General features: G+C 68.4%; 105 protein-coding genes, 2 tRNA genes and 1 pseudogene (2 of these 108 cut by a window edge). 71 read left to right on the forward strand and 37 right to left on the reverse strand.

The window, feature by feature from the left end; translation table 11 throughout:
- Window positions 1-608, forward strand: partial view of a sugar porter family MFS transporter gene (locus HLH21_RS00760; protein ID WP_182940315.1) — the end only. The gene continues 832 nt to the left of window position 1, outside the view; 608 of the gene's 1,440 nt are visible here — the last part of the coding sequence; the start codon falls outside the window, past its left edge; its stop codon occupies window positions 606-608.
- A 53-nt stretch (window positions 609-661) separates the two neighbouring features.
- On the opposite strand, the gene HLH21_RS00765 is transcribed toward HLH21_RS00760, so the two are convergent.
- On the reverse strand, window positions 662-1,270 hold the full coding sequence (locus HLH21_RS00765; RefSeq protein WP_182940316.1) for a superoxide dismutase: 609 nt from the start codon (window positions 1,268-1,270) through the stop codon (window positions 662-664).
- Window positions 1,271-1,370: 100 nt separating this feature from the next.
- On the opposite strand from HLH21_RS00765, the gene HLH21_RS00770 reads away from it, so the two are divergent.
- Window positions 1,371-2,258 (forward strand): phytoene/squalene synthase family protein, encoded by an 888-nt coding sequence (locus HLH21_RS00770; protein ID WP_264811794.1) that lies wholly within the window; start codon window positions 1,371-1,373, stop codon window positions 2,256-2,258.
- A 7-nt stretch (window positions 2,259-2,265) separates the two neighbouring features.
- On the opposite strand, the gene HLH21_RS00775 is transcribed toward HLH21_RS00770, so the two are convergent.
- Entirely contained in the window at window positions 2,266-3,141 is an 876-nt protein-coding gene (locus tag HLH21_RS00775; RefSeq protein ID WP_182940317.1) for an NAD(P)-dependent oxidoreductase, read from the reverse strand.
- Between the two features lie 105 nt (window positions 3,142-3,246).
- On the opposite strand from HLH21_RS00775, the gene msrP reads away from it, so the two are divergent.
- From msrP to HLH21_RS00795, 4 genes are all read left to right on the forward strand, one after another.
- The gene (gene msrP / locus HLH21_RS00780) at window positions 3,247-4,206 is read left to right on the forward strand and encodes a protein-methionine-sulfoxide reductase catalytic subunit MsrP (protein WP_182940318.1); all 960 of its coding nucleotides are present in this window, start codon (window positions 3,247-3,249) and stop codon (window positions 4,204-4,206) included.
- Between the two features lie 2 nt (window positions 4,207-4,208).
- Complete coding sequence (gene msrQ, locus HLH21_RS00785) at window positions 4,209-4,814, forward strand: protein-methionine-sulfoxide reductase heme-binding subunit MsrQ (RefSeq protein WP_182940319.1); 606 nt, start codon at window positions 4,209-4,211, stop codon at window positions 4,812-4,814.
- Window positions 4,815-4,884: 70 nt separating this feature from the next.
- Complete coding sequence (locus HLH21_RS00790) at window positions 4,885-5,814, forward strand: bifunctional enoyl-CoA hydratase/phosphate acetyltransferase (RefSeq protein ID WP_182940320.1); 930 nt, start codon at window positions 4,885-4,887, stop codon at window positions 5,812-5,814.
- A gap of 502 nt (window positions 5,815-6,316) precedes the next feature.
- Complete coding sequence (locus HLH21_RS00795; protein ID WP_182940321.1) at window positions 6,317-7,813, forward strand: malate:quinone oxidoreductase; 1,497 nt, start codon at window positions 6,317-6,319, stop codon at window positions 7,811-7,813.
- A 94-nt stretch (window positions 7,814-7,907) separates the two neighbouring features.
- Here the strand turns inward: HLH21_RS00795 and HLH21_RS00800 are convergent, their stop codons facing one another.
- The gene (locus HLH21_RS00800) at window positions 7,908-8,519 is read right to left on the reverse strand and encodes a LabA-like NYN domain-containing protein (RefSeq protein ID WP_182940322.1); all 612 of its coding nucleotides are present in this window, start codon (window positions 8,517-8,519) and stop codon (window positions 7,908-7,910) included.
- A gap of 239 nt (window positions 8,520-8,758) precedes the next feature.
- Between HLH21_RS00800 and folK the strand changes: the two genes are divergently transcribed.
- From folK to gloA, 20 genes are all read left to right on the forward strand, one after another.
- A complete protein-coding gene (gene folK, locus HLH21_RS00805) occupies window positions 8,759-9,256 on the forward strand; it encodes a 2-amino-4-hydroxy-6-hydroxymethyldihydropteridine diphosphokinase (RefSeq protein ID WP_182940323.1) in 498 nt (165 codons plus the stop codon).
- A 92-nt stretch (window positions 9,257-9,348) separates the two neighbouring features.
- Window positions 9,349-9,744, forward strand: coding sequence for a DNA-directed RNA polymerase subunit omega (gene rpoZ / locus HLH21_RS00810; protein ID WP_182940324.1), 396 nt, complete (start codon window positions 9,349-9,351; stop codon window positions 9,742-9,744).
- 4 nt (window positions 9,745-9,748) lie between these two features.
- Complete coding sequence (locus HLH21_RS00815; RefSeq protein WP_220789606.1) at window positions 9,749-12,097, forward strand: RelA/SpoT family protein; 2,349 nt, start codon at window positions 9,749-9,751, stop codon at window positions 12,095-12,097.
- 82 nt (window positions 12,098-12,179) lie between these two features.
- Window positions 12,180-12,587, forward strand: coding sequence for a holo-ACP synthase (acpS, locus tag HLH21_RS00820; protein ID WP_182940325.1), 408 nt, complete (start codon window positions 12,180-12,182; stop codon window positions 12,585-12,587).
- 133 nt (window positions 12,588-12,720) lie between these two features.
- Complete coding sequence (lepB, locus tag HLH21_RS00825) at window positions 12,721-13,533, forward strand: signal peptidase I (RefSeq protein WP_182940326.1); 813 nt, start codon at window positions 12,721-12,723, stop codon at window positions 13,531-13,533.
- Window positions 13,530-14,267, forward strand: coding sequence for a ribonuclease III (rnc, locus tag HLH21_RS00830; protein ID WP_182940327.1), 738 nt, complete (start codon window positions 13,530-13,532; stop codon window positions 14,265-14,267). Before lepB ends, rnc begins: the two co-directional genes overlap by 4 nt.
- A gap of 65 nt (window positions 14,268-14,332) precedes the next feature.
- Window positions 14,333-15,226: a GTPase Era gene (gene era / locus HLH21_RS00835; RefSeq protein ID WP_182940328.1), complete on the forward strand. Its 894-nt coding sequence runs from the start codon at window positions 14,333-14,335 to the stop codon at window positions 15,224-15,226.
- Window positions 15,227-15,358: 132 nt separating this feature from the next.
- Window positions 15,359-16,099 (forward strand): UMP kinase, encoded by a 741-nt coding sequence (gene pyrH / locus HLH21_RS00840; RefSeq protein ID WP_182940329.1) that lies wholly within the window; start codon window positions 15,359-15,361, stop codon window positions 16,097-16,099.
- A 78-nt stretch (window positions 16,100-16,177) separates the two neighbouring features.
- On the forward strand, window positions 16,178-16,744 hold the full coding sequence (frr, locus tag HLH21_RS00845) for a ribosome recycling factor (RefSeq protein WP_182940330.1): 567 nt from the start codon (window positions 16,178-16,180) through the stop codon (window positions 16,742-16,744).
- 141 nt (window positions 16,745-16,885) lie between these two features.
- The gene (gene uppS, locus HLH21_RS00850; protein WP_246379014.1) at window positions 16,886-17,563 is read left to right on the forward strand and encodes a polyprenyl diphosphate synthase; all 678 of its coding nucleotides are present in this window, start codon (window positions 16,886-16,888) and stop codon (window positions 17,561-17,563) included.
- The gene (locus HLH21_RS00855) at window positions 17,553-18,473 is read left to right on the forward strand and encodes a phosphatidate cytidylyltransferase (RefSeq protein ID WP_182940469.1); all 921 of its coding nucleotides are present in this window, start codon (window positions 17,553-17,555) and stop codon (window positions 18,471-18,473) included. Before uppS ends, HLH21_RS00855 begins: the two co-directional genes overlap by 11 nt.
- Before the next feature lie 37 nt (window positions 18,474-18,510).
- Entirely contained in the window at window positions 18,511-19,668 is a 1,158-nt protein-coding gene (gene dxr, locus HLH21_RS00860) for a 1-deoxy-D-xylulose-5-phosphate reductoisomerase (RefSeq protein WP_182940331.1), read from the forward strand.
- A 49-nt stretch (window positions 19,669-19,717) separates the two neighbouring features.
- Window positions 19,718-20,821, forward strand: coding sequence for an RIP metalloprotease RseP (rseP, locus tag HLH21_RS00865; protein WP_182940332.1), 1,104 nt, complete (start codon window positions 19,718-19,720; stop codon window positions 20,819-20,821).
- Window positions 20,822-20,974: 153 nt separating this feature from the next.
- Window positions 20,975-23,407, forward strand: coding sequence for an outer membrane protein assembly factor BamA (gene bamA / locus HLH21_RS00870; RefSeq protein WP_182940333.1), 2,433 nt, complete (start codon window positions 20,975-20,977; stop codon window positions 23,405-23,407).
- A gap of 7 nt (window positions 23,408-23,414) precedes the next feature.
- On the forward strand, window positions 23,415-24,305 hold the full coding sequence (locus tag HLH21_RS00875) for an OmpH family outer membrane protein (RefSeq protein ID WP_182940334.1): 891 nt from the start codon (window positions 23,415-23,417) through the stop codon (window positions 24,303-24,305).
- Between the two features lie 14 nt (window positions 24,306-24,319).
- A complete protein-coding gene (lpxD, locus tag HLH21_RS00880) occupies window positions 24,320-25,390 on the forward strand; it encodes a UDP-3-O-(3-hydroxymyristoyl)glucosamine N-acyltransferase (protein ID WP_182940335.1) in 1,071 nt (356 codons plus the stop codon).
- A 92-nt stretch (window positions 25,391-25,482) separates the two neighbouring features.
- A complete protein-coding gene (gene fabZ, locus HLH21_RS00885) occupies window positions 25,483-25,968 on the forward strand; it encodes a 3-hydroxyacyl-ACP dehydratase FabZ (RefSeq protein ID WP_182940336.1) in 486 nt (161 codons plus the stop codon).
- A gap of 95 nt (window positions 25,969-26,063) precedes the next feature.
- Window positions 26,064-26,936: an acyl-ACP--UDP-N-acetylglucosamine O-acyltransferase gene (gene lpxA / locus HLH21_RS00890; protein ID WP_246378983.1), complete on the forward strand. Its 873-nt coding sequence runs from the start codon at window positions 26,064-26,066 to the stop codon at window positions 26,934-26,936.
- 9 nt (window positions 26,937-26,945) lie between these two features.
- Window positions 26,946-27,845, forward strand: a complete 900-nt coding sequence (locus HLH21_RS00895) for an LpxI family protein (RefSeq protein WP_182940337.1) — start codon at window positions 26,946-26,948, stop codon at window positions 27,843-27,845.
- A gap of 54 nt (window positions 27,846-27,899) precedes the next feature.
- On the forward strand, window positions 27,900-28,289 hold the full coding sequence (gene gloA, locus HLH21_RS00900) for a lactoylglutathione lyase (RefSeq protein WP_182940338.1): 390 nt from the start codon (window positions 27,900-27,902) through the stop codon (window positions 28,287-28,289).
- 11 nt (window positions 28,290-28,300) lie between these two features.
- On the opposite strand, the gene HLH21_RS00905 is transcribed toward gloA, so the two are convergent.
- The gene (locus HLH21_RS00905; protein ID WP_182940339.1) at window positions 28,301-28,513 is read right to left on the reverse strand and encodes a hypothetical protein; all 213 of its coding nucleotides are present in this window, start codon (window positions 28,511-28,513) and stop codon (window positions 28,301-28,303) included.
- Window positions 28,514-28,714: 201 nt separating this feature from the next.
- Here HLH21_RS00905 and rpmH point away from each other — a divergent pair, with 201 nt between their 5' ends.
- From rpmH to HLH21_RS00950, 9 genes are all read left to right on the forward strand, one after another.
- Window positions 28,715-28,849: a 50S ribosomal protein L34 gene (rpmH, locus tag HLH21_RS00910; protein WP_012553083.1), complete on the forward strand. Its 135-nt coding sequence runs from the start codon at window positions 28,715-28,717 to the stop codon at window positions 28,847-28,849.
- 65 nt (window positions 28,850-28,914) lie between these two features.
- The gene (gene rnpA / locus HLH21_RS00915) at window positions 28,915-29,265 is read left to right on the forward strand and encodes a ribonuclease P protein component (RefSeq protein WP_182940340.1); all 351 of its coding nucleotides are present in this window, start codon (window positions 28,915-28,917) and stop codon (window positions 29,263-29,265) included.
- Window positions 29,266-29,267: 2 nt separating this feature from the next.
- A complete protein-coding gene (gene yidD, locus HLH21_RS00920; RefSeq protein ID WP_182940341.1) occupies window positions 29,268-29,534 on the forward strand; it encodes a membrane protein insertion efficiency factor YidD in 267 nt (88 codons plus the stop codon).
- 21 nt (window positions 29,535-29,555) lie between these two features.
- A complete protein-coding gene (yidC, locus tag HLH21_RS00925; protein WP_182940342.1) occupies window positions 29,556-31,322 on the forward strand; it encodes a membrane protein insertase YidC in 1,767 nt (588 codons plus the stop codon).
- Window positions 31,323-31,334: 12 nt separating this feature from the next.
- Window positions 31,335-32,006: a ribosome biogenesis GTP-binding protein YihA/YsxC gene (gene yihA, locus HLH21_RS00930; RefSeq protein WP_182940343.1), complete on the forward strand. Its 672-nt coding sequence runs from the start codon at window positions 31,335-31,337 to the stop codon at window positions 32,004-32,006.
- Window positions 32,007-32,071: 65 nt separating this feature from the next.
- Window positions 32,072-32,977: an acetylglutamate kinase gene (gene argB / locus HLH21_RS00935; protein WP_182940344.1), complete on the forward strand. Its 906-nt coding sequence runs from the start codon at window positions 32,072-32,074 to the stop codon at window positions 32,975-32,977.
- Between the two features lie 136 nt (window positions 32,978-33,113).
- Window positions 33,114-33,962: a 2,3,4,5-tetrahydropyridine-2,6-dicarboxylate N-succinyltransferase gene (gene dapD, locus HLH21_RS00940; RefSeq protein ID WP_182940345.1), complete on the forward strand. Its 849-nt coding sequence runs from the start codon at window positions 33,114-33,116 to the stop codon at window positions 33,960-33,962.
- 11 nt (window positions 33,963-33,973) lie between these two features.
- A complete protein-coding gene (gene dapE, locus HLH21_RS00945; protein ID WP_182940346.1) occupies window positions 33,974-35,119 on the forward strand; it encodes a succinyl-diaminopimelate desuccinylase in 1,146 nt (381 codons plus the stop codon).
- Complete coding sequence (locus HLH21_RS00950) at window positions 35,116-35,754, forward strand: hypothetical protein (protein ID WP_182940471.1); 639 nt, start codon at window positions 35,116-35,118, stop codon at window positions 35,752-35,754. The genes dapE and HLH21_RS00950 overlap by 4 nt, the downstream gene beginning before the upstream one ends.
- A gap of 14 nt (window positions 35,755-35,768) precedes the next feature.
- On the opposite strand, the gene truA is transcribed toward HLH21_RS00950, so the two are convergent.
- The 3 genes from truA to def are packed head-to-tail and all read right to left on the reverse strand — an operon-like array spanning window position 35,769 to window position 38,030.
- The gene (gene truA / locus HLH21_RS00955) at window positions 35,769-36,554 is read right to left on the reverse strand and encodes a tRNA pseudouridine(38-40) synthase TruA (RefSeq protein ID WP_182940347.1); all 786 of its coding nucleotides are present in this window, start codon (window positions 36,552-36,554) and stop codon (window positions 35,769-35,771) included.
- Window positions 36,551-37,474: a methionyl-tRNA formyltransferase gene (gene fmt / locus HLH21_RS00960; RefSeq protein WP_182940348.1), complete on the reverse strand. Its 924-nt coding sequence runs from the start codon at window positions 37,472-37,474 to the stop codon at window positions 36,551-36,553. The genes truA and fmt overlap by 4 nt, the downstream gene beginning before the upstream one ends.
- 16 nt (window positions 37,475-37,490) lie before the next feature.
- A complete protein-coding gene (def, locus tag HLH21_RS00965; protein ID WP_182940349.1) occupies window positions 37,491-38,030 on the reverse strand; it encodes a peptide deformylase in 540 nt (179 codons plus the stop codon).
- Between the two features lie 165 nt (window positions 38,031-38,195).
- Here def and HLH21_RS00970 point away from each other — a divergent pair, with 165 nt between their 5' ends.
- Together HLH21_RS00970 and HLH21_RS00975 are read left to right on the forward strand one after the other, a co-directional pair.
- Window positions 38,196-38,684, forward strand: a complete 489-nt coding sequence (locus tag HLH21_RS00970) for an Hsp20 family protein (RefSeq protein WP_182940350.1) — start codon at window positions 38,196-38,198, stop codon at window positions 38,682-38,684.
- Between the two features lie 97 nt (window positions 38,685-38,781).
- The gene (locus tag HLH21_RS00975) at window positions 38,782-39,045 is read left to right on the forward strand and encodes a DUF1150 family protein (RefSeq protein WP_182940351.1); all 264 of its coding nucleotides are present in this window, start codon (window positions 38,782-38,784) and stop codon (window positions 39,043-39,045) included.
- Between the two features lie 62 nt (window positions 39,046-39,107).
- Here HLH21_RS00975 and hpf read toward each other — a convergent pair whose 3' ends face one another.
- From hpf to HLH21_RS01020, 9 genes and pseudogenes are all read right to left on the reverse strand, one after another.
- Window positions 39,108-39,695, reverse strand: coding sequence for a ribosome hibernation-promoting factor, HPF/YfiA family (hpf, locus tag HLH21_RS00980; RefSeq protein WP_182940352.1), 588 nt, complete (start codon window positions 39,693-39,695; stop codon window positions 39,108-39,110).
- 87 nt (window positions 39,696-39,782) lie between these two features.
- Window positions 39,783-39,923 (reverse strand): annotated as a pseudogene (locus tag HLH21_RS00985) (RNA polymerase factor sigma-54); the annotation flags it as partial.
- A gap of 47 nt (window positions 39,924-39,970) precedes the next feature.
- Window positions 39,971-40,768 carry an LPS export ABC transporter ATP-binding protein gene (lptB, locus tag HLH21_RS00990; RefSeq protein ID WP_246378988.1) on the reverse strand — a complete coding sequence of 266 codons (798 nt, stop codon included), beginning with the start codon at window positions 40,766-40,768 and terminating at the stop codon, window positions 39,971-39,973.
- Window positions 40,765-41,742, reverse strand: a complete 978-nt coding sequence (locus HLH21_RS00995; protein WP_182940353.1) for an LptA/OstA family protein — start codon at window positions 41,740-41,742, stop codon at window positions 40,765-40,767. Before HLH21_RS00995 ends, lptB begins: the two co-directional genes overlap by 4 nt.
- Window positions 41,739-42,506 (reverse strand): LPS export ABC transporter periplasmic protein LptC, encoded by a 768-nt coding sequence (gene lptC, locus HLH21_RS01000; RefSeq protein WP_182940354.1) that lies wholly within the window; start codon window positions 42,504-42,506, stop codon window positions 41,739-41,741. The genes HLH21_RS00995 and lptC overlap by 4 nt, the downstream gene beginning before the upstream one ends.
- Window positions 42,503-43,558, reverse strand: a complete 1,056-nt coding sequence (locus HLH21_RS01005) for a KpsF/GutQ family sugar-phosphate isomerase (RefSeq protein ID WP_182940355.1) — start codon at window positions 43,556-43,558, stop codon at window positions 42,503-42,505. Before HLH21_RS01005 ends, lptC begins: the two co-directional genes overlap by 4 nt.
- A 70-nt stretch (window positions 43,559-43,628) precedes the next feature.
- Window positions 43,629-44,261, reverse strand: a complete 633-nt coding sequence (locus tag HLH21_RS01010; protein WP_182940356.1) for a ribonuclease D — start codon at window positions 44,259-44,261, stop codon at window positions 43,629-43,631.
- 247 nt (window positions 44,262-44,508) lie between these two features.
- Window positions 44,509-44,595, reverse strand: a tRNA-Leu gene (locus tag HLH21_RS01015).
- 205 nt (window positions 44,596-44,800) lie between these two features.
- Window positions 44,801-44,887, reverse strand: a tRNA-Leu gene (locus HLH21_RS01020).
- Between the two features lie 218 nt (window positions 44,888-45,105).
- Between HLH21_RS01020 and HLH21_RS01025 the strand changes: the two genes are divergently transcribed.
- The 5 genes from HLH21_RS01025 (at window position 45,106) to HLH21_RS01045 (ending at window position 55,611) form a co-directional block, all read left to right on the forward strand.
- The gene (locus HLH21_RS01025) at window positions 45,106-46,029 is read left to right on the forward strand and encodes a complex I NDUFA9 subunit family protein (protein WP_182940357.1); all 924 of its coding nucleotides are present in this window, start codon (window positions 45,106-45,108) and stop codon (window positions 46,027-46,029) included.
- Between the two features lie 207 nt (window positions 46,030-46,236).
- Window positions 46,237-47,691 carry an NAD(P)-dependent oxidoreductase gene (locus tag HLH21_RS01030; protein WP_182940473.1) on the forward strand — a complete coding sequence of 485 codons (1,455 nt, stop codon included), beginning with the start codon at window positions 46,237-46,239 and terminating at the stop codon, window positions 47,689-47,691.
- Window positions 47,691-52,229, forward strand: coding sequence for a glutamate synthase large subunit (gene gltB, locus HLH21_RS01035; RefSeq protein WP_182940358.1), 4,539 nt, complete (start codon window positions 47,691-47,693; stop codon window positions 52,227-52,229). The genes HLH21_RS01030 and gltB overlap by 1 nt, the downstream gene beginning before the upstream one ends.
- 147 nt (window positions 52,230-52,376) lie before the next feature.
- Entirely contained in the window at window positions 52,377-54,245 is a 1,869-nt protein-coding gene (locus HLH21_RS01040; RefSeq protein ID WP_182940359.1) for a M3 family oligoendopeptidase, read from the forward strand.
- On the forward strand, window positions 54,226-55,611 hold the full coding sequence (locus HLH21_RS01045) for an ABC1 kinase family protein (protein ID WP_182940360.1): 1,386 nt from the start codon (window positions 54,226-54,228) through the stop codon (window positions 55,609-55,611). Before HLH21_RS01040 ends, HLH21_RS01045 begins: the two co-directional genes overlap by 20 nt.
- 16 nt (window positions 55,612-55,627) lie before the next feature.
- Here HLH21_RS01045 and HLH21_RS01050 read toward each other — a convergent pair whose 3' ends face one another.
- On the reverse strand, window positions 55,628-56,440 hold the full coding sequence (locus HLH21_RS01050; RefSeq protein WP_182940361.1) for an exonuclease domain-containing protein: 813 nt from the start codon (window positions 56,438-56,440) through the stop codon (window positions 55,628-55,630).
- A 119-nt stretch (window positions 56,441-56,559) separates the two neighbouring features.
- Here HLH21_RS01050 and uvrB point away from each other — a divergent pair, with 119 nt between their 5' ends.
- From uvrB to HLH21_RS01095, 8 genes are all read left to right on the forward strand, one after another.
- Window positions 56,560-58,815 (forward strand): excinuclease ABC subunit UvrB, encoded by a 2,256-nt coding sequence (gene uvrB / locus HLH21_RS01055; RefSeq protein WP_182940362.1) that lies wholly within the window; start codon window positions 56,560-56,562, stop codon window positions 58,813-58,815.
- A gap of 42 nt (window positions 58,816-58,857) precedes the next feature.
- A complete protein-coding gene (locus HLH21_RS01060) occupies window positions 58,858-59,745 on the forward strand; it encodes an aldose 1-epimerase (RefSeq protein WP_182940363.1) in 888 nt (295 codons plus the stop codon).
- Window positions 59,746-59,761: 16 nt separating this feature from the next.
- The gene (gene greB, locus HLH21_RS01065) at window positions 59,762-60,340 is read left to right on the forward strand and encodes a transcription elongation factor GreB (protein ID WP_182940364.1); all 579 of its coding nucleotides are present in this window, start codon (window positions 59,762-59,764) and stop codon (window positions 60,338-60,340) included.
- 92 nt (window positions 60,341-60,432) lie between these two features.
- Complete coding sequence (gene gshB / locus HLH21_RS01070; protein WP_182940365.1) at window positions 60,433-61,431, forward strand: glutathione synthase; 999 nt, start codon at window positions 60,433-60,435, stop codon at window positions 61,429-61,431.
- 278 nt (window positions 61,432-61,709) lie between these two features.
- Window positions 61,710-62,441 carry a class I SAM-dependent methyltransferase gene (locus HLH21_RS01080; RefSeq protein ID WP_182940367.1) on the forward strand — a complete coding sequence of 244 codons (732 nt, stop codon included), beginning with the start codon at window positions 61,710-61,712 and terminating at the stop codon, window positions 62,439-62,441.
- Between the two features lie 151 nt (window positions 62,442-62,592).
- Window positions 62,593-63,978, forward strand: coding sequence for a cbb3-type cytochrome c oxidase subunit I (locus tag HLH21_RS01085; protein WP_182940368.1), 1,386 nt, complete (start codon window positions 62,593-62,595; stop codon window positions 63,976-63,978).
- Entirely contained in the window at window positions 63,975-64,919 is a 945-nt protein-coding gene (gene cyoE / locus HLH21_RS01090) for a heme o synthase (RefSeq protein WP_182940369.1), read from the forward strand. Before HLH21_RS01085 ends, cyoE begins: the two co-directional genes overlap by 4 nt.
- Before the next feature lie 115 nt (window positions 64,920-65,034).
- On the forward strand, window positions 65,035-65,175 hold the full coding sequence (locus HLH21_RS01095) for a hypothetical protein (RefSeq protein WP_182940370.1): 141 nt from the start codon (window positions 65,035-65,037) through the stop codon (window positions 65,173-65,175).
- Window positions 65,176-65,207: 32 nt separating this feature from the next.
- On the opposite strand, the gene HLH21_RS01100 is transcribed toward HLH21_RS01095, so the two are convergent.
- The 6 genes from HLH21_RS01100 to HLH21_RS01125 all read right to left on the reverse strand — a co-directional run bounded on the left by HLH21_RS01100 (window position 65,208) and on the right by HLH21_RS01125 (window position 73,060).
- Window positions 65,208-66,203 carry a Tim44 domain-containing protein gene (locus HLH21_RS01100; protein ID WP_182940371.1) on the reverse strand — a complete coding sequence of 332 codons (996 nt, stop codon included), beginning with the start codon at window positions 66,201-66,203 and terminating at the stop codon, window positions 65,208-65,210.
- A gap of 29 nt (window positions 66,204-66,232) precedes the next feature.
- On the reverse strand, window positions 66,233-67,573 hold the full coding sequence (locus HLH21_RS01105) for a TldD/PmbA family protein (RefSeq protein ID WP_182940372.1): 1,341 nt from the start codon (window positions 67,571-67,573) through the stop codon (window positions 66,233-66,235).
- Window positions 67,570-68,835, reverse strand: coding sequence for a M16 family metallopeptidase (locus HLH21_RS01110; protein ID WP_182940373.1), 1,266 nt, complete (start codon window positions 68,833-68,835; stop codon window positions 67,570-67,572). The genes HLH21_RS01105 and HLH21_RS01110 overlap by 4 nt, the downstream gene beginning before the upstream one ends.
- Window positions 68,836-68,896: 61 nt before the next feature.
- A complete protein-coding gene (gene thrC, locus HLH21_RS01115) occupies window positions 68,897-70,297 on the reverse strand; it encodes a threonine synthase (RefSeq protein WP_182940374.1) in 1,401 nt (466 codons plus the stop codon).
- 44 nt (window positions 70,298-70,341) lie between these two features.
- Entirely contained in the window at window positions 70,342-71,505 is a 1,164-nt protein-coding gene (locus HLH21_RS01120; protein ID WP_246378990.1) for a major royal jelly family protein, read from the reverse strand.
- Window positions 71,506-71,560: 55 nt separating this feature from the next.
- On the reverse strand, window positions 71,561-73,060 hold the full coding sequence (locus tag HLH21_RS01125; RefSeq protein WP_182940474.1) for a carboxypeptidase M32: 1,500 nt from the start codon (window positions 73,058-73,060) through the stop codon (window positions 71,561-71,563).
- Window positions 73,061-73,138: 78 nt separating this feature from the next.
- Here HLH21_RS01125 and HLH21_RS01130 point away from each other — a divergent pair, with 78 nt between their 5' ends.
- Entirely contained in the window at window positions 73,139-75,052 is a 1,914-nt protein-coding gene (locus HLH21_RS01130) for a tetratricopeptide repeat protein (RefSeq protein WP_182940376.1), read from the forward strand.
- On the opposite strand, the gene HLH21_RS01135 is transcribed toward HLH21_RS01130, so the two are convergent.
- Window positions 75,045-77,939, reverse strand: coding sequence for a [protein-PII] uridylyltransferase (locus tag HLH21_RS01135; protein ID WP_182940377.1), 2,895 nt, complete (start codon window positions 77,937-77,939; stop codon window positions 75,045-75,047). The two genes, HLH21_RS01130 and HLH21_RS01135, sit on opposite strands and share 8 nt — an antisense overlap.
- A 57-nt stretch (window positions 77,940-77,996) precedes the next feature.
- Window positions 77,997-80,651: a DNA mismatch repair protein MutS gene (gene mutS / locus HLH21_RS01140; RefSeq protein ID WP_182940378.1), complete on the reverse strand. Its 2,655-nt coding sequence runs from the start codon at window positions 80,649-80,651 to the stop codon at window positions 77,997-77,999.
- A 156-nt stretch (window positions 80,652-80,807) separates the two neighbouring features.
- On the opposite strand from mutS, the gene HLH21_RS01145 reads away from it, so the two are divergent.
- On the forward strand, window positions 80,808-81,635 hold the full coding sequence (locus tag HLH21_RS01145; RefSeq protein WP_182940379.1) for a class I SAM-dependent methyltransferase: 828 nt from the start codon (window positions 80,808-80,810) through the stop codon (window positions 81,633-81,635).
- 4 nt (window positions 81,636-81,639) lie between these two features.
- On the opposite strand, the gene murJ is transcribed toward HLH21_RS01145, so the two are convergent.
- The gene (gene murJ / locus HLH21_RS01150; protein ID WP_182940380.1) at window positions 81,640-83,205 is read right to left on the reverse strand and encodes a murein biosynthesis integral membrane protein MurJ; all 1,566 of its coding nucleotides are present in this window, start codon (window positions 83,203-83,205) and stop codon (window positions 81,640-81,642) included.
- A 130-nt stretch (window positions 83,206-83,335) separates the two neighbouring features.
- Window positions 83,336-83,821 carry a glutathione peroxidase gene (locus tag HLH21_RS01155; protein ID WP_182940381.1) on the reverse strand — a complete coding sequence of 162 codons (486 nt, stop codon included), beginning with the start codon at window positions 83,819-83,821 and terminating at the stop codon, window positions 83,336-83,338.
- Between the two features lie 142 nt (window positions 83,822-83,963).
- Here HLH21_RS01155 and HLH21_RS01160 point away from each other — a divergent pair, with 142 nt between their 5' ends.
- On the forward strand, window positions 83,964-85,205 hold the full coding sequence (locus HLH21_RS01160; RefSeq protein WP_182940382.1) for a NupC/NupG family nucleoside CNT transporter: 1,242 nt from the start codon (window positions 83,964-83,966) through the stop codon (window positions 85,203-85,205).
- Window positions 85,206-85,214: 9 nt separating this feature from the next.
- Here the strand turns inward: HLH21_RS01160 and HLH21_RS01165 are convergent, their stop codons facing one another.
- Genes HLH21_RS01165 through tsaD form a run of 3 tightly spaced genes read right to left on the reverse strand, consistent with a single transcriptional unit; the run spans window position 85,215 to window position 88,128 of the window.
- Window positions 85,215-86,177 (reverse strand): NAD(P)H-dependent glycerol-3-phosphate dehydrogenase, encoded by a 963-nt coding sequence (locus HLH21_RS01165; RefSeq protein ID WP_182940383.1) that lies wholly within the window; start codon window positions 86,175-86,177, stop codon window positions 85,215-85,217.
- 4 nt (window positions 86,178-86,181) lie between these two features.
- Window positions 86,182-87,012 (reverse strand): 23S rRNA (adenine(2030)-N(6))-methyltransferase RlmJ, encoded by an 831-nt coding sequence (locus HLH21_RS01170; protein WP_182940384.1) that lies wholly within the window; start codon window positions 87,010-87,012, stop codon window positions 86,182-86,184.
- 9 nt (window positions 87,013-87,021) lie between these two features.
- Window positions 87,022-88,128: a tRNA (adenosine(37)-N6)-threonylcarbamoyltransferase complex transferase subunit TsaD gene (tsaD, locus tag HLH21_RS01175; RefSeq protein ID WP_373319615.1), complete on the reverse strand. Its 1,107-nt coding sequence runs from the start codon at window positions 88,126-88,128 to the stop codon at window positions 87,022-87,024.
- Window positions 88,129-88,202: 74 nt separating this feature from the next.
- Between tsaD and hemC the strand changes: the two genes are divergently transcribed.
- A complete protein-coding gene (gene hemC / locus HLH21_RS01180) occupies window positions 88,203-89,282 on the forward strand; it encodes a hydroxymethylbilane synthase (protein ID WP_182940385.1) in 1,080 nt (359 codons plus the stop codon).
- On the forward strand, window positions 89,272-90,012 hold the full coding sequence (locus HLH21_RS01185; RefSeq protein ID WP_182940386.1) for a uroporphyrinogen-III synthase: 741 nt from the start codon (window positions 89,272-89,274) through the stop codon (window positions 90,010-90,012). The genes hemC and HLH21_RS01185 overlap by 11 nt, the downstream gene beginning before the upstream one ends.
- 41 nt (window positions 90,013-90,053) lie before the next feature.
- On the opposite strand, the gene secB is transcribed toward HLH21_RS01185, so the two are convergent.
- Entirely contained in the window at window positions 90,054-90,572 is a 519-nt protein-coding gene (gene secB, locus HLH21_RS01190) for a protein-export chaperone SecB (protein ID WP_182940387.1), read from the reverse strand.
- Window positions 90,573-90,790: 218 nt separating this feature from the next.
- Here secB and HLH21_RS01195 point away from each other — a divergent pair, with 218 nt between their 5' ends.
- From HLH21_RS01195 to HLH21_RS01230, 8 genes are all read left to right on the forward strand, one after another.
- Entirely contained in the window at window positions 90,791-91,471 is a 681-nt protein-coding gene (locus tag HLH21_RS01195) for a Tim44/TimA family putative adaptor protein (RefSeq protein ID WP_182940388.1), read from the forward strand.
- A gap of 135 nt (window positions 91,472-91,606) precedes the next feature.
- Complete coding sequence (gene mltA / locus HLH21_RS01200; protein ID WP_182940476.1) at window positions 91,607-92,707, forward strand: murein transglycosylase A; 1,101 nt, start codon at window positions 91,607-91,609, stop codon at window positions 92,705-92,707.
- Window positions 92,708-92,729: 22 nt separating this feature from the next.
- The gene (locus HLH21_RS01205) at window positions 92,730-93,593 is read left to right on the forward strand and encodes a DNA-methyltransferase (protein WP_182940389.1); all 864 of its coding nucleotides are present in this window, start codon (window positions 92,730-92,732) and stop codon (window positions 93,591-93,593) included.
- 115 nt (window positions 93,594-93,708) lie between these two features.
- A complete protein-coding gene (locus HLH21_RS01210) occupies window positions 93,709-95,130 on the forward strand; it encodes a cytochrome-c peroxidase (protein ID WP_182940390.1) in 1,422 nt (473 codons plus the stop codon).
- A 139-nt stretch (window positions 95,131-95,269) separates the two neighbouring features.
- Window positions 95,270-95,857 (forward strand): Smr/MutS family protein, encoded by a 588-nt coding sequence (locus HLH21_RS01215; protein ID WP_182940391.1) that lies wholly within the window; start codon window positions 95,270-95,272, stop codon window positions 95,855-95,857.
- A 291-nt stretch (window positions 95,858-96,148) separates the two neighbouring features.
- A complete protein-coding gene (locus tag HLH21_RS01220) occupies window positions 96,149-97,234 on the forward strand; it encodes an ABC transporter substrate-binding protein (RefSeq protein WP_306414187.1) in 1,086 nt (361 codons plus the stop codon).
- A 14-nt stretch (window positions 97,235-97,248) separates the two neighbouring features.
- Complete coding sequence (locus tag HLH21_RS01225) at window positions 97,249-98,352, forward strand: FecCD family ABC transporter permease (RefSeq protein WP_373319614.1); 1,104 nt, start codon at window positions 97,249-97,251, stop codon at window positions 98,350-98,352.
- A complete protein-coding gene (locus HLH21_RS01230; protein WP_182940394.1) occupies window positions 98,349-99,125 on the forward strand; it encodes an ABC transporter ATP-binding protein in 777 nt (258 codons plus the stop codon). Before HLH21_RS01225 ends, HLH21_RS01230 begins: the two co-directional genes overlap by 4 nt.
- Before the next feature lie 31 nt (window positions 99,126-99,156).
- On the opposite strand, the gene HLH21_RS01235 is transcribed toward HLH21_RS01230, so the two are convergent.
- The 3 genes from HLH21_RS01235 to hemF form a co-directional block, all read right to left on the reverse strand.
- Complete coding sequence (locus HLH21_RS01235) at window positions 99,157-99,738, reverse strand: HutD/Ves family protein (protein WP_182940395.1); 582 nt, start codon at window positions 99,736-99,738, stop codon at window positions 99,157-99,159.
- 69 nt (window positions 99,739-99,807) lie between these two features.
- Window positions 99,808-100,902, reverse strand: coding sequence for a glycosyltransferase family protein (locus tag HLH21_RS01240; protein WP_182940396.1), 1,095 nt, complete (start codon window positions 100,900-100,902; stop codon window positions 99,808-99,810).
- Between the two features lie 164 nt (window positions 100,903-101,066).
- Window positions 101,067-101,969, reverse strand: coding sequence for an oxygen-dependent coproporphyrinogen oxidase (gene hemF, locus HLH21_RS01245; RefSeq protein WP_182940397.1), 903 nt, complete (start codon window positions 101,967-101,969; stop codon window positions 101,067-101,069).
- A gap of 185 nt (window positions 101,970-102,154) precedes the next feature.
- On the opposite strand from hemF, the gene HLH21_RS01250 reads away from it, so the two are divergent.
- From HLH21_RS01250 to HLH21_RS01260, 3 genes are read left to right on the forward strand one after another with little or no spacing between them, the layout of a single operon-like run.
- A complete protein-coding gene (locus HLH21_RS01250; protein ID WP_182940398.1) occupies window positions 102,155-103,390 on the forward strand; it encodes a cytochrome b in 1,236 nt (411 codons plus the stop codon).
- On the forward strand, window positions 103,387-104,163 hold the full coding sequence (locus HLH21_RS01255) for a cytochrome c1 (RefSeq protein ID WP_182940399.1): 777 nt from the start codon (window positions 103,387-103,389) through the stop codon (window positions 104,161-104,163). Before HLH21_RS01250 ends, HLH21_RS01255 begins: the two co-directional genes overlap by 4 nt.
- Complete coding sequence (locus HLH21_RS01260) at window positions 104,153-105,064, forward strand: S-methyl-5'-thioadenosine phosphorylase (protein WP_182940400.1); 912 nt, start codon at window positions 104,153-104,155, stop codon at window positions 105,062-105,064. Before HLH21_RS01255 ends, HLH21_RS01260 begins: the two co-directional genes overlap by 11 nt.
- Before the next feature lie 16 nt (window positions 105,065-105,080).
- Here HLH21_RS01260 and HLH21_RS01265 read toward each other — a convergent pair whose 3' ends face one another.
- Entirely contained in the window at window positions 105,081-105,755 is a 675-nt protein-coding gene (locus HLH21_RS01265) for a dienelactone hydrolase family protein (RefSeq protein ID WP_182940401.1), read from the reverse strand.
- A gap of 37 nt (window positions 105,756-105,792) precedes the next feature.
- On the opposite strand from HLH21_RS01265, the gene HLH21_RS01270 reads away from it, so the two are divergent.
- Complete coding sequence (locus HLH21_RS01270) at window positions 105,793-105,990, forward strand: DUF4169 family protein (protein ID WP_182940402.1); 198 nt, start codon at window positions 105,793-105,795, stop codon at window positions 105,988-105,990.
- Between the two features lie 22 nt (window positions 105,991-106,012).
- Here the strand turns inward: HLH21_RS01270 and HLH21_RS01275 are convergent, their stop codons facing one another.
- A complete protein-coding gene (locus HLH21_RS01275; protein WP_182940403.1) occupies window positions 106,013-106,273 on the reverse strand; it encodes an usg protein in 261 nt (86 codons plus the stop codon).
- Window positions 106,274-106,541: 268 nt separating this feature from the next.
- Here HLH21_RS01275 and HLH21_RS01280 point away from each other — a divergent pair, with 268 nt between their 5' ends.
- From HLH21_RS01280 to HLH21_RS01290, 3 genes are all read left to right on the forward strand, one after another.
- Window positions 106,542-106,832 carry a co-chaperone GroES gene (locus HLH21_RS01280; RefSeq protein WP_114726807.1) on the forward strand — a complete coding sequence of 97 codons (291 nt, stop codon included), beginning with the start codon at window positions 106,542-106,544 and terminating at the stop codon, window positions 106,830-106,832.
- 54 nt (window positions 106,833-106,886) lie between these two features.
- Complete coding sequence (gene groL / locus HLH21_RS01285) at window positions 106,887-108,527, forward strand: chaperonin GroEL (protein ID WP_182940404.1); 1,641 nt, start codon at window positions 106,887-106,889, stop codon at window positions 108,525-108,527.
- Between the two features lie 299 nt (window positions 108,528-108,826).
- Window positions 108,827-109,030 (forward strand): cold-shock protein, encoded by a 204-nt coding sequence (locus tag HLH21_RS01290; RefSeq protein WP_012225746.1) that lies wholly within the window; start codon window positions 108,827-108,829, stop codon window positions 109,028-109,030.
- Between the two features lie 39 nt (window positions 109,031-109,069).
- Here HLH21_RS01290 and HLH21_RS01295 read toward each other — a convergent pair whose 3' ends face one another.
- The gene (locus HLH21_RS01295) at window positions 109,070-112,048 is read right to left on the reverse strand and encodes an ATP-dependent DNA helicase (RefSeq protein ID WP_182940405.1); all 2,979 of its coding nucleotides are present in this window, start codon (window positions 112,046-112,048) and stop codon (window positions 109,070-109,072) included.
- Window positions 112,049-112,178: 130 nt separating this feature from the next.
- On the opposite strand from HLH21_RS01295, the gene HLH21_RS01300 reads away from it, so the two are divergent.
- A protein-coding gene (locus HLH21_RS01300; protein ID WP_182940406.1) for a lysine--tRNA ligase crosses the window boundary here: on the forward strand, window positions 112,179-112,701 show its start. It continues 1,097 nt past the right edge of the window; only the first 523 of its 1,620 coding nucleotides appear in the window; the start codon lies at window positions 112,179-112,181; its stop codon lies beyond the right edge, outside the window.

A 112,701-nucleotide genomic window follows, 5' to 3' on the forward strand; every position in this document is an offset into this window, starting at 1 on the left:
TGATATACTACGCGCCGCGCATCTTCGGGCTGGCCGGGTTCGCCGAACATGCCCGCCTGTGGGGCACCGCGTCGGTCGGCGTGGTGAACATGCTGGCGACGTTCCTGGCCATCGGACTGGTCGATCGCTGGGGCCGGCGGCCGATGCTGGTCTGTGGCCTGCTGGTCATGAGTGCCGGCATGGCGTTGCTGGGGGTCATGATCCGCATGGGGCCTGATGCGGGGGTGCAGCAGGCGATGGCGGTGGGCGTGCTGCTGTGCTTCGTGGCGGGCTTCGCCTTTTCGGCCGGCCCGCTGGTCTGGGTGCTGTGTTCCGAGATCCAGCCGTTGCAGGGCCGGGATTTCGGCCTGGCCTGTTCCACCACCACGAACTGGATTGCCAACATGATCGTGGGCGCGACGTTCCTGACCCTGCTGGACCGGCTGGGGCAGGGGCAGACCTTCTGGCTCTATGCCGGGCTGAACGCGCTGTTCGTCGTCCTGGTGCTGCTGTTCGTGCCCGAGACCAAGGGCCTGAGCCTGGAGCGGATCGAACATGAGCTGATGGCGGGCCGGCGCCTGCGCGACATCGGGCGGGAGGGTGTTCCGGGGGGCGTCGGACCCGCCTGACAGACATGAAAAACCCGGCCACGAGGGCCGGGTTTCCGATCGTCCGGATTGCCTCAGGCGGCCTTGAGCTGCGCCTCGGCGAACTCGTAGTTCGCCAGCTTGTCCAGATAGTTGGTGGTGTAGTCCGGGCGGCGGTTGCGGAAATCCAGATAGTAGGAATGTTCCCACACATCCAGGCCCAGCAGCACCGTGCCCTGGCCTTCGGCCAGCGGGTTCGAGCCGTTGGCGGTCTTGGTGACCTTCAGCTTGCCGTCCGACGCCAGGACCAGCCACGCCCAGCCCGAGCCGAACTGCGTCGTCGCGGCGGTCTTGAAGGCGGTCTTGAAGTCGTCGACGCTGCCGAAATCCTGGGCCAGCTTCGCGGCCAGGGCGTCGGGGATCACGCCGCCGGTGGGCGACAGGTTCTGCCAGAACAGGATGTGGTTCCAATGCTGGCCCGCGTTGTTGAACACCGGGGCCGCCGCCGCGTCGCCCTTCACGGCCAGGATGATCTCCTCGAGCGACTTGCCCTGCAGCTCGGGCTTGGATTCGACGAAGCCGTTCAGCGCCGTGACATAGGCCTGGTGATGCTTGCCGTGGTGCAGCTCCAGCGTCTCCTGGCACATGCCGCGCGCGGCCAGCGCGTTGGTCTGGTACGGAAGGGTGGGCAATTCGAAAGCCATGAACGTTCTCCTTGGAATTGCAGAGGCGGAAACCGCCGCCTGTCCAGAGCTATGGGGGCAGGGGAAATGCGTCAAGTGACGGACGCATGACCGCGTTCTTGTGCGTTCGTCCCGCACGCGGCATGTCGATGCGATGACCAGCTTCACGACCCGCGAAACCGATCAGCAGACGGGTACGTCCGGCCTGTCCGTCTGCGGGGACATCGCCCGGCGGTCCGATCCGGATCGGTTCTTCTGTTCCCTGTTCCTGCCGGCCGCCCTGCGCGAAGACGCGTTCACCCTGATCGCGTTCAATCACGAATCCGTTCGGGCGCTGACGGGCACCCAGTCGCGGTCGGTCGCCGGGCCGCTGGCCGGGATGATCCGCCTGCAATGGTGGCGCGAAATCGTCGAGGGCGCCCCCCATCCGCACGCGGTCGCCGACCCCCTGCGCGCGCTGGTCGCACAGGGCCGGGTGGAGCGGCGGACCCTGCTGGGCATTCTCGACGCGCGCGAGGCGGAACTGGACGGGCTGGCCGACCGCAACGCCTGGCGGGAAGCGATGCGATGCGGCGCGGGCGGCGTGCAGCGTGCGATCGCCGAGGCCGCCGGCGTGCGGGACGAGGACGCCCTGCGCGCCGTCGCGTCGCGGGGCGCGGCCTTCGGCATGGGCGGGCTGCTGCGTCATCTGGACGCGGTGTTGCGCGGCGGCCGGTGCCCGTTGCCCGAAGACGCGCTGAACGAGTCCGGCCTGTCGCGCGACGCGGTGCAGAATGGCGTCGATCCGGCGCGCCTGGGGCCGCTGCGGGCCCTGGTGCGGCAGGAGGGGCTGGCCCTGCTGCATGCGGGCCGGACCGCCAGCCTGCCCCGCGCGGCGCGTGGCGCGGCCCTGCCGGGGGTGCTGGCGCGGCGCGACCTGGCCCGTGACGCAGGGGCGGAGGGCGATGCGGCGCGCGGGCTGGGGGACCGGCTGGCGGTCCTGTGGGCGGCCCTGACGGGGCGGGTCTGAAGGCCGGTCAGGGGGTGTTGGCGACGGTGCTTTCCAGGACGGCGAACAGCGACGAATAATCATCGTCCGGATGCAGCCGGCGCGTCAGCGACAGAAGCTGCGTGGTGGCTGCCATGGTCGGCAGGGCCGCTTCCGTCCGGGCGGCGTCGGTCATCAGCAGCCGCATGTCCTTCTGCATCAGGCGGGTCGGGAATTGCGGGCTGAAATCGCCGACATGCGCGGCCTTGAGCTTGCGCTTGTGGTGCGGCGAGATGACGGCCACCGAATCCAGGGCATTGAACAGCAGGTCGCGGTCCAGCCCGGCGGCCAGACCGTAGGTCACGCCCTCGGCCACGGCGGCCAGCCCCGCGCCCATGATGCCGTTGACGATCAGCTTCAGCTTCGACCCGCTGCCGGACGGGCCGGCATGCAGTGTCGCCTTGCCGATGACGTCGAAGATCGGCTGCGCGCGGGCCACGTCGGCGGCCCCGCCCCCGACCAGCACGACCAGCGTGCCGGCTTCGGCCTCCGGCGTGCTGCCCGAGACCGGGGCGTCCAGGGCGATGATGCCGCGCGCCTGGGCCGCCGCCGCCAGGTGCAGCGAAGCCTCGGGCGAGACCGAACTGGTGTTAATCAGCAGCGCGCCCGGCTTCATGCCGGCCAGCGCGCCGTCATCGCCATACATCGACGCGGCCAGGGCCTCGTCGTCGGGCACGCAGGCGATCACGGTGCCGGAGTCCGCCGCCAGGGCGCGCGGGGTCGGCAGGAAGCGCACGCTGCCGTCTCCGCCCTTGCCGGACGGGGTATAGGCCGCAATCTGATAACCGGCGGCGACCAGATTGTGGCCCATCCGGCTGGCCATGGCGCCGAAACCGACGAAGCCGAGGGGGGATAAATCGCTCATGATGCCGATCCTTCCTGTCTTCGGTATATCAGCGCACAGTGCAGGAGCGGGGGGACGATGTCACCCCGGAGGCCGTGGCGGACGGCATGCAAGGGGGACCGGTTCATGAGTATCTTTCGCTATCCCCATCCCCCCGCGTCGGAGATCACGCCCCGGTCGCTCTGGCTGTCGCGGCGCGACCTGCTGGCCACCGGCCTGGCCGGGGCGATCGTGCCGCCCGGCCTCCTGCGGCCGGCCCCGGCGCGGGCGGCGCCGCTGACGGCCCGGTCCGGCGGACAATCCACCGAGGGCCTGACGCCGACCCCGTTCCAGGACGTCACCCACTACAATAATTTCTACGAATTCGGGCTGGAGAAGACCGATCCGGCCGAGCGGTCGGGCGGTTTCCACCCACGTCCCTGGACCGTGCGGGTCGATGGGCTGGTCGCGCATCCCCGTACCTACGACATCGACGCGCTGCTGGCCCGGCCGTTGCAGGAACGGCTGTATCGCATGCGCTGCGTCGAGGCCTGGTCGATGGTCATCCCGTGGATCGGCTTCCCGCTGGCCGAGCTGCTGAAGGAGGTCGAGCCCCTGGGCAGCGCGAAATACGTGGCGTTCGAATCGGTCGTCCGCCCGTCCGAAATGCCGGGCCAGTCGGGTGTGCTGCCGGTGCTGGACTGGCCGTACGTGGAAGGGCTGCGGCTGGACGAGGCCCTGCACCCGCTGACGATCCTGGCGGTGGGCCTGTATGGCCAGACGCTGCCGAACCAGAACGGCGCGCCGATCCGGCTGGTGGTGCCGTGGAAATACGGCTTCAAGGGCGCCAAATCCGTGGTTCGCATCCGCCTGACGGACAGCCGGCCGCCGACCTCGTGGAATCTGCGCGCCCCGGACGAGTACGGCTTCTACGCCAACGTCAATCCCGAGGTCGATCATCCGCGCTGGAGCCAGGCGACCGAGCGCCCGATCGGCGTGCGCGGCGGCTTCTTCGGCGCGGCGCGCAAGCCGACCCTGCCGTTCAACGGCTACGGCGAGCAGGTGGCGGCCCTGTACGCCGGCATGAACCTGCGTCGCGATTTCTGAAGATGGCGGCGCGGCTGTCGGCCGGGAGGGTCCGGACCCTGCTGTACGCCGTGGGGCTGGTCCCGGCGGCGGCGACCTTCGCGATGGGGGTGGCGAACCGGCTGGGCGCGGACCCGGTCAATGTCTTCGAGCGCACGCTGGGCCTGTGGGCCATCCGTTTCCTGATCCTGTCCTTGTGCGTGACGCCGCTGCGCGAACTGGCCGGGATCAACCTGCTGCGCTACCGGCGGGCGCTGGGCCTGCTGGCGTTCTGGTATGCGCTGTTCCACGTCACGGCCTATGTCGGCCTGGACCAGGGGTTCGACGGCGCGGTTCTGCTGGCCGACATCACGCGGCGGCCGTTCGTCATCCTGGGGATGGTGGCGTTCCTGATCGTGTCGGTGCTGGCCGCCACGTCGAACGCATGGTCCATCCGGCGTCTGGGCCGGCGCTGGGGGGCCGTGCATCGCATGGTCTATCTGGCCGGGCTGTGCGCGGCGGTGCATTTCATCCTGTCCTTCAAGGTGCTGCGGGTCGAACCGCTGCTTTATGCCGTCGTCATGGCGGTGCTGCTGCTCTATCGCCTGCTGCCCGGGGCGGTCCGGCGCCGGCGCCTCGCACAAAGATGATGCCAGGGGCCATCGGGGGAACGTGGCATGAGGGTGCGGTCCGTTTCGCATTTGCAGCCCGGTTGTCCCGATGCCGTCATCGCCCGCCTTCGACGAATTGTTTGCCGTCCTCGCCGACGGGCCGCCCATAGCGGCCGCCGTCATTCATCCCTGCAGCATCCCCGCGCTGGAGGCCGCCGTGGGCCTCCGGCAGAAGGGGATCGTCCAGCCCGTCCTGGTCGGCCCGTCGGCCACCATCCGCGACATCGCGCGGTCGGCGTCGATCGACCTGTCCGGCTGCCGCCTGGTCGAGGCCGGGGACGAGCGGATGGCCGCATCGCGCGGCGTGGCCCTGGCGCGAGAGGGGGCGGTCGGAATCCTGATGAAGGGATCGCTTCATTCCAGTGTCTTCCTGCGCGAGATCGGACATCATGAATCGGGCCTGCGGACCGACCGGCGCATGAGTCACGTCTTCGTTCTGGACGTGCCGGCCTGGCCCCGCCTGCTGCTGCTGACGGACGGGGCGGTGAACATCGCCCCGGACCTGCCGGCGCGGCGGGACATCGTGCAGAACGCGATCGACTTCGCCCATGTGATCGGCATTGCCCGGCCCCGGGTCGCCATCCTGTCGGCGATCGAAACGGTCAATCCCGACCTGCCGTCCACGCTGGATGCCGCCCTTCTGGCGAAAATGGCGGAACGGGGCCAGATCTCGGGCGGGGTGGTGGACGGGCCCCTGGCGCTGGACAATGCGCTGAGCATCGAGGCCGCGCGCTGCAAGGGCGTGCAGTCGCCGGTCGCGGGCCACGCCGACATCCTGGTCGTCCCGGACCTGGAGGCTGGAAACATGCTGGCCAAGCAGATGATTTTCATGGGCGGGGCCTCGGCCGCCGGCATCGTGCTGGGCGCGCGGGTGCCCGTCGTCCTGACCAGCCGCGCCGATTCGGTGCGTACACGGATCCTGTCCGGCATGCTGGCGGCGGTCATGTCGCGGGCCGGCGGGGCGCCCGCTGCCTTCTAGCGGGTGGGTGACGGCGCAGTCCGTCCAGGCGATGCGAAAACCGTTTGCCTGCCATGCGTGCCCCGAATGTTTTCGGGTGCCTCGGATCTGAAAGGTTATTTAAAGAAAGTGAAGATTCTAAAAGAAAGAGATTGAAACGCGAGGGTGTTTTCAAACATATCCGCGAACGGCTTCCGCCAACCCTGCGATGGCGCGGGAACCGTTGCCCTCGCGGAGAGATGATGCGCCGGAATGCGGGGCTGAATGGCATGAGGATAGGGCGTTCCGGCGAACCAGGCAGGGCTGGGAAGGGTATGGCTGTACTGTTCCGTTTTCAGGAAAAGCGGTTGACCCGCATCAATTTTGTCCCGCCAGATCGGGACTATGCCCGGACTGTTTCCTGCCGCTGGACCATATCGGACAGGAAAGCCATCCCGTCGGGGACCGAAGCCGCCGCCGGACGTCCGGCAGGCCTGATTGCAGTGACAGGCGCAAGCATGCCGATGTCATTCCGGAGAAGATCATGACCGCGAAGACCACCCGAACCGATTCTGCCTATGACGTCGTCCTGATCGGTGGCGGGGTAATGAGCGCGACGCTGGGTGCGCTGCTGAAACTGCTGCAGCCGGACTGGTCGATCGGCCTGTTCGGGCGCCTGGATGACGTGGCGCTTGAGAGTTCCAACGCCTGGAACAATGCCGGCACCGGACATGCGGCCCTGTGCGAACTGAACTACACCCCCGAACGCGCCGACGGGACGATTGATATTTCCAAGGCGGTCGGCGTCAACGAGGCGTTTCAGGTCTCGCGCCAGTTCTGGTCCTATCTGGTCGAATCGGGGATAATCACGTCGCCGCGTGAGTTCATCAATCCCATTCCGCACATGAGCTTCGTCTGGGGCGCCGAGAATGGCGACTACCTTCGTCGCCGCCATGAGGCGCTGAAGGACCATCCGCTGTTCGCGGGCATGCGCTTTTCGACCGATCCGGCGCAGTTGAAACAGTGGATGCCGCTGGTGATGGAGGGCCGGACGGCCGGCACCCCGCTGGCCGCCACATGGATCGCGTCGGGCACCGACGTCAATTTCGGCGCATTGACGCATCTGCTGGTTCATTTCCTGACGCAGCAGCCCGCATTCGACCTCAAGCTGGGGCATGAGGTCGAGGATCTGACCCGCGATGCGTCCGGCGGCTGGCGGGTGGCGGTCCGCGACCTTGCGGCCGGTACCAGGCTGTCGGTCGGCGCGCGGTTCGTCTTTATCGGCGCGGGCGGCGGGGCGCTGCCGCTGCTGCAGAAAACCGGCATTCCCGAATCCAAGGGCATCGGTGGGTTTCCGGTCAGCGGCCAGTTCCTGCGCTGCAAGAATCCCGAGGTCGCCGCGCATCACCACGCCAAGGTCTACGGCAAGGCGTCGGTCGGCGCGCCGCCGATGTCGGTGCCGCATCTGGATACGCGCGTCATCGACGGCAAGCCCGGCCTGCTGTTCGGGCCCTATGCCGGATTCTCGACCAAGTTCCTCAAGCAGGGGTCGCTGTGGGACCTGCCGTGTTCGATCCACATGGACAATATCGGCGCCATGCTGGCCGTGGCGCGCGACAACATGGCCCTGACCAGATATCTGATCCAGCAGGTCATGCAGTCGAACCAGGCCCGCCTGGCGGCGCTGCGCGATTTCGTGCCGACCGCACGGGCCGAGGATTGGGAACTGATCGTCGCCGGCCAGCGCGTGCAGGTGATAAAGAAGGACGCGCAGAAGGGCGGCGTGCTGCAATTCGGGACCGAGGTCATTACCGGTGCGAACGGTTCGGTCGCCGCCCTGCTGGGCGCGTCCCCCGGGGCGTCTACCGCCGTGCCGATCATGCTGACGGTCATCCGCAAATGTTTCGCCGGCGAATTGCCGAGGTGGGAGTCCAAGCTGAAGGAAATGATTCCCTCGTTCGGCGGGACGCTGGCCGATCGGCCGGAACTCTGCGCCCATGTCCACGACTGGACGACGCGGGCGCTGCAACTGGAAGGCTGAACGCCACCGGACGTCGGGTCGCCTGGCGCGCGGCCCGTCAAGCGACTCGACGTGGCCGTCCGCGACCGGCCGGCGGCCCGCGGAAGCCGCGATATCAGTCGCTGTGGTCGAGTTCGCTCATCTGGTCGGCCGGGTGGCGGACGGGCGTCTGATGCTGGCGGATCGTTCTGGCTTCGGCCTGCCGGCGGGTGAATTGAGGGGCGATGTCGGCCAGGTCGATGAACTGGTCGGCCTGGCGGCGCAGGTCGTCGCCGATCAGGGGCGGCGTGGTGCGGACCGACGAAATGACCGATGCGCGCACCCCCTGCCGCTGGACCGATTCGAGGAGACGCCGGAAATCCGCGTCGCCACTGAACAGCACGGCATGGTCGATTTTGGAGGCCATCTCCATCATGTCCACCGCGAGTTCGATGTCCATGCTGCCCTTGACGCGCCTGCGGCCGTTCTGGTCGACGAATTCACGCGCCGTCTTGGTCACCAGGAAATAGCCGTTATAGACCAGCCAGTCGGTCAGGGGCTTGAGGGGGGAGTATTCCTCGCTCTCAAGGATCGCCGAATAGTAATAGGCACGGATCACATGACATTTGGAGCGGAAGAACGCGAGAAGATTTCGATAATCGACATCGAACCCCAGATGGCGCGACGCTGAATACAGGCTGGCACCGTCGATAAAGAGGCATACGCGTTCGTTGGGTTGAAAAAACATGCGACCTGATCCCTGAAACGTCCTGAAGCCCGCATCCGGATGCGGGGAAAGTCTGTTACGCGCCCGTTTCGCCTCTCTGGTCCGACGATAGAGGCGTCGGCGTGAAATTGGTATGGTAGAAGTTGCCACATCCGTGGTTTTGGACTGGAAAAAATCGAAAAAACAGGGACAAGCCGTTCGTCGCCACGATCATGGCGGCTGTTCGTGGTGTGCTGAACCACACAATAGCTGGGTGAAGAATGATCCTGATTGCGATAGGGGCCAACCTGCCGGGGCCGGACGGCGAGGGGCCGTTGGCCACCTGCCGGTGGGCCGTGGAGCAGATCGCCGCGATACCGGGCATAGCCGTCCAGGCGGTGTCCAACTGGTACGAAAGCGCGCCTGTCCCCCCGTCCGGGCAGCCCCCCTACGTCAACGGCGTCGTCCGGGCGAGTGGTGCGATCGCGCCCGAAACCCTGCTGGGGGCGTTGCAGCGGATCGAGGCACGGGCCGGCCGGGTGCGGACGGTGGCCAACGCGGCCCGCCCTCTGGACCTGGATATCGTGGCGATGGGGGCCTGCGTGCGGGCGGCGCCGGACCCGATCCTGCCGCACCCCCGGGCGGAGGCGCGCGCCTTCGTGCTGCTGCCGTTGCGCGACGTGGCGCCGGGGTGGCGCGACCCGCGTTCGGGCCGGTCGGTCGATGACCTGGTGGCGGGCCTGCCCGACCAGGCGATCCGTCGCCTCGCGCCGCCCTGATCTTCGCCGCGACTGGCGCGAAGCTTGCTTTTTCGGGGCGCGGTGGATAAGAATGGTTTTTTACCTGACACTTTATACCGGAGGCTGGCCTCATGGCTCGCGTTACCGTCGAAGACTGCGTTGAACGGATTCCCAACCGATTCGAGCTGGTTCTGCTCGCGGCGCAGCGCGCACGTAACCTGTCGCGGGGCGAGGAACTGACGGTCGATCGCGACAACGACAAGAACCCTGTCGTCGCCCTGCGCGAGATCGCGGACCAGACCATCGGGCTGGAACAGATCCGCGGTGACCTCATCCGCTCGCTGGCCCGCGCGCCCGAGCCGGAGCCGGCGGATGAGGAGGTCATGGACCTGATCCCGACCGAGCAGAACATCTTCGGTCTCCAGGATGTCTCGCCCGAGGAGGAGGCCGGCCACGGCGCCGGCATGTCCGCCGAGGAGCTGGAGGCTGCGATCGAGGCCGAACTGGGCGGCCGCGCACGGCGGTAAGCGCATGGGGCGAAAGGCGGCGGATCCTTCCGGTTCTGGACATGTTGTCGTTGCCAGTCGGGCGACGCCCCTTTCGCCTGTGACGCCTCCCGATCGTCCGGTTGTGGCCGCCCGCGTCCCTGCCGGGGCGTCCCCTGACAAGGCGGTGGCCGCCGTCCGGACGATTTCCTGCGAGGGCCTGCTCCGCCGGATCCGGACCTACGACCCGGACGCCGACCTGGATCTGATCCGCCGCGCCTTCGCCGTCGCGCAGCAGGCCCATGCGGGGCAGGCGCGTGACAACGGCGATCCCTACATCACCCATCCGCTGGCGGTCGCCAACATCCTGGCCGGCTTCCATCTGGACATGCCCTCGATCGCGACGGCCCTGCTGCACGATACGATCGAGGATACCGGCGTCAGCTATGACCGGCTGCGCGCCGAATTCGGGCCGACGGTCGCCGACCTGGTGGACGGCGTCACCAAGCTGACGCGGCTGGAACTTCAGTCCGACCGGACCAAGCAGGCCGAAAATTTCCGCAAGCTGGTGCTCGCGATGTCCAAGGACATCCGGGTACTGATCGTCAAGCTGGCGGACCGGCTGCACAACATGCGTACGCTGCATTACGTGCAGCGCCTGGACCGCCGCCAGCGCATCGCGCGCGAGACCATGGAAATCTATGCGCCCCTGGCCGGGCGCATCGGCATGGACAAGGTCAAGAGCGAACTCCAGGACCTGTCCTTCGTCGAGCTGGAGCCCGAGGCCAGCGCCACCATCCGCGCCCGGCTGAATTACCTGCGCGGACAGGGCGCCGACGTGATCGAGGAGGTCCGGCGCGAACTCACGCAACTGTGCCGCGCCGCCGGGCTGGGCGAGGTCGAGGTGACGGGGCGCGAGAAATCGCCGTTCTCGATCTGGGAGAAGATGCAGAAGCGCAATGTCGCGTTCGAGCAGCTCTCCGACATCATGGCGTTCCGGATCATCGTGCCGACGCGCGAGGCCTGCTATATCGCCCTGGGCGCGGTCCATGCCGCCTATCCGGTCATTGTCGGGCGGTTCAAGGACTATATCTCGACGCCCAAGGCGAACGGGTATCAGAGCCTGCATACCGGCGTGACCTTGCGCCACCCCCGCAACCAGAAGATCGAGGTGCAGATCCGCACCGCCGAAATGCATGACATCGCCGAAAACGGCGTGGCGTCGCACTGGCTGTACAAGCAGGTGCCGGGCGTGAACGAGGACGCGGCGCGGGTGGTGACAGGCCTGCGCTGGGTTCAGGACCTGCTGGACATTCTCGAGGATTCGGCGGCGCCGGACGAATTCCTCGAGAACACGAAGCTGGAACTCTATCAGGACCAGGTGTTCTGCTTCACCCCCAAGGGGCAGCTGATCCCGCTGCCGCGCGGGGCCACGCCGGTCGATTTCGCCTATGCGGTGCATAGCCAGGTGGGCGACACCTGCGTGGGGGCGCGGATCAACGGCCGGCTGATGCCCTTGCGGCATGAATTGCAGAACGGCGATCAGGTCGAGATCATGACCGCGCGCGGCGGCACCCCGTCGCCGTCGTGGGAGCGTTTCGTCGTCACCGGCAAGGCGCGCGCCCGCATCCGCCGCCATGTCGCCGCCCAGCAGCGCGAGGCGCATGTCGATGGCGGCCGCGCCGCCCTGGCCAAGGCCTTCCGGCAGGAAGGTGTCGACGGATCGGAAAAGGTGCTGGAGAGCATCCTGTCCGACCTGAAGCAGGCGTCGGTCGAAGATTTGTACGTTTCCGTCGGCAACGGGAATATCGGTCCGCGCGACGTGGTCCATGCGGCCTATCCGGAACTGCGCCAGACGCCGCGCGCCCCGCGCATGGTGCCGGGCATTCCGATGCGCGCGCCCTCGCGCACCGGCAGCCGGCCCAAGGCGGGCGGCGGCATGGCGCTGGCCGGCATCGGCCCCGGGATCGCCGTGCATTTCGCGGGCTGCTGCCACCCCCTGCCGGGCGACCGGATCGTGGGGATCGTCGCCACGGGCAAGGGCATCACCATTCACACCGCCGGGTGCCAGACCCTGGAAAGCTTCGCCGCCACGCCGGAACGCTTCATGGATGTCGATTGGGATTACGATCTGATCGGCCGGGGCGCGACCGAACCGCATGTCGGCCGCCTGACCGTCGTCGCGGCGAACGAGCCCTCGGTGCTGGCGACCCTGACCAACACGGCGTCGAAGCACGACGGTACGGTCGTCAATCTGCGGATCGTCAACCGCCAGCTCGATTTCATGGAGATCCTGGCCGATATCGAGGTCCGCGACCTGCGGCATCTGTCCTCGGTCATCGCGTCGCTGCGCGCGGCGAACGGGATCGTGCAGGTCGAGCGCGCGAAGGGATGAGAGGCTGTTTCCTCGGCAGACCGACTTTTGAAACAGCCTCGGAGGCGCGTCGGACCACGCTGGCCGGGGCGGGGCAGGGCGGATGCTGATCGGGATCGGGTCCGACCTGTGCGACATCAGGCGGATCGCCAGCGTGCTGGACCGGCATGGCGAGCGATTCCTGCGCCGGGTGTTCACCGAGGCCGAAATCCGTCGCGCCGAACGGCGTCACGGCCAGGCGCGCCTTGGGGCGTACGCCAAGCGCTGGGCGGCGAAGGAGGCCTGCGCCAAGGCGCTGGGGACCGGCTTCGCGCAGGGGGTGTTTCATCACGATCTGGGCGTTGACAATCTGCCGGGCGGCCAACCGGTCATGACCCTGACGGGCGGGGCCAGGACCCGCCTGGACGCCCTCGTGCCTGGGGGATTGCAGGCCCGGCTGCTGCTGACGATGACGGACGAATATCCCTACGCCTTCGCCCAGGTGATGATCGAGGCTGGCCCCGCGGCCTAGGGTCGGGATAGTGTCGATGGGCCTTGCGCGCTTGACAGGGGAAGGTCCCCTCGGCTTCATCCGCGGGCTCTGACGTCCGGCCCGGTATTCCCTCCGGCCCGGCCCCCCTTATCCGGATTTAGACAGCTGACCCATGGATGACCAGCGCAAGACCAATTCCCCCTCCCTGCCGGCGGGGGGCGCCGTGCCGGCCCTGAGGGGGGCGTGGGACCTGATCCGGACCATCCTGGTCGCGGGGCTGCTGGCCGTGGGGGTACGCACGGCGCTGTTCGAACCGTTCAACATCCCGTCCGGTTCGATGATCCCGACGCTGCAGGTGGGCGATTATCTGTGGGTCGCGAAATACAGCTACGGCTATTCCCATTTCTCGCTGCCGCGTTCGCCCGACCTGTTCAGCGGGCGGGTCTTCGGACAGATGCCGCACCGGGGCGACGTCGCTGTGTTCCGCTTCACCAAGGATACGTCGATCGACTATATCAAGCGGATCGTGGGTCTGCCGGGTGACCGTATCCAGGTGCGCGGCGGCGAACTGTACCTTAACGATATGCTGGTGCCGCGCGTGGCCGAAGGCGATTACGTGGCGGTGGACGAGCACCGTACCAGCATGGAAGGCCAGCGCTACCGCGAGATGCTGCCGGGCAGCGGCGGGCAGGGACCGGTGGCGCACGATATCCTGAAGCTGACGAGCGAGGGATTTCAGAACGACACCCCTGTCTATGTGGTGCCGGCGGGCTATTTCTTCGCCATGGGCGACAATCGTGACGACAGCGCGGACAGCCGCTTCATGGGCGATGACCCGGAGGACCTGGGGTTCGTGCCGATGGAAAACCTGATCGGCCAGGCCAAATGGATCTTCCTATCGGTGGAGGCCCGCTATCCGGTCTGGGAGTTCTGGATGTGGCCCGCCGAAATCCGCTGGGCGCGCCTGTTCATGGGGGTGAAATGAGCGACGCCGCGCCGGAGGCTGGTGACCCGCTGACGGTTGTCGAGGCCCGTATCGGCTATCATTTTCGCCGGTCCGACCTGCTGCGCGAGGCGCTGACCCATCGTTCAGCGGCCCATCAGCGCAATGGCGGGGTCGCGCGGCGCGCCCGCCAGCCCGCCGCCCGGCGCGGGGTCGGTTCGAACGAACGGCTGGAATTCATCGGCGACCGTGTGCTGGGCCTGCTGATGGCGGAATGGCTGCTGGAACGCTTCCCCGACGAGCAGGAGGGCGCGCTGGGTCCGCGCCACGCCCATCTGGTGTCCCGTCCGGTCCTGGCCCGGATCGCCGAGGCGATGGAACTGCCCAAGGTGCTTGACGTGGCCGAGCACGAGGCCCGGGCCGGTGTCCGGCAGATGGCGAACGTCCTGGCCGATGCCGTGGAGGCGATCCTGGGCGCGGTCTATCTGGATGGCGGGCTGGAGCCCGCGCGACGCTTCGTGCACAGGGCCTGGAACGACGCCATCGTGGCGCAGGCCCAGCCGCCCAAGGACCCCAAGACCGCGTTGCAGGAATGGGTCCTGGCGCGGGGACTGCCCCTGCCGTCCTACCGGACGGTGCAGATGGACGGGCCATCGCACGCGCCGCGCTTCGTCATCGAGGTGACGGCGGCGGGCCTGTCGGCCGAAGGCGTGGCCGGCAGCAAGCGCGTGGCCGAAAGCGCGGCCGCGGCCGACCTGCTGCGGCGGTTCGAATGACTGACAGTGACGGGAATGGCCAGGGCGGGACGATTCGCCGGACGGCCCCGGAAGGAATACGTGACATGACAACCCGCTGCGGCTTCGTGGCCATCGTCGGGGCGCCGAACGCCGGGAAATCGACACTGCTGAACCGGATGGCCGGCGCGAAGCTGTCGATCGTCAGCCCGAAGGCCCAGACGACCCGCTTTCGCGTGCTCGGCATCCTGATGCGCGGGACCAGCCAGATCCTGCTGGTCGACACCCCCGGCATCTTCCAGCCCCGGCGCAAGCTGGACCGCGCGATGGTCGCGGCCGCCTGGACGGGGTCCGAGGACGCGGACATCACCCTGCTTCTGGTCGATGCCCGCCGGGGCGTGACCGAATCGCTGCGCGCGATCGTCGAGCAACTCGCGAAGTCCAGGCGCAAGGTCTGGCTGGTGCTGAACAAGACCGACCTGGTGGACCGGCAGGCCCTGCTGCCGCTGACCGCCGAACTGTCGGCGCTGTTGCCGGTGGAGCATGTCTACATGGTCAGCGCCCGGTCCGGCGACGGGGTCGAGGACCTGCTGAACGCCCTGGCCGAAGCCCTGCCGCCCGGCCCCTATCTGTATCCCGAGGACGATCTGACCGATCTGCCCGACAGGTTGCTGGCGGCCGAACTGGTGCGTGAGCAGATTTTTCTGCAAACGCACGAGGAAGTGCCCTATGCCGCGACGGCCGAGACCGAGACCTACCGTGAACAGCCGGACGGATCGGTCCGCGTGGAAGTCACGATCTATGTCGCGCGCTCTGGCCATAAGGCGATCCTGATCGGCGAAAAGGGCAGCCGCATCCGCGAGATCGGCGAGAAGGCGCGCAAGGATCTCTCGCGTCTTCTGGGCCGGACATGCCATCTGTTCCTGAACGTGAAGGAACGCGCGGGCTGGGACGAGGAACGGGCGCGGCTGCGTGCCATCGGCCTGGACGACGCCCCCTGACGCAAGGGGGGACCGTTAGGGCGATCAGCGCGCTTGTGACCTGCCCCAAGCGGATATAAGAGGGGTCCTTGCGGGTGAGGTCCCAGAGCGGATGTCCCTTGTGTGCATTTATCTTCCTGTTCCGGGGGCTCCATGACAGATCCAGCACCAGACTCGGCCTTTGGTTATCGGCGTGTCCTGCTGAAGGTGTCGGGCGAGGCCCTGATGGGCGACGGCGCGTACGGCATCGACCCCAACATGGTCGATACCATCGCCACTGATATCGCCGAGGTCGCGCGCTCGGGCGTCGAGGTCTGCCTGGTGATCGGCGGCGGGAATATCTTCCGCGGCGTCGCCGCTGCGGCCCGTGGCATGGACCGGGCGCAGGGCGATTATGCCGGGATGCTGGCGACCGTCATCAACGCGCTGATGGTGCAGAACGCCCTGGAACGCCACGGGGTGCCGACCCGCGTCATGTCGGCCATCCACATGTCCTCGGTGGCCGAGCCCTATATCCGCCGCCGCGCGGTGCGCCACATGGAAAAGGGCCGGGTCGTCATCTTCGCCGCCGGCACCGGCAATCCGTTCTTCACCACCGACACCGCCGCCGCCCTGCGGGCCGCGGAAATGGAATGCAACGCCCTGTTGAAAGGGACGCAGGTGGACGGCGTCTATTCCGCCGATCCGCGCAAGGACCCGGGTGCTACGCGCTACGACAGGCTGACCTACCTGGATGTCCTGGCCAAGGACCTGCACGTCATGGATGCCGCCGCCATCAGCCTGGCGCGGGAAAATCGCCTGCCGATCGTGGTGTTCAACATCCACGCGCCGGGCGCGTTTCCCCAGGTGATGCGGGGCGAGGGGCTGTTTACCCGCATCGTCGAGGCGAACTGAGCGCGCCGGCGCTGCCGGACGTCGTGATTGGACTGGGTGGCCGCACGCGCGTCGCCCGTTGCGTATGGGAGGGCCATTGTGGCTGCTGATCAGAAGACATTGCTGGAGGACCTGACGCGCCGCATGGACGGCGCCCTGGAAAGCCTGCGCCGGGATTTCGCCGGCCTGCGCTCGGGCCGGGCCAGCCCCGCGCTGCTGGAGCCGGTGCGTGTCGAGGCCTATGGCGGTGAGGTGCCGCTGACGCAGGTCGGTTCGATCGCGGTGCCCGAGGCGCGGATGCTGACAGTGCAGGTCTGGGACCGGTCCCTGGTCGGCGCGGTGGAACGGGCGATCCGCGATGGCGGCCTGGGCCTGAACCCGGCGGCGGACGGGCAGACCGTGCGTGTTCCCATCCCGCAGTTGACGGCGGAACGCCGCAGCGAGCTGGCCCGTACGGCCGGAAAATATTCCGAAAACGCGAAGATCGCGGTGCGTGGCGTGCGTCGCGACGGCATGGACCAGACCAAGCAGCATGAAAAGAAGACCGAGATCAGCCAGGACGACGTCAAGATCTGGTCCGAGGCGATCCAGAAGCTGACGGATCAGTATGTGAAGCGGATCGACGAGATGCTCGCGGACAAGGAACGCGAGATCAAGCAGGTCTGACGGGCCGTGACCGCCAGTTCCGTGCCTGGTCGCCTGACCGGGGGTGACGTCCCGGCGCCGAATTCCGTCACGGGTCCGACCGTTGCCGACCTGGATCGGACGCGCGTCGTGCGGGTCGCGCCGGCACATGTGGCGGTGATAATGGACGGGAACGGGCGCTGGGCCGCGGCGCGCGGCCTGCCGCGCGTGGCGGGGCATCGTGCCGGGGCCGAGGCCGTTCGCCGCTGTATCCGGGCTGCGATCACGCGCGGGGTGGGCTGCCTGACGCTTTATGCGTTCTCCTCGGAAAACTGGCGGCGCACGCCCGACGAGGTTGCCGACCTGACGGCGCTGCTGCGCTATTACCTGCGGCACAAGGTCAGCGAGCTGTGCCGCGAGGGCGTGCGGATTCGCGTCATCGGCGACCTGTCCCGTTTTGATCCCGACGTGCGGGACGAGGCGCGCCGGGCCGAGGATCTGACAGCCGCCAATACAAAGCTGACCCTGGTGCTGGCGCTGTCCTATGGCGGGCGGGCCGACATCGTGCAGGCGGCCATGCGGGTGGCCCAGGCCGCGCGCAGCGGCGCGATCGAACCCGGCGAACTGGATGAAGCCCTGTTCAGCCGCTTCCTGCTGACTGCCGACATTCCCGACCCGGACCTCATCATCCGCACCAGCGGCGAATGTCGCCTGTCGAATTTCCTGCTGTGGCAATCGGCCTATGCCGAACTGATCTTCATCGAAACGCTTTGGCCCGATTTCGACGAACGTCATTTTGACGCGGCGCTGGAAACCTTCGCACGTCGTGAAAGGCGTTTCGGTGCTCGCCCTGCCGTCTGATCCCGCCCGGGGGGGCGTTTCGTCCCGGCCGGCGCGGAACTGGAAGGACCTGCGCGCCCGTCTGGCCTCGGCAGCGGTGCTGGTGCCGGTGGCAGGGCTGTGCGTATGGGCGGGGGGCGTCGCCTATGCGATCCTGATCCTGCTGGCGATGGCTGGCATGGCGCAGGAATGGGGGCGCCTGTTCGACCTGCGCCCGACGCGCTGGCGCGGTGTGCTGTACCTGCTCTGGCCGCTGGCGGCGGGGGCCGCGGCGCTGGATGGGCAATGGCGCGGGGCCTTCGCGGTGATGGCGGGCGGTTTCGTGTTCGGCCCGGCCTTGTGGGCCGGGCAGGTGGTCATCGGATGTGCCGGTGTGTCGTTGCTGTGGCTGCGGAACATGACGGTTCCGGGGGCGGGCGTGGTGCTGTTCCTCGTCACCTGTGTCGTCGTCAGCGACAGCGGCGCCTATCTGGTCGGGCGGCTTCTGGGCGGTCCCAAGCTGGCCCCCGCCATCTCACCGGCCAAGACCTGGTCGGGGTCGATCGGGGGGATGGTCTTCGCGATGCTGGCCGGGACGGTCGTGTTCGCGGCGGTGTCGGGCGGGGCCGACGGGTGGCCCGGCGACTGGTGGCGGGGCACGCTGTTCGGCGGCCTGACGGCGATTGCGGCGCAGATCGGCGACCTGGCGGAAAGCGCGCTGAAGCGCGCGCGGGGCGTGAAGGATTCCGGCGCGCTGATCCCCGGTCACGGCGGGTTGCTCGATCGGTTCGACGGGCTGCTGGTCGCGGCGCCGCTGGCTGCCCTACTGTCGCTGGGGGCGGCGGGCGGCGCCGCATTCTGGTATGTGACGCCATCGGGCCTGGTTTCGGCCCTGCTGGCGATTCCGGGGGGGCATTCCGGCCCGGTCGCCGCAGGGGCGCGGGGGCCTTGAGACATATCCTCGCTTACCGATCAGGGAACAGGAAAGCATGAAGACAGTCACCGTTCTAGGCAGTACCGGCAGTATCGGCTGCTCCACGGTCGATCTGCTGGGGCAGGCGCCGGAACGGTTCCAGGTCCAGGCGCTGGTCGGGGGCACCAATGCGCCCCGCCTTGCCCAGCAGGCGCGTGCCCTGGGGGCGGCGCATGCCGTCATCGCCGATGTGGCGCGGCTGCCGGAATTGAAGGCCCTTCTGGATGGGACGGATATCGCCGTCTCCGGTGGCCGGCAGGCGGTGATCGACGCGGCGGCGGTGCCGGTCGACTGGACCATGGCGGCGATCACCGGCGCCATCGGGCTGGAGCCCACCCTGGCCGCCGTCCGCAATGGCGGATCGGTCGCCCTGGCGAACAAGGAAGCCCTGGTCTGCGCCGGCGACGTCATGCTGCGTGCGGTGCGCGACGCGGGAGCGACTCTGCTGCCGGTCGATTCGGAGCATAACGCGATCTTCCAGTCGCTGGCCGACCGTCAGGTCGACGGGATCGAGAAGATCGTCCTGACGGCATCGGGCGGCCCGTTCCGCAACGCCACCCTGGCCGAAATGGAAAAGGCGACGCCCGAGGCCGCCCTGCGCCATCCGACCTGGACCATGGGCGCCAAGATCACCATCGATTCGGCGACGATGTTCAACAAGGGGCTGGAGGTGATCGAGGCCGCGCGGCTGTTCGACCTGACCGAGGACCGAATCGGCGTCGTGGTGCATCCGCAATCCGTGGTGCATGGCATGGTGCAGTACACGGATGGCAGCATCGTGGCGCAGCTCGGCTCGGCCGACATGCGTATCCCCATCGCCCACACGCTGGCCTGGCCGCGTCGCATGGCGACGACCTCGCCCCGGCTGGACCTGGCCGCCCTGGGCCGGATGGATTTCGAAGAACCCGACGAAACCCGCTTTCCCGCCCTGCGCCTGGCGCGCGAGTCCTTGCGGGCCGGCGGCGCCGTCCCCACTATCCTGTCCGCGGCGAACGAGATCGCGGTCGAGGCCTTCCTGGGGGGGGCGATCGGTTTCCTGGACATCGCGCGGGTGGTGGAGGATGTGATGCAGGCCATCGGGCATCAGGCCGCCGACACCCTGGAGGCCGTCCTGCGATGGGACGAGGAAGCACGCCGCGCCGCCCGACTACGCACGGCATCCCGTGCGGCCTGATCCGCGCCGGGTCGTCCGGACGATCATCATCAGGAGATAGCCTGTCATTATGCCCGATCTGATTCGGACCATTCTTGCCTTTGTCCTGGTGCTGGGCGTTCTGGTCTTCATCCATGAACTCGGCCACTATCTCGCCGCCCGGTGGCGTGGGGTGCATGTCGAGGTCTTTTCGATCGGGTTCGGCCGGCCGCTGCTGCGGTGGCATGACAAGGTCGGCACCGAATGGCGCCTGTGCCCGATTCCGCTGGGCGGATATGTGAAGCCGCACGGCTTCGAAGGCCCCGAGGAGGCAACGCCGGAACAAAGGGCGGCGTGGCTGTCGGGCCGGACCTTCCACGACAAGCCGGTGCTGTCCCGCGCCATCGTGATCGTGGCCGGGCCGGTCTTCAACTTCCTGCTGGCCATCGTCCTGTTCGCCGGACTGTTCGCGGTCAGCGGCCGGCCGGAGGTCCGCAATGTGGTGGGCCAGGTCGTCGCCGGCAGCGCCGCCGCCGATGCGGGAATCCGGCCCGACGACGTCATCGTGCGGCTTGGCGACCACGTGGTGGGCAGCGTGGCCGACATCCAGTCGCGAATCGCGGCGGAGCCCGGGGCGAAGACCGCGGTCACCGTCCATCGGGCCGGCCGGGATATCGAGTTGCCGGTGACGATCGGCACCGTCAAGGATCAGTCCGGCAACCCCAGCGGCCAGTTGGGCGTGATGTTCACCGCCACTGTCGGTCAGCCACAGCCGTTGCCCCGGGCGATTGCCTCGGCGGTGGACGAGACGTGGCGCCTGTCGGTCCAGACGCTGGCCGGCCTGTGGCAGATGGTCACCGGCCAGCACAGCGCCAAGGACCTGGGCGGCCCGCTGCGGATCGCCCAGATGTCGGGACAGGTCGCCCAGTACGGGTTGGCCAGCCTGGTGTCGTTCATGGCGCTGCTGTCGATCAATCTGGGCCTGATTAACCTGTTCCCGATTCCGATGCTGGATGGCGGGCGGCTGGTTTTCTACGCCCTGGAGGCCATTCTGGGCCGGCCGGTGTCCCGCCGGGTGCGCGATATCAGTTTCCAGGCCGGCTTCGCGGTGATCGCGGGCCTGTTCCTGTTCTCGACTTTCAATGACCTGTCACATTTCGGTCTGTTTCGCTGGGTCGCTTCCCTGACCGGATGATGCCATCATGGCAAGGTCATAGAGGTGCTTGCGTGACGGGGTGGATTTCGGATACGTCCGCCAAGCGGGTATCATCGACAGCAGGCCATGCCGAATCCATTCGCGCAGGCGTATGTCGGGTCTGCGGACCGTCTGGGTTGGGGGAAGCCGATTTTGTCGAGTAAACGTTCAGCGCTGCTTGCGTCGGTTTGTCTCGTACCCGTTTTTCTTGCCGGAACCGCCCAGGCGCAGGACAGCGCGAAGCCGCGTTCCGGCGCGGCCGCGCATCGCGCGTCGGCGGTCCGTGCACCGTCGGGCGGTACGATCGAATCCATCGACATCAGCGGCAATGACCGGATCGAGACCAGCACGGTCCTGTCGTACATGGTCGTCCAGCCGGGCGATCCGTTCAATCAGGACCAGCTGGACCGGTCGCTCAAGACCCTGTACGCAACCGGCCTGTTCAAGGACGTGACGCTGCATCGCGCGGGCAATGTCCTGCAGGTGCGCCTGGTCGAGAACCCGATCGTCAATCGCATCGTGTTCGAGGGCAATCACGCGGCCAAGGACGAGGATCTGCGTAAGGTCATCTCGCTGCGTTCCCGCGCGGTGTTCTCGACGCAGACCACGGCGGCCGACCGCCAGAAGATCCTGGGCGTCTATGCGGAGAAGGCGCGCTATGCGGCCACGGTGACGCCGCAGATCATTCGTCTGTCCCACAACCGCGTCGATGTGGTCTTCCAGATCAACGAGGCGCAGCAGACGCTTATCAAGAAGATTTCGTTCGTCGGCAACCATGCGTTCAGCGAGGCCCGGCTGGCGCAGGTCGTGTCCTCGAAGGAAACCGCGTGGTACCGGTTCTTCGCCTCGTCCGACGAATATAATCCCGAGCGCATCCGGTACGACGCCGAGCTGCTGCGCCGCTTCTACCTCCGCAACGGCTTCGTCGATTTCCAGGTCCGCAACCAGACCGGCGAACTGTCGCCCGACCGCAAGTCGTTCTACGTCACCTTCACGATGGAGGAGGGCGCGCGCTATCGTCTGGGCCGGCTGAATATCCGCTCGTCGCTGAAGCATGTCAGCGCGGCGTCCCTGCGTAAGTATATCGAACTGTTCGCGCATCAATGGTACGACGGTTCCGCCGTTCAGCATAATGCCACGGACATGGAGGAAATCCTCCAGGGGCAGGGTCATCCGTTCGCCATGGTGCGCCCGGAAATCGCGCGTAATCCGGAAAAGCGGATCGTCGATCTGCTGTTCGACGTCAGCGAAGGTCCGCGCGTCTATGTCGAACGCATCGACATCAACGGCAACACGATCACCCAGGACAAGGTCATCCGGCGGCAGCTGCCGATGGCCGAGGGCGACCCGTACACACCGGCCGACCGGAAATATTCCAAGGCGATCCTGCAGGACCTGGGGTACTTCAGCTCGGTCTCCATCGACCAGTCGCCGGGGTCGGGGCCCGATCGCGTGAACGTCGCGGCCAACGTGGTCGAGAAGCCGACCGGCGAATTCTCGCTGGGTGGCGGCTATTCGACCGACGTCGGCATTCTGGGCAATATCGGCCTGAAGCAGCATAACCTTCTGGGGTCGGGCGTCGATGCCGGCATTTCGGGCACGATGGCCTATTACCAGCGCCAGGCGGATATCTCGGTCTCGGACCCGTACTTCCTGAACCGCAACCTGGTGGCGGGCGTCGATATCTTCGCGATCGAGAACAACTACCAGACCTACCAGAACTATTCCGAGGGGCGGTACGGTATCAGCCTTCGCATGGGATACGCCTACAACAACCATCTGTCGCAGTCCTGGAGCTATTCGCTGACCGATCGAAACGTCGGTAATACCTATAGCGACGCGTCGTGGTACATCCTGGACCAGACGGGCTGGTCGCTCCTGTCGCAGCTCAGCACCACCCTGACCTACGACACGCGCGATAATCGGGCGCAGCCGCACAGCGGGTATGTCGTGCGTCTCGGTGGCGATTTCGCCGGGTTGGGCGGGAACGAGAAATATGTCCGCGGCAAGGTGGACGCAGCCTATTACATCCCCCTCGACGACCTGATGGGCAATCACGACTGGACGGTCGCGCTGACCGCCGGCGCCGGTGAACTGGCGAACTGGGGCGGCGGACGCAGCGACGTCATCGACAACTTCTATCTTGGCGGCAGTACGCTGCGGGGCTTCCTCGACGGCGGCGCCGGGCCGCGCACCATGGGTATTCCGGCCTATACCTTTAACGGCGTGACCTATCCGATGCACTCCCAGGAGGATTTCATCGGTGGCCGGTTCCTCTACACCGCGTCCGCGACGGTGAATTTCCCGATGCCGCTGGGTGCGGACATGGGCATTCGCGGACGCTATTTCGTCGATGCGGGCGGTCTGGACGGGCTGCGTGTGAAGAACCGCTATACCTCCCTGAACGACATGCCGCGCTACACCCCGGTCTATGGCGATACGCTGACGCCGCGTGTCAGTACCGGTGTCGGCTTCTCGTGGAAAAGCCCGTTCGGGTTAATCAACATCGACCTTGGTATCCCGGTCCTGAAGCAGAAACATGACCGGACCCAATTGTTCCGCTTTGGCTTCGGCCAGCAATTCTGAGGTGACAATGCTTCGTTCCCGTGGCGTATCCGCGCTACTCGCTGTCGTTGTGATGTCCTGCGCCGATCTTGCATCGACCGGCGCTTTCGCGCAGGCGGCTGGATCGTCGGGTGGAAATGCCGGCTGGTTCGTGCCCAAGACCGCGCAGCCGGCCGCCGGCGGCGCGGCCCCGCACGCGGCCCCGCGTGCCACGCCCGCGCCTGTCCCGCTGCCCCCGGCGCCCGCCGACAGTGATGAGGCCCAGTCCCAGACCCCGCCGGTCCTGCCGCTGCCGCCGGTGCCGGCCTCGCCCGATATTCCGCGTGGCGTGGCCCCCCCCACGCCGGTGATCGGGGTCATCAGCGTGCCCGATGTCATGCGCCTGTCCACGGCGGCGCAGCAGGCCGAGCGCGTGCTGGGCACCCGACGCGACGAACTGGCCCGCGATGCCCAGAAGGAGCAGGGCAGCTGGCGTGACGAACAGCAGAAGCTGCAGGCCCAGGCCAAGAACATGGCGTCGGACCAGATCCAGTTGCGCGAACGCCATCTGCAGGAGCGTGTGATCGCCGCGCAACGCGATTTCCGCAACCGCAACCGGATCATCCAGGAAGCGGCACAGGTCTCGCTCGGCCAGATCGAGCGGGAACTGGTGCAGATCATCCGTCAGGTCGCGGCCAGCCGGGGTATGAACCTGGTCCTGCACCGCGAACAGGTGGCCTTGAGCCAGGATGGACTGGACATCACTCAGCAGGTCGCGAACCAGTTGAACACGGTGCTGCCGACGGTGTTCATCCCGGCGGCGAACGTCGATCCGGAAGAACTGGCGAAATCCGGCACCATGCCGACGACGGCCGATGCCGAACGCCAGCAGGCTGCCCCGGCTGCGGCTGCGGCGCCCGCCGCCGTGCCGCACCGGTAACGGCACGCCTTCCGATGGACAGGCAGGTGTCCGCCCTGCCGGGCGACCGGCGATTTTTCGAGCGGAACGGCCCGTTTCCGATCCAGGTCCTGGCCGATTGCGCCGGGGCCAGGATCGAGGCGGGCGGCGTCGAGGGCGCGGACACCCCGTATGTCGGCATCGCGCCGCTTCAGTCCGCCGGCCCGCAGGAGGTCAGCTTCCTGGACAACCGGCGCTATGCGCCCTTGCTGGAGCAGACGAAGGCGGGGGTGGTGATCCTGTCGCCGGCTTTTGTCGACAAATTGCCCAAGGGTACGATCGGGCTGGTGTCGCAGACGCCCTATCTGGCCTGGGCCAGGGTCGCCAGTCTGTTCCATCCGCTGCCGGCGGTCGAGCCGGGGATTCACCCGACGGCGGTCATCGGCGCGGGGACGGTGATCGACCCGACGGCGCAGATCGGACCCTTCGTCGTGCTGGGCGCGAATGTCGAGATCGGGGCAGGAACCCGCATCGACGCCCATGCCGCGATCGGCGACGGGGTGAGGATCGGCGCGCGGTGCCGGCTGGGAAGCCACACCTGCGTGTCGCATGCCCTGCTCGGCGACCGTGTCACCCTTCTGACCGGGGCGCGCATCGGGCAGGAGGGCTTCGGCTTCGCCGTGGGGCCCGACGGGTTCGAGACGGTTCCCCAATTGGGGCGCGTGGTGCTGGAGGACGGGGTGGAGGTCGGCGCCAATTCGACCATCGACCGGGGGTCATCTCAGGATACGGTGATCGGCGCGGGCTCGCGCCTCGACAATCTGGTGCAGATTGGCCATAATACGCGCCTTGGGCGATGCTGCATTGTGGTGTCTCAGGCAGGGATCTCCGGTTCCACGGAACTGGGTGATTTCGTCACGGTTGCGGCCCAGGCCGGTCTGATCGGGCACATCCGCATTGGCGCCAAGGCCCGGATCGGCGCGCAATGCGGGGTGATGTCGGACGTTGACGCGGGGGCTGACGTGATCGGCAGCCCGGCGATGCCGTTTCGGGAGTTCTTCCGGAACGTGGCGGTGTTGCGGCGCCTGGCGAAGAAGGCGACGCAAAATGGGGGGGGAGAGGCCTGAGGCTCCAGGCCCCCGGAATTCAACCGGGACAGACGGGCAGACGGTCGCAAGGATGACGTGTCCCGCTATCCCGAGCAAGATGGTTGGACGACGTGGATAAAGAAGTAGAGGTTCCTCCGGCGGGCGACGGCCCCATCTGCATCGAGGCGATCGATGTCATGCGGATCATGGAGGCGATCCCCCATCGCTATCCGTTCCTGATGATCGACCGGATGGTCGACATCGTGCTGGGTACGTCCGCCGTCGGGATCAAGAACGTCACGGCGACCGAGCCGCACTTCCAGGGTCATTTTCCCGCGCGTCCGGTCATGCCGGGCGTGCTTATCATCGAAGCGATGGCCCAGACGGCGGCGACGCTGGTGGTGCTGACCCTGGGAAAGGCGTTCGAGGGCAAGCTGGTCTATTTCATGACCGTCGACGGGGCGAAGTTCCGGCGTCCGGTCGGGCCGGGCGACCAGTTGAAGATCCATGTCGAAAAAGAGCGCAGCCGGGGTAATGTCTGGAAATTCAAGGGCGTCGCGCGGGTCGAAGGCGTATCGGTGGCCGAGGCCACGTTCAGCGCGATGATTATGGGGTAGGCCGGCGCGCGGGCTGACGGGACGCTGGGTCCCGGAGCCTGCGTCGCCCCATTCCCGGCCCTGGCGGGGCCGAGGCGGTTCTGGGAGAGATCGTATTGACCGACGTGGCAGGATTGGATGCCGGGCTGAGGGCCGCCGAAATTCATCCCTCGTCCATTGTGGCGGACGGGGCGCGGATCGGTCGGGGGGTCAGGATCGGTCCGTGGTGTTCGATCGGACCGGAGGTGGTGATCGAGGACGGGGTCCATCTGATCGCCAGCGTCATCGTCGACGGGGCGACGCGGATCGGGCCGGGGGTTGTGTGCTACCCCTTCACCACCATAGGCATGGCGCCGCAGGACCTGAAATATCGGGGCGAGCCCACGCGCTGCGTCGTGGGCGCGCGAACCGTCATCCGGGAAAACGTGACCATCCATCGGGGCACGGCCACCGGCAGCGGCCTGACCCAGATCGGCGACGATTGCCTTATCATGGCCAATGCCCATGTGGCGCACGACTGCACCCTGGGGAACGGGGTGATTATCGTGAACAACGTCGTCATGGGCGGGCATGTCAGCATTGGCGATCATGCCCGGATCATGGGGGCCGCGGCGCTGCATCAGTTCGTGCGGATCGGCCGCGCGGCGCTGGTGGGCGGTGTCTGCGGCGTCGAGGCCGACGTCATTCCCTATGGCAGCGTGCTGGGCAATCGCGCCCGGCTGGTGGGGCTGCATTGGATCTGGCTGAAGCGCAACGGCGTGCAGTCCGATGAGATGCATCGCCTGCGGCGGGCGTTCCGCGCCCTGTATCCCCGCAACATGGACGACGAATCCACGGCATTCAGCCTGCGGCTTGCGGCGGTGCGGGCCGAATATGGCGGGGACGCCAAGGTGGATGAAATCCTGGATTTCATCGAGGCTCCCAGCCGGCGCGGCCTGGTGCGCGTCGCGGGTGGCGGAGCGGGGCTGGTCGAAACCGACGGCGTCTAGGCTGCGGGGATGGCGGGGAACCAGGACGACGACGGGCGGAGCCGCGACGCGGGCAGGCCGGCCCTGTCGGGTGATTGCGTCGGGATTCTGGCCGGTGGCGGCCCGCTGCCCGGTCAGGTCGCGCGCGCGATCCAGGCGCTGGGCCTGCGTCCCTTCATCGTGGGATTTCTCGATTTCGCCGACCCGGCGGTGATCGGCCCGTGGCCGCATCGCTATATCCGGCTGGCCGCCGCCGGGGATATCCTGTCCTGCCTGCGGGCCGAGGGGTGCCGCGACCTGGTGCTGATCGGCCCGGTCCGTCGGCCGTCCTTTTCCGACCTGCGGCCTGACGCCACGGGTGCGCGGATCATGGCGCGGATCGGCCGGGCGCTGTTTTCGGGCGATGACGGCCTGCTGGCCGCGATCGTGCGGGTGTTGGGCGAGGAAGGGTTCGCGGTCCACGGCGCCCATGAATTTCTTGCCGGGTCGGTCGGCCGGCGGGGGGTACTGGGGATGGCGCGCCCCGACGCGGGGGCGGAATCCGATATCCGGCGCGGCCGCGCGGTGGTCGAGGCCATCGGGCGCCTGGATATCGGACAGGGATGCGTGGTGCAGGACGGTCTGGTCCTGGCGGTGGAGGCCATGGAGGGCACGGACCGCATGTTGCTGCGCGCGGGCGACTGTCGCCAGCCCGGCCGCCCCGGTGGCGTGCTGGTCAAGATGCTCAAGCCCGGGCAGGATCGCCGGGCGGATCTTCCGACGATCGGACCGGATACTGTGCATCGCGCGGCGGCGGTCGGGTTGCGGGGAATCGCCTTTCAGGCTGGCGCGACGTTGTTGACCGATCCGCAGGCCTGCGTCGCGGCGGCGGATGCCGCCGGCCTGTTCCTGGTCGGCATTTCCGCCGAGGACGGCAAGAAACTGTTTTGACGGCGGATTCGCCGCGATCCGTCGTCCTGTGTCCTTCTGAACGGGAGAAACGAGATGGGTTCATATCTGCATACGATGGTCCGGGTCCGGAATCTCGAGGCCAGCATCGCCTTCTATGCGCTGCTGGGCATGCGCGAATTGCGGCGCAGGGAGGTCCCCGAGGGCAAATATACCCTGGTTTTCATCGGTTACGGCGACAACGCGGCCGGGCAGGCGGAAATCGAGCTGACCTATAATTGGGGCCAGGACGACGGGTATGAGGTCGGCACCGGATTCGGACATTTCGCCGTCGGCGCGCCCGATGTGGCGGCCATGGTCGAGGCCGTGCGCGCCGGTGGCGGCAAGGTGACGCGCGAGGCCGGTCCGGTGAAGTTCGGCACGACGGTGATCGCCTTCGTCGAGGACCCGGACGGCTACAAGATCGAACTGATCCAGCGCGGCTGATCGCAGCCCGGTCAGCCGGGTTTGGGGGGGGACAGGTCCTTCAGCCGTTGGACGGCCTGCTCCACCGCGTTCAGGATGCACTCTGCCGCGTCACGGACCTGCGGGTCGGGATGGGTGGTCAGCTTGTCGGCCTGTAGCACCGCCGGAGACAGCAGCCCGCGCACGTCGTGCAGCACGCGCGCGGTCTGGTGCGGCCCGATGGTCGATTCGGTATCGTCCGTCATGCGTCATATCCCATGCGGTGCGCGGAAAAGGCGGAATGCGGTGGCGTATCATGGCCGGCCATGGCTGGGGTTCTTCCACATTGACGCCTTGGAAAACGGGCAGTATAAGGCGCGCCTCAGGTCGGGTGCCGTCAGGTCGCCCGGACATGTCGTGGATTTAATCCGCGATGAAATTATTGCTGTCAATCGGGGAGTGCCGTCGTGAAGCGCACGTATCAACCGTCTAAGCTGGTCCGCAAGCGCCGTCACGGCTTTCGCGCACGTATGGAAACCGTCGGTGGCCGCAAGGTGATCGCCAATCGTCGCGCCAAGGGCCGCAAGCGCCTGTCCGCCTGATTGTCAGGCCTGTCATGCTCCCGGATCGCGATCCGGGACATTGATGTTGCAGGGGGCTGCTGACAGTGGCCGACCGGTCCGTCCGTCTCAAGAAGCGGTCTGAATTCCTGCGGGTTGCCGCCCGGGGACGGAAGGTGCCCTCTCCCGGGCTTGTGCTCCAGGCCCTGGGCCGGGAGGATTCCGATCCGGCGCGGATCGGCTTTACCGTGACAAAAAAGGTCGGGAACGCCGTCGTACGCAATCGCGCGCGCCGGCGCCTGCGCGAGGCCGTGCGCGTCGTGGAGCGCGAAGAAGCCCTGCGCGGCGTCGATCTTGTGCTGATCGGGCGTGGCGCCACGGGCGGCCGCGCGTTTGCCGCGCTGGTCGGCGACCTGCGGCGGGCCTTGCGTAAGGCCGGCGTACGGGAGGGGGAGTGACGATGCCCCGGACCGTCCTGGCCTGGCCGCTGATCGGGACGATTCGCCTCTATCAATGGGTCTTCCGGCCGGTTCTCGGCCCCAATTGCCGATTCGTCCCGTCATGTAGCGATTATGCGCTGGAGGCCCTGCGTCGCCACGGCGCCGTGCGCGGCGCCATTCTTGCCGGGTGGCGGATCTTGCGTTGCAATCCGTGGAATATCGGCGGATACGATCCCGTGCCGTCAGAGGAGCGCCCGCGTGCCCCCTGCTGTTCTTCCCATAGATAACGAGAGTCTGGCTGGTCGCTGATGGATACCAAGCGTTTTATCGTGGCGACGCTGCTGTCCGCCCTGGTTCTGGTTGGCTTCGAATATTTCATGCCGAAGCAGAGCCATCAGGAGGTCGCGCAGCAGGCAGGCCAGACCGATCGGCAGACCCCGCCGGCGAATGGCGCCCGTGCGGGCGCGCCGCTTGCCGGCCTCAGCTCGCAGCCCGTCGCGGTGCCGCCGCCGCAGGCCGAGACCCGGCTGCCGATCGACGCGCCGAAGGTCAGCGGGTCGATCGACCTGCTGGGTGCCCGCCTGGATGACATGGTCCTTCGCGACTATCACGAGACCGTCCAGAAGGGCAGCCCGCAGGTCCGCATCCTGGAGACCGCGCACGACCCGCAGCCCAATTACGTCGAAATCGGCTGGATGAACCTGCCGGGCGGCCAGGTGCGGGTGCCGGACGCCCAGACGGTTTGGAGCAGCGATGCCCCGAAACTGACCGCCGACCATCCGGTGACGCTGTCGTGGGACAACGGTCAGGGCGTGATCTTCCGGATCGTGGTCTCGATCGACGCCCACTACATGTTCGCGATCGACCAGCAGGTCACCAACCAGTCCGGCCAGCCGCTGTCGCTGTACCCCTACGCCCGTGTCGACCGGGCCTATACGCCGACCGAAACCGGCGGCTATCTGGTGCATGAGGGGCCGATTTCGGTCATCGACGGGCGGCTTGACGAAAGTTCGTACAAGACGCTGCGTACCGGGGCGACGCCGCCCGCCAACACGGCGTGGAGCAAGGCCGGGCAGGGCGGCTGGGCCGGCATCACCGACAAATACTGGCTGACGGCCGTGATCCCGCAGCAGGACATGGCGGTGACGGGCAGCTACGGCTACCAGGCCAACAGCGGGGCCGGCATCTATCAGGTGGGCTTCATCGCGCAGGCGGCGACGGTGGTTGCGTCCGGGGCCACGGCCACGACCAGCAGCCATGTCTTTGCCGGCGCGAAGGAAGTCGATCTGCTGGAGCGCTACGAAGCCAGCCTGCACATCCCCGATTTTTGGAAGGCCGTCGATTTCGGGTGGTTCGCCTTCCTGACCCGCCCCATCTTCTACGTGCTGGACTGGCTGAATACGCTTCTGGGCAATTTCGGCCTGGCGCTGATGGCGTTCACCCTGCTGGTCAAGGCGCTGTTCTTCCCGCTGGCGACGCGCCAGTTCCGCTCGATGGGCAAGATGCGCCAGCTCCAGCCCAAGGTTAAGGCCTTGCGGGAACGCTACAAAGACGACCAGATGGCCATGAACCAGCAGATGATGGCGCTGTACAAGGCCGAAGGGGTGAACCCCGCCAGCGGCTGCCTGCCGATGGTGGTGCAGATCCCGGTCTTCTGGTGCCTCTACAAGGACTTGTACATCACCATCGAAATGCGGCATGCGCCGTTCTTCGGCTGGATCCACGATCTGTCCGCGCCGGACCTGACCAACCTGTTCAACCTGTTCGGCCTGATCCCGTGGGATCCGACGGTGCTGTCGCCGTTCCTGCAACTGGGCATCTGGCCGATCCTGTTCGGCGCCACGATGTATGTGCAGCAGAAGCTGAACCCGGCGGCGATGGACCCCGCGCAGCAGCGCATGTTCCAACTCATGCCGGTGCTGTTCACCTTCTTCATGGCCCGTCAGCCCTCGGGACTGGTGATCTATTATTGCTGGAACAACCTGCTGACGATGGCGCAGCAACTGCTGATCCAGCACCGCATGAAGGGCGAGATCGAGAAGACCCCCGCCATTCCGGCCACCGGACGGAAGTGAGCGCCTGACCGCATGTCGGATTTCCAAGCAAGCCCCCGCACGCCCGAGGAACAGGAGAGGCTGGTCGAGGCCGGACGCCTGCTGTTCGCCGGCGCCTGCGACTTCGTCTTCGGCGCCCAGAAGCTGGAACAGGTGCCCCCGCCCAACCTGCCCGAGATCGCCTTCGCCGGCCGGTCGAACGTCGGCAAGTCCAGCCTGATTAACGCCCTGACCGGGCGAAAGGCCCTGGCCCGCGCATCGTCCGAGCCCGGCCGGACTAAGCAGTTGAATTTCTTCGATTTCCCTGAGCGGCTGACCTTGGTGGACATGCCCGGCTATGGGTACGCGAAGGCTGCGAAGGACGTGAAGGAAGACTGGCAGGGCATGATGTTCTCGTTCCTGCGGGGGCGACCGACCTTGCAGCGCGTCATCCTGCTTCTGGATTCGCGGATCGAGACCAAGCCATCGGACCGCGAGATCATGAAGCTGCTGGACCGCGCGGCGGTGACGTTCCAGATCGTGCTGACCAAGTGCGACGGGCTGAAGCCCGGCGCGCTGGCGGCCAAATGCGCCCAGGCCACCGACCTTGCCCGCCAGCACGCCGCCGCCTTTCCCGACATCATCGCCACCAGCAGCGACAACGGAATGGGCATCCCCGAACTGCGCGCCGAACTGGCTGCCCTGGCCCTGCCGCAGGCGGGTTGAACGGTGCAGGGCCAGGCAGGCCCGATCATGAGGAAGCCGATCATGAGGAAGACAGGCACGATCCGATGACCGACATCGCACAGACCGTGAAGGACGCGCAGGAACGGGCCGCCGTACTGGCCCAGGCGCTTCCCTATCTGCGCCGCTATGCCGGCGACACGCTGGTGGTCAAATATGGCGGTCACGCCATGGTCGACGATTCGCTGTCGAACGCCTTCGGCCACGACATCGCCCTGCTGAAGCTGGTGGGCGTCAATCCGGTGGTGGTCCACGGCGGCGGGCCGCAGATCAACGCCATGCTCAAGCGGCTGGAGATCCAGTCGACCTTCGTGGACGGGCTGCGCGTCACTGACGCCGCCATGGTCGACGTGATCGAGATGGTCCTGGCGGGCAAGGTGAACAAGCAGGTCGCCGGCCTCATCAACCGGGCCGGTGCGCTGGCCGTCGGGATTTCCGGCAAGGATGGCGGGCTGATTACCGCCCGGCGTCTGCAACGCACGGTCCGCGACGCCGACAGCGGGACCGAGCGGGTGCTGGATCTGGGGTTTGTCGGCGAACCGGTGCGGATCGACCCGCGGGTGCTGTATGCGCTGTCCGGTTCGGGCCTGATCCCGGTCATCGCCCCGGTTGGCGGCGGCGAGGACGGCGAGACCTATAATATCAACGCCGACACCGCGGCTGGGGCCATCGCCGGGGCCGTGCATGCGACCCGCCTGCTGATGCTGACCGACGTGCCGGGCGTCCTGGACGAAAACGGCGCGCTGATCCCCGAACTGACGGCCGAGGAGGCGCGTCGCGGCATCGCCAGCGGCATGATTAGCGGCGGCATGATCCCCAAGGTGGAAACCTGCCTGGAGGCTGTGCGCGCGGGCGCCCGGGCGGCGGTGATCCTGGACGGGCGCGTGCCCCATGCGTGCCTGCTGGAGCTGTTCACCGAGGCCGGCCCCGGAACGCTGATCCGGGGGGAATGACGCCCGGTCGCCGGTGCCTTGCCGGCCTGCCGAGATGCGTTGACAGGGCGGGCCTTCCTTCGCATGGTCCCGCGACATGATGACACTGCGACGCGGCCGCGTGCCCGTCGCCAACCACCGACAGGATTGCCAGGATATGACCGACCAGAGCCTCCAGAGCCGCATCGAGGCCGTGTGGGAGCGGCGCGACACGCTGTCGTCCGCGACGACCGGGGAAGATCGGGAGGTCGTCGAGGTCGCGCTGGCGGGGCTGGACGCCGGCGAATTGCGTGTCGCGGCGCCGGGCCAGGCCGGCTGGGTGGTGAACGAATGGCTGAAGAAGGCGGTGCTGCTGTCCTTCCGGCTGAATGACAGCCACCTGATGGCGGGTGGCGGGGCCGGTGCGCCGTCCTTCGACAAGGTGCCGCTGAAGTTCGACGGCTGGGACGAGGCGCGCTTCGGCCAGGCCGGCTTCCGCGCGGTGCCGGGCGCCATCGTCCGCCGCTCGGCCTATATCGCGCCCGGCGTGGTGCTGATGCCCAGCTTCGTCAATGCCGGCGCGCGTGTCGAAAGCGGCACGATGGTCGATACCTGGGTGACGATCGGAAGCTGCGCGCAGATCGGCCGCAACTGCCATATCAGCGGCGGCGTCGGCATCGGCGGCGTGCTGGAGCCGCTGCAGGCCGCCCCGGTGGTCATCGAGGACGATTGCTTCATCGGCGCGCGTTCGGAAGTGGCCGAGGGCGTGATCGTCGAGCGGGGCAGCGTGCTGTCGATGGGGGTGTTCATCGGCGCCTCGACCAAGATCGTCGACCGTGCGACCGGCGAAGTGTTCGTAGGCCGGGTGCCGGCCTATTCGGTCGTCGTCCCCGGCACGCTGCCGCCGCGTCAGGCGACGTCGGCCGATGGCGCGCCGCTGCCCGCGCTGGCCTGCGCGGTGATCGTCAAGCGGGTGGACGAGCGCACGCGGTCCAAGACCTCGATCAACGAATTGCTGCGGGATTGACCGGACCGGCGATGCAGCGGCGCACGTCCGCCACCCTGCCGCTGGCGCGCGACCTGATTCGCGCGCCGTCGGTCACGCCGGACGATGGCGGAGCGATCGGGGTCCTGGCCACGGCCCTGCGGGGACTGGGCTTCGACATCGTCGATCTGCCCTTCGGCGAGGGGGCCGCGCGCACGCCCAATTTGTTTGCCCGGCTGGGCCGGGGCGGCCCGCATCTGTGTTTCGCGGGCCATACCGATGTCGTCCCGGCGGGCGAGCAGGGCTGGACCACCGGCCCGTTCGATGCGGCGATCCGCGACGGTCGGCTGTACGGCCGGGGGGCCTGCGACATGAAGGGCGGAATCGCCGCCTTCGTGGGCGCGATCGACCGCTATCTGTCCGGCGGGCGGGCGCTTGCGGGGTCGATCAGCCTTCTGATTACCGGCGACGAGGAAGGCCCCGCCACCAACGGCACCGTGCGGGTGCTGGAATGGATGCGCGACAATGGCCAGATTCCCGATTTCTGTCTGGTGGGCGAACCCACCAATCCGGAACATCTGGGCGACGTCATCAAGATCGGGCGTCGTGGCAGCCTGAATGCCCACATCGTCGTGCCCGGCATTCAGGGGCATGTGGCGTATCCCCATCGTGCGGACAATCCGGTCCATCGCCTGCTGGCGATCCTGGGGGAACTGACGGCCGCGCCGCTGGACAGCGGCACCGACTGGTTCGAGGCGTCCAGCCTGCAGGTCACCAGCATCGACGTCGGCAACCCCGCCACCAACGTGATTCCGGGGCGGGCGGAGGCGCGGCTGAACGTCCGGTTCAACGACCTGCACACCGGGCAGGGGCTGGCGGAGTGGATCGCATCCGTCTGCCGCACCCATGCCCCGGCGGCCGAGGCGGATGTCCGGATCAGCGGCGAGGCCTTCCTGACGCAGCCCACCGCCGAGGTCGAAAAGCTGGTCGCGGCGATCCGCGCGGTAACGGGGCGGGAACCGCGGCTGGATACCGGGGGGGGAACCTCCGACGCCCGGTTCATCAGCCGCTATTGCCCGGTTGCGGAATTCGGCCTGGTGGGCGCCAGCATGCACAAGGTCGACGAACATGCGTCCGTCGCCGACCTTGAGGAACTGACGGACATCTATGCGTCCTTTCTTGAAAGGCTGATGGGATAATGCAGGGACGCAGATTGCCGCAGGGGTCGCTGCCCGGCGGGGCCGGCAACATCTTTCGGGGCATGTTGCTTCTGGGCCGCGGGCGACGCGACGGGATGGGCTGCTTCGGCGCGACGCCGGACGCCGTTCTGACGGCCCTGGCGCCACGAATCGCCCTGTGGCTGGTGGGCGGCCTGCTGACCATCGCCCAGGCCCCTGGCGGGCTGAGCGGCACCAAGGTCGTGTTTTCGCTCTGCCTGGTCCTGGCGCCGGCCGTCGTGACCCATCTTCTGGCGCGGCTGTGGGGGCGCGAAGCCCTGTGGCCGCGATATATGACGGCGGCGCTGTGGTGCGACTGGCTGGTGCTGTTCGTCATGCTGGGCTCGGTCGCCCTGCTGGCCGTTGTCCTGCCTTCGGGCACGAATACGCTGAAGGCGGTGCTGCTGCTGAATGGCGTCGTGCTGGGGTACAACCTGTGGCTGACATGGTTCGTGGCGCGGGTCGGGCTGGCGCTGGGGGTGTGGCGCGCGATTGTCGTCGTGATCGCCGTGGCGTCGGCCGTTCTGGGCCTGGGCGAACTGTCGGCCCTGCTGCCGCCGCATTACGCGCCCTGGCAGGATTTCCTGGCCCTGCCGACCAGCCATGGGGTGGGATAAGGGCCGGCCGCCGTTCAGGTGACGAACGGATCGGGGTCGTAGCCGACCGCCGTCAGGTAGAGCCCGTCGGGCGGCGAGGTCGGTCCGGCGGCCCGGCGGTCGCAGGCGGCCAGCGCCTCGCCGACGCGTGCGGGTGGCCAGCGGCCTTCGCCCACCAGCTTCAGCGTGCCTACCATGTTGCGGACCTGATGGTGCAGGAACGACCGCGCCTCGGCGACGATGATGATGTCCTCGCCCGATCGCGACACGTCCAGGCGGTCCAGCGTACGTAGGGGGCTCTTGGCCTGGCAGGCGCTGGCGCGGAAGGACGTGAAATCGTGCCGTCCCAGCAGATATCGGGCTGCGTGGCCCATCGCCTCGGCGTCCAGGGGGCGCTTGACCAGCCACACCCGTCCGTCATCCAGCGCAGGCGGGCTGCGGCGGTTCAGGATCCGGTAGCGATAGGCGCGGCGGATGGCCGAAAACCGGGCGTTCCATGACAGATCGACCGAACGGGCGTCGAGCACCACCACCGGGTGCGGCTTCATGTGGAAATTCAGCGCGTCGCGCACGACGGAGGCGTTCAGCCTCACTTCGGCCGGAAAATCCAGATGTGCGACCTGGCCGGTCGCATGCACGCCGGCGTCGGTCCGGCCGGCGGTGATGCTGGCGACCGTGCGGCCGGACGCCAGGCGGGATGCGGCTTCTTCCAGCACCTGCTGGACCGACAGGCCGGTCGTCTGCCGCTGCCAGCCGACGAAGTCCCGCCCGTCATATTCGATGCGTACGGCCCAGCGCTGGAGGGGGGCGGGGTCGGTCACGTGCCCAGCCGCGTGCCCGGGGGAACGGGCTGGCCGCGCAGGAAGGCGTCCGCGTCCATCATGCCGCGACCGGGGCGCTGGAGGCGCGTGATCCGTAGCGCGCCCCGCCCGCAGGCGATCGTCAGTTCGTTGTCGAGCACAGTGCCGGGATGAGTGCCCGGCGGGACTGTGGCGCCGGCGAGCCCGGCGGCCCCGATTTTCAGAACGATGCCGTCCACCGTCGTGAAGCTGCCGGGCCACGGGGTCATGGCGCGGATCTGGCGGTCGATCGCGGCGGCGTCATGCCCCCAGTCGATGCGGCCGTCCTCGCGCGTCAGGCGGGCCGCGTAGGTCACGCCGCCCTCGGGTTGGGGGCGGGGGACGAGCGACGGATCGGCCAGCGCCGACACGACCAGCCTGGCCCCCATCGCCGCCAGGTCGTCATGCAGGCTGGTCGCCGTCGTGCGTCCGGTCAGGGCGATGCGGTCGGACAGCAGCATGGCGCCGGTATCCAGGCCCTCGTCCATCTGCATGATGGTCACGCCGCTTTCGCCGTCGCCGGCCAGGATGGCGGCCTGGATCGGCGCCGCGCCCCGCCAGCGCGGCAACAGGCTTGCGTGGATGTTCAGGCATCCGCGACGGGGGGTGTCCAGCATCGCGGCGGGCAGGATCAGCCCATAGGCCGCGACGATCGCCGCATCGAGTTCCAGCGAGCGGAAGATGTCATGTTCGGCGACATTGGTACGCAGGCGGGCGGGGGTGCGTACCGGCAGGCCCAGCGCCTCGGCCGCCGTCTGGACCGGCGAGGGCCGCAGCGCCTGGCCGCGCCCGGCCGGCCGGGGCGGCTGGCTGTAGACGGCCACGATCTCGTGCCCCGCCGCATGCAGGGCGTGCAGGGCGGGAACGGCGAAATCCGGTGTTCCCATGAAGGCCAGACGCATGCGTACCATTCCTGCCTCAGCGTTTCTGCCGCTGTTCCTTGGCCAGGCGCCGCATAATCATGTTGCGCTTGAGGGTGGAGAGGTGATCGACGAAGAGGATACCGTCCAGATGGTCGATCTCGTGCTGGATGCAGGTGGCCAGCAACCCGTCCGCCTCGATTTCCTGTTCGGCGCCGTCGGGCGTGCGAAAGCGGACGCGCACCTTTTCCGGCCGGATGACGTCCGCATACTGGTTCGGCAGCGACAGGCACCCTTCCTCGCGCGACGACAGGCTCTCGGACTCCTCGACGATCTCGGGGTTAATCAGCACCATCGGGTCGCGCTGCTCGTTCTCGCCCAGGTCGACGATGGCGAAGCGCAGCCCCAGGCCGACCTGCGGCGCGGCCAGGCCGATGCCCGGCGCCTGGTACATGGCGGAGAACATGCGCGGCAGGATGTCGCGCAGGGTGGCGGTGTCCTCCGGCCGGACCAGGCGCGCCGTCTGGCGCAGGATCGCCTGGGGCGCGACGAGGATGGGCATCGGAACGGCGGCGGCGATGGCATCACGATCAATCATGCAGGCGATGTAGCGACAGCATCACGCCTGCGCCAGTCCGCAGGTGCGGGAAAATGGCGCGGCGGACGCCATCCCTTGCGAAAACGACATGGCCTCCCATATCATCGTGCATGCGGGCGCCATGACGGGTCCGCATGATTGTCTCGCTCGGTTGAGGAGGCCTGCGTGTCGGGAAGACTTTTTACATCCCCCATGTTTCTTGGTTTCGACCATCTGGAACAAATGTTGGAACGTGCATCCAAAGGAACGTCTGACGGCTATCCGCCCTACAATATCGAACAGATCAGCCCGACGGCGCTGCGGATCACGCTGGCGGTGGCGGGTTTCGTGATGGACGATCTGCAGATCACCCAGGAAGACAACCAGTTGGTGATCCGGGGACGGCAGACCGACGATTCCCAGGGTCGGATCTTCCTGCATCGCGGCATCGCCGCCCGCCAGTTCCAGAAGGCTTTCGTGCTGGCCGAGGGAATCGAGGTCGGCGGCGCGTGGCTTGATAATGGGCTGCTCCATATTGACCTTCTGCGTCCCGAACCCGAAGTGCGGGTCCGGCGGATCGAGATCACGCAGGGACGGGGCGGTGTGGGCGTCGGCGAAATCGGCGCGCCCAAGCCGCGTGCCCCACGTGTCGTGCGCGTGATCGAGGAAGAATGACCGAGCTGAATGACCGACCGGTCGCGCGGCGTCGCGGCCATAACGGGACGGGGGCATCGCCTCATGGCGGGATGGTCCGGTCCGGAGGTTCCAAATCATGAGAATTACGACCCAGAACGGCCGGGTGGTGCTTCAGCCGGATCAGGCGCAGCTTCCCGGCGACGTCCGCCACCTGACGGATACCCAGCTTCTGTCACTTGGCGTATCGCGGGTGGCCTATATCAAGGCCGTGGTGATCGAAGGCCAGGATGTCTTCGCCATCCATGCCGCCGACGGCACGCCGATGGCCCTGACCGACGATCAGGACACGGCGATCGAAGCGATCCTGCAACATGAAATGGTGCCGGCCCTGGTGCACTGACCGGTCTGGTGGCCCCGGGGGCTAAATCCCCCGGGGCGCCGGCCTGACGGGTTCCGTCGGCTTCAGGCGGGGCTGGGGTCCAGCCACCCGATATTGCCGTCCTCGCGCCGGTAGATGACGTTGATCTGGTCGCTGGTGCTGTTGCGGAACATCAGCAGCGTGCAGGCTGCCAGATCCAGGCGCATGACGGCCTCGCTGACGCTCAGTGTCGCGATTTCGGCGACCCGTTCCGCGACGATGGTCGCGTGGGGGCCGGTTTCCTCGGCCGCGGCGCCATTCTGCACCGGTCCCGTATCGGCGGGACGCAGGATGTAGTTGCGACCGACTTCGGGCGATTTCCGCCGGGGAAGCGCGCGCAGATGGTCGTTCACCCGGCCGCGATAGCGCCGCAGCCGGCGGGCCATGTGCTCGGCGGCGTCATCGAATGCGCCATGGGCGTCGTTGGCCTCGCCTTCGCCGCGCAGGGTCAGCCCCGGCGCGGCGTGAAGATTGATGTCGCAGGTGAAAAACGATCGGGCGCGGCTGAACGTGACCTGGGCATCCAGCGCCCGGCCGAAATATTTGTCGGCAAGATGGTCGAGATGGGCAGTGACCCTGTGCTTCAAGGCGTCGGAGAGGTCGATCTGCTTTCCAGCGACACTGATCTGCATAGTGACGTCACTCCTTGCATGGAGGATGCCTTCAGAGCCGGGGAAGCCGGGCCGGAGGCCCGTTCTGCCGAGGCCGTCCGTCGGGCGTCAGGCCCTGAAAGCCTTTTCCCGTTTTCTCTGCACCGAGCTGGGTATCTTCAGTGCATCCCGGTATTTGGCCACGGTTCGCCGGGCGATGTCTATTCCTTCCTCGCGCAGCAGGTTCACGATTGCATCGTCCGACAGGATGGCCTGCCGCAGCGCCAGCCTGGGGCCGATCGCCATGGCGCGGGGAATCAGAGGGAGAAATTTTCCCCGAGGTACACCCGCCGGACGTCCTCGTTGGCGACGATTTCCTCGGGCCGGCCCTCCATCAGGACCTGGCCGCTGTGCATGATATAGGCCCGGTCGATGACTTCCAGCGTTTCGCGCACGTTATGGTCGGTGATGAGCACGCCGATCCCGCGATCCTTGAGGTGCGACACCAGGTCGCGGATTTCGCCCACCGCGATCGGGTCAATGCCGGCCAGGGGCTCATCGAGCAGGATGTAGTGCGGCTGGCTGGCCAGGGCGCGGGCGATTTCCAGACGCCGCCGCTCGCCGCCCGACAGGGCCAGCGACGGGGCCCGGCGCAGGTGCGAGATGCCGAATTCCCCCAGCAGCCCGTCCAGCAGCGCCTCGCGCCGGTCGGGGTCGGATTCCACGACCTCCAGCGCGGCCATGATGTTCTGCTCGACATTCAGGCCGCGAAAGATGCTGGCTTCCTGCGGCAGGTAGCCGATGCCCAGCCGGGCGCGGCGATACATCGGCAATTGCGTGATGTCGGCGCCGTCCAGCGTGATGGTGCCGGTATCCGGCTGCACCAGCCCGACGATCATGTAGAAGCTGGTGGTCTTGCCCGCGCCGTTGGGGCCGAGCAGGCCCACGGCCTCGCCCCGGTGGACCTGGAGCGACACGTTCCGGACCACCGGACGTTTCTTGTATGTCTTGCCGATTCCGCTGGCGATCAGGCCGGGCAGGGCCGGCGCCGCGCCATCGGCCTGGGCGGACAGAATGTGCGCGTCGCCGGCCAGGTCGTACGGAATGTCGTTCATCGGCCCGGCCCGCCGGTGCTGCCGGCCTCGTTGGGGACGACCAGGCCGCTGACACGCCCGCCGGGCCGTTCGGTCATCGTGGCGATTCCGGTATGCATGTTCACGATTGCCGCGGCTCCGTTGATCTGGTTCTGGCCCCGCGTGATGTGGACATTGCCGACAATCCGCGCAATCCCGGTGTCGGGCACGTAGACGCCCCGGTCCCCGGTCACCGTCTCGGTCTGGGTGCGGACGAAGACGTGGCCGAATGCGTTTACTTTTTCCAGCTTCCCCGATCTGGTCAATGGGTCCGATCCGGGTTTCGCAGGGGCGGCGGCCGGCGCCCCCGGCTTCGCCGGCTGGGATGGCGCGCTGTAGCCGACCAGCACGTCCGCCCTGATCTGCCGTCCGTCATTGGTGGTGACCAGCGCATCCCCGCGCCCGACCGACATGCGGGTCTGGGAATAATATTCCATCGAATCCCGCGCGGTCAGCACATCCTGGGGCGTGGTCAGTTTCAGGGCCTTCCCCGTCATGACAAGGACCGCCTGGTCGATGTCGTAGATCGCCTTGTCGCCCCAGGCCTGGTCGGTGTCGGTGAAGACGTGGACATGGCCGACGGCCATCAGCCGATAGACTTCGTTCGATCCGGAATCGGCGCCGCCCGCTTCCTGGTTGCCCGGTCCGGGCGTGCCGGCGGCCGGGGCGGGCGGGGGCGTCGTGGCCCCAGGCGCGGGGGCGGCGGCCTTCTTGCGGTAGAAGGCGATCAGCCGGTCCCCTGTCACGGTAACGTTACCCCGGACGGCCTGCGCCCGGTCGTAGGCCGTCACGGTCTGGGCCTTCTGGTCCCAGTCGAATCCCCCGGCGGCGGTCACCGTGATCTGCCCGCCGTGCGACAGGTCGATCGCCTGGGCCCGCGCCGGACCGGCCGGCAGGGCGCAGGCCACGAGGCCGCCGAGCACGAACACGGCGGCGACCTTGAGGTGGGCGGTCATCGGGGGGGCTCCGTCGTGGGGGGGTGGGCGTGGGCGTCGTCATTCAGGATCAGCCGTCCGGGACCACGGAACTGGCCGATCCCTTCATGCTGGGACAGCAGGAAGCCCTGGGCGTCCAGCACGCCGAAAGGACCTTCGGCATGGACCCATTGGTCGGACGCGACAATGCCCTGCTTCAGGTCCATGTCGGCAGTGGGGCCGTTCATGATCGCGCCGTCGGCGCGGTAGAGCACCACGTCATGCGTCAGGTCCAGCAATTGTTCGCGCTGCATGTATACGCCGTTATCCGCACGGATCATGATCCAGTCGGCGCCCGACATCAGGCTGTCGGCGGTCGGGCTGGTCAGGTTGATCCGATCGGGTGAGACCTGCTGGGCCTGCCGGGCGGTAATCATGTAGGGCCGCCCGTGGTCGTCCAGGCCCCGATAGGTCGCCCCGAGCATGTTTCCGCTTTCGACACGCAGGCTTTCCATTTCCTGGAGCGCGCTGCGCTGGGCGTTCATCAGCCGGTCGATGGCCGGCCACGCGGCGATGGACCCCAGCAGCGCCAGCGCGGTGGCCGGCAACGCCCACTTCGCCCATCGCACCAGCTTGCGCCGGCGGGCGAGGGTGGCGGGGTCGGGCAGGCGTCGGGCCTTGGTCGGCTGTCGATGCAGGGCGCTGCGCTGGCGGGCCATATCGGCGGCCGACCGGGCAAAATCGCTGCGTTGCGGTGCGATGCGCCCGTCGTCCGGGGGCTGGGTGTCGGTGGGGGAGCCGGTCATGCCACGCCAGCCCGCAGCAGGTCATGGATGTGCAGGATGCCGATCGGCGCGCTGGACTGGTCCAGGACGAACAGGCTGGTGATGGGGCGCGCCCGCGCGTTCATCAGGCGCAGCGCGTCGGCGGCCAGCGCATCGGGGTCGGTCGTGAGCGGCGACAAATTCATGATGTCGGCCGCACGGGTCCGCTCCAGGTCCCGGTCCAGCGCCCGGCGCAGGTCGCCGTCGGTGATGAGGCCGCACAGCCGGCCGTCCGGCGCGACCACGCCCATGCAGCCGAACGCCTTGCGCGTCATCTCCATGATGACCTGTCGCAGCGTGATGTCCGGCGCGCCGATCGGCATGGCCGCGCCCCGGTGCATCAGGTCGCCGACCCGGCGCAACCGCGCGCCCAGGCGGCCGCCGGGGTGGAAGACGCCGAAATCGGTGGCGGTGAAGCGCCGCCGCTCCAGCAGCACCACCGCCAGCGCGTCACCCAGCGCCATCTGCATCGTCGAACTGGTCGTGGGCGCCAGGCCCATGGGGCAGGCCTCGGGCGCCTGGGGCATGAGCAGCGTGATATCGGCCGCCAGGGCCAGGGTCGAATCGGCCCGGGCCGTTATCGCCGTCAGCAGCAGGCCGAAACGGCGGGCGTGGGCCACGATATCGGCCAGTTCCGGCGTCTCGCCCGAATTGGACAGGGCCAGGATGGCGTCGCCCGGCTGGATCATGCCCAGGTCGCCGTGTGAGGCCTCGGATGGATGGACGAAGATGGACGGGGTGCCCGTCGAGGCCAGGGTGGACTGGATCTTGCGCCCCACGTGGCCGGACTTGCCGATCCCGGTCACCACGACCCGCCCCGTCAACGCCGAAAACGCCTCGACGACGCGCAGGAAGGCGTTCCCCAGCGCCGGCCCGCTCCCTTCGGCCCCGATGGCGCGCAGCGCCACGGCCATGCGGGACAGGCCGTCGCCTTCGCTGGCCAGCACCCGGCACGCGGCGTCGATGTCCGACGGACTCCGGTCCCGGTCCGGGACGGGGCCGGCGATGCCATCAGGGAAGGCGGAATGGGTCATGCCGCGTGTGTATCGCCATGAAGATGCCTACCGTCAAATGGAACCGGACGGCACGGCCGCGCGCGTCGCGTCATGCACGGTGGGCGAAGATATCCGGCTCTTCGTAGCCCAGAAGGTCCAGCCGCGCCCGCGCGGGCAGGAAATCGTAGCAGGCCTGCGCCAGCTCGCGGCGTCCCTCGCGGTGCAGCAGGGCCTCCAGCTTCGCCCACAGGGCGTGCAGGTGCAGCACGTCGGAGGCGGCATAGGCCTGCTGTTCCGGCGTCAGCTCGGGCGCGCCCCAGTCGGACGTCTGCTGCTGCTTGCTGAGGTCGACGCCCAGCAATTCGCGGCAGAGCTGGGCCAGCCCATGGCGGTCGGTGAAGGTGCGTACCAGCTTGGACGCGATCTTGGTGCAGATGACCGGCGCCACGGTGATGCCCAGCGTGTGCTGAAGCAGCGCCACGTCGAAGCGCGCGAAATGCATCAGCTTGGTGACCGACGGGTCCGACATCAGTCGCGCCAGGTTGGGGCTGGCCGTACCCGGCAGGATCTGCACCAGATGGGCCTGCCCGTCGCCGGCCGAGATCTGGACCAGGCACAGCCGGTCGCGATGGGGGTTGAGGCCCATGGCCTCGGTATCCACGGCGATCGAGCCGCCGAACGTCACATTGTCCGGCAGGTCGCCACGGTGGAGCAGGATGGAGGCCGATGTCGCGGCGCTCATGCCCGTGTCCCCCAGGTGCGGCGGGCAGCCGGGGCATGGGTGGGGCGACAATGTGAAACGGGGGGGAAGACCATGAACCTCATCCGAACAGGCGACGGCGGTTCCGCGAGAAGGAGGGGCCACGGAACCCTGTCTGTCGCCGTGTACACCAAATCGTCCGGGGCGCACATGCTGTTATGCGGCCGCCGACAGCCGCCACCCGGCCGGGGTGGGGCCATGCAGGCCATATCATGCTGTCGGAAAACGATGGTGCCCAGAAGAAGACTCGAACTTCCACGACCTTTCGGCCACAGGTACCTGAAACCTGCGCGTCTACCAATTCCGCCATCTGGGCTCAGAGGCTCCCCGTTTCCGGGGTGGTGAGGGGCGTTTACTCCGGAACGACAGGGGGGTCAACAGGGCCTGTCAGATCGTTCCGCATCCGAACCATGGTCGTCCGGCAGGCATCCTGATCGCGCACGCATGGAGTGGACGCGACAACGCCGACGAACCGCCTGGGATGCGGCCGCCGGTCGGCGAGTTATGCTTTTTTTGAAGGATGGTGCCCAGAAGAAGACTCGAACTTCCACGACCTTTCGGCCACAGGTACCTGAAACCTGCGCGTCTACCAATTCCGCCATCTGGGCTCAGAAAGCCCCCGTTTCCGGGGTGGTGAGGCCGTTTACCCCGCTGCATGGGGGTGGTCAACATGGCTTCGGCGATTCGTGTCATTTTTGTTGCGCCGGGTGGGTGGGCGCGTCCCACACGCCAGATGACCGGCAGGGCTGTGTGGGGGGCGTGTCCGATGACGGGGACAGGCGTTATGCTGTCCTGCCCATCCTGGCGGGCGATTGGGGGACGAGAGATGGCGACGCGAAAAGTGGCCGCAATTGTCGGCGGAACCGGCTTCCTTGGGCGTCATGTGGTCCGGCGGCTGGCCGAGGACGGATATGTCGTGCGCGTGGCCGCCCGCCGCGCGGACCGGGCGGCGTCGCTGCGTCCGCTGGGCGATGTCGGGCAGATCGTCCCGCTGCGCGCCTCGATCCTGGAGGAGGAGTCGCTGATCCCGGTGGTGGAGGGCGCGCATGTGATCGTCAACCTGGTCGGGATCCTGGCGGAACGCGGGCGGGCGACATTCCAGGCGGTGCATGTCGAGGGGGCGGGGCGCATCGCCCGGCTGGCCGCGTCCGCCGGGGTCGAACGGATGGTGCATGTCTCGGCCATCGGGGCCTCGCCCGACAGTCCATCCGCCTATGGTCGCAGCAAGGCGGCTGGCGAGGTGGCCGTGCTACGCAACATGCCCGAGGCGACGATCGTTCGCCCGTCCATCCTGTTCGGGGCCGAGGACCGGTTCACCAACCTGTTCGCCACGCTGGCGCGCTACAGCCCCATCCTGCCGGTCTATGGCGCGGCCACGCGGATCCAGCCCGTCTATGTCTGTGATGTCGCCGAAGGCATCCGCCGGATCCTGGCGACCGGCGGACATGCCGGCGAAATCTACGAATTCGGCGGTCCGGCCGTCTGGACGATGGAGGGGATCGCGCGCTGGGTGATGGCGACGATCGGGCGGCGCCGGCCGGTGTTCCGGGTGCCGGACCTCCTGGCCCGGTGGCAGGCGATGTGGCTGGAGCATCTGCCCGGCCGGCTGCTGACGCGCGACCAGTTGGCCATGCTGTCGGTGGATAATGTGATCGCCGAGGGCACGCGGGGGCTGAGCCTGCTGGGGATCGAGGCGCTTCCGGTCGAATTGATTGCGCCATCCTACTTGCAGCGATACAAAGCCATATAAGGGTGCCATAACAGTGCATTAAAATGATATTCGGACCGAACCGGACCTTTTTCAGGGGAATGTCCGGGCTTTGATTTTTTCGGCGTGGGCTCTTTTTTGTTAAAAGGACAGTATTGCTGTCTTTAATGGATCGGTCGCCTGTCGTAGGTGTTCCGCCCAATGGGCGCCGGCCATATCGAGCGCCTGCCGTTTGCCGGGGGAAAGCCGATGGCCGAGCGCATGCTGAAATTCGTCTCTGTGGCGCAGGGCCAGCCGGACAAACGTCCAGCCGCCGAGCGCAGCACCGATTTCGACGAGATCTACCGGTCCTTCGCCGTGGCGCAGGCCGAACGGCAGTCCAGCCGCTGTTCGCAGTGCGGGGTGCCGTTCTGCTCGATTCACTGTCCGCTGGGCAACAATATCCCGGACTGGCTGAAGATGACGGCCGAGGGGCGGCTGGAAGAAGCCTATGCCCTGTCGTCGGCGACCAACAATTTCCCCGAGATCTGCGGCCGGATCTGCCCGCAGGACCGCCTGTGCGAAGGCAATTGCGTGATCGAGAAAGGGTTCGAGAGCGTCACCATCGGCGCGGTCGAACGCTTCATCACCGACACGGCGTTCGCCAACGGCTGGGTCGAGCCGATCCGCCCGCCGGTGGAGCGCGCGATGTCGATCGGCATCGTCGGCGCGGGGCCCGGCGGCTTGGCCGCGGCGATGCAGCTGCGCGAACTGGGGTACCAGGTGCACGTCTACGACCGGCATGACCGGGTCGGCGGGCTGATGATCTACGGCATTCCGGGCTTCAAGCTGGAAAAGGACATCGTGGCCCGCCGCCACCTGTACCTGGAGGAATCCGGGGTGAAGTTCCATCTGGGGCTTGGCGTCGGCGATCGGGACGGCGAGGGGCAGATCGCCTTCGCCACCCTGCGCGACCGCCATGATGCGGTGCTGATCGCGACGGGCGTCTACAAGTCGCGCGATATCGGCGGCCCCGGCGCCGGGCTGGGCGGGATCGTCAAGGCGCTGGACTATCTGACCGTGTCGAACCGCCTGTCGCTGGGCGACAGGGTCGAGGCGTTCGAGAGCGGCGCGCTGAATGCGGCGGGCAAGTCGGTGGTCGTGATCGGCGGTGGCGACACCGCCATGGATTGCGTCCGCACCGCCATCCGCCAGGGCGCGAAATCGGTGAAGTGCCTGTACCGGCGCGACCGCGCCAACATGCCCGGCTCGATCCGCGAAGTGAAGAACGCCGAGGAGGAAGGGGTGGAGTTCGTGTGGCTGGCGGCCCCCGAGGCCTTCCGGGGCGAAGGCACGGTCAGCGGCGTGCGCGCGGTGCGGATGAAGCTGGGCCTGCCGGACGCGACGGGACGCCAGTCGGTGGAACCGGTCGAGGACAGTTCGTTCACGCTGGAGGCCGACCTGGTCATCAAGGCGCTGGGCTTCGACCCCGAGCCGCTGCCCGCCCTGTGGCGCCAGCCGGACCTGGCGGTGTCGCGCTGGGGGACGCTGCGCGTCGATCACGAGACTTTCATGACCAGCCTGCCGGGGGTCTTTGCCGCGGGCGATATCGTGCGGGGGGCCAGCCTGGTGGTCTGGGCCATCCGCGATGGACGGGATGCCGCGGCGCAGATGCATCGCTGGCTGGAAAACAGGGCGCCGGCGCGCGCCCAGGCGGCGGAGTGATGGACATGGATCGATTCAGCGGGGATCGGGACGACGCATTCGTCGCCGACTGGCACGACAACGCGCGGGCGATCGGCGGCCTGTATGATCCGTCGCAGGAGCACGACGCCTGCGGCGTCGGCCTGGTCGCGTCCCTGGACGGCACCAAACGGCGCGACGTGGTCGAGGCCGGCATCGCCGCCCTGAAGGCGGTGTGGCATCGCGGCGCGGTCGACGCCGACGGCAAGACCGGCGACGGCGCGGGCATCCATGTCGAGATCCCGCAGGATTTCTTCGTCGACGCCATCCACAGCGGCGGCGAGGGCTGCGTGGACAGCCAGATCGCGGTCGGCATGATCTTCCTGCCCAAGACCGACCTGGCGGCGCAGGAGCGGTGCCGCCAGATCATCGAAACCGAGATCCTGGCGTTCGGCTACGGCATCTATGGCTGGCGGCAGGTGCCCATCGACACCGCCTGCATCGGCGAGAAGGCGAACGCCACCCGCCCCGAGATCGAGCAGATCATGATCCGCAACCTGCTCGGCACCGACGAGGAGGCGTTCGAGCGCGACCTGTATGTCATCCGCCGCCGGATCGAAAAGAGCGCGATCGCCCATCAGGTCGATCTGTACATCTGTTCGCTGTCCTGCCGGTCGATGATCTACAAGGGCATGTTCCTGGCGGAAAACCTGACGGATTTCTATCCGGACCTGCTCGATGAGCGGTTCGTCAGCCGGTTCGCGATCTACCACCAGCGCTATTCGACCAACACGTTCCCGACCTGGAAGCTGGCCCAGCCGTTCCGCCGCCTGGCGCATAACGGCGAAATCAACACGATCTCGGGCAACATCAACTGGATGAAGAGCCACGAGACGCGGCTGGCCGACCCGATGCTGGATCCGTACATGGAGGATCTGAAGCCGGTGGTGCAGGCCAGCGGGTCCGACACGGCGACGCTGGACAACGTGTTCGAACTGCTGACCTTCGCGGGGCGGGACGCGCCGATGGTCAAGGCGCTGATGGTGCCGGCCAGCGTGGGCGAAAACTCGGCCATGCCGCAGAAGCACAAGGACATGTACGCGTACTGCAACGCGGTGATGGAACCGTGGGACGGCCCGGCCGCCCTGTGCGCGACCGACGGCCGCTGGATCGTCGCCGGGCTGGACCGCAGCGGCCTGCGCCCCCTGCGCTACACCCTGACGTCGAACGGCCTGCTGATCGTGGGTTCGGAAACCGGCATGGTGAAGGTGCCCGAGGCGGATATCGTCCGGCGCGGGCGCCTGGGGCCGGGGCAGATGATCGGCCTGGACATGAAGGAGGCGCGCCTTTACGGCCACGAGGCGCTGCTGGACAAGATCTGCGGACGGCAGGATTTCGGCGCCTGGGTCAAGCATATCCAGAAGATCGGGTCGGTGGTGCGCGCCGACGTGCAGGAACCCGTGCTGTACGGCCGCGACGAGCTGCGCCGCCGCCAGCTTGCGGTGGGCACCACGCTGGAGGAGCTGGAAACCATCCTGCACCCGATGGTCGAGACCGCGGCCGAGGCGATCGGGTCGATGGGCGACGACGCGCCGCTGGCGGTGCTGTCCTCGCGCTACCGGGGGCTGGCGCATTATTTCCGCCAGGCCTTCAGCCAGGTCACCAATCCGCCGATCGACAGCTTGCGCGAAACCCGGGTCATGAGCCTGGTCACGCGGCTGGGGAACCTGGGCAACATCCTCGACGAATCCGAGAGCCAGTGCGACCTGCTGCAACTGCCCAGCCCGGTCCTGACGACGGGCGAGTTCGAGGCCCTGCGGGCCTTCTGCGGCGACAGCGCCTGCGTCATCGACTGCACCTTCCCCGCGGCCGACGGCGAGGCCGGGCTGCGTGACGCCATCGCCCGGATCCGGCAGGAGGCCGAGGACCGCGTGCGCGAAGGCTGCACCCACCTGTTCCTGACGGAAGAGGCGCAGTCGGCCGAGCGGGCATACATCCCGATGATCCTGGCGACGGCGGCGGTGCATACCCACCTGGTGCGCCAGTCGCTGCGGACCTTCACCTCGCTGAACGTGCGGTCGGCCGAGGCGCTGGACGTGCACGCCATTGCGGTGACGATCGGCGTCGGCGCGACGTCGGTCAACCCGTACCTGGCGCAGGAAAGCATCGCGGACCGCCAGCGGCGCGGCCTGTTCGGCGACATCTCGCTGCGCGAGGCGGTGGAACGTTATCGCAAGGCGGTGGACAAGGGCCTGCTGAAGGTCATGTCCAAGATGGGCATCTCGATCGTCGCGGCCTATCGCGGCGGCTATAATTTCGAGGCGATCGGCCTGTCGCGCGCCCTGGCGGCGGAGTTCTTCCCCGGCATGCCGTCGCGCATCTCCGGCATCGGCCTGTCCGGCATCGCCACCAACGTGCTCAGCTTCCACGAAACCGCGTGGAACCGGACGGTCACGGCCCTGCCGGTCGGCGGGCAGTACAAGCTGCGGCGCAGCGGCGAGGTGCATGCCTTCGACGGCAACCTGATCCACATGCTGCAGACGGCGGTGGCGACCGACAGTTTCTCGATCTATCGGCGCTATGCCGACGCGGTGCGGCGCATGCCGCCGGTGGCGTTGCGCGACCTGCTGGATTTCCGGGGCGGCCGGACGCCGATCCCCGTCGAGGCGGTCGAAAGCATCACGCAGCTTCGCAAGCGGCTGATCGCACCGGGTATTTCGCTGGGCGCGCTCAGTCCCGAAGCGCATGAGACCCTGTCGATCGCCATGAACCGGATCGGCGCCAAGTCCGATTCCGGCGAGGGGGGCGAGGACCCGTCGCGGGCGCGTCCGCGCGCCAACGGCGACAACGCATCCTCGGCCATCAAGCAGATCGCCTCGGGCCGCTTCGGCGTGACGGCGCAGTATCTGAACGATTGCCGCGAGATCGAGATCAAGATGGCGCAGGGCGCCAAGCCGGGCGAGGGCGGGCAGTTGCCCGGCTTCAAGGTCACCGGCCTGATCGCCAGGCTGCGTCACGCGACGCCGGGGGTGACGCTGATTTCGCCGCCGCCGCATCACGACATCTATTCGATCGAGGATCTGGCCCAGCTCATCTACGACCTGAAGCAGATCAACCCCGAGGCGACGGTGACGGTGAAGCTGGTCGCCCGGTCGGGGATCGGGACCATCGCGGCGGGCGTGGCCAAGGCCAAGGCCGATGCGATCCTGATTTCGGGTCATAGCGGCGGGACCGGCGCCAGCCCGCAGAGTTCGGTCAAATATGCCGGCCTGCCGTGGGAGCTGGGCCTGGCGGAGGCGCATCAGGTGCTGATGCTGAACCGCCTGCGCCACCGGGTGAAGCTGCGTACCGACGGCGGGCTGAAGACCGGCCGCGACGTGGTGATCGCGGCGATGCTGGGGGCCGAGGAATTCGGCATCGGCACCGCCAGCCTGGTCGCCATGGGCTGCATCATGGTCCGGCAGTGCCATTCCAACACCTGTCCGGTGGGGGTCTGCACCCAGGACGACGATCTGCGCGCCAAGTTCGAGGGCACGCCGGAAAAGGTCATCAACCTGTTCTCGTTCATCGCCGAGGACGTACGCAACATCCTGGCGTCGCTGGGTTTCTCCAGCCTGAACGAGATCATCGGCCGCACCGACCTGCTGCGGCAGGTCTCGCGCGGCGCGGACTACCTGGACGACCTGGACCTCAACTCGCTGCTGGCGCAGGCCGATCCGGGGCCGCATGCGCGCTATTGCACGCGCGAAGGCCGCAACGAGGTGCCCGAGACGCTGGACGCCCAGATGATCGCCGACGCGCGGCCGCTGTTCGACCATGGCGAGAAGATGCAACTGCATTACAACGTGCAGAACACGCATCGGGCGATCGGCACGCGCATTTCCTCGCTGATCGTGCGGCAGTACGGCATGGACCGGCTGGCGCCGGGGCATCTGACGGTGCGCCTGCGCGGTTCGGCCGGCCAGTCGCTGGGGGCCTTCGCGGTCCAGGGGCTGAAGCTGGAGGTGCTGGGCGACGCCAACGACTATGTCGGCAAGGGCCTGTCGGGCGCGACCATCGTGGTGCGGCAGTCTCCGTCCTCGAACCTGGTGTCGAACGAGAACGCGATCATCGGCAACACGGTGCTGTATGGGGCCACGGCGGGGGCGCTGTATGCGGCCGGCCAGGCGGGCGAGCGGTTCGCGGTCCGCAATTCCGGCGCCGTCGCGGTGGTCGAGGGCTGCGGGTCGAACGGCTGCGAATACATGACCGGCGGCACGGTCGTGATCCTGGGCGAGGCCGGCGACAATTTCGGCGCGGGCTTCACCGGCGGCATGGCCTTCGTCTATGACGAGCACGATACGTTCGAGCAGCGGATCAACCCCGACACCCTGCTGTGGAGCCGCGTCACCGACCCGAAATGGGAGGCGACGCTGCGCGAACTGGTGGAAACCCATGCGCGCGAGACGCACAGCCGCTATGCGGCGCTGCTGCTGCACAAATGGGACAAGATCCTGCCGCGCTTCTGGCATGTCGTGCCCCGGGAATATGCCGGAATCATCGGCTACAGCCCGGCGGCCGAAGCCGCCCGCAGCGCCTGATCGGACGGCCGGGGAAGGGATCTTCCCCGGCCGTTTTCATGTAGCCCGCGCGGCGGGGTCGCGCCGGACGGGATTACGCACTAGATTCCCCCCATCATGATGGTCGCCGCATGCCGATGCGCGACGCTTGCAAGGTTGGGGGCTCCGATGCCTGAACAGACGCTTCTTTCCCCGTGGGTCGAGGGGTTCCCGGTCCGCGCGGCCCCGGTTCGCATGGCCCTGGTGCGTGACGGCGGGGAGGGGGCTGCGCCGGCCCCGGTGGGCGACCTGCCGCGCTGGGACCTGTCGGACCTGTACGACGGACGCGACTCGGACAGGCTGCGTACCGACCTGGCCCAGGCCGCGTCGGATGCCGAGGCGTTTTCCTCCGCCTGGCGGGGTCGCCTGGCCGGGGCGTCGCCGGCCGCGCTGGCCGAGGCGATCGCCGAATACCAGCGAATCGACGAAATCCTGGGGCGGGCGGCCTCCTATGCCCAGTTGCTGTTCGCGGGCGATTCGTCCGATCCGGCAATCGGCCGGTTCTCGCAGTCGATCAACGAGCGGCTGACCGAGATCTCGACCCACCTGCTGTTCTTCACGCTGGAGCTGAACCGGATCGGGGATGACGATCTGGCGGCGCGGCTGGCCGATCCGCAGCTTGCGGTGTGGGCGCCGTTCCTGCGCGACCTGCGCGTCTTCCGCCCGCATCAATTGTCCGACGAGGTCGAACAGGTCCTGCACGAGAAATCGGTGACCGGGGCCACGGCCTGGTGCCGCCTGTTCGACGAGACGATGGCCGCGCTGCGTATTCCGCTGGACGGGCGCGACCTGACGGTGGGTGAGGCGCTGAACCGCCTGTCCGACCCCGACCGCGCGGTGCGCGAGCGCGCGGCGAAGGCCATCGGCACGGTCTTCGGCGACAATATCCGCCTGTTTTCGCTGATTACCAACACGCTGGCCAAGGACAAGGCGATTTCCGACTCGCTGCGCCACTATCCGCGCCCCGGGTCCTACCGCAACCGCAGCAACATGGTGGAGGACGAGGTCGTCGACGCGCTGGTGCAGGCGGTCACCACCGATTATCCGCGCCTGTCGCATCGCTATTACCTGATGAAGGCGAAATGGCTGGGGCTGGAGAAGTTGGAGCATTGGGACCGCAACGCCCCGCTGCCGGCGGCCGACGACCGCATGATTCCCTGGGACGAGGCCACGCGCCAGGTCCTGTCGGCGTACGAGGGCTTCGACCCGCGCATGGGCGAGATCGCGCGCCGGTTCTTCGACCGTCCCTGGATCGACGCGGTGCCGTCGCCGGGCAAGGCGTCCGGGGCCTTCGCCCATCCGACCGTGCCGTCGGCCCATCCGTACCTGCTGCTGAACTATCACGGGCGGACGCGCGACGTGATGACGCTGGCGCATGAACTGGGTCACGGCGTGCATCAGGTCCTGGCCGCGCCGCAGGGGTATCTGATGTCGGGCACCCCGCTGACCCTGGCCGAAACCGCCAGCGTATTCGGCGAGATGCTGACCTTCCGCGCCCTGCTGGACGCCGAAACCGACCCGACCCGCCGCCGCCTGATGCTGGCGGGCAAGGTCGAGGACATGCTCAACACCGTCGTGCGGCAGATCGCCTTCTACCGGTTCGAGACCCTGGTGCATGACGAACGGCGGTCGGGCGAGCTGCTGCCCGAGCGTCTCGGCGCCCTGTGGCGGCAGGTTCAGGCCGAAAGCCTGGGGCCGGCGTTCACCTTTGCGCCGGAATATGACGTGTACTGGACCTATGTCCCGCATTTCGTCCATTCTCCGTTCTACGTCTACGCGTATGCGTTCGGAGATTGCCTGGTGAATGCGCTGTACGGTGTGTTCCGGTCCGGACATCCGGACTTCCAGGACAAGTACATGGACATGCTGCGCGCGGGCGGGACGAAGCGGCATCGCGACCTGCTGGCTCCCTTCGGACTGGATGCCGCCGACCCCGGCTTCTGGCGCAAGGGGCTGGACGTGATTGCCGGATTTATCGATGAGCTGGAGCGTGCCTGACGTGGCGGAAGAACGGGATCTCGACAACACCGGCCTGTTCGGGGAAATCCGCCGGATGGTGCGTACCTCCGGCGCGGTGGGCGGCATCGCGGCGCGGATCGCCGGGCACAAGATGGGGATCCGCTCGGACCACAGCGCGTATGCGGGCGACCTGAAATCCATTCTCGGCGGCCTGAAAGGCCCGCTGATGAAGGGCGCGCAGCTGCTGTCCACCATCCCCGGCGCGCTGCCCGAGGAATACGCCATCGAACTGGCGCAGCTTCAGGCCAATGCCCCCCCGATGGGGTGGAGCTTCGTGCGCCGCCGCATGGCCACCGAACTGGGCCCCGACTGGGAACGCCGGTTCCGCTCGTTCGAGCGTGACGCGGCGGCGGCGGCCAGCCTGGGGCAGGTGCATCGCGCCGTCCTGCCCGACGGGCGACGGGTAGCGTGCAAGCTGCAATATCCGGACATGCAGGCCACGGTCGATTCCGACCTGCGGCAGTTCCGCATGGCCGTGGGCCTCTATTACCGGATCGACAGCACCATCCAGCAGGACGACGTGCTGGTGGAACTGACGGCCCGTCTGCGCGAGGAACTGGACTACACGCGCGAGGCCGCGAATTTGCGCCTGTACCGTACCATGCTGGCCGGCCGGCCGGATGTCAGCGTGCCCGCGCCGGTCGAGGGCCTGTCGACGCGGCGCCTGCTGACGATGGACTGGCTGGACGGGCGGGGCGTGCAGTCGGTCCTGGACAGCGACCCGTCGCAGGATCAGCGCAATGCGATGGCGCGCGCCCTGTTCCATGCGTGGTACGTGCCGCTTTACCGCTACGGGGTCATTCACGGCGACCCGCATATGGGCAATTTCACCGTGCGGGACGATTACGGGCTGAATTTGCTGGACCTGGGCGCGATCCGCATCTTCCAGCCGCATTTCGTGCAGGGGATCATCGACCTCTATCGCGCGCTGGAGCGGAATGACGAGGATCTGGCCTATCAGGCCTACCAGGCCTGGGGCTTCGTCAACATGTCGCGCGAGACGATGCGTGTGCTGAACGAATGGGCGCGCTTCATCTACGAACCGCTGATGCAGGATCGTGTCCGCCCGATCCAGGAAGACGACGATCCGCAATTCGGCCGCGCCGTGGCCGAACGGGTCTATGCGGGGCTGAAGCGCACGGGCGGCGTGCGTCCGCCGCGCGAGTTCGTTCTGGTCGACCGGTCCGCGATCGGGCTGGGCAGCGTCTTCCTGCGATTGGGCGCGCGGCTGAACTGGTACCGCATGTTCCAGGAACTGATCGCCGATTTCGATGCGGCGCAGCTTGCCGCCCGCCAGCAGGACGCCATGCGCGAGGCCCGGGTGCCGCCCCCCATCGAATCCTGAACGTCCGAATCGGCTGTCACAGCGGCAGGCAAGGCTGGACCGGTCGATCCGCTGTCCCGGCGTCCGCCGCGCCGCGCCGGCGGGCCTGTTCGGTCCGGATTGTGAAGGCCAGGTCGGGGCTGCGTCCCCGGTCGTCGCGCAGGATGCGGTCCAGTTCCTGCGGGTCCAGTTGCCGGATCCGCCGTCCGCGCAACGGGCCGTGCGGCACCTTCACCAGCAGGGCGGGTTCCCGCGACCAGCGCAGCAACGTCTCGACCGGCGCGAGGGCGAGCATGTCGCGCAGATGGTGGGCGGTGACATAGGCATCCGGTCCGGCACGGTGGGCCGGATGGCCCAGCGCGCGGTCCAGTCCGGCGGGGCGGCGGGAATAGCGCAGGCCCTGGTTCGAATGACCCGGCTCGTCCGGCCACAGCCGCAACGCGCATTTATAGGTGCAGATCCAGCGTGGCCCCGTGCCTCGCGGGGCGGGCAGGCTGCCGTGGATCCAACGTTGCTCGAACGCCGCGCGATGGGCGGCGAAGGCGACGAGCGGGGCCTGCGGACGCAGGATCGCGGGTGCGACAGTGGTGAACGGCGGGGCGTCGCGCACATCGTCGTCGGTGATGTGATGGATCGCCGAGGTCGCCGGCGTGATGGGGCCGCCCGGATGGGTCAGGCGGGCCAAAGGCGGGCCTGACAGCGCCCATGCCCCGTCGGCCGCGCGCCGCAGGTCCTGCCAGCCGATTTCCACGATGCCGCCGTCGGACGCATCGCGGCCGCTGGTTTCCAGGTCGATGACGCGGATGATGGACCCCCCTGGCCCGTCGGCATCTGGGGAAGAGGCGCTCATCCTTTCAGTGTAGGAGGACCTGCCGGGAAGCCAAGGCCGAATCGGCATGTGGTGGCGGGGAGGGGCATGCGTGCGATGGCCCTTGCGCCGGATCGCGGCAGTCGCCAGATTTTACAGCCATGGCCCCATCCGCCCGAAAGAAGACGCGCCGTCCCGATCCGTCGGAAGACATCGTGACCTTCCAACCCGAACGTCAGCCGCCCAAGGAAAAGACGCGACGGCTGTCGATCGTCTCGCCCTACGAACCGGCGGGGGACCAGCCGCAGGCGATTTCCGAACTGGTGGCGGGTGTCGAGGCCGGCGAGCGGGACCAGGTCCTGCTGGGTGTCACGGGATCGGGCAAGACCTTCACGATGGCCAAGATCATCGAGGCGACGCAGAAGCCCACGCTGGTCCTGGCCCCGAACAAGACCCTGGCGGCGCAGCTTTACGGCGAGATGAAGCAGTTCTTCCCCGACAATGCGGTGGAATATTTCGTCAGCTACTACGATTACTACCAGCCCGAGGCCTACGTGCCCCGGTCGGACACCTATATCGAGAAAGACAGCCAGATCAACGAGCAGATCGACCGGATGCGCCACGCGGCGACCCAGGCGCTGCTGGAACGCAACGACGTCATCATCGTGGCCTCGGTCTCGTGCATCTACGGTATCGGCTCGGTCGAGACCTATTCGCGCATGGTGGTGCGCCTGGAGGCGGGCGGCGAGATCGACCGCGACAAGCTGGTCAAGGCGCTGGTGGAACTGCAATACCGGCGCAACGATGCGGCGTTCCAGCGCGGCACCTTCCGCGTCCGGGGCGAGAGCGTGGACGTGTTCCCCGTGCAGAACGAGGACCGGGCCTGGCGGATTTCGCTGTTCGGGGACGAGATCGACGCGATCACCGAATTCGATCCCCTGACCGGGGACAAGACCGGTGACCTGCAGGAGGTCAGCATCTACGCCAACAGCCATTACGTGACGCCGCGCCCGACGCTGAACCAGGCCGTCATCGGCATCAAGCACGAATTGCGCCAGACGCTGGCCGAACTGACGGCCGAGGGAAAATTGCTGGAGGCCGAACGGCTGCAACAGCGCACCACCTTCGACCTGGAAATGATCGAGACCACGGGCGTGTGCAAGGGAATCGAGAACTATTCCCGCTACCTGTCCGGGCGCAAGCCGGGCGAGCCGCCGCCGACCCTGTTCGAATACCTGCCCGAGGACGCGCTGCTGATCGTCGATGAAAGCCACGTCACCGTGCCGCAGATCGGCGGCATGGAACGGGGCGACTATGCGCGGAAATCCATCCTGTCGGAATTCGGCTTCCGCCTGCCGTCCTGCCTGGACAACCGGCCGCTGAAATTCGCGGAATGGGACAAGTTCCGCCCGCAGACGCTGTTCGTCAGCGCCACGCCGGGGCCGTGGGAGATGGAGCGGGTCGGCGGCGTGTTTGCCGAGCAGGTCATCCGCCCGACCGGCCTGATCGACCCAGTGACCGACGTGCGGCCGGTGGAGCGGCAGGTGGACGACCTTCTGGCCGAATGCCGGCTGACCATCGCCGCCGGCGGGCGCGTGCTGGTCACCACCCTGACCAAGCGGATGGCCGAGGACCTGACCGACTATATGAACGAGGCCGGGATCCGCGTCCGGTACCTGCATTCCGACGTGGATACGCTGGAACGGATCGAGATCATCCGCGACCTGCGTCTGGGGGCGTTCGATGTCCTGATCGGCATCAACCTGCTGCGCGAGGGGCTGGATATTCCCGAATGTTCCCTGGTCGCGATCCTGGACGCGGACAAGGAAGGGTTCCTGCGGTCGCGGACGTCGCTGATCCAGACCATTGGCCGGGCGGCGCGCAACGTGGATGGGCGGGTGCTGCTCTATGCCGACAAGATGACCGACAGCCTGCGCTACGCCATCGAGGAAACCGCGCGCCGGCGCGAGAAGCAGTCGGACTGGAACACGGCCCACGGCATCACGCCGCAATCGGTCCGCAAGCACATCGGCGATGCCCTGTCCTCGGTGTTCGAGCAGGACTACGTGACCGTCGCCCCGGTGAAGGGCGAGACCATCGGCGAATTTGTCGGCAGGGATCTGGGCAGCACCATAGCCGAACTGGAAAAGCGGATGCGCGCGGCGGCGGCCGACCTGGAATTCGAAACCGCCGCGCGTCTGCGCGACGAGATCAAGCGGCTGGAGGCCCTGCAACTGGGCCTGGAAGCGCCGCCCCCGCCGGTATCGACCGCCGGCGTCGCGGGCAGCACCGGGCGCCCCCCGCGGCGGGGAAAGGGCAAGGGGCCGGAACCGCTGGGGCCGGGGGGCGGCGGTTACGATCCCGACAAGGGGCGTGGGGCGCGCAGGCCGGGCGGGGGCCGCCGGGCGCCGCGCTGAGGTCACGGCGCGGCCGCCAACGGAAAAGAAGGTAGGGATGGAATGATCGAACTGGCTGCCGGCAATGCCCGGCTGGGATTGCTGCCCGACCTGGGCGGGGCGATCGCCCACTGGACCAGCGGCGCGACCCAGTTGCTGCATCCCGTCCGCGACCTGAACCTGCTGGCCCAGAAGGGGCGGCGTGTCGCGGGCTATCCCCTGCTGCCGTTTTCGAATCGCGTGGCCGACGGCCGGTTTCATTTCGAAGGGGAGGACTACCGGCTCTCGCCCAATTTCGGTGGCGAGACCCACGCCATCCACGGCAACGGGTGGGAACACGCCTGGGAGCTGGAACTGCTGTCCGATGCCAGCGCGACCCTGGTGCTGTCCTGGCACCCGCCGCATGGCGCGGAGGTGGTGGAATGGCCGTTCGCCTATTGCGCGCAACTGCGCTTCGACCTGCGGGAAGACAGCCTGTCGATCGGCATGCTGATCGAAAATACCGACAGCCGGCCGCAACCCGTGGGGATGGGATTCCACCCCTATTTTCCCCGCCGCAGCGGGCTGCGCCTGGGGTTTTCCGCCGACACCGTCTGGACCAGCGACGAGCGGAACCTGCCGTCGCTGCGCGTGCCGGCCACGGGCGCGTGGTCGTTCGAGCATATGCGCGCGATCGACGGGCAGGCGATCGACAACTGCTATGCCGAATGGCCGGGCGCCGCCTTCCTGCGCTGGCCGAACGAGGGGCTGGCCCTGACGGTCGAGGCCGACGAGCCCTTCCGCCATCTGGTCCTGTTCACCCCGCCGGATAAACCCTACATCGCGGTCGAACCGGTCTCGAACATGAACGACGGGCTGAACCATCCGGGCATCGTCGATCGCGGCGTGCGCGTGCTGGCCCCCGGCGCGAAGCTGGAAGGACATATCCGCTTTGTGCTGACGGCGTGCTGAGGCAGAATGCCGCCCCATGACGCACGACGAGACGCCTGACGATGCGAATGACGAGGACGATGTCCCGCGCCGGCTGGACGGCGTGTCGCGCTACGTCACCCCGGCGGGCATGACGGCGATGCGCGCGGAACTGGCCGCGCTGCTGCGCGAGGAACGGCCCAGGATCGTCGATATCGTGTCGTGGGCGGCCGGCAATGGCGACCGTTCGGAAAACGGGGATTATCTCTACGGCAAGAAGCGCCTGCGCGAGATTGATCGCCGGGTGCGCTTCCTGACCCGACGGGTCGAGAACGCCATCGTGGTCGATCCCGCTGCCCAGACGCAGCGCGACCGGGTGTTCTTCGGCGCGACCGTATCCTACGTGACCGAAGCGGACGAGGAGCGGACTGTCTCCATCGTCGGCGTGGACGAGGCCGATCTGGCCGCCGGCCAGGTCAGCCTGGCGTCGCCGGTGGCCCGCGCGCTGCTGGGCGGACGGGTGGGCGACGAGGTCCGGCTGCTGACCCCGTCCGGCCCGGAAATGATCGAAATCCTGCGGATTGCCTACCCTGCGTGCGATGTGCCGGACCGGCGTGCGGCGGTGGCGGCGGTATGAGGTTTCTCAGTGTCCCGAAACTCGACTAAAAGGCAGGGGCGGATGACGGGCGCCGTCATCCCATGCCCGAATCGCGTCCGGAGGTTTCGTCCATGTCCCGCCCGTTGAAGGTTGCCGTTCAGATGGACCCGCTTGGCGGGATCGACATCAACGGCGATTCGACCTTCGCCCTGATGCTGGAGGCACAGGCGCGGGGCTATGACCTGTTCGTCTACCAGGTCCAGGGCCTGAGCCTGCGCGAGGGACAGACGCGTGTGGGCGGCGCGCGCGCCGAACGCCTGACGGCCCGGGCGCGTCCGGCGCGCGTGCAGCGCGTGGCCGGCGACCATGCCATCCTGGGCGAGGAGCAGATCCTGGACCTGTCGGACATGGACGTGATCCTGATGCGGCAGGACCCGCCGTTCGACATGGCCTACATCACCGCGACGCATATGCTCGAACATGTGCATGGCACGGGCCCCGGCCGCGCGCTGGTGGTGAATGACCCGGAATCGGTCCGCAACGCGCCGGAAAAGCTGCTGGTCACGCATTATCCCGACCTGATGCCGCCCACCCTGGTGACATGGGACGTCCAGGCGATCCGCGATTTCAGGGCCGAATGGCGCGACATCATCGTCAAGCCGCTGTTCGGCAACGGCGGGGCCGGCGTGTTCCGCCTGCGCGAGGATGACGAAAACCTGAATTCCCTGCTGGAGATGCATTTCGCCCGCTCGCGCGAGCCGTTGATGATCCAGCGGTACGAACCTGCCGTCCGGCGCGGCGACAAGCGGATCATCCTGGCCGACGGCGAGCCGATCGGCGCGATCAATCGGGTGCCGGCCGAGGGCGAAGCCCGGTCGAACATGCATGTGGGCGGCCGCGCGGTGAAGGTCGAACTGACCGCCCGCGATCGCGAGATCTGCGCCGCCATTGGCCCCATGCTGCGCGAACGCGGCCTGATCTTCGTGGGAATCGACGTCATCGGCGACTGGTTGACGGAAATCAATGTGACCTCGCCGACCGGCCTGCAGGAAATCGACCGGTTCGACGGGATCAGTTCCGCCGGCCTGATCTGGGATTGCATCCTGCGTCGCCTGGCGGGTCAGGTCTGATCCTGTGAGGGCGGGCGCGTTTTTTCCGGCATGGGATCTTCGCGGATGAAGCGGTTGTCGACCCATTCCCATAGCGCCCTGCGCCAATGGAAAATGACGAGTCCGCACCAGAGGATGCTGCTCAGGACGATCAGGAACGATCTTAGCGACGGCATGCGCGACATTCCCCGTGGTCTTCACCGTGACAGGCGGGAGGACAGGTCATTTCCGTGCGCAAGCGTACATTGGATCGACTGCCACTTGAAGACAGCCGCCCGGCAGGGCAGAGAGGAAGCCTGATGAGCGAAGTTCTTCAAGAAGCACCCGCCGAGACGGGTACCGGGGTGGCGGGCGGTTGCGTGCCGACCCCACGTACCGCACTGGACGCCGAGGCGGTCAAGGCCGCCTATCGCCGCTGGGCGGGCGTCTACGACACCTTGTTCGGCGGTGTTTCCGCCTTCGGACGCAAGCGCGCGGTGGCGGCGGTCAATGCCCTGCCGGGGACGGCGGTGCTGGAAGTCGGGGTGGGCACCGGCCTGGCCCTGCCGCACTACCGGTCCGACAAGCGCATCACCGGCATCGACCTGTCGGGCGACATGCTGGATCGCGCGCGCCAGCGCGTCGCCCGGATGAACCTGCGTAATGTCGATGCCCTGCTGGAAATGGACGCCGAGGAAACGCGCTTCGCCGATGCGTCGTTCGACATTGCCGTGGCGATGTTCGTGGCATCGGTGGTGCCCCATCCCCGCCGCCTGCTGTGCGAGCTGAAGCGGGTGGTCCGTCCGGGTGGCCATATCCTGTTCGTGAACCATTTCCTGGCGACCGGCGGCGTGCGCCTGGCGGTGGAACGCGGCATGGCGCGGGCGTCGCGCTCGCTGGGCTGGCACCCCGATTTCGCCATCGAATCGCTGTTGCCGCCGGCCGACCTGGCGCAGGCCACCATCCGGCCGGTCCCGCCCGCCGGCCTGTTCACGCTGGTGTCGCTGCGCCGCGACGGCGAGTTGCAGCCGGTCGAGGCGCTGGTCGCCTGACCGCCGCGCCCGCCGCCCGGCGGGACCCGAATAACGGTCATGCCTGATGCGACGGCGGTCGGGGGTCGTCATTCCCTGATCGTGGGAGTAAAGTATCCGCGATTTCAGGAAGACCGCCCCGGGCGGTCCGTTACCGCAGGAGAACAGGCGAATGCCGACAGAAGGGCAGGTTCGGATGGACATCGGAACCGGCGGCTTTCTGGCGCGATGTGTCCGCGCATCCGGCCATAAGGACATCGGGACCCTGTATCTGGCGCTTGCTGTCCTTGCCGGGCTTGTGGGCGGGGGGCTGGCCCTGCTGCTGCAACTGGGCCAGGCGGACCTGCCCCGGCCGGTGTCGGGCCCGTGGGATCGCGTCGCCATCGACCATGGCGCGATGATGGTCATGTTCTGCGCCCTGCCGGCGCTGGTCGGCGGTTTCGGAAGCTGGTTCGTGCCGCTGCTGCTGGGGGCGCCCTCCATGGCGTTTCCGCGGTTGAACCTGCTGTGCTGGGCCGGCGTCACCGCCAGTTTCCTGATGCTGCTGTCCGGCGTGCCGTCGGGGGCGGGGTCGTCGCTGCCGCAATGGGCGACCCTGCTGTGGTGCGCCGCGATGCTGGGCCTGTCGATCAACATGGTGGCCACGGTGCTGAACATGCGTCGCGCCGGGCTGTCGCTGGGCGACATGCCGCTGTTCGTCTGGGCGCAGGCGCTGACGGCCATGATGATGGTCATCGTGCTGCCCGTCCTGGCTGCCGCCCTGACGAAGGGGGTGCTGGCGGGGACCGGCCTGCGGGATGTCGATCTGGCGCTGCGGGCCTTTTCGGGCCCCGAGATCGCGCTGCTGCTGCTGCCGGCGTCGGGGATCGTCTGCCAGGTCATCGAGACGTTTTCGGGCGTTCCCATGCGCCTGCGCCGGGTTGCCCTGGGCGCGATGGCGGTCATGTCCGTGGGGGGCGCCACCGTCTGGACGCATGATATGTTCGCGGCCGGTCTGGCGGCGGCGGCCGGAACGCGCCCGATGATCGAACAGATGGCCGTCATGGCGCCGATGCTGGCCCTGCTGGTGGCCTGGGGCAGCACCATCGCCGGTGGGCGGCCGGTGTTGCGCGTGCCGATGCTGTGGGCCTGCGCCTTTGTCGGGCTGCTTGTGGTGGGGCCGGTGCTGTCGGCCCTGTCGGGCGCGGCCGACGGGCACGCGGTGGCGCTGCCGGCGGCGCTGTTCGCCACCTTCGCGGGTTTCTATTACTGGGTCGGCAAGATGTCGGGCCATGCCTGCCCCGAGGCGGGCGGGCGGCTGCACGTCGCCCTGGCGGCGGCGGGCACGCTGCTGTGCCTCGTGCCCCATCAGCTGGCCTGCGCGCTGCTGGGGGCGGCATTGCTGGGCCTGTCCATGCTGACCTTCATTGCCGTGATCGCCGTGACCCTGCGGCGGGGCACCCAGGCGATCGGGGGCAATTACTGGGGGGCCGGCGCACGGACCCTGGAATGGTCCCTGCCGTCGCCCGCGCCGCACCATTCCTTCACCGATTTCCCCGCCTATGGGGCGCGGGCATGAGCGCCGGACTATCCGTGGCCGACCCCGACGCGCGGTTCAGCGCGGCGGTGGTGGGGACCGAGGCAAGGGACTGGTTCGCCCTGCTCAAGCCACGCGTCATCTCGCTGGTGGTGTTCACCGGCGCGGCGGGGCTGGCCATGGCGCCGGGCGGGATGAACCCGCTGGTCGCGGCCGTCAGCATCCTGTGCATCTGCATGGCCTCGGGCGCCGCCGGTGCGATCAACATGTGGTACGACCGCGATATCGACGCGGTGATGACGCGTACCGCGACCCGGCCGATCCCGGACGGTCGCATCAGGGCGGACGAGGCGCTGGGTTTTGGCATCGGCCTGTCGGTGGCCTCGGTGCTGCTGATGTGGCTGGCGACCAATGCGCTGGCCGCGTTCGTGCTGGCGTTCTCGATCTTCTTCTACGCCGTGATCTATACGATGTGGCTCAAGCGCTCGACGCCGCAGAACATCGTGATCGGCGGCGCTGCCGGGGCGTTTCCGCCGATGATCGGCTGGGCGGCCGCAACCGGGTCGATCGACGTGCTGCCGGTGGTGATGTTCGCCATCGTCTTCCTCTGGACGCCGCCCCATTTCTGGTCGCTGTCGCTGTATGCCTGCAAGGATTACGGCCGCGCGGGCATTCCCATGCTGCCGGTCGTCCGGGGCGCGCGGCATACGCGCTGGCAGATCCTGTGGTATACGCTGATCCTGTCGGCGGTCTCGCTGGTTCCGTCGGTCATGCATCTGTCGGGCTGGCTTTATACCGCCACGGCGTCTCTGCTGGATGCCGGGTTCGTCTACAGCGCCGTCCGGGTTCTGCTGGACCGCCAGGACGACAACGGGGTGAGCCTGACCGGGGACGGTCCCGCGCGTCGCGCGTTCCGCTACTCGCTGGCCTATCTGTTCCTGCTGTTCTGCGGCCTTCTGGCCGATCATTTCCTGATAGGCTGATTAAGTCGGGGTTGCCCGAACCCACCAGGGCCTGAGGCCCTGGACCCCGATCATGGATCGACAGACTGGTTTCCAAGGGCCGAGAGCCCTGATCCGGAAGACGGAGACGAAGACGATGACGCGCCAGCCCGCCATCCTGTCGCCCGGCGAGGCGACGGAATACGCCCGCCGCCACAAGGGACGCATCTATGGCGTCGCGGTCACGCTGATCGCCCTGGCCGCCGTGTTTTACGGGTTGGCCCTGGTCCGGATGTAAGGGCCGGTTTCACACCGGCCCCCGGCTTCCGGTCAGCGGGTCTGCTGGATGGCCGACAGCAGCCATGCGCCGCCGCGCGACGGCCGCACGAAGGTCCACAGTTCCGTCGCCGTGACCCGTTCGGTGGAACTGCCGTCGATGACATGTCCGGTCATGTTGGTGGTGATGTCCACCATCGAATAGCGGATGGCGACGGTGGCGTAGTCGGCCCCGTTCTCGCTCCAGGCTTCGGACAGGTCGCCCTGTTCGAACCGCACGTCCGAAACGACGTTGCGTGCCCCCCGGCTGGCCAGGTCCGAAAGCTGGGCGTTGAAATACCCAACCATTTCCGGCGTGGCCATGTGTTGCAGGGCCGGCAGGTTCTGCTGGCTCCAGGCGGCCTGGATGTCCAGCAGCAGCCTCTGGAACGCACGATAATCGTCGGGCGTGATCGTGACCTGCGCCGAGGCCGGGCCGGGCATGCCCTGGCCGTACGCCCCCTGGCCATATGCACCCGCCGGCATCGGCGCGGCGGTGCGCCTGCCGCCGCCGAACCGGCGGACCAGCCACCCGATCAGCAGGCCCAGCAGCAGGATCTGGATCAGGAAGCCCAGGAAGCTGCCGCCCCCGTGCAGGCCGCCCGCGATCCCGTGGCCGAACAGCACGCCGAACAGGCCGGCACCCAGCAGGCCGCCCAGGAAGCCGTTGGCGAACGGATGCGGCCGGCTCATCGCGGCATAGGGGGTGCCGTAGGGCGAACGCGGAAAGGCCGAGGGCGCGGCCGCGCCGTACCCGCCATAGCCCGGTCCGGGCGACTGTGGCGTAATGGAACGCTGCATCGGCGTGCCGCCATAAGGCGAGGTTGCTGTCGGCGGCGGTGCGCTGTAGGTACGCGACCCCCGGCTGCCGAACGACGAACCGCCGCCCGGACGGGCGTCCGCGCGATGCGACATGCCCGTCAACGGCAGCAGGGCAAGGGCCGCCCCCAGCAGCAGGACGGACGTCCGGCGCGCCGGGCGGGAAACGACGGTCTTGGTCGTTCTGGTCATGGGTGTCAGCTTATTCCTGTGCTTGCCGATCAGGAACCGGCGATCATCATGTCGTCGATCCGGATGGTGGGGGCATTGATGCCCCGACGGAATTCCAGATCGCTGGCCAGGATCAGACGGGCGAACATGTCGTTCAGATTCCCCGCGACGGTCAGTTCGGCGACCGGCTCCGCAAGGACGCCGTTGCGGATCATGAAACCCGCGGCCCCGCGACTGTAATCGCCTGTCAGGCCGTTGATGGCCGATCCCATCATCTCGATAATATACAGCCCCTCGGCGATGTCCGCCATCAGTTCCTCGGGGGTCGGGGCGCCGGCGCGGGCGTACAGGCTGCCCAGGGACGGCGAGGGCGGGGCGGAGGCGCCGCGGCTGGCGCGACCGTTGCCGGGCAGCCCGATCTGCCGCGCGCTGCGGGAATCCAGCGCCCAGTTCCGCAGGATGCCGTCTTCGACGATGACCAGTTCGCCCGTGCGTACGCCCTCGCCGTCGAACGGATGGGCGGTCAGGCCGCGTGGCCGGGTGGGGTCGTCCAGGATATGGATGCCGGCGGGCATGATCCGCTGGCCCATGCGGTCCTTCAGGAAGGACGTGCCCCGCGCGATGGCGCTGCCGTTCACCGCGCCCGCCAGATGGCCCAGCAGGCTGGACGACACGCGCGGGTCGAAGACGACCGGCATGCTGCCCGTCCGGGGCCGGGTCGGGTTCAGGCGCGCCACCGCGCGTTCGCCGGCGCTGCGCCCGATGACGGCCGGGTCGTCCAGGTCCTGCAGGTGCACGGTGGCATGGAAATCGTAATCGCGCTGCATGCCGGTGCCCTGGCCGGCCAGCACGCTGGCCGACACCGAATGGCTGCTGCGCGCGTAGCGCCCGGAAAACCCGGCCGACGTCATCAGCACGATTTCCGAAAGGCCGGCCGACGCCGATCCGCCATTGCTGTTGGTGACGCCTCCGACCGCCATCGCCGCGTCCTCGGCCGCGCGGGCGCGATCCAGCAATTCGGCGGTTCCGGGTTGTGCCGGGTCCAGCAGATCCAGCCCCGCCGCATCGAGGAATCCGGATTCGGCCTGGGGGGACAGGCCCGAATGCGGGTCTTCCGGCACCACGCGGGCCATGGCCAGCCCCTGTTCGACCAGCTGGTCGAACCGCTCGGGGTCCAGCCCGGTCGCCGAGACGATCGCCGACTGCCGGCCGACGAAGACCCGCAGGCCCAGGTCGGTGGTTTCGGACCGTTCCAGGTCCTCGGTCCTGCCGTTGCGGACCTGCACGGCGTGGGACGTGCGGGCCATGTAGACCGCATCCGCCGCGTCCGCTCCGGCGGACCGGGCCTTGCCGATCAGGGTTCCGATGAGGTCGAGCGGGTCGTGGGTCATGCCGCAAGGATCTCCGCGATCGTGGCGACCGAGGGAATGTTCCGGATCGGGCCGAGCGAGGCCAGTGTGGGCGTTCCACGGAACAGGCGGGTCGCGACGCGCCGCACGTCGGCGATGGTCACGGCGTTGATCTTCGCCACGGTCTCGGCCGTGGGGATCAGGCGGCCGAAGACCTGAAGCTGGCGGGCCAGTTGCTCGCACCGGCTGCCGGTGCTTTCCAGGGACATCAGCAGCGACGATTTCAGCTGCGCGCGCGCCCGGTCCAGTTCCTCCTGCCCCACCTGAAGCTGCACCTTACGCAGTTCCTCCAGCGTCACGGGGATCAGTTCCTCGACCTGGTCTTCGCCGGTGCCGGCATAGATGCCGAACAGCCCGCCGTCGCGGAACGGCGCGTTGAACGAATAGACCGAATAGACCAGCCCCCGCTTCTCGCGGATTTCCTGGAACAGGCGCGAGGACATGCCCCCGCCCAGCAGGGTCGAGAGCAGCAGCACGGGGTAGTAATCCGCGTCGCCATACCCGACCGAGGGGAAGCCCAGCACGACGTGGGCCTGGTCCAGTTCCTTTTCCTTGCGAAACTCGCCGCCCAGGTAGCGGGATTCGAACCGGGCGGCGGTCTCGGGCGCCGGCAAGTCGCGGAAATGCCGTTCGACCAGCGCCACCACGTCGGCATGATGCAGATTGCCCGCCGCCGCGATGACCGTGTTCGCCGTGGTGTAGTGGGTACGCATGTAGCGCATCAGCGTGTCGCGGCTCATGTCGCGGATCAGCGCTTCGGTGCCCAGGGTGGGGCGGCCCATGGCCTGGCCGGGGAATGCCGTCTCCTGGAAATGGTCGAAGATGATGTCGTCGGGCGTGTCGTTCGCCTGGCCGATTTCCTGCAGGATGACGCCGCGCTCGCGCTCGACCTCGTCGGGGGCAAAGCTACTGTGCGTCAGGATGTCGCCGATGATGTCGACGCCCAGCGCCAGGTCTTCCTTCAGCAGCTTGACGTAGTAGGCGGTGTGCTCGCGCGCGGTGTAGGCGTTGATATGGCCGCCGACATTCTCGATTTCCTCGGCGATTCCGGCGGCGGTGCGGCTGTCCGTCCCCTTGAAGGCCATGTGTTCGAGAAAGTGCGAAACCCCGTTTTCCTCGGCGTGCTCGTTGCATGTGCCCGCGGCGACATAGGCCCCGAAGGATATCGTTTCCACGCGGTCCATGCGTTCGGTAACGACCGTGAGGCCGGAGGGAAGGCGGGTGACGTTGATCTGCTCGGTCATTACGATCCTGCGTGACGGTCCGGCCGGCGGCGGCCGGGCGTCGGGAGAGTGAGAGTCGGGGTCAGGCGAAGTTCTTCAGCACGGCCGCGCGGACTTTGTCCTCGACGGCCTCGAGGCGCGCGGGGACAACCTCGTAACGCTCCGGACGGTCGAACAGATCCCCCAGCCGCTTCGGCAGGGCCGGGCGAGTGCCGGTGGCCTGTTCCATCGCGTCGGGGAACTTGGCCGGATGCGCGGTCGCCATCGCCACCATCGGGATGCCGGGTTCGCGGAACATCCGGCCGGCCGCGATGCCGATGGCGCTGTGCGGGTCGGCCAGATAGAGGCTGGCATCGTTCAGATGCCGGATTTCGGTCTTCGTCGCCTCGTCGTCAAGGGCCAGGCCGTGGAACAGGCCGGCGGCCTGGCGCCAGACGGCGTCGGGCACATCCATCCGCCCGGTCTGGCGGAATCCGGTCATGATCCGCGCGCAGGCGGCCGCGTCACGGTTCAGCAGTTCGAACAGCAGGCGCTCGAAATTCGACGACACCTGGATGTCCATCGACGGCGACAGGCTGGGCACCACGCCGTGGACGCTCATGTCATTGTCGTGCAGGAAACGCGTCAGGATGTCGTTGCGGTTCGACCCCACGCACAGCGCGCGGATCGGCAGGCCCATGCGCCGGGCCGCCCAGGCGGCCAGGACATTGCCGAAATTGCCGGTCGGCACCGCGAACGACACCTCGCGGTCGGGCGCGCCCAGCGCCAGGGCCGCATAGACGTAATAGGGGATCTGGGCCGCGATCCTGGCCCAGTTGATGGAATTGACCGCCGACAGGCGCATGTCCTGGCGGAAGGGTGCGTCGGCGAACATCGCCTTCACCAAATCCTGGCAATCGTCGAAGGTGCCCTGGACCGCCAGATTGGTCACGTTGGGTTCCAGCACGGTCGTCATCTGCCGCCGCTGCACGTCCGACGTCCGGCCTTCGGGGTGCAGGATCACGACCTTCAGCCGGGCGCGGCCGCGACAGGCCTCGATCGCCGCCGACCCGGTATCGCCCGACGTCGCGCCGACGATGGTCACATGTTCGTCACGCTGCTCCAGCACATGGTCGAACAGGCGGCCCAGAAGCTGCATCGCCATGTCCTTGAACGCCAGCGTCGGACCATGGAACAGTTCCTGGACGAACAATCCGTCCTCGAGCTGCGTCAGGGGGACGATGGCGGCGTGGTCGAACGACGCATAGGCCTCGCGGCACAAGCGCAGCAGGACATCGAACGAAATGGAGCCTTCGGCGTAGGGCGCGATGATGCGCGCGGCCAGCTCGGGGTAGGGCAGGCCGCGCAGGGCGCGCCAGTCCTCGGCGGTCAGGACCGGCCAGGTTTCCGGCAGGTACAGGCCGCCATCCTCGGCAAGCCCGGCCAGCAGGACGGAGGAAAAATCACGGACGGGGGCCTGTCCCCGGGTAGAAACGTAGCGCATGGCGCCAACTATAGTCCCAAGCGGCCCCCGCGCGAAGGGGGCTACTAGCGCACGGGCGGGGGCAGGGCGCCGACATCGACCCGGTACAGCGACAGGGGCCACGCGACGCCCAGCCGCCCCTGGTTGAAGGGGGGCGTGCGGTCCAGTTGGGCGACAGGGACGTACAGCTTGCCGTCGGCCGTCACATACGGGTTGGCGGGCCAGCGCAGGCGCGGATCGACGATGATGCGCTGGTACACCCGCCCGGCGGTGAAGCGGAAGATGCTGCCGGTCGACACGTCGTCGAAATAGAGCGTGCCGTCGCGCGCCACCGCCATGCCGCCCAGCGGCGGTGTGTTGTACCAGAGGGTCGTTCCGTCATCGAGCTCGACGTCGGTGATGCTGGTATCGGTCAGCAGTTCGGTTCCGATCCGGTACAGCGGGCCGCTGGCCGTCTGATAGTACAGCCATTGGCCGTCCGGGCTGATTTCGATCTGGTTGACGTTGATGACGGCGGTGTGCCCGGCCCGGTCATGCAGCACCTGGCCGCCGACCGTGATGGGGTGCTGCGCGGTCAGCGACGGTTGCCGGTCCAGCAGCCGCCGCTGGGTGACCGGACCGGCGCCATCGTGGCCCAGATCCATGACGATCAGGCCCGGCACGCCGGAATCGCCGATGAAGGCATGGTCGCGGCCGACCCGCACGCCCGACAGGTGGCTGCCCGGATGCAGCACGGCGGGGTCGATCGGATAGGTCCTGACGACGGCGCCGGTCCGCGTGTCGATCCGCACCAGCTTCGTCCCCCCCGGCGCGGCCGGCCGGCCGTCGGTGGCGATGCCGCTGTCCAGAACCCACAGGGTGCCGTCGTCGGTCAGGTGCATCCCCTCGACCGCCGTGAGGCGATGGGCGGCGTCCGCCGTGGCGTCATCGTTCCAGCCCGCGTCGGGATAGGGGTGTTCGGTGCCGTCCGCGTCGCGCAGCGTCAGCGCGGGGCCGGGCGTGCCCGCCCAGGCGGGGTATTGCAGGATCATCCGCCCGTCCGGCAGCACCACGACACCGTTCCAGACGCGGGAGGTCGAGCGCGCGACTTCGGTCAGGGGCGCCGAAGGGTCCAGCGGCGGCGCCGGCTTGGCGGCCAGCGCCGACCCGGCGAACAGGAGGAGCGAGGCGGCCAGCGCGCCGGGCGCGAGGCGGGTCGGGATCGAGCGAACGTGAGACATCGGCGTCATGTCGCCATGTTCCGTCGCCGAAGGCAACATCCGCCCGGCGAATGGCCGCCATCCCCTAACCCTGGCCGCAATAGCGGTCGCGCAGATGCGCGCGGTAGGCGTCGGTCGAAGGCGGGGCGCCCGTCGCGGCGCGGATGATGTCGGGGGTGGACAGGCGGCTGCCCTGCGCGTGGACGCGCGGGCGCAGCCAGGCCAGAAGCGGCGCGAAATCTCCCCGGCCGATCGCCTCCGGGATCGTGGGATCATCGCGGAACGCCGCCGCGCGCAGTTGCGCGGCCAGGATCGCGCCCATGGTGTAGGTGGGAAAATACCCCCACGACCCCGATGGCCAGTGGATATCCTGCAGGCAGCCCAGCCGGTCGCTGGGCACCGTCAGGCCCAGCAGCGCCTCGATGCCGGCGTTGAAGGCGTCCGGCAGGTCGCGCAGCGCCAGGCGTCCGTCGATCAGCGCCGTTTCCAGATCGTACCGGACCAGGACATGGGCGGGGTATGTGACCTCGTCCGCGTCGACGCGGATGAAGCCGGGGCGGACGCGGGTGACGGTGCGATAGAAATTTTCGGCGCTCCAGGCCGGATCGTCGTCCGCGATATCGAATGTCCGGCGCAGCAGCGGCGCTGCCCAGTCCATGAAGGGGCGCGAGCGGGCGACCTGCATTTCCATCAGCAGCGACTGGCTTTCGTGCAGGCTCATGCCCCGGGCCTGGCCGACCGGCTGCGCCCGCCATTCCGGCGGCAGGCCCTGCTCGTACAGCGCATGGCCGGTTTCGTGCACCACCCCCATGACGGCGTTGAGAAAATCGTCCTGCTCATACCGGGTGGTGATGCGGACGTCGTCCTCGGCCCCGCCGCAGAAGGGATGGATGCTGACATCCAGCCGCCCGCGCGACATGTCGAATCCCAGCGCCGTCATCATCGTCCGGCCCAGGCCCTCCTGCCGGGCCACGGGGAACGACCCCGCCAGCGGCAGAGGGGCGGGCTGGCGGGCCTGATGCGCCAGCGCCGCCTCGATCAGGCCCGGCAGGTCGCGCCGCAGTTCGGCGAAGACCGGGTCGATGTCGGTGCGGCGCGTGCCCGGATCGAACTGGTCCAGCAGCGCGTCATAGGGCGACAGGCCGAGCGCGGCGCCCTTCGCCGCCGCGATGTCGCGGGTGCGCGCCAGCACCTCGGCCAGCAGGGGCAGCAGGCTTGCGAAATCGCTGTCCCGCCGCGCGGTCCGCCACGCCATCTCGCAGCGCGAGGTGGCGCGGGACGTGGCCTCGACCAGGTCGGACGGCACGGCGGTGGCGTGGATGAAGGCCCGGCGCATTTCCCGCAGGTTGGCCTCCTGCCACGATCCGGCCGGGGCTTCGGCACGGGCCAGCAGGTCGCCCATGACCGGTGCGGTCGTCAGTTCGTGGCACAGGACGCTGAGGGTTGCGATGCTTTCGGCCCGGCCCTCGGCGGCCCCCGACGGCATCATGACGTCCTTGTCCCAGCAGAGGATGCCCAGTGCGTTGCGGATTCGTCCGATGCGCGCAAAATGGGTTTCGAGGTCCGCATAAGCCTGCTGGGGCATGTTCTGGTCTCCGGCGTGGTCGTCACGACGGACAGTCTGTGCGATGGCGCGGCGGGCGTGCAACCGGGGGAAGGCGTCATGCCGGCAGATGAGCGTCATCATGGGGGCGATCCGGTGGCCCTGGGGCTGGCCCGCCTGGAAGCGGGCGACCGGGACGGGGCGCTGGGGCATTTCCGGGATGCCCTGGCGCGCACGCCCGGCGACCCCGAGGCCCTGCACGGAATGGCCTGCGTGGCCCGCGCCGCCGGCCGGCCCGACCTGGCCATCGGGCTGGCCGGCAAGGCGGTCGCCGTGCTGCCGGCGGCGCATTTTCACATCACTCTGGGCCGCGCGCTGCACGAACAGGGCCATCTGGAGGAAGCGCGCGCGGCCCTGAGCGTGGCGACCCTGCGCGAGCCCCGCGATCCGCGCGCCCATGCCGCGCTGGCCGGCGTGCTGGAGGCCCAGGGGGCGCGGGCCGAAGCCGAGGCCAGCCTGCGCCGCGCCATCGCCCTGCGCCCGCGCGACCCCACCCTGATGCTGGAGCTGGCGCAGTTGCGGACCCGGAGCGGGGACAGGATGGGCGGCATCGCCCTGGCCCGCCAGGCCGCCGCCCTGGCGCCCGACCGGGTCGAGAGCCTGGACGCCCTGGCCACCCTGCTGGCCGGCGCGGGGAAGGCGGAGGAGGCCGAGCCGGTCTATCGCGACATCCTGCGCCTTCGGCCGACCGACCCGGCGGCCTGGGCCAATCACGGCGCGGCCCTGTTCGGGCTGAACCGGCATGAGGCCGCCCGTGCGGCGCTGGACCATGCCGCGCGCCTGGCGCCCGAGGTGGCGGAGACACAGAACAATCTGGGCCTGGTGCTGATGGCGCTGGGCCATCTGCCCGAGGCCCATGCGGCCCTGGCGGCGGCGCGCGCCCTGCGCCCGGAGGATTCGCGGATTGCCGTCAACGCGGCGACCGTCCTGGCCGACCTGTCGCGGACCGGGGAGGCCGAGGATCTATGCCGCGCCGTGCTGGCCCGCGCGGACGCGGGGGCCGACCTGGATGCCGCACGGGCCCAATTCAATCTTGGCACGCTGCTGCTGGCCCGAGGGGCCATGGCCGAGGGATGGCGGTGCCTGGAGGCCCGGTCGCGGTTGATTCCCGTTGCGGACGATCGTGGCGGGGACACCCGCGACTGGGACGGGGCGGCCGTCGAATCGGGCGCGGTCCTGCTGCGCGCCGAACAGGGGCTGGGCGACACGATCCAGTTCCTGCGCTATCTGCCGCAGGCCGCGCGGCGGGCGCGCCTGGAGCTCGATATCCCGGCGTCCCTGCATCGTCTGGTGCGGACCATGCCGGACCCGGACGGCACGTTCTGGCCGCGCTGCCGCCTGTTGCCGCCCGGTGCGGCGCCGCCGCCCGACATCGTGGCGCGATGCGGGCTGATGAGCCTGCCGGACCGGCTGGGGATAGGCGATGCGCCGGCCTTCTCGCCCTATCTGCTGCCGACGGCGGCGCGCACGGGGCAGGCGCGCGGTGCGTTGCGGGTCGGCCTGTGCTGGGCGGGCAACCCGTCCTACCGGTTCGACCGCCGGCGCTCGGTCCCGCCGGGCATGCTGGCCCCGCTGGGCGAGGTGGCAGGCGTGTCCTTCGTGTCGTTGCAGCATGAGGGGGCCGGGGAGGGGCCGCCGTTTGCCCTGGAACGGCCGGCGCGGGGCGACCTGCTGACCACCGCGCGGACCATCGCGGGGCTGGACCTGGTCATCACGGTCGATACCGCGATCGCCCATCTGGCCGGGGCGATGGGGTGGCCGGTCTGGCTGTTGAACCGCTTTGGCGGCGACTGGCGCTGGTCGGCCTGTTTCGACCTGCCCACGCCGTCGCCGTGGGGAAACCGGGGCAGTCGCTGGTACCCGTCCCTGCATCAGTTCCGGCAGACGCGGCCCGACCCGCCGGAGCACGCGTGGGTCGAACCGGTCGCGCGGATGCGCGATGCGCTGGCCCGCTGGCGCGACGGCTTCAGATGATGGTTTCCAGCACCTGGGGCACGTCGCCGAGGGCGGCCTCCTCGGCCTGGCGCAGGCCGGCCAGCAGGGCCTCGCGGATTTCGTGCAGGCGGCCCTCGTCGGTGATCTTCAGGCCGAACAGATCCTTGACGTAGAACACGTCGACGGCGCGCACGCCGTAGGTCGTGATGTGGGCCGAGGCGATCTGCAGCTTCTGGTCGCTGATGGCATTGGTCACGTCATGCAGCAGGCCGGGCCGGTCGCGGCCGTTGATCTCGATGACCGTGTAGGTGTTCGACGCCCGGTTGTCGATCACGACGCGCGGCGGCACATGGATGGCGCGCATGCGCCGCCCGTAGCGCGACCGCCCGGTGCAGACGATTTCCTTGCCGATATCGACCCGGCCCGACAATGCCTGCTCGACCAGGGTGGATAGCCGGACAAGCTGGTGCGGCTCCTCGAACGCCTCGCCGCCCGCATCCTGAATCCAGAACGTGTCCAGCGCCATGCCGTTGATAAGCGTGTGGATCCGCGCATCGACGATGGACGCCCCGGCGATGGCCAGCGCGCCGGCGATGTGGGAGAACAGGCCCGGATGGTCGGCGGTGTAGATCGTCACCTCGGTCACGCCGCGCGCCGGCAGGGGCTGGGTTTCGACCGTCAGCGGCGCGTTCCGGGATTCGGACTCGCGGATCAGGCGGGCATGGCGGGCGTGGGTGTCCTGGTCGAAGGACAGCCAGTAGCTGCCGTAGCCCAGGCCGAGGAAATGCTCGGCCTGTTCGCGGGTGAACCCGCCTTCGTCCAGCATGTCGGCGGCCGCGTCCTTGGCCCGCGCCACGCGCACGTCGCGTTCGGTCGTGGCCAGCCCGCCTTCCAGGACCTCGGCCACGCGCATGTACAGCTCGTGCAGCAGGGTGGCCTTCCAGGCGTTCCACACGCGCGGGCTGACCGCGCGCATGTCCACGATGGTCAGCAGCAGCAGCAGGCGCAGCCGCTCGGGCGACTGGATGGTGTCGGCAAGGTCCAGGATGGTCTTGGGGTCGTCGATATCGCGCTGGAAGGCGGTATGGCTCAGCAGCAGGTGATGCAGCACCAGCCACGATACGGTCTCGGTCTCCTCGCCGCTCAGGCCCAGTTCGGGGCAGACCTCCAGCGCGATCTCCGACCCCAGTTCCGAATGGTCGCCGCCGCGCCCCTTGGCGACGTCATGCAGCAGCACGGCCATGTACAGGGCGCGGCGCGATTGCAGGTTGCGGGCTAGGTCGTAGGCCTGCGGGATTTCGTCGGCCATCGCCCCGTGTTCGATCCGGCCCAGGATCCTGATGGCCTCGATGGTATGCTCATCGACGGTGAAGACGTGATAGGTGTCGAACTGCATCTGGCCCACGATCCGCGACCAGTCGGGCAGCAGCCGGCCCATGATCCCCGTCTCGTTGAGGATATGCAGCCAGTAGGCATTGCCCTGGCGGCGGTCCTGCGCCGTGGCGTGGAAGCTGGGGGCCTCGTCGGCCGGCGAATGCTCGCCCTCGGGCGCGTGCCCGATGCGGGGCGCGCGTTCGGGTGGGGCGCCGCACAGCAGTTCGAGGAAGATGCGCGAGGCCTCGGCGTCCCCGCGCAGGCTGGCCGCCCGGCGTTCCCAGCGGATCAGCTGGTGCATCGCCATCGGGTGGATCGGCAGCTTGCGCGTGCGCGCCCATTCCAGCAGCCGCATCATCTGGATCGGCTCGGCGTCGAAGGACGTCCCGCGTTCGGGCAGGATCTGGCCGTCCTGCACGGTGAATCCCGCGTCGCGCATCGCGCTGTCGGCCTGCGGCGCGTTGGCCGACGGGCCGAGCGCCTGGCGCAGCACGGCCGGTTCCAGCACATGCGTCAGGCGCATGACCTCGCGCACCGTCAGGAAATAATGGCGCATGAACCGTTCGACGCCGACCTGCCGCCCATGACGGGTGTAGCCCATGCGGGCGCCGACCACCGGCTGGACGTCGAAGGTCAGGCGTTCCTCGGCCCGGCCGGAGATGTAGTGAAGATGCAGCCGCACGCTCCACAGGAAATTCCACGAGCGCCGGGCGCGCTTGGCCTCCTGCTCGGTCAGCAGGCCCAGCTTGCTGAAGCCGGGGGCCAGCAGGTCGGAAACATGGCGGGTGCCGAACGTATAGCGGCACATCCAGTACAGCGTCTGCAAATCGCGCAGGCCGCCGCGCCCTTCCTTGACGTTGGGTTCGACCAGGTACGGGCTGTCGCCGAAGCGATGGTGGCGGGCCGTGCGCTCCTGGCGCTTGTCGGCGATGAAGCGCGCGGCCCCGGCCTCGACGCAGGCGACGATGTAGCGGGCCTCGAACATCGCGAACAGCGACGTGTCGCCCGCCAGCAGGCGGGCATCCAGCAGGGTGGTGCGGACGGTGGTGTCGGCCTCGGCCTCGGCGATGCATTGCGGGATCGACCGCGTGGCGTGGCCGACCTTCAGCCCCAGGTCCCACAGGAAATACAGGATATATTCCACCACGCGGCTGACGTCGGCCGAAGGGTCCTCGGGTGTGAGGAACAGCAGGTCGATATCGCTGAACGGGGCCAGCATGCCGCGCCCGTATCCGCCGGTCGCGGCGACCGCCAGCGTGCGGCCGGCCGGGCCGACCGAATCGGCCAGGGCGTGGTCCAGCGCGAAATCCACCAGCGTGCGGATCATGCCGTCGGTATGCAGCGCCAGTTGCTTGGCGGCGTTGGCGCCACGCAGGCGGTCGGCCTCGAACTCCTCACGCACCGCGCCCTGGAAGCGGGCAAGGTGACGGCGGAACAGGCCGATCGCCTCCTCGCGCGACAGGGGGGCCTGTCCATCCGCGGGACGGAGGGCGGTCGCGAGGCTTTGGGTCAGGTCCCTGACGGACAGGGACGGGGAAGACGGGGTCGACATCGCGGGCTGATCGGTGTCCTGCACAGGCTTGCGGTCGGACGGATGTCCGACACTCTATTATCCGTGGTCCAGATGCCCGGATTCTTCAAGCATCAGTTTCTTGAGCGCGTAGACGGCATCCAGCGCGGTGCGGGGGGTCAGCGCGTCGGGGTCCAGGCTGTCCAGCATGTCGCGGACCGGCCGGGGCAGGTCCTGCCCCGATCCGGCGGTGGTATTCCGGCCGTCGTCGCCGTCCGTGGGCGCGAACAACGGCAGAGGCCGCGCGCCGGCCGCGCGCTCCCTTTCCAGCACCGCCAGCAGCCGCGCGGCACGGCGCACCACGGGTTCGGGCACGCCGGCCAGCCGCGCGACATGCACGCCCCAGCTTCGCCGCGCCGACCCCGGCACGACCTCGTGCTGGAAGACGACCTGCCCCTTCCATTCCCGCACGCTCATCGTATGGGGCGACAGGCGGGGCAGGCTTTCGGCCAGTTCCGCCAGTTCGTGGAAATGTGTTGCGAAAATGGAACGGCAGCGCAATGTGGAATGCATGGCTTCCAGCACGGACCATGCGATGGCCAGCCCGTCCAGGGTGGCGGTGCCGCGCCCGATCTCGTCCACCACCACCAGCGATCGCGGGCCGGCCTGGTTCAGGATGGCGGCGGTCTCGGTCATTTCCACCATGAAGGTCGAACGGCCGCGCGCCAGGTCGTCGGATGCCCCCACGCGTGAAAACAGGCGGTCGACGATGCCGATCCGCGCCGATTTGGCCGGCACCGGCAGACCGGCCTGCGCCAGGATGACCGCAAGCGCGTTCTGGCGCAGGAAGGTCGATTTGCCGGCCATGTTCGGGCCGGTCAGCAGCATCACCCGTCGCGCCGGGTCCAGCGAGCAGTCGTTGGGTGTGAAGCGTTCGCTGCGGGGCAGGGCGGCCTCGACCACCGGATGGCGGCAGGACTCCAGCACGAAGGAGGCGTCGTCCCCGACCTCGGGCCGGCACCACATTCCCCCGGCCGCCAGGTCGGCGCAGGATTGCAGGACATCGAGCAGGGCCAGGGCCTCGGCGATCGGGGGCAGGGCGGCTTCGTCCAGGATGTCGCGGACCAGGGTGGCGAACACCAGCCGTTCGCGCGCGGCGGCGCGTTCGGCGGCCTCGGCGATCCGGCGGTCCAGGCTGACCAGTTCCTCGGTGGAAAAGCGCGCGGCGCTTGCGGTGCCCTGGCGCAGGATCAGGTCCGTCCGCTCGCGCAGGCGGCCCGCCGTCGCCGCCGGAACCTCGACGACATAGCCCAGTTGCGCGTGATGGCGGATCTTGAGGCTGGCCAGGCCGAATTTCTGGGCATAGTCGTTCTGCAGGCCGGCGATGACCCGGCGGCTGTCGTCGCGCAGGGCGCGCTCGGCGTCCAGCTCCGGGTCGAAGCCGGCGGCGATGACCCCGCCGTCTTCCAGCCGGGCAGGCAGGTCGGCGGCCAGCGCCTGGTCCAGCCGGGCCTCCAGCGCCGTGGCCTCGCCCAGGTGGCGGAGCAGCCCGGCCAGCAGCGGCGGGGGCGGTGTTCGTCCGTCGGACAGCAGACGGGCGATCCGCCGCCCGGTGGCCACGCCGTCGCGGATCGCCGCCGCGTCGCGCGGCAGGCCGCGCCCCAGCGACAGCCGCCCCAGCGCGCGGGCGATGTCGGGCGTGCCGCGCAAGGCTTGGCGCAGGGCCGCGCGCACGCCCCCTTCCTCCAGCATCCACGACCAGCCGTCCTGCCGGGCGGCGATCGCGTCGGGCCGGGTCAGCGGGGCGGCGATCCATTCGGCCAGCAGGCGGTTGCCGGGGGCGGTGACGGTGCGGCCGACGCTGGCGAACAGCGTGTGGTCGCTGCCGCCCTCGCGGGTACGCAGCAAATCCAGACTGGCGCGCGTCGCCGGGTCCAGGCCCAGGGTGCCGCCGTCGTCATGGGGGCGGGGCCGGGCCAGACGGGGCATCTGCCCGGCCTGGCTGCGGCGGATGTACTCCAGCGCCATGGCGCCGGCGACCGCTTCCTCGTCGGAGAAGGTGCCGAAGGCGTCCAGGCTGGCGGCGTTGAACGTCTCGGCCATGCGGCGGCGGGCGGTGGCGGCCTGCGGCGCCAGCGTGTCGGGGGCGCGGCGCGCGGCGAAATCGCCCAGATCGACCTCGCCGTTGGTCAGGATTTCGGCGGGGTCCAGCCGGCCCAGCAGGGTCATCAACCCATCGGGCGCGACATGCGCGGTTTCGAACGTGCCGGTGGAAATGTCGATCCAGGCCACGCCCCAGCCGCGGGCGGCCGTGGCGCGTCCGGATTGCGGGGCGACGGCTACCAGCAGGTTCTGCCGTCCGGCTTCCAGCAGTTCGTCCTCGGTCAGGGTGCCGGGGGTGACCAGGCGCACCACCGCGCGGGCCAGCGGCCCCTTGGGCACACCCTTACCCGGCTTGCGCGGGGGTTCGGTCTGTTCGGCCACCGCCACGCGGAAGCCGCGCCGGATCAGCCGCGCCAAATAGGCTGACGCGGCGCCCACGGGCACGCCGCACATCGGGATCGGCATGTCGCCGTGCGTGCCGCGCGTCGTCAGCGCGATGTCGAGCGCCGCCGACGCGGCCTCGGCGTCCGAGAAGAACAGCTCGTAGAAATCGCCCATGCGGAAGAACAGCAGGGCTTCGGGATGTTCGGCCTTGAGGGAAAACCATTGCGCCATTGCCGGGGTGGCGCCGTCCGGCGAAGGGAGCGTCATGAGGTTCTGTGTACAGGGCGCGCGCCTGATGTGCCAGCCACGAATCGAACCGTATCCGATCCGGATTTCGCGGCTGGCGCGGCCGGCGATCCCGTGCATCCTGTCGGACAGGCGGCTTGGGGACGGGCCGGGAAACGAAAAAAGGACGGTTGAGCGATGACGGGATCATGTGGCCGGCGATCGGTGCTGGGTTGGACGGCGCTGGCGGCGGCGCCGTCGCTGGTGGCGCGGGCCGCGTCGGGTGGCGATGCGCTGATGCTGCGGGGGATCATCGCCTCGCCCGACCGGCCGGCCGCCGACCGGGTGCGCGACCGCTGGCGGCATCCCTACGCGTCGCTGCGCTTCTGGGGGCTGCGGCCGGGCATGACGGTCATCGACCTGCAACCGGGGGCCGGATACTGGACGCGCATCCTTGCCCCCTATGCCGCGCGGACCGGGGGGATGTACATCGCCGGCCTGGGCGACATGGGGGCCGGGCGGGCGCGATTCGACGGGCAGTTCGGCGACGTGGCGCGGTACGGCCATATCCGCGACGTGGCCTTTGGCCCGGATTCGGGGCCACTGGCCGCCCCCGGCAGCGTCGATCTGATCCTGACGGCGCGGGAAATCCATAACTGGATCGGCGGCGGGTATCTGGCGCACGCGATGGGCGTGGTGGCCATGGCCCTGAAGCCGGGCGGACTCCTGGCGGTGGAGGAGCATCGCGCCGACCCCGTCCCGCAGGAAGGCGGGGCCGCCAGCGGCTATGTCGCCATGGCGACGGTGGTGCAGGCGGCGGCCCATGCCGGACTGCGGCTGGAGGCGTCGTCCGAGATCAACGCCAACCCGCGCGACGACAAGAAACATCCGTTCGGCGTCTGGACCCTGCCGCCGACCCGCGCCAGTTCCGCCGGCGGACAGCCCGATCCGGCCTTCGACCATGCGAAATACGATGCGATCGGCGAAAGCGACCGGATGACCCTGCGATTCCGCAAGCCCGCCTGATCGGTCAGGCGGGCCGCCGCCGGCGGGCCAGCCGCGCCCGCACGGCGGCGACGACGGCGCGGTGGTCGATGACCCCCAGGGCCTGAAGCCCCGCCCCGTACGCCGCCATGCCGGCTACGACCAGAAGCCCCAGGCAGGCGATGCGCTGGGGACCCGGCTGGATGGAAAGGCGGCCCAGCGGCGTCATGTCCAGCGCCGCCAGCACCGCCACCATGCCCACCGCCGCGACGCCCATCCGCGCGACGCGGGACAGGGTGGGGCCGCCCACCCGAAGGGCGCCCCGGCGCGCCAGCAGCACCACCAGCAGCAGCACGTTGACGGTCGCGGCGATGCTGCTGGCCAGGGGTGGGCCCATATGGGCAAGCGGCCGCATCAGGGCCAGGTTCAGGCCGAAATTCAGCAGCAGCGTCGCCATGCCGATCCGCACCGGCGTTGCGGTGTCGCCGCGCGCGAAGAAGCCGGGGGACAGCACCTTGACCAGCACGAACGCCGGCAGCCCCACGGCATAGGCGCGCAGCGACTGCGCCGACAGCGCGGCATCCCGCGCGGTGAACGCGCCATGGCCGAACAGGGTGGCCATGATCGGTTCGGCCAGCACCACCAGCGCCAGCGCCGACGGCAGGGTCAGGATCAGGGCGTATTCGATCGCGCGGTTCTGCGTGGCGTGGGCGCTGTCGGCGTCATCCGCCGTGACGTGGCGGGCCAGCACCGGCAGCAGCGTGGTCCCGGCGGCGGCCCCCAGCACACCCAGCGGAAGCTGGTTCACGCGGTCGGCGAAATACATCAGCGACACGCTGCCGGGGGGCAGCAGGGTGCCGATCATCGTATCGACCATCAGGTTGATCTGGGTGATGCCGCTGCCCAGGCAGCCGATGGCCATGCGTCCGATCAGGATACGGATGCGCGCGCTGAGATGCGGGGGCACCAGCGTCAGGCGGAAACCCGCCCGGCGGGTGGCCGCCAGCAGCAGCCCGAACTGCACGACGCCCGAGGCCGTGATGCCCCAGGCCGAGGCCTGGGCCACGTCGCCGGTCAGCGGCGTCAGCAGGAAGATCGCGGCGATGCCGATGACGTTGAACGTTACGTAAGCCGCCGCCGCGACCCCGAAACGGTGCAACCCGTTGAGCACGCCCGAGACCAGCGCCGCCCCGCAGATCAGCACCAGATAGGGAAAGGTGATGCGGCTGAGCGTCACCGCCATGGCGTAGCGCGCGCCCTCATGCGAAAATCCCGGCGCGATGACGCGCAGGACCAGCGGCATGAAGATTTCGCCCACCACGGCGATCAGGGTCAGCCAGGCCAGCAGGACGCTGAGCGTCTCGCTGGCGAAGCGGCGGGCGGGTTCCTCGCCCTCGGCGGTCAGCGTGGCCGAGAACAGCGGGACGAACGCCGCGTTCAGCGCCCCCTCGCCGAACAGGCGGCGGAACATGTTCGGCAGGCGAAAGGCGATCTGGTAGGCGTCCTGCACCGGCCCGGCCCCCAGGAAGGCGGCCAGAAGCTGGTCGCGCACCAGGCCCAGCACGCGGCTGAGCATCGTCCAGCCGCCGACGGTAAGAAAACCTCTGAGCAAAGGGGGACCTCCGGGCGGCACGACGTCGCCGGCCATGGGTGGCCGGGCGGGCGATGCACTGTCCTATGGGCGCGGGCCGGACGCAATCGCCACGCGCGGGGCGCGGGCGTTTCGCGCGGCGATCCGGGATTCAGTGATCCAGGATCGTGCGTTCGATCGCCAGCCGCACGCGGCGCGATTCGGGCGAGGTCGTGCTGACGAACCAGTCGGCCAGGTGCCCGTCGCGCCCGATCAGGTATTTGTAGAAATTCCAGCGCGGCCGCGACAGGAATCCGCCTTCCTGCGCGATCCACTGGAACAGCGGCAGGCTGCCGTCGCCCTTGACGTGGCTGCGCGCCGCCATGGGGAAGGTGACGTTGTAATTGCGGCTGCAGAAGGTGGCGATCTGCTCGGCCGTGCCGGGTTCCTGGTTGCCGAAATCGTTGGACGGCACGCCGACGATGGTCAGGTCATTGCCGCGATAGAACGACCACAGCGCCTGCAGGCCCTCGAATTGCGGGGTGAAGCCGCATTTCGACGCGGTATTCACGATCAGGACCGGCTTGCCGCGCAGGGTGCCAAGGTCGATCGTGCCGCCGTCAAGGGCCGGTAGGGTGAAGTCGTATGCGGTCGTCATGGAACCGATTCTGTCTCTCGCCATCTTTTCTCAAGGAAAGCCTAGAGCAGTTTCCCCCGCGTGCCCACCTGTTCACGGACGGTCTGGACAGCGTAATCCGCAACGCACAGTGTCGTTACGGAATTGTATTGGCAGGGGTAGAATGGCCGTCCTTCGGGGAGTTCTGGGTATTGCGGTCCTGATCGGCCTGGCGTTCGCCGTGTCGACGGACCGGCGGGGGATACGTATCCGGGTGGTCGCGGCGGCGGTCGCGATGCAGGTGGCGCTGGGCGGGCTGGTGCTGTTCGTCCCGGTGGGGCGGCAGGCGCTGCACGCCGTCTCCACCGTGGTGAACACCGTGCTGGGATATGGGACGCAGGGTACCGCCTTCCTGTTCGGCGGACTGGTCGACGACCGGATGAACACGCTGTTCCCCGGCAACGGATTCATCTTCGCGCTGCGGATCCTGCCGCAGATCGTCTATATCTCGGCGCTTATCGCCATCCTGTATTATTATCGGATCATGCAGCATCTGGCGGCCTTCCTGGGCGGTGTGGTGCGGCGTGTGCTGGGGACCTCGACGATCGAGTCGTTTTCCGCCGTCACGACCATCTTCCTGGGCCAGAGCGAGATGCCGGTGGCCCTTCGCCCTTACGTCCCGCTGCTGACCCGCGCCGAGCTGTTCGCGGTGATGTCCAGCGGCACGGCCTCGGTCGCGGGATCGGTGCTGGCGGGCTATGCGGGGCTGGGCGTGCCCATGGACTATCTGCTGGCGGCGTCCGTCATGGCCATCCCCGGCGGCCTGCTGTTCGCCAAGATCATCATGCCCACCCGCGAGGACACGCGGGTCACGCGCCTCGACCTTGCCTTCGGGCACGAGCATCCGGTGAATGTGTTCGAGGCCATCGCCGTGGGCTCGGCCAGCGGCGTCACCGTGGCGGTGGCGGTCGGCAGCATGCTGATCGCCTTCATCGGGCTGATCGCGCTGGCCAACGGCATGATCCATGGGCTGGGCGACTGGCTGGGCATCGCCGGACTGTCGCTGGAACGCCTGTTCGGGGTCCTGTTCGCGCCGCTGGCGTGGCTGATCGGGGTGCCGTGGCACGAATGCGGCGTCGTCGGCGCGATCATGGGACAGAAGCTGGTCTTCAACGAATTCGTCGCCTACCTGTCGCTCGCCCCGCATTTCCACCAGGCGACGCTGGACGCGCGGTCACTGGCCATCGCCTCGTTCGCGTTGTGCGGGTTTTCCAACCTGTCGTCGGTGGGGATCCTGATCGCGGGATTCGGCAGTGTCGCGCCGGAACGACGGGCGGAGATCGCCTCCATGGGCCTGCGCGCGGTGTTGGCGGGCTCCCTGTCGAATTTCATGAGCGCGACCATCGCCGGCATGTTCGTCCTGTAGGGCGCGCGCCTATTCCGTTCCGACGGGCCGGTTGAGCAGCCTGTCCCGCGCCGCCGGCAGGTCGATGTCGCCCGCCAGCAGCAGGGACATCGTTTCGATCACCGGCACGGCGATGCCATGGGCGCGGGCCAGGGCCAGGATGGCCGGCGCGGTCGCGACCCCCTCGGCCACCGTGGTGCGCTGGCCGAGGATCGCGTCCAGCGTTTCGCCGCGCCCCAGCGCCAGGCCAAGGCTGAAATTGCGCGAGGACGGGCCGGTGCAGGTCAGGATCAGGTCGCCGACGCCCGCCAGCCCCGACAGTGTGGCCATGCGCCCGCCCAGCCCCTCGGCCAGGCGGCCCAGTTCCGCCAGGCCCCGGGTCATCAGCGAGGCCCGCGCGTTTTCGCCCAGGCCGGCGCCGATGGTGGCGCCGGCGGCGATGGCGATCACGTTCTTGGCCGCCCCGCCGATCTGCACGCCGATCGTGTCGTCGCTGGCATAGAGGCGGAAGGTCGGGGTGGTCAGGTGGTCGGCCAGGCGGCGCGCCAGCCCGCCGTCGTCGCAGGCCAGCACGGCGGCGGTCGGCAGGCCCTGAGCGACCTCATGCGCGAAATTGGGGCCGGACAGGACGGCGCGCGGCAGATCGGGATGGGCGTCGGCGATGATATCCAGCGGCAGGGCCAGGCTGTCGCGTTCCACCCCCTTGCAACAGGCGACCATCGGCCCGGCCGGAGGGACGTGGGCCAGCACCGCGCGCAGGTGCTGCATCGGCACCGCCAGCAGCACGGCGTCCGCCTGCGCGGGCATGGCCGACGTCACGGTGACCGAGGCCGGCAGCACGGCCCCCGGCAGGCGGGGCAGGGTGCGTTCGGGGGTCAGGGTCTCGGGTCGCCGGGCCCACAGGTGAACCTGCGCCCCGGCACGGGCGGCCTGCGTCGCCAGTGCGATGCCCCAGGCCCCGGCGCCGATGACGGCGATGCGCGAAACGGTCATGATCCTATTCCTCGGCGATGCGGGTGAGGGTGGCTTCGCCCGTTCCGTCAGGCGACAGGTGGGTCAGGGCACGCATCGCCGGAAGGGCCTGTTCGGCGAAGCCGAACGGTGGACCTGCCACCAGCACCCCGCAGCCGTTCAGGCGCGACGGGTCCAGCGGCGGGCGCAGGGTCAGTTCCACCGCGATGAGGTCCCGCAGCCCCGAATCGCGCAGCGAATCGTGAAACGCCCGGACCGGGGCGCGGTGCTTGATCGGATACCAGGCCGCGACGATGCCCGAGGCGAATCGGCGGCGCGCGGTGACGATACCCGCCGCCAGGCGCTGGAATTCGTCAGGCTGCTCGAACGGCGGGTCGATCAGCACCAGTCCGCGCCGCGCGTCACGCGGGGGCAGCAGGGCGCCCAGCGCGGCATAGCCGTCGCGCGCATGGACCGACACCTGGCGGTTGTCCGCGAACAGGGCGCGCAGCGTCCGGCTGTCCTCGGGGTGGAGTTCGCAGCAGACCAGACGGTCCTGCGGACGCAGCATCATGGCGGCGATCTGTGGCGATCCGGGATAGGACGCCGGCGCCCCGGCCTGACGGACCAGGTCCAGGTAGGCTGCAAGCGGGCCGTCCGTTGAGGTGCTCTCCAGCAGGCGCCCGATCCCGGCCCGCCATTCGCCGGTGCGCCCGGCCGGATCGCCTGTCAGATCGTAGCGCCCGATCCCGGCATGGGTGTCCAGGACCGAAAACGGCGCGGGCTTGCGGCGCAGGGCCTGCACCAGCAGGACCAGCAGCACATGCTTCATGCAGTCGGCGAAATTGCCGGCGTGATAGGCGTGGCGATAGTTCATGCCGAGGGTCTAGCCCGGCGGGGCAGTCATGGGAAACCGTTCGGCCATCTGTTCCAGCGGCCACCGGGGGCGGGGCAGCAGGTCCAGATCGTCGGCGGGGGGCAGGCCCCGGGCATGCCGTTCGCGCAACGTCTCGATCGCGGCCCAGGCGACCATGACGGCATTGTCGGTGCACAGGCGCAGCGGCGGGGCCGCGAAGGGTAGGCCGCGCGACGCCGCAAGGTCGGTCAGGCAGGCGCGCAGGCGGGTATTGGCCGCGACGCCGCCCGCCGCGACCAGCAGCGTCGCCTGTGGCATCATGTCCAGCGCGTGGGCGACGCGGTCGGCGACGATAGCGGCCACGGCGTCCTGGAAACTGGCCGCGATGCCGGCGGCGGCGGACCGGGGCAGCGCGCCGGCCGCGAACGGCGCCAGCTTCTGCGCCACCGCCGTCTTCAGGCCCGAGAACGAAAAATCGCACCCCGGCCGGCCGAACAGCGGGCGGGGCAGCGGGTAGGGCGCCGGATCGCCCTCGGCGGCCAGGGCCTCGACCGCCGGGCCGCCGGGCCAGCCCAGGCCAAGCATCTTGGCAACCTTGTCGAAGGCCTCGCCCGCCGCGTCGTCGATCGTGCCGCCCAGCTTGCGGTAGCGGCCCACGCCCTCGACGGCGATGCACTGGCAATGCCCACCCGACACCAGCAGCAGCAGGTAGGGAAACGGCGCGCCCCCCGGCACCAGGCCCGGCAGGCGGGCGGTCAGGGCATGGGCCTCGATATGGTTGACGGCCACGAACGGCCGGTCCAGCGCGACGGCCAGGCCCTTGGCGACCCCCGCGCCGACGATCAGCCCGCCGATCAGCCCCGGCCCGGTGCTGGCCGCGATGGCGCCCAGCCCGGATGGTGGCAGGCCGGCGCGGTCCAGCGTGTGGCGCACCAGCGCCGGCAGGGCGGCCAGATGCGCGCGGGCGGCGATTTCGGGCACCACGCCGCCGAAGGGAATATGCCCCGATTGCGACAGCACGGCCTCGGCCAGGATGGCGCCGTCGGAGGCGACGATGGCGCAGGCGGTATCGTCGCAGGACGATTCGATGGCCAGTACCGGCGTCGGTACGGGGTGGGCGGACGAGGGCGACATCATCATTGCATAAAATACAGTTCCGTCGGGCGTTATGTCATCTTTCCTTCGTCTCGTCGCGGTAATAGAGACAGACCATGGATTTTGCCCGATCTCCCGCCCCTGATCCGTCATCCGCCCTGCAGAAGGTTGCGGCCGAAGCCGCCGCGCGTCAGAAGCAGGGCGTACAGCGCCCTGAAACCCATCATCGCCGGCAGTTGCCGCTGCGGGTGGGCACGCGGGCGTCGCCCCTGGCGCTGGTGCAGACGCGCGCGTTTTTGACGGTGCTGACGCGGTTCTGCCCGGTGCTGCGCGACATGGGGGCGTTCCAGGAACACCAGATCAACACCACCGGCGACCAGGTCCAGAACCGCCGCCTGGCCGAGATCGGCGGCAAGGGCCTGTTCGCCAAGGAAATTCACGATGCGCTGTCCGACGGCCGCATCGACTTCGCCGTGCACAGCCTGAAGGACCTGGAAACCACCCTGCCGCCTGGGCTGGTGCTGGCCTGCACCTTGCGCCGCGAAGACGCGCGCGACGTGCTGATCCTGGGGCCGGGCCTCGAAAAAGGGACGGCGTCGGACCCGTTCGCGGCGCTGCCGCCCGGCGCGCTGGTCGGCTGCGCCTCGGTCCGGCGGCAGGCGCAGATGCTGCATGTCCGCCCCGACCTGCGGTTCGGCCTGCTGCGTGGCAATGTGCAGACGCGGCTGGACAAGCTGGCGGCCCGGCAGTGCGACGCGACGCTGCTGGCCCTGGCCGGGCTGCGTCGCCTGGGCATGGAGGACCGTGCCGACATCGTCCTGGACCCCGAGGTCATGGTGCCGGCGGCGGGCCAGGGCATTGTCGGCGTCACGGTCCGCGAGAGCGACGTGGAGCTGCGCGAACTGCTGGCGGCGATCGAGGATTACGAGGCCCGCGCCGTGGCCACGGCCGAGCGGGCGCTGCTGGCCGAACTGGACGGGTCCTGCCGCACGCCCATCGGGGGCTATGCCCGCCTGGTCTGGGATGAATCCAGCCAGGATCCGACCCTGCGCCTGACGGGCCTGGTGGCGCGGGAGGACGGGTCGTTCCTGTTGCGGCGTGTCGCGACCGGCGCCCCGGCCGATGCCGAGCGGCTGGGGCGCGAGCTGGGACGCAGCCTGCGGGCGGACAGCCCGTCGGATATTTTTGCCGACTGATAATCCGCTTCGGCCCGGCGTTCTGGTCACCCGCCCCGAACCCGGCCTCGGCGAGACCCTGGCCGCCGTGCGCGCCCTGGGATGGCGACCCTACGCCGCGCCGATGCTGCGGATCGGGGCCCACCCGCTTGCCCTGCCGGTCGGCCGGCCGCAGGCCGTGCTGCTGACCAGCGGCCAGGCGATCGCCGCCCTGGCGGGACGGATGCCGCCGGACATGCCGGTCCTGGCGGTGGGGGAGGCGACGGCGCGGCGTGCGCGCGAGGCCGGATTTGGCGATGTCATGGCGGCGGGCGGAACCGCTGGGGCGCTGCTGGACCTGGCCCGCGCGCGGCTGGACCCACGGCGCGGCGCGCTGCTGCTGGCGACGGCGCAGGGATATGGCGGTGCGCTGGTATCGGGCCTGCGGCAGGCGGGATTCCGAGTCAATCGCCGATGTGTCTATACGGTGGAGCCCGCTGGAAGGCTGGGGGGCGATGTCCTCGACGCCCTGGCGCAGGGGGCGGTGGAGGCTGCCTTGTTCTATTCCGCCGAGACGGCGCGCCAGTTCCTGGCGGCCCTGCCACAGGACGCGACAGCCAGGCTGTGCGGGGTCAGGGCGGTTGCGATATCCGCCGCCACGGCTTCGGCCCTGGCCGAGGCGACATGGCGGGGAATCGACGTCGCCGACCATCCGGACAGCGGGTCGATGCTGTCCCGGCTGGGGCAGCATCGGCAGATCGTCCGGGGCTGATCCGCGCCGGCGCGCCGGCCACGGATCAGTCCCCGGAGGGATCAGGCGTTGCCGGCGGTCTGGGGGAAGCTGCTGCGCTTGGCCTGCCACAGGGCCACGAAATCAATCGGCTGCAGCACGACGGGCGGGAACCCGCCGTCACGCGTGACTTCGCTGATGATGTTGCGGACGTAGGGGAAGATCAGGCGCGGCACTTCGACCAGCAGGATCGGCTCGACCAGTTCGTCCGGCGCGTTCGTCAGGGTGACGATGGCGGCATAGGCCAGTTCCGCGATGAACACGGCGCGGCCGGGGGCGGCGCCTTCCTTCTCGGGGGCTTCCAGGGCCTCGGCCTTGATCGCCAGCACGACCTCGAAGACCGGATGGTCCTGCTGCAGGCGGTTGGCCTGGACGTCGATGTTGACGGAAATCTGGGGGTTCGCGCGCAGTGTCGCGAAAATCTCGGCGCCGGCCGGGACTTCGAACGACAGGTCCTTGGTGTACTGCAGGTTGATGGTCAGCGGCAACGCCGGCGGAACGCCCTGGGCGCCGTCGGTGGGGGGCTGAGTCGTGTCGGACATGAACGAGGATTTCCTTGCACGCAAAAACGGAAAACAGGTTCCGGCGGTAGCATGCCCGGCGACGTTCGCCAACCTCGATGGACCGCCCATGCGGATTTTCCCGATATCCCCGTTTACGCCGGGTGCCGCATTGTGTCCGACCGGGGCGTTGCTTATGTGTAGGGGCGACTTCTGACCTGCGGGCCGGCCTGTCCGGGTCGCCTCTGATGGGCTTGGTGATGGATTTCTCGTTCAGTCATTTTCCGTTCGATCTGGTGCTGTTCGGCCTGATCGCCGCCTTCCTGGCGCTGCGGCTGCGTAGCATCCTGGGGACGCGCGTGGGGGCCGAACCCCGGCCCCAGCCGGTGTCGGCGCCGCGCCCCGGGCCGGTGATCGAAGGGCGGGCCGAAGCCCCGGCGCCGTTGACGGATTATGACGTGCCGGCGCCCGAAACCCGGGTGGGGCAGGTGCTGGGCGAGATTGCGCGGCGCGAGCGCGATTTCGTGCCGGCCCAGTTTCTCAAGGGGGTCGAGACCTCGTTCCGGCAGATCGTCCAGGCCTTCGGCACCGGAGACGTTGCCCTGCTGCGCGAGCGCCTGACCGCCAACGCGCTGGCGGCGTTCGAGGGGGCCATCCGGTCGCGCGAGCAGTTGGGCGAAACCCAGAAGGCCGAGGTCCGCGCCATCGCCAGCCTGGCGATCGTCGATGCCGCGGTCGAGGAACGGGACGGCGCCGCCCATGCGCGCATTGATGTCCGCATCGTCTCCGACCAGATCAGCCTGACCCTGGACAAGGATGGCCAACCGGTATCCGGCACCGATTCGGTGACCGAGTTCTCGGACCTGTGGACGTTCGAGCGTCTGCTGGGGGCGGCGGTCAGTGGTGCGGCCTGGCGCCTGGCCGCAAGCCGCAGCGCCTGATTTTCTTTTATTTTTCGCCCTCTGGCGCGCTTTCCTTTTACGAACGGTCTGGCTCTGTCGTTGTCCCACACCCTTATCTCTAAAATCCTGCGGGGCGCTGGTGCCGCCGCCATCGCCCTGCTGTCGGCCTGCGCCATGCAGACCGAAGGCGGGCATCAGCCTGTCGCGTTCTCCGACCTGCAAGGATGGGGGGCGGATGCCGCCCAGCAGTCGCTTCCGGTCTTCCTGACCGAATGCCACCATCTGGGCCGCCTGCCGGCGGATGCGACGCTGGGGGCGGACAGCGGCCCCGGCGCGCATGTCGGCGACTGGCTGCCGGCCTGCCGGGCGGCCACGGCGCTGCCCACGGGCGACGCCCAGGCGGCGCGGGCGTTCTACGAACGCTGGTTCCAGCCGGTCCAGGCCGGCGACGGATCGACGCTGTTCACCGGCTATTACGAACCCGAAATCCGGGGGGCGCTGTCGCGGGGCGGCGTCTACCAGACCCCGGTCTATCGCGTGCCCGATGATCTGGTGCGGACGCGGGCCACCGATGGGCGCATGGTGACGGGGCGCTGGCAGGGCGGGCAGTTCGTGCCGTACTGGTCGCGGGCGCAGATCGACGCCGGCGTGTTGTCGGGCCGCAATCTGGAATTGCTGTGGGTTGCCGATCCGGCCGACCTGTTCTTTTTGCAGATCCAGGGATCGGGCCGGGTGCGGCTGCCCAGCGGGCAGGTCGCGCGGCTGGGGTTCGGCGGCAAGAACGGGCTGGAGTACGTGCCGTTGGGCCGGGTCCTGGTCCGCGATGGAGCGATGGCCGAGGACGATGTCAGCATGCAGTCGATCCGCGCATGGCTGACCGCCCATCCCGGCGAGGCCCGTGCGACGATGGAGGAGAACCCGAACTATGTGTTCTTCACCATGCTGGACAATGTCTATGTCGACCAGGGCGCGCCTGGCGCGATGGGCGTGCCGCTGAGTCCGGGCCAATCGGCGGCGATCGACCGGAAAATCATTCCGCTGGGGGCGCCGATCTGGGTCGAGACGGACTTGCCCGGCCCGTCGGCCGCCGCATGGCGGCGCCTGGTGTTCGCGCAGGATATCGGTACCGACATCCAGGGAGCGTCGCGGGCGGATCTTTTCCTGGGCTGGGGCGCCGATGCCGAACAGACGGCCGGCAGGCTGCGCCAGCGTGGGCGGATGGTGGTGTTCCTGCCGCGTCCCGTCGTGACCCGGTCCGAGAGTGGCGGGTCGTGACGCAGGCGGCGATTGGCGCAGTATGACCGGACGGCGACCCAAGGCCGAGGCCGCGGCCGATGGTGCGGCCCCCGTGGCGTCGCGCCCTGTCCGCACCCAGCGCTATTCCGTCGGGCCGCATCTGCTGGTCCGGGGGGACTGCCTGCGGGTGCTGCGCCGCATGGAGGCGGCCTCGGTCGATGTGGTGGTGACGTCGCCGCCCTATAATATCGGCCTGGACTATCGCACCTACAGCGACCGCCTGGCCGAGACGCAGTATCTGGACTGGATGATGGAGGTCGCGACCGAACTGCATCGCGTGCTGCGGCCGGATGGGTCGTTCTTCCTGAACATCGCGGGGTCGTCGGCGCAGCCCTGGATTCCGTTCGAACTGGCGGTGCGCCTGCGCGCGATCTTTCACCTGCAGAATCATATCAGCTGGATCAAGTCGGTCTCGGTCGAGGACGATACCTTCGGGCATTTCAAGCCGGTGAACAGCGCGCGCTACCTTCACCGGAACCATGAGCACCTGTTTCATCTGACGCGTTCGGGCACCGTGGCGCTACGCAGGCTGGAGATCGGGGTGCCGTACAAGGACAAGTCGAACATCGCGCGTCGCGGACACGCGCAGGATCGGCGCTGCCGGGGCGATACCTGGTTCATCCCCTACGAGACGGTGCAGGGAAAGGCGCAGAAATTCAACCATCCCGGCACCTTCCCGGTGCGCCTGCCGCAGATGTGCATCCGCCTGCACGGCCGGCCGGACGCGGTGGTGCTGGACCCGTTCATGGGCACCGGCACGACGCTGGTCGCGGCGGCCGGGGAAGGGGCGCGCGGGATCGGGATCGAACTGGACGCCGCCTATGTCAAGGTGGCGCGGGAACGGCTGGTCGAGGCGATGAAATGACCTGCATCGCGGCGGTATCATCGAGCCGTTCGATCGTTTTGATAGAAATTATTATTTTGACAGTCTAACAACCGATGGGCCAGAGCAGTCTCCTGACGCGAGAAGGAGAGTGGATGTGTCGGTACGCAAGGTCATTCTGTCGGTCGCGGCTCTGGGCTGCGTCGCCTATGGCGGTGTTGTTGGATATCTGACCCATTTCGATCATGAGGGCGCCCCGAATTTGGGCATGCACTCTCCGACACTTGGCAATCCGACGGCATTGGCCGCGTTCAATGTGATCCGCGAGGCCCGCTGCGACTATTGCCACGCGCGCAATACCGACCTGCCGTTCTATTTCCATGTGCCGGTGGCGAACCAGTTGATGCAGCGCGACCTGGACCAGGGCCTGCGTCACTTCCGGATCGAACCGGTGATCGAGGCGTTCCAGAACGGCACGGCGCCGTCCGAGGAGCAGTTGGCGCGGATCGAGGAAGTCGTGCGCCAGAACCGCATGCCCCCGACATTGTACCTGCTGATGCATTGGCACGCCCATATGTCGCAGGCGCAGCGTGACGCGCTGCTGGCGTGGATCGCCGACGAACGGCGCGCCCATTACGCCACACCGGGCGTCAGCGCGCAGTTTTCGGCCGAGCCGGTCCAGCCGGTACCCGACGCCCTGCCGGTCGATGACAACAAGGTTGCGCTGGGCCGGCGCCTGTTCTTCGACAAGCAGTTGTCCGGCAACGGCACGGTCAGTTGCGCCAGTTGCCATGGGCTGGATCGTGGCGGGGCGGACGGGCGCGTGACCGCGCTGGGCATCGACAACCAGCATGGTCCGATCAATGTGCCGACGGTCTTTGACGCCGCGTTCAACAAGAGCCAGTTCTGGAACGGTCGGGCCGCCACCCTGGCCGACCAGGCGGCCGGCCCGGTGATGAACCCGCTGGAAATGGGATCGCACGACTGGGGACAGGTCGCCGGCACCCTGAAGCAGGACCCGACCTATGTCGCGGCGTTCCAGGCCGCCTTCGGGTCGGACGACATCACCAAGGACACGATCACCGCCGCGATCGCCGAATATGAAAAGACGCTGATTACGCCCGACAGCCGGTTCGACCGTTACCTGAAGGGCGACGCGCAGGCGCTGAACGCGCAGGAGAAGAACGGCTATGCCCTGTTCAAGAGCGTCGGCTGTTCCGGCTGCCACACCGGTGCGTCGATGGGCGGGCAGGCGTTCGAGGTCATGGGGCTGGAAGGCAATTATTTCGCCGACCGCGGCGGCAAGCTGACCGATGCCGACGAGGGGCGTTACATGGTGACCCATTCGGATGATGATCGCGAACGGTTCAAGGTGCCGAACCTGCGTAATATCGCCCTGACCGCCCCGTACTTCCATGACGGCAGCGTCAAGACGCTGGAACAGGCCGTGCGGGAGATGGCGCGCTACCAGACGCCGGACCATGATATGTCCGATCACGACGTTGCCGATATCGTCGCGTTCCTCAAGACCCTGACAGGGACGTACCAGGGCCGGACGCTGACCGACGCCGCGCCCTGACCGGCATCGCCGGGGGGCATTCCCCCGGCGCTATCCGCTTCGGACTTTGTCTCCGGCGGGTCGACCCGCTAAGAAGACAGCACCCGCACGGATGTGACGGCGCCGGGCCGCGCCGATCGGCGGGGTGGAGGGGACGCGCGTGCGCCGTCGGCGGATTCTCAGGGAAGACGAGCAGGCGCTCTGGACGGCCTTCGCGCGGGGCATCACGCCGCTGCCCCGGCGGGACGCCGTGGCCGTCCGAACGCCGGAACCGGTGGCCGCGCCAGCCCGTCCCGTGCCGGACAGCAAGGCAAAGGCGCCGGGGACCAGGGATCTCGCTTTCCCGTCAGTCTCCGTTCGGCCGCCCGCTCCGTCGCAGGCGCGGATCCTGTCGAATGCGAGCATGGAAATCGGCATCCGGCGGCCGGGGATCGACGATACAAGCTGGCGGTCGCTGGTCAGCGGCAAGCTGCGCCCCGCCCGCATGCTGGACCTTCATGGACAGAACGCCCAGACGGCATTCCATCGGCTGCACGCCTTCCTGACCCAGGCCCGCGCCGACAATGTCAGGTGCGTGGAGGTCATTACCGGCCTCGGGTCCGGCCATGGCGGCGGGGTGCTGCGGCGCGAACTGCCGCTCTGGCTGGGACGGTCCGACCTGCGCCCGCTGATCCTGGCGGTGGTTCACCCGCATGCCGCGAACCAGGGGGCGGTTCGTATCCTGCTCCGCCGGTCCGGACGCCCCTGAGGGGTGCGGAAATGGCGGCGCGCCGTGGGCATATGAGGCATGCGGGGAGGGACAATTTTACCGCGAATGCTTCTCAATGACTGATGATGGGGGTAAGACATTGTGACGCGCCCGATGGCGTAGTCATGCTTGGCCGAAGAAACCGGGGCGTCAAGCCGACGAGCTGGAGGCCCGCTTCCGCAAGGCGGCCTGACTGTGGCGGGTGACAGGCGGGAGAGTATGTTGATGGTCGTATCCATTCGAAAGCACCGGCGCGGTTTCCTGCGGACGATCGCCGGCCTCGCGGTCGCGATGGCGGTTTCGACCGGCGCCAGGGCGGAGACGATTACCGACCTGACCGGACGCAAGGTCGAGATTCCCGCTCAGGTCCATCGCATCGTCCTGGGCGAGGGGCGCCTGATCTACGCATTGGCGCCGCTGGAAAAGCAGCATCTGTTCGACCGGATCGTCGGCTGGCAGGGCGAATTCCGCGAAGCCGACGTCCAGAGCTATGACCGGTATGTGGCGGCGTTCCCCGCCGCGGCGAAGGTGGCGTTGATCGGCAAGACGACGGCCGACACCGTCAGCCCCGAGAAGGTACTGGACCTGCGCCCCGACCTGGCCATCCTGTCGGTCAGCGGGCATGGTCCCGGAGCCTCCAGCGAGCTGGTCGCGCAACTGGAAAGCGCACATGTCCCGGTGGTGTTCGTGGATTTCCGCGCCCATCCGCTGGACGACACGGTTCCGTCCATGCGTATCCTGGGTCAGGTCCTGGATCGACGGGCCGAGGCCGAGGCGTATATCGCGTTCTACCAGTCCCATCTGGACCGGATCCGCAGCCGCGTCGCATCTCTGCCCGAAACGTCGCGCCCGACGGTGTTCCTGGAAATGCTGGCCGGCACGCGTGAGGCCTGCTGCCATACGGCGGGCAAGGGCAACATGGGGGCATTCATCGAGGCGGCGGGCGGCCGCAACATCGCGGCCCCGTTGCTGCCCGGCTATATCGGCGACATCGCATTGGAACAGGTGATCGCGTCCGATCCCGACATCTATATCGTCGATGGAACGAAGGGGCCGGCCTTCAACGGGCTGGCCGTGCATATGGGCGCCGAAGTGGACGCGGCCATGGCCCGCGCCTCGGTACAGGCGGTGCTGCAACGTCCGGGCATTTCCACCCTGCGCGCGGTCCGCGATGGGCATGCCTACGGGCTGTGGCATTCGTTCTATGACTCGCCATACAATATCCTCGCCGTCGAAGTCATGGCGAAATGGTTCCATCCCGACCTGTTCGGCGACGTCGATCCGCAGGCGACGCGGGCGGAACTCTATTCCCGTTTCCTGCCGGTACCCGCCAGCGGCACCTACTGGGTCGATGCCCAGGCCACGGGCGCCCCATGAACGACCAGGCCACGATGACGGGCGCCCGCGCCCCGGCCGGGCGGGACGCGGGGCCGCGCCTCCTGCTGCCGGCGGAGCGCGTCGGGCATGTCCGCGACGCCTATCGGCGGTTGCTGCGGCGGCGGGTGACGATCCTGGCGGTGCTGGGGGTTCTGATCGTGGCGTCGGTGGTGCTGGATTTCGCGCTGGGGCCATCGGGCATGTCGCCCGCGACGCTGCTGCGGATTTTGCTGCACCCGCATGACGGACCGGCGGGGCAGAGCGTGATCGTCTGGCAGATCCGCCTGCCTTATGCCCTGATGGCGGTCTGCGTCGGGGCGGCGCTGGGCCTGTCGGGGGCCGAGATGCAGACGATCCTGAACAATCCGTTGGCCAGCCCCTTCACCCTGGGCGTGTCGGCGGCGGCGGCGTTCGGTGCGTCGCTGGCCATTGTCCTGCAATGGCGGATCCCCGGCGTTCCCGCCGAATGGGTGGTGTCGGCCGATGCGTTCGCCTTCGCGATCGGGTCCGCTTTCCTGCTCGACCTCGTGTCGCGGTTGCGCGACGCCTCGACCAGCACGGTGGTGCTGTTCGGCATCGCGCTCGTCTTCACCTTCCATGCCCTGGTATCGCTGGTGCAGTTCGTGGCCAGCGAGGACGCGTTGCAGGATCTGGTCTTCTGGACCATGGGCAGCCTGACCCGGGCGAACTGGTCCAAGCTGGGCATCCTGGCCACGGCCTGCGCGGTCATCCTGCCGCTGTCCTTCCGGTCGTCCTGGTCGCTGACCGCGCTGCGGATGGGCGAGGAGCGGGCGGCCAGCTTCGGCATCGACGTCAGGCGGGTCCGGATCATGGCTTTGCTGCGGATCAGCGTGCTGTCGGCGCTGGCGGTGTCCTTCGTGGGCACGATCGGGTTCGTGGGGCTGGTCGCGCCGCATATCGCGCGCCGGCTGCTGGGCGAGGACCATCGGTTCTATCTGCCGGGCAGCGTCCTGGTGGGGTGCCTGATTATGTCGCTGTCGGCGGTTGCGGCGCGCACCGTTCTGCCGGGGGTGATCGTGCCGGTGGGGATCGTCACGGCGCTGGTCGGGATCCCGTTTTTCCTGGCGATCGTGCTGCGGCGGCAGGTGGCGTCGTGAGCGGGTTGACGGCGACGCATGTCACCGTGCGCTACGGACGTCGCACGGTGCTGGACGATCTGTCGGTCGGGCCGCTGCCGGCGGGCGCGGTGTCGGCGCTGCTGGGGCCGAACGGCAGCGGCAAATCGACGCTGCTGCGCGCCCTGGCGGGGATCGAGCCGTCGGGGGCGACCGTCCGGTTCGGCGAACTGGAACTGTCGCGCATGCGCCTGGCCGCGCGCGCGCGGCACTGCGTCTATCTGCCGCAGGCCCTGCCGCCGCCGGTGCATCTCCAGGTCCTGGAATCTGTGATCGCCGCCCGTCGCGCGGCCGCGCCCGCCGGCGACTGGGAGGACGACGAGGTCAGCGAGGCGCTGGAGGTCCTGGGCCGCCTGGGGGTGGACGAACTGGCGCTGCGCTACATGGACGAACTGTCGGGCGGGCAGAGGCAGCTTGTCGGGCTGGCGCAGGCGCTGGTCCGCCAACCGGAGATCCTGCTGTTGGACGAGCCCCTCAGCGCCCTCGATCTGCATCACCAGTTCGCGGTCATGAAATTCGTCCGGCAGGAGACCCGCGCGCGGGGAATGGTGACGGTCGTAGTGCTGCACGATCTGAATATCGCGCTTCAGCAGGCCGACCATGTGGTCATGCTGCGGCGCGGCCGGATCGAAGGGGCGGGCGACGCGCGGGAGGTCATCACGACCCCGATGCTGCATCAGGTCTATGGCGTGCGCGCACGGGTCGAGACCTGTTCGCGCGGCCGGCCCCATGTGGTGGTGGACGGGGTGGACTGAACGGCGTCCCGTCACGGGCCGGAAAACGGCCTTATTGCGGAATTTCGTTAAATCTTATCGTGAAAAACGATGCTTTGCCGGACAGGTTCAACGATTGCCCGGCCATGTCGTCGACGATCAGGCAGTCCTGGGCGGCAAGGCTGACCACGGTTCCGCCGCGTGTCGCGGCCAGCCGGCCGTCGTGGCAGAACAGTGCGATCGTTCCCCCGGTCGTCTGCACGCTGGCTTCGCCATCGACGGTCATGCGCGTCATCGAATGGGACATGATCGTGCGGCGGCTCATGACATTCAGATCGGTCACGCGGCCGTCCGTCAGCGTCGCTGTCGTGGCGGCATCGGCGGGAAACGCATACGGCGCGCCGGCGGTCGTCAGGTGCACCCCAGCGCCGCCGGCGCCTGCCAGGGTCATGCCCTTCCCGGACAGGATGGACAATGTCCTGTCGCAGTCATCGAAAATGGAGAACGAACCGTCCGATGCAACCGTCGCCATGCTGATGCGCCAGGCGAAATTGTCCAATGTCGCATGCGCGGGAAACACCGCGATTTCCACGGTCTCTCCGCCGCCATTCTTCCATTTCATCCGGCGATAGTCCGCCGATCGGAGAATCCTCATGATCGAGGGGGTCGCGGGTGCATCAGAGCGAAATCCTCACGCGTCGGTCCGGGGCGAACATGGCGCCGGCTATCCCAGCCGCCATTCCGGGGAATGGACCGCCAGCCAGCGGCGCAATGTCAGGATCGCCTGGATTTCGCCGGTCATTTCCCGCAGATGAGGTCCGCAGTCGGGGCCGCTGACCAGCTTGCGGCCACGGCCGTTGACCAGCGCCTCCACCGCGCTGCTGGAGGCCGCGACGTCGGCGGCATGCCGCCATCCCGCGACCTGCGCCGGTGGGGTCAGCATCGGCAGCACCAGCGCGACATCCAGCGATGCGGCGGCCGCGACGGCCTTCCATGCGTCGTAGGCCATGCTGGTCGGGGCGTGTCCGCGTTCCTGGGCGAAGCGTTCGGCCAGGGTCGGCACCGTCTGGCCGTGGTAGGTGCTCCGCACGGTGTCCGACAGGGTGAACAGAGGCGTCACCCCGTCCTGGCCCAGCGCATCGAATGTCGAGGTGAGGGCGTCGGGCGACAGGGGGTCGGAAATCTGGACGATATCGACCTTGCCGTCGCGCAGGGCGGCCAGCGCCTCCGCCCGGTTGGCGAAGCCCGCCACGGGAACCGGGCGCAGGCCGAAAACCGCCATGGCCAGCAGGCTGGCCAGTTCGATCGCGGTAAAGGACGATACGGCGACGCGCACCGGCCTGTCGCGCATCAGGTCGCGGAGGGTGCGGTGCAGGTCCGCGCGTCCCACGACGACGGGCGAGACCAGGCTGAGCATCAGGGGAACCCAGCGTCCGAAATCGAAATGGGCGCGGGGGTCGCCGGCCAGCGACGCCACCAGGGCCGCACCGGGCACCAGTAGGGCGGTCGTCCCGTCCGGCACGGTCTGGGTGTCGAAAAGATTGGCGCCGGTCACGCCGTCCTGCCCGCTGGTCATGCGGATGGTCAGGGGCGCCGGGGCCTCCAGCCCCTGCATGAGGGCGGGGGACAGCACCGTGCTCCATCTGCCGGCCGTGCTTTCGGCGTTGCCGGCCACCAGCAGGGTCGGGTCGGGGATGGTATTGCCGGCCGGCATCACGCTGGCGATCTGCGTCATCCGCGCGAATGCGTGCGCCTGGGACAGGCCGGCGGCAAGCGCCAGCCCGGCGGACGTCAGGAAGTGGCGGCGGCGCAGCGTCATCTATGACCGGCCGGACGGCTTGCAAACGATGTCGGCGGGTCGGGCAGACGGCAAAATCTGGAACTCCGTGGCAAAGGCCGGTCCGGCCGCCGGTCTGGCGCCGAAATGGGGCAAGTCTATGGCAGGGCGTGGGGACCCGCGCGGAATGGCGCTTGCGCGGGACTTTACGGCCAGCGGACTTCGGGGGGAAGACTCATCAGGATCGCCTCGGTGTTTCCGCCCGTCTTCAGGCCGAACAGCGTCCCGCGATCGTGGATCAGGTTGAATTCCGCGTATCGCCCGCGCCGGACCAGTTGTGCCTCGCGTTGGGCGGGCGTCCAGCGCTGGGCCATGCGCCCACGCACGATGGCGGGATAGGTGTCGAGGAACGCCAGCCCCACATCGCGGGTGAAGGCGAAATCGGCCCCGACATCCCCACTGTCCAGCCGGTCGTAGAAGATCCCGCCCAGGCCGCGCGCCTCGCCGCGATGGGGCAGGAAGAAATAGCGGTCGCACCAGTCCTTGAAGCGCGGGTAGTAGGCCGGGTCATGCCGGTCGCAGGCCAGGCGGAACCCGTCGTGGAACACTGCCGCGTCGGCCTGGGCTTCGGCGCTGTCGGGGAACATCGGGGTGATGTCGCCGCCGCCGCCGAACCAGCCCTGGGTGGTGATAATCATGCGGGTATTGAAATGCGCGGCCGGCACCAGCGGGCTGCACATATGGGCGACAAGGCTGATGCCTGTCGCGAAGAAGCGCGGATCGTCCATCGCGCCGGGGATGGTGGTGCGGAATTCGGGGCTGAAACTGCCCGACACGGTCGATACGTTGACGCCGACCTTCTCGAACACCCGCCCGCGCATCAGGCTGATGACGCCGCCGCCGCCGGGTGTGCCGTCCTCGTTCGTCCGGTCCCAGGCCTGGCGTTCGAATCGGCCGGGCTGCGTCCGGCCCGGCAGCGTCTGGACGTCGCCGGCCTCGTCCTCGATCCGTTCGAAGGCGGAACAGATCCGGTCGCGCAGGTTTTCGAACCACGTCCGGGCTTCGTCCTTCAGGCCGTCATGGGGTACGGGCGCGCGGGGTACTGTCATTATCGGGCCATCTTCTGCGTCTGCGTCGGTCGATGGCCTACGGGTGCCTGTTTGCGCGGACGATTGCAAGAAGGGGGGCCTCGCCGGTAAGGAGGGCAAAAGCCAGCCGTCCGCCCGGACGGCGGCCGGGCGTATGGTGAACGCGCCGGCCCGCGGGTGCGGGAACGGCACGGAAGGATGGATGGATGACGGACGCGGGTTCCGGTGACGTGACGGGCGGGAAGGGCGAAGGGGCGGCCGCATGGCTGGACGCGCGCCTTCCGGTCGTATCGGGCTTCCGGCAGGAATATATCGACTATCCGACGCCCAGGAACCTGAACGGGTTGTGGAATTTCGGGGCGATCCTGACGGTCGTGCTGCTGGTGATGCTGGCGACCGGCATCTTCCTGGCGGTGAACTATACGCCGACCGCCGCCGGCGCCTTCGCGTCGGTCGAGGCGATCGAGCGCCAGTTGCCCAGCGGGTGGCTGTTGCGTTCGATCCATGTCACGGGCGCCAGCCTGTTTCTGGCGGCGCTGTACGTGCATCTGTTCCGTGGGCTGTATTACGGGTCGTACAAGCGCCCGCGCGAGGTGCTGTGGCTGACCGGGCTGCTGCTGCTGGTCATGGTGATGTTCACCGCGTTCGCGGGGTACGTCCTGCCGTGGGGGCAGATGTCGTACTGGGGCGCCGACGTCGCGGGCAAGGCGGTGGACGCCATCCCCGGCATCGGCCCGTGGCTGGAACATTTCCTGCAGGGCGGGGACGCGCCGGGTGACGTGTCGCTGCATCGCTTCTTCGTGCTGCATTTCGTGCTGGCGTTCGCGGTGCTGGGCGTGGTTGTCCTGCATGTCGCGGCCCTGCATGTCACCGGATCGAACAACCCCCTGGGGATCGAACCGAAGGAGCCGCGCGATACGCTGACCTTCCACCCCTATTATACAAGCAAGGACGCGGTCGGCCTGATCCTGTTCGCGCTGCTGTTCGCCGTGCTGGTATTCTTCCTGCCGAACCTGATGTTCGAGGCCGAGAATTTCCGCCCGGCCAATCCGCTGCATACCCCCGCGGACATCGAACCCGAATGGTATTTCCTGCCCTTCTACGGGATGCTGCAATCCGTGCCGTCCAAGTTCGGCGGCCTGCTGGCGGCGGTGGGGTCGATCCTGGTCCTGTTCCTGGTGCCCTGGCTGGATACCTCGCCGATCCGCTCGGCGCGGTTTCGCCCGGTCTATCGGGTGGGCATGGTGGCGCTGGTCGCTTCCTTCGTCCTGCTGGGGCTGGTCGGGCGGCATCATGCCGAAGGGGGATGGATGATCGTGGGGCGTGTGGCGCTGGCCTATTATTTCGCGCATTTCCTGGTTCTGCTGCCGCTGTCAAAGCGGCTGGAGCGCGGGGTCATCCTGCCGCGCAGTATCTCCTCCGGCCTGGATGCGGGCGCATGAGGGCCGTCATTCTGGCGTCGGTCGCGGCCGGCGCAATCCTGATGGCGGCCGCCCCCGGTTCCGCCCGTGCCCAGGAACGCCGGCACGAGGTCGCCGCGCCGCAGGCGTGGAGCTTCGCCGGCCCGCTCGGCCGTTTCGACATGGCTGCGGTCCAGCGCGGCTATGCGGTCTATGCCCAGGTGTGCTCGGCCTGCCATTCGCTGAACGGCATGACCTATGGGGACCTGACGTCGATCGGCTTGACGGACGAACAGGTGCGCCAGATCGCCGCCGGCCAGAGCGTGCCGGGGGGCGTGGACGCGCAGGGGGCGGCGGTCATGCGACCGGCCACCGCCGCCGATCATTTCCGCCAGCCCTTCGCCAGCGTCGAGGCCGCCGCGGCCGCCAACAACGGCGCCCCGCCGCCCGACCAGTCGCGGCTGGCTCTGGTCTATCCCGGCGGGCCGGACCGGATCTATGCGCTGCTGACCGGCTATCGCCCGGCCCCGCCGGGTTTCGTGCCGACCAATGCCGGGGCATTCTACAACCCGTACGCCGCCAATTTCGAAATCGGGATGCCGCCGCCGCTGCGTGACGGGCAGGTGGAGTACGCCGACGGCACGACGGCCACCACCGCGCAGGAAGCGCGCGACGTCACCACTTTCCTGGCCTGGGCGGCGCAGCCGCATCTGGCCGAACGTCACCGCCTGGGCGTTCAGGTCACGCTCTATCTTCTGTTCCTCGCCATCCTGGCGTTCATCCTCAAACGGAAAGTCTGGTCCGATGTCCACTAACTCCCCTTCGTCCGGCACGCCTGCCGTCGAACCCGTGATCGGGCTGATCGGCGGGTCGGGCCTCTATGATATCGACGGGCTGGAAGACAAGGAGTGGCGCACGGTGGAAACCCCGTGGGGCATGCCGTCCGACCAGTTGCTGTTCGGGCGCCTGGCCGGCGTGCGGTGCGTGTTCCTGCCGCGCCACGGGCGTGGTCACCCGATCCCGCCGTCGCGCCTGAACTACCGCGCGAACATCGACGCGCTGAAGCGGTCGGGCGTGACCGACATCGTGTCGCTGTCGGCCGTGGGCTCGTTGAAGGAGGAACTGCCGCCGGGTCATTTCGTCATCATCGACCAGTTCATCGACCGCTCCTTCGCGCGGGAAAAGAGCTTCTTCGATACCGGTTGCGTGGCACATGTCTCGATGGCCGACCCGCTGTGCCCGCGCATCGGCGACACGCTGGAAGACAAGGCGCGGGGGCTTGGCCTGGACGTGACCCGGGGCGGGACCTACCTGGTGATGGAGGGGCCGCAGTTCTCGACCCGCGCGGAAAGCAACCTGTACCGCTCGTGGGGCTGTTCGGTCGTGGGCATGACCAACATGCCCGAGGCCAAGCTCGCCCGCGAGGCCGAGATCTGCTACGCGACCGTGGCGATGGTCACCGATTACGATTGCTGGCACCCCGACCACGACAGCGTGACGGTCGATGCGGTGGTGAAGGTCATGCAGTCCAACGCCGACCGGGCCAGGGCGCTGGTGTCGTCGGTCATCCCCGCCCTGGGCCAGCCGCGCGGATTGTGCCGCGCGGGGTGCGACCGGGCGCTGGAACATGCGCTGATTACCGCGCCGGACCGCCGCGACCCGGCCCTGCTGGCCAAGCTGGACGCCGTCGCCGGCCGGGTGCTGAAACGCGCCTGACGGAATGCTGGCCCGCCTACAGGTGGCGGGCCAGGAACGCCAGGCTGCGCGTGCGGGCCAGTTGCGTGGCGGCGGCGTTGAAGCTGTCGCGCTCGGAACAGCCGAATCCATGGCCGACGTGGGGGTAGGTCAGGATGTCCACATTCGGATGCGCGGCGCGGATGGCCGCGACGTCCGACAGCGGGATCGACCCGTCGGTCTCGCCGAAATGCAGTTGCACCGGGCAATGCGGAACCAGGTCGTTCTGGGCCGCGATGCCGCCGCCATACCACCCGACGGCGGCGGCGAAGGCCCGCGTCCGCGCCGCCGCCATCCAGGCCACGGTGCCGCCCCAGCAATAGCCGATGATGCCCACCTTGCCGCCGCCCTTGCCATCATCCAGCGCGTCGGCGGCCGCCACCACGTCCAGCAGGGTTTTGTCCGCCGGGATGGCCGCGCGAAGCCGTAGCCCGGTCTGCACCCCCTGCGTGTCGTACGCCAGTTCGACATCGCGTTCCGCCCGGTCGAACAGTGCCGGGGCCACGACACGATAGCCGTCCGCCGCGAAGCCGTCGCACACCGCGCGGATGTGGTGATTGACACCGAAAATTTCCTGCACCACCACAAGGGCGCGGGGGGCGTCCGGCGCGCCGGCCCTGTAGGCCGACAGGGTGTGGCCGTCCGATGCGGTCAGGGTCGTGGTCGTGCCCATGGGCAGGGTCCTCCTGTTGCGCGAATGAGGGGGAACCATGGCCGAAATCGTCAATTTGCGGCAGGTCCGAAAACGCAAGGCGCGCGCCGAACAGGCGCAGGTCGCGGCCGAAAACCGGGTCCTGCACGGCCGGACCCGCACCGAGCGCGACCGGCAGTCGCAGGAAGCGGGGCGCGCCACGCGCACGCTGGACGGCGCGCGCGTGGAACGCGAACCGGACCCCGGCCCGCGCTGAGGCCCGGGATGGCGCGGCCCGATCAATGTAGCGTGAGGCAGGCCCGCGCGCAGGTGACCGAGGGCGGCGCGATCAGCGTCTGCGACGCCACGCGGACCGAATGCAGGCGTCCCTCGAGCGTGCGCGACCAGAAGTCGAGGAAGCGTCGCAATTGGGGATAGGACGGGGCCAGGTCCATGTCCTGCCAGACATAGGATTGCAGAAGGGCCGGATGATCGGGCAGGCAATACAGGATTTCGGCCGTGGTCAGGCGGTAGTCGCGGAGCTGAAGCCGAAGGGTCATGGACGCCTCGCTGCATGATCGACGGTTGCTGATGGGCCGAGCGTGCGGGAAGCCCCTGACATATTCAACAAAAATTCTTTTATTCCCAGAACCTTGGCAGCGCCCGAAAGAAAGTGCTGCCGATCCTTGACAGGAATGGGGACGGACCCTACCTGTTGCTGGCACTCTCGTGCGGAGAGTGCCAAAGCGATGCGGCCTGGCGCGCGCGCCAACCCGGTGGCGTCGCTTATTCAAGGGCGTTACCTTTTTTGATGTGGAGCGATCCATAATGACGAATTTTCGGCCCCTGCATGACCGCGTGGTCGTCCGTCGCCTGACCGGCGAGGAAAAGACGGCTGGCGGCATCATCATTCCCGACACCGCCAAGGAAAAGCCCATGGAGGGCGAGGTCATCTCCGTCGGCCCCGGCGCGCGGAACGAGCAGGGACAGATCGTGGCCCTGGACGTCAAGGCCGGCGACAAGGTGCTGTTCGGCAAATGGTCCGGCACCGAAGTGAAGATCAACGGCGAGGAGCTGCTGATCATGAAGGAAAGCGACATCATGGGCGTGATCGCCTGACGTTTCTGTTCCTTTCCATTCTGATCGACAAGTTTCCTACAGGAGAATTCTGATATGGCAGCCAAGGACGTAAAGTTCGGCGGTGACGCGCGCCAGCGCATGCTGCGTGGCGTGGACATTCTGGCCGACGCCGTGAAGGTGACGCTGGGTCCGAAGGGCCGGAACGTCGTGCTCGACAAGAGCTTCGGCGCACCGCGCATCACGAAGGACGGCGTGTCGGTCGCCAAGGAAATCGAGCTGGCCGACAAGTTCGAGAACATGGGCGCGCAGATGCTGCGCGAAGTCGCGTCGAAGACCAACGACGTGGCCGGTGACGGCACCACCACCGCGACCGTTCTGGCGCAGGCGATCGTCCGCGAGGGCGCGAAGGCCGTGGCCGCCGGCATGAACCCGATGGACCTGAAGCGCGGCATCGACAAGGCCGTCGCCGCGGTCGTCGAGGAACTGAAGAAGAACACCAAGAAGATCACGACCCCGGCCGAAACGGCGCAGGTCGGCACGATCTCGGCCAACGGCGAGCATGAGATCGGCGAGATGATCTCGCAGGCCATGCAGAAGGTCGGCAGCGAGGGCGTCATCACGGTCGAGGAGGCCAAGGGCCTTCACACCGAACTCGACGTCGTCGAAGGCATGCAGTTCGATCGCGGCTACATCTCCCCGTACTTCATCACGAACGCGGAGAAGATGATCGCCGATCTGGACAGCCCCTACATCCTGATCCACGAGAAAAAGCTGTCGTCGCTGCAGCCGATGCTGCCGCTGCTCGAGAGCGTCGTGCAGTCGGGCCGTCCGCTGCTGATTATCGCCGAGGACGTCGATGGCGAGGCGCTGGCGACCCTGGTCGTCAACAAGCTGCGTGGCGGCCTGAAGATCGCCGCCGTCAAGGCGCCGGGCTTCGGCGATCGTCGCAAGGCGATGCTGGAAGATATCGCGATCCTGACCGGTGGCCAGGTCATCAGCGAAGATCTGGGCATTAAGCTCGAGACCGTGACGCTTCCGATGCTGGGCCGTGCGAAGAAGGTCCGCATCGAGAAGGAAAACACCACGATCGTCGAGGGTGCCGGCGAGTCGGACGACATCAAGGGCCGTTGCGGCCAGATCCGCGCGCAGATCGAGGAAACCACCTCGGACTACGACCGCGAGAAGCTGCAGGAGCGTCTGGCGAAGCTGGCGGGCGGCGTCGCCGTCATCCGCGTCGGCGGCTCGACCGAGGTCGAGGTGAAGGAGCGCAAGGACCGCGTCGATGACGCGCTGCATGCGACCCGCGCCGCGGTCGAGGAAGGCATCGTTCCGGGTGGCGGCACGGCCCTGGCCCGCGCGTCGGCCGCCCTGGGCCACCTGCATTTCCACAACGACGACCAGCGCGTCGGTGCGGACATCATCCGCAAGGCCCTGCAGGCTCCGCTGCGCCAGATCGCCCACAACGCGGGTGAAGACGGTGCGGTCATCGCCGGCAAGGTGCTGGAGAACAACGACTACAACTTCGGCTTCGATGCCCAGCTCGGCGACTACAAGGATCTGGTCGTGGCCGGCATCATCGACCCGACCAAGGTCGTCCGTACCGCGCTGCAGGATGCGTCGTCGGTGGCCGGCCTGCTGATCACCACCGAGGCGATGGTGGCCGAGAAGCCGGAAAAGAAGGCCCCGGCCGCGCCGGCCGGTGGCATGGGCGGCATGGGCGACATGGATTTCTGATCCATGGAGCCTGCCCCGGCGACGGTCTTCGGACCATCGCCGGGGCAGCGTCCGGACGTACGGAAAGAGGGGACCGTCCATGCGTGGGCGGTCCCCTCTTTTTTTGATTCCATCGAATTTCGTGCTCGCCCGTCTGCGAATTGACAAGGCACCACGATCCATGCGCCCATGGACACTGGCATGATCGGCGTGTGAACGCGGAGCGGGTGGAACCCGGATTCCGGTTCTTCGAGCGTCGATGGTCCGAGAACCCGGATGTCGGGCAAGCGGCCGGACAAGGCGAATAAGGAAAGACGACTATGGCTACCGGAACTGTGAAATGGTTCAATGCGACCAAGGGCTTCGGCTTCATCATGCCTGAAGATGGCGGCAAGGATGTGTTCGTTCACATCACCGCCGTCCAGGCCGCCGGCCTGCGCGGGCTGAACGAGAACCAGCGCGTCAGCTACGACGTCGTGACCGAGCGCGGCAAGGCGGCGGCGTCGAACCTGAAGCCGCTCTGATCCGGCATTCCAGGGTTTAACGCGTTCGACCTGGACGCGTTAAGACAATGCAGGCGGGGAGGACGGGATGCCGTCCTCCCCGTTTTCATGTTGATGCAGGAAGGCCGCGAGGTCGCGCGCGACGTCCCGCAGCCCCGCGCGGCGCACGGCCACGCCCTCGGGGAAGGCCGACAGCAGGCGCGTGGGCGCGCGCCGGTCCAGCAGGACGAAGACCCCGCGGTCCCCGCCGCTGCGGATCAGGCGGCCGAACGCCTGGCGCAGCCGCAGGCGCGCGATCCGGTCGTCATACGCGCCGGGCGCGCCGTGCGACAGATGCAGGCGCCGCTCGCGATGCAGGATATCGGGGCGCGGCCAGGGCACGCGCTCGAACACCACCAGGCGCAGCGACCGGCCGGGCACGTCCACCCCGTCGCGCATCGCATCCGTTCCCAGCAGGCAGGAATTGGCTTCCGAGCGGAAGATGTCGACCAGCGTCGCGTTGTCCATGCCGTCGACATGCTGCGCGTACAGTGGAATGCCCGCCTCCTCCAGCGGCCGCGACAGGCGCTGGTGGACGGCGCGCAGGCGCGAGATGGCGGTGAACAGGCCCAGCCCGCCGCCGCCGGCCGCCAGGAACAATGTCCGGTAGGCGCCGGCCAGCGCGCCGATATCGTCGTGGGGAATGTCGTTCACGATGAAGGCGCGGCTCTGGCGCTGATAATCGAAGGGGCTTGCCAGCGATGCCCGGATCGCGGGCGAGGGCAGGTGGCTGGCGCCGGTCCGGGCCTCGGCGGCCTCCCACGCGCGCTCGGTCTCCTCGCCGTCGGTTCGCCCGTTCTCGTCGCGCAGGGTCGCCGACGTCACCAGGATGCCATGGGCGGGGGCGGCCAGGACGGTCGCGAAGGGAATGGTGGGGTCGAGCCAGTGGCGATGCAGCCCGACATCGTGCTCGCCCGCGCGTTGCCCTTCGCGCCGGTCCAGCCGGATGAAGTCGACATGCTGCGGTGTCGCGCCCTCGTCGGCGGGCGCGCCGAGGCCGCGGAGCATGGAGACCCACCCGTCCACCCGGCTCAGGGCCCGGCGGCGAATGGTCCGTACTCCGGCCTCGATTCGCTCGCGGGTGGCCGAATCGAGTTCGGCCGTGTCGTCCTCCAGCCGCTCCAGCAGGCGGTCCACCAGCGTGCGGAGCGCCGTGGCCAGCCGGTCGAGCGAGCGCGCCAGGCCGGCGGCGGCCGGCAGGACCGCGTCGGGCACGGGGTGCAGGTCGCATTCGATCGCGCCGGGCCGGTGTCCGCCATCAGGGGCGCGCGTCGTGGACCGGGCCAGCGCCTGCTGTCCCAGAAGATGCAGCAGCCATTCGGTCGGATTGGGCAATGCGGCGTCATTCGGACCGGGCAGCGCCGGCGGGGACCGGGGCAAGCCCGCAGGGCCGACCGACATCTCCGCCGTTTCGGTCGTCGCATGCCACGCATCCGCCAGACGGCCGGACCAGCCGGGCGCGGGCAGGGCGTGGGCGGCCTGCAACGCGGCCTCGAGTGGCGCTTCCAGGCGGGGATAGCCCACGACCAGATCGTCCAGCCGCCGTTTCAGCCCCCGCGCGCGGGACCGCGCGCCTTCGGCGCCCAGCAGCCAGCGGCGCAACTCGGCGGCCTCCAGCCCCGACAGTTCGGCGGAGAATGCGCTGTCGGCGGCGTCCATCACGTGATGGCCCTCGTCGAAGACGTAGCGGGTGGGGATATTGTCCTCATCCGCCGCCTCGTCGCCGTCCATGGCGTGCCAGGCGGCCTGGCTCATCACCAGGGCATGGTTGGCGATCACCAGGTCGGCGTCCCGCGCCCGGCGGATGGAATGTTCGACGAAGCAGCGCTGGTAATGGGGGCAGGCGCCATGGATGCACTCGCCCCGCCGGTCGGCGATGCCCGCCAGCAGCCCGCGTCCGAACAGGTCGCCGAACCAGCCGGGCAGATCGCCCCCCGTGAGGTCCCCGTCGGCCGTGACCCCCGCCCAGCGCGCGACCAGCGACAGGCCGATCAGGCTGCCATGCGCCGCGCCGCGCGCGCCGGCGATATTCACCGTCTCCTCCATGTTCAGGAGGCAGAGATAGTTTTCCCGTCCCTTCCGCAGGACGACATGCCTGCGCCGCTCGGTGGCGTCGGGATAGAGCCGGGCCAGTTCGGCCTCGATCTGCCGTTGCAGATGGCGGGTATAGGTGCTGATCCAGACCGTGCCGCCATTGCGTTCCGCCCACAGGCTGGCGGGCGCGACATAGCCCAGCGTCTTGCCGGTGCCTGTGCCGGCCTCGGCCAGCACCATATGCGGGTCGCCCCGGACCAGGCGCGGTGCGAAGGCGGCGGACGCCGCGCCGGCGAAATCGGCCTGCCCGACCCGGGTTTCCGCATCGGGGCCCAGAATCTCGCCCAGCCGGCGGCGGGCGTCGGCGGCCGACACCGGATGATTGGCCGGTGGCGGGCGGGGGGCGGCGTCCTCCCATTTCGGCAGGCGTCGCCAGACGCGGATGGCATCGCCCGGTTGCAGGGCCTCGGGGGGCAGGGACGTCCCGGTGCCCAATGCCGCCAGCACGCTGCGGCCCCAGGCCCAGCCGGCGCGTTCCATCCTGACGGCCAGGGCTGCCATTTCCTCGCCCGCCGGGGTGGCGCGCAGGGCGGCGATCCGGTCCAGCAGGATATCCGCAAGCTCCGGCAGCAGGTCGGCGTCGGCCGATCCGATCCGGCTGTCGCCCAGGTCCAGCGCCTGCGCCAGGCCGCGCACCGTGGGCGGCATCGTGCGGCCGGGCAGGGCGAAGACGAACAGCTCCAGCAGGTCCAGCCAGGGCGTGGGCTGCGGCAGCGGCGGCAGGCCCAGCCGTCGCGCGGTCAGCGGCGCATGGACCACCAGCGGCGCCGGCCACTGGCGCAACTCCCGCACCGCCTCTTCGGATGACAGGGTCAGGAGCTCGCCGTCCGGGGTCAGAATCGAACACGAACCATGACGCGCGACCAGCGCGGGCGGCATGTCCGAAGGGGGAAGTGACGCGGCCATCAGAGGAACATATAGGGGACATATGGCCGCCTGTCGCCCGTTACCGGCATCATCATCCATTATTCCGGCATGAAGATGATGTATGGTTTGGATTGACCCATGCCATTCCAGTTCATAGCTTCCCGGCATCATGTCCGAACAGAACCGTCCCGACCCCGTTCCCCTGCCCAAGGCCTGGCCCTTCGAGGAAGCCGCGAGGCTGGCCGCGCATGTCGAAAAACGGGCCGACGACCGGCCGGCATTGCTGGAAACCGGGTACGGCCCGTCGGGCCTGCCGCATATCGGCACGTTCGGCGAAGTGGCGCGGACATCCTGGGTGCGCCAGGCCTATACCCGCCTGACGGGGCGCCCCACGCGTCTTCTGGCGTTTTCCGACGATATGGACGCCCTACGCAAGGTGCCGGACAATGTGCCGAACGGCGACATGCTGCGCCAGCACCTGGGCAAGCCGCTGTCGCGGATCCCCGATCCGTTCGGCACCCATGACTCCTTCGCCGCCCATAACAATGCGCGGCTGAGGTCCTTCCTGGACGGATTCGGCTTCGATTACGAATTTGCCTCCTCGACCGACTATTATACCGGCGGGCGGTTCGACGCCGCGCTGCGCCGGGTGCTCGAGGTCCATGACGAAATCGTGTCCGTCATTGCCCCGA

Source organism: Gluconacetobacter johannae (assembly GCF_014174305.1).
Classification (GTDB): Bacteria; Pseudomonadota; Alphaproteobacteria; order Acetobacterales; family Acetobacteraceae; genus Gluconacetobacter; species Gluconacetobacter johannae.

Bases quoted from the DNA above. Each gene is read 5' to 3' on its own strand.
- HLH21_RS00765 (WP_182940316.1), bottom strand. From the start codon at position 1,270: ATGGCTTTCGAATTGCCCACCCTTCCGTACCAGACCAACGCGCTGGCC.
- HLH21_RS00775 (WP_182940317.1), bottom strand. From the start codon at position 3,141: ATGAGCGATTTATCCCCCCTCGGCTTCGTCGGTTTCGGCGCCATGGCC.
- msrP (WP_182940318.1), top strand. From the start codon at position 3,247: ATGAGTATCTTTCGCTATCCCCATCCCCCCGCGTCGGAGATCACGCCC.
- msrQ (WP_182940319.1), top strand. From the start codon at position 4,209: ATGGCGGCGCGGCTGTCGGCCGGGAGGGTCCGGACCCTGCTGTACGCC.
- HLH21_RS00790 (WP_182940320.1), top strand. From the start codon at position 4,885: ATGCCGTCATCGCCCGCCTTCGACGAATTGTTTGCCGTCCTCGCCGAC.
- HLH21_RS00795 (WP_182940321.1), top strand. From the start codon at position 6,317: ATGACCGCGAAGACCACCCGAACCGATTCTGCCTATGACGTCGTCCTG.
- HLH21_RS00800 (WP_182940322.1), bottom strand. From the start codon at position 8,519: ATGTTTTTTCAACCCAACGAACGCGTATGCCTCTTTATCGACGGTGCC.
- folK (WP_182940323.1), top strand. From the start codon at position 8,759: ATGATCCTGATTGCGATAGGGGCCAACCTGCCGGGGCCGGACGGCGAG.
- rpoZ (WP_182940324.1), top strand. From the start codon at position 9,349: ATGGCTCGCGTTACCGTCGAAGACTGCGTTGAACGGATTCCCAACCGA.
- HLH21_RS00815 (WP_220789606.1), top strand. From the start codon at position 9,749: ATGGGGCGAAAGGCGGCGGATCCTTCCGGTTCTGGACATGTTGTCGTT.
- acpS (WP_182940325.1), top strand. From the start codon at position 12,180: ATGCTGATCGGGATCGGGTCCGACCTGTGCGACATCAGGCGGATCGCC.
- lepB (WP_182940326.1), top strand. From the start codon at position 12,721: ATGGATGACCAGCGCAAGACCAATTCCCCCTCCCTGCCGGCGGGGGGC.
- rnc (WP_182940327.1), top strand. From the start codon at position 13,530: ATGAGCGACGCCGCGCCGGAGGCTGGTGACCCGCTGACGGTTGTCGAG.
- era (WP_182940328.1), top strand. From the start codon at position 14,333: ATGACAACCCGCTGCGGCTTCGTGGCCATCGTCGGGGCGCCGAACGCC.
- pyrH (WP_182940329.1), top strand. From the start codon at position 15,359: ATGACAGATCCAGCACCAGACTCGGCCTTTGGTTATCGGCGTGTCCTG.
- uppS (WP_246379014.1), top strand. From the start codon at position 16,886: ATGGACGGGAACGGGCGCTGGGCCGCGGCGCGCGGCCTGCCGCGCGTG.
- dxr (WP_182940331.1), top strand. From the start codon at position 18,511: ATGAAGACAGTCACCGTTCTAGGCAGTACCGGCAGTATCGGCTGCTCC.
- rseP (WP_182940332.1), top strand. From the start codon at position 19,718: ATGCCCGATCTGATTCGGACCATTCTTGCCTTTGTCCTGGTGCTGGGC.
- HLH21_RS00875 (WP_182940334.1), top strand. From the start codon at position 23,415: ATGCTTCGTTCCCGTGGCGTATCCGCGCTACTCGCTGTCGTTGTGATG.
- lpxD (WP_182940335.1), top strand. From the start codon at position 24,320: ATGGACAGGCAGGTGTCCGCCCTGCCGGGCGACCGGCGATTTTTCGAG.
- HLH21_RS00895 (WP_182940337.1), top strand. From the start codon at position 26,946: ATGGCGGGGAACCAGGACGACGACGGGCGGAGCCGCGACGCGGGCAGG.
- gloA (WP_182940338.1), top strand. From the start codon at position 27,900: ATGGGTTCATATCTGCATACGATGGTCCGGGTCCGGAATCTCGAGGCC.
- HLH21_RS00905 (WP_182940339.1), bottom strand. From the start codon at position 28,513: ATGACGGACGATACCGAATCGACCATCGGGCCGCACCAGACCGCGCGC.
- yidD (WP_182940341.1), top strand. From the start codon at position 29,268: ATGCCCCGGACCGTCCTGGCCTGGCCGCTGATCGGGACGATTCGCCTC.
- yidC (WP_182940342.1), top strand. From the start codon at position 29,556: ATGGATACCAAGCGTTTTATCGTGGCGACGCTGCTGTCCGCCCTGGTT.
- yihA (WP_182940343.1), top strand. From the start codon at position 31,335: ATGTCGGATTTCCAAGCAAGCCCCCGCACGCCCGAGGAACAGGAGAGG.
- argB (WP_182940344.1), top strand. From the start codon at position 32,072: ATGACCGACATCGCACAGACCGTGAAGGACGCGCAGGAACGGGCCGCC.
- dapD (WP_182940345.1), top strand. From the start codon at position 33,114: ATGACCGACCAGAGCCTCCAGAGCCGCATCGAGGCCGTGTGGGAGCGG.
- dapE (WP_182940346.1), top strand. From the start codon at position 33,974: ATGCAGCGGCGCACGTCCGCCACCCTGCCGCTGGCGCGCGACCTGATT.
- fmt (WP_182940348.1), bottom strand. From the start codon at position 37,474: ATGCGTCTGGCCTTCATGGGAACACCGGATTTCGCCGTTCCCGCCCTG.
- def (WP_182940349.1), bottom strand. From the start codon at position 38,030: ATGATTGATCGTGATGCCATCGCCGCCGCCGTTCCGATGCCCATCCTC.
- HLH21_RS00975 (WP_182940351.1), top strand. From the start codon at position 38,782: ATGAGAATTACGACCCAGAACGGCCGGGTGGTGCTTCAGCCGGATCAG.
- hpf (WP_182940352.1), bottom strand. From the start codon at position 39,695: ATGCAGATCAGTGTCGCTGGAAAGCAGATCGACCTCTCCGACGCCTTG.
- lptB (WP_246378988.1), bottom strand. From the start codon at position 40,768: ATGAACGACATTCCGTACGACCTGGCCGGCGACGCGCACATTCTGTCC.
- HLH21_RS00995 (WP_182940353.1), bottom strand. From the start codon at position 41,742: ATGACCGCCCACCTCAAGGTCGCCGCCGTGTTCGTGCTCGGCGGCCTC.
- lptC (WP_182940354.1), bottom strand. From the start codon at position 42,506: ATGACCGGCTCCCCCACCGACACCCAGCCCCCGGACGACGGGCGCATC.
- HLH21_RS01005 (WP_182940355.1), bottom strand. From the start codon at position 43,558: ATGACCCATTCCGCCTTCCCTGATGGCATCGCCGGCCCCGTCCCGGAC.
- HLH21_RS01010 (WP_182940356.1), bottom strand. From the start codon at position 44,261: ATGAGCGCCGCGACATCGGCCTCCATCCTGCTCCACCGTGGCGACCTG.
- HLH21_RS01025 (WP_182940357.1), top strand. From the start codon at position 45,106: ATGGCGACGCGAAAAGTGGCCGCAATTGTCGGCGGAACCGGCTTCCTT.
- HLH21_RS01030 (WP_182940473.1), top strand. From the start codon at position 46,237: ATGGCCGAGCGCATGCTGAAATTCGTCTCTGTGGCGCAGGGCCAGCCG.
- gltB (WP_182940358.1), top strand. From the start codon at position 47,691: ATGGACATGGATCGATTCAGCGGGGATCGGGACGACGCATTCGTCGCC.
- HLH21_RS01040 (WP_182940359.1), top strand. From the start codon at position 52,377: ATGCCTGAACAGACGCTTCTTTCCCCGTGGGTCGAGGGGTTCCCGGTC.
- HLH21_RS01045 (WP_182940360.1), top strand. From the start codon at position 54,226: ATGAGCTGGAGCGTGCCTGACGTGGCGGAAGAACGGGATCTCGACAAC.
- HLH21_RS01050 (WP_182940361.1), bottom strand. From the start codon at position 56,440: ATGAGCGCCTCTTCCCCAGATGCCGACGGGCCAGGGGGGTCCATCATC.
- uvrB (WP_182940362.1), top strand. From the start codon at position 56,560: ATGGCCCCATCCGCCCGAAAGAAGACGCGCCGTCCCGATCCGTCGGAA.
- HLH21_RS01060 (WP_182940363.1), top strand. From the start codon at position 58,858: ATGATCGAACTGGCTGCCGGCAATGCCCGGCTGGGATTGCTGCCCGAC.
- greB (WP_182940364.1), top strand. From the start codon at position 59,762: ATGACGCACGACGAGACGCCTGACGATGCGAATGACGAGGACGATGTC.
- gshB (WP_182940365.1), top strand. From the start codon at position 60,433: ATGTCCCGCCCGTTGAAGGTTGCCGTTCAGATGGACCCGCTTGGCGGG.
- HLH21_RS01080 (WP_182940367.1), top strand. From the start codon at position 61,710: ATGAGCGAAGTTCTTCAAGAAGCACCCGCCGAGACGGGTACCGGGGTG.
- HLH21_RS01085 (WP_182940368.1), top strand. From the start codon at position 62,593: ATGCCGACAGAAGGGCAGGTTCGGATGGACATCGGAACCGGCGGCTTT.
- cyoE (WP_182940369.1), top strand. From the start codon at position 63,975: ATGAGCGCCGGACTATCCGTGGCCGACCCCGACGCGCGGTTCAGCGCG.
- HLH21_RS01095 (WP_182940370.1), top strand. From the start codon at position 65,035: ATGACGCGCCAGCCCGCCATCCTGTCGCCCGGCGAGGCGACGGAATAC.
- HLH21_RS01100 (WP_182940371.1), bottom strand. From the start codon at position 66,203: ATGACCAGAACGACCAAGACCGTCGTTTCCCGCCCGGCGCGCCGGACG.
- HLH21_RS01105 (WP_182940372.1), bottom strand. From the start codon at position 67,573: ATGACCCACGACCCGCTCGACCTCATCGGAACCCTGATCGGCAAGGCC.
- HLH21_RS01110 (WP_182940373.1), bottom strand. From the start codon at position 68,835: ATGACCGAGCAGATCAACGTCACCCGCCTTCCCTCCGGCCTCACGGTC.
- thrC (WP_182940374.1), bottom strand. From the start codon at position 70,297: ATGCGCTACGTTTCTACCCGGGGACAGGCCCCCGTCCGTGATTTTTCC.
- HLH21_RS01120 (WP_246378990.1), bottom strand. From the start codon at position 71,505: ATGACGCCGATGTCTCACGTTCGCTCGATCCCGACCCGCCTCGCGCCC.
- HLH21_RS01125 (WP_182940474.1), bottom strand. From the start codon at position 73,060: ATGCCCCAGCAGGCTTATGCGGACCTCGAAACCCATTTTGCGCGCATC.
- HLH21_RS01130 (WP_182940376.1), top strand. From the start codon at position 73,139: ATGCCGGCAGATGAGCGTCATCATGGGGGCGATCCGGTGGCCCTGGGG.
- HLH21_RS01135 (WP_182940377.1), bottom strand. From the start codon at position 77,939: ATGTCGACCCCGTCTTCCCCGTCCCTGTCCGTCAGGGACCTGACCCAA.
- mutS (WP_182940378.1), bottom strand. From the start codon at position 80,651: ATGACGCTCCCTTCGCCGGACGGCGCCACCCCGGCAATGGCGCAATGG.
- HLH21_RS01145 (WP_182940379.1), top strand. From the start codon at position 80,808: ATGACGGGATCATGTGGCCGGCGATCGGTGCTGGGTTGGACGGCGCTG.
- HLH21_RS01155 (WP_182940381.1), bottom strand. From the start codon at position 83,821: ATGACGACCGCATACGACTTCACCCTACCGGCCCTTGACGGCGGCACG.
- HLH21_RS01160 (WP_182940382.1), top strand. From the start codon at position 83,964: ATGGCCGTCCTTCGGGGAGTTCTGGGTATTGCGGTCCTGATCGGCCTG.
- HLH21_RS01165 (WP_182940383.1), bottom strand. From the start codon at position 86,177: ATGACCGTTTCGCGCATCGCCGTCATCGGCGCCGGGGCCTGGGGCATC.
- HLH21_RS01170 (WP_182940384.1), bottom strand. From the start codon at position 87,012: ATGAACTATCGCCACGCCTATCACGCCGGCAATTTCGCCGACTGCATG.
- tsaD (WP_373319615.1), bottom strand. From the start codon at position 88,128: ATGATGTCGCCCTCGTCCGCCCACCCCGTACCGACGCCGGTACTGGCC.
- hemC (WP_182940385.1), top strand. From the start codon at position 88,203: ATGGATTTTGCCCGATCTCCCGCCCCTGATCCGTCATCCGCCCTGCAG.
- secB (WP_182940387.1), bottom strand. From the start codon at position 90,572: ATGTCCGACACGACTCAGCCCCCCACCGACGGCGCCCAGGGCGTTCCG.
- HLH21_RS01195 (WP_182940388.1), top strand. From the start codon at position 90,791: ATGGATTTCTCGTTCAGTCATTTTCCGTTCGATCTGGTGCTGTTCGGC.
- mltA (WP_182940476.1), top strand. From the start codon at position 91,607: ATGCAGACCGAAGGCGGGCATCAGCCTGTCGCGTTCTCCGACCTGCAA.
- HLH21_RS01205 (WP_182940389.1), top strand. From the start codon at position 92,730: ATGACCGGACGGCGACCCAAGGCCGAGGCCGCGGCCGATGGTGCGGCC.
- HLH21_RS01220 (WP_306414187.1), top strand. From the start codon at position 96,149: ATGGCGGTTTCGACCGGCGCCAGGGCGGAGACGATTACCGACCTGACC.
- HLH21_RS01225 (WP_373319614.1), top strand. From the start codon at position 97,249: ATGACGGGCGCCCGCGCCCCGGCCGGGCGGGACGCGGGGCCGCGCCTC.
- HLH21_RS01235 (WP_182940395.1), bottom strand. From the start codon at position 99,738: ATGAGGATTCTCCGATCGGCGGACTATCGCCGGATGAAATGGAAGAAT.
- HLH21_RS01240 (WP_182940396.1), bottom strand. From the start codon at position 100,902: ATGACGCTGCGCCGCCGCCACTTCCTGACGTCCGCCGGGCTGGCGCTT.
- hemF (WP_182940397.1), bottom strand. From the start codon at position 101,969: ATGACAGTACCCCGCGCGCCCGTACCCCATGACGGCCTGAAGGACGAA.
- HLH21_RS01250 (WP_182940398.1), top strand. From the start codon at position 102,155: ATGACGGACGCGGGTTCCGGTGACGTGACGGGCGGGAAGGGCGAAGGG.
- HLH21_RS01255 (WP_182940399.1), top strand. From the start codon at position 103,387: ATGAGGGCCGTCATTCTGGCGTCGGTCGCGGCCGGCGCAATCCTGATG.
- HLH21_RS01260 (WP_182940400.1), top strand. From the start codon at position 104,153: ATGTCCACTAACTCCCCTTCGTCCGGCACGCCTGCCGTCGAACCCGTG.
- HLH21_RS01265 (WP_182940401.1), bottom strand. From the start codon at position 105,755: ATGGGCACGACCACGACCCTGACCGCATCGGACGGCCACACCCTGTCG.
- HLH21_RS01270 (WP_182940402.1), top strand. From the start codon at position 105,793: ATGGCCGAAATCGTCAATTTGCGGCAGGTCCGAAAACGCAAGGCGCGC.
- HLH21_RS01275 (WP_182940403.1), bottom strand. From the start codon at position 106,273: ATGACCCTTCGGCTTCAGCTCCGCGACTACCGCCTGACCACGGCCGAA.
- HLH21_RS01280 (WP_114726807.1), top strand. From the start codon at position 106,542: ATGACGAATTTTCGGCCCCTGCATGACCGCGTGGTCGTCCGTCGCCTG.
- groL (WP_182940404.1), top strand. From the start codon at position 106,887: ATGGCAGCCAAGGACGTAAAGTTCGGCGGTGACGCGCGCCAGCGCATG.
- HLH21_RS01290 (WP_012225746.1), top strand. From the start codon at position 108,827: ATGGCTACCGGAACTGTGAAATGGTTCAATGCGACCAAGGGCTTCGGC.
- HLH21_RS01295 (WP_182940405.1), bottom strand. From the start codon at position 112,048: ATGGCCGCGTCACTTCCCCCTTCGGACATGCCGCCCGCGCTGGTCGCG.